Source organism: Streptomyces sp. NPDC003042 (assembly GCF_053591315.1).
Map to the genome: position 1 here is coordinate 56,220 of NZ_JBSFTP010000009.1, position 95,659 is coordinate 151,878.

Here is a 95,659-nt window from a genome sequence, read left to right on the forward strand (position 1 = left end):
GCGGAACCGAGCCGGAGCGCGACCCTTGCCGCGCTGGAGGCCCGGTCGAAGTCCGGCACCACGGTCTTCGACCTGGACTGGCGGCCGACGCTGTGGGAAGGACCGCCGGGGCCCTGGTACGAACGGGCCCTCGGACTGGCGACGGTGGCCGTCGGCAACACCGCGGAGTGCGAGATCGCGACCGGCGAGAGCGACCCGTACGCGGCGGCCCGGGCGCTGCTCGCGGCCGGGGTGGAACTGGCCGTCGTCAAACGCGGACCGCTGGGCGTGCTGGCCGCGCACCGCGACGGGGCCGTGGTGGAGGTACCGCCGGTGCCGGTCACCGTCGTCAACGGACTGGGGGCCGGGGACGCGTTCGGGGGCGCGCTGTGCCACGGCCTGCTGGCCGGCTGGGACCTGGAGCGGGTGCTGCGGTACGCGAACGCCGCCGGGGCGATCGTGGCGTCGCGGCTGGCGTGCTCGTCGGCGATGCCGTTCGCACACGAGGTGGAGGAGGTGCTCGGCGGTGCCGGTGGAGTCTGAGACGGGGATGGAGTGGACGAGTCTGCGCGTGCTCGCCCTCGCCCCCGGGGAGACGTACGCACACCTGTGCGGGGAGTCGGAATGGATCGTGCTCCCCTTGTCGGGCGCCTGCGAAGTTCGCTGCCGACCCCCGGCCGCGGCGTCCGCGGCGGGCTCCAACGACCGGGTGCGGGACCGGGATTCCGGGGCTTCGGCGGTCCGGGACGATCCGGCTGCCCGGCAGTCGGCGTCGGCGGCGCGGCGGGACGACCCGGCCTGCGCCGCGCGGCCTGTGGCCGCGGCGGGGAGCGGCGGCGGAGCGTCCACCTGGCACTCCGTGCCTCCGGTAGGGCTGGAGACGGGAGGCCGCACCCCGGGCGCCGGAGCCCCGTCAGGGCTGGAAGCCGAGGGTGCCGCTCAGCCGGACGACCGGGGATCCGCCCCGGAATCGGCTGCTGCCGCCGGGCGGGACGACCGCCCTGCCCCCGCCCCGGTGCCCGCGGCGGGGCCCGACGGCCGGGACCGCGCCCGAGATCCGGCGCCGGCGGGTTCGGAAGACGGGGGCTCCGCCCGCCGCTCCGCGCCTCCGGCGGAGCTGGACGACCCGGCCTGCGCCGTGCGGCCTGTGGCCGCGGGAGGAAAGGGAGAGCCGCATGATGCCTCGGTGGAGGCCGGGGGTGGCCCTCAGGTCTTCGAACTGCGGGGGCGGGCCCGGGTGTTCGACGGGGTCAGCGACTTCGCGTACCTGCCCCGGGGCGCACGGGCCGACGTCACCTCCGCCGCCGGAGGGCGGTTCGCGCTCGTCGGGGCGCGGTGCGAGCGGGTGCTGCCGGCCCGGTACGGGCCGGCCTCCGGTGTCCCCGTCGAGCTGCGCGGCGCCGGGCCGTGCTCCCGCCAGGTCAACAACTTCGCCTCCGCCGACGCCTTCCCCTGCGACCGGCTCATCGCCGTCGAGGTGCTCACCCCCGGCGGGAACTGGTCCTCGTACCCGCCCCACAAGCACGACGAGCACCACCCCGGCGAGGAATCCCGGCTGGAGGAGATCTACTACTTCGAGATCGCCCCGCACGGCGACACCCCCGGCCTCGGCTACCAGCGCGTGACCCCCTCCCCGGCGGGGAAGACCGACATCCTCACCGAGGTGCGGACCGGCGACACGGTCCTCATCCCGGACGGCTGGCACGGGCCTTCCATCGCGGCGCCCGGCCACGACATGTACTACCTGAACGTGATGGCCGGACCGGACCGTACGCGGGAGTGGCTGATCCGGGACCACCCCGACCACGGCTGGATCCGGGAGACCTGGGCCGGTCAGGACATCGACCCGCGCCTGCCGTTCCACCCCACGGAGGATGAGTGAGGCTCACCGTCGCCCAGGCCCTCGTACGGTTCCTGGGCCGCCAGTACACCGAGCGCGACGGCCGCCGGCACCGGCTGATCGCCGCGACCTGGGGGATCTTCGGGCACGGGAACGTCGCCGGGATCGGGCAGGCGCTGCTGGAGAGCGGCCCCGAGGCCATGCCGTTCCTCCAGGGGCGCAACGAGCAGGCCATGGTGCACGCCGCCGTCGGGTTCGCCCGGCAGAGCGGACGGCTCTCGGCGCACGCCGTGACCACCTCCATCGGGCCGGGGGCGACCAACCTCGTCACCGGGGCCGCGCTCGCCACGGTCAACCACATCCCGGTCCTCCTCCTCCCGGGGGACACCTTCGCCACCCGGCCCGCCGATCCCGTCCTCCAGCAGCTCGAAGTGCCCTACGCGGGTGACATCTCCGTCAACGACACCCTGCGGCCCGTCTCCCGCTACTTCGACCGCGTCACCCGCCCCGAGGCCCTGATCCCGGCCGCCCTCCAGGCGATGCGGGTGCTCACCGACCCCGTGCAGACCGGCGCCGTCACCCTGGCCCTGCCGCAGGACGTACAGGTGGAGGCGTACGACTGGCCCGAGGAGTTCTTCGCCGAGCGGGTGTGGTACATCAGCGCGCCACAACCGGACCCCGACGCGTGGGCCGCCGCCTGCGCCGCGGTGCGCGCGGCCCGGCGTCCGCTGATCGTCGCCGGGGGCGGAGTGCGCCACAGCGCCGGCCACGGGGCCTTGCGGACGCTGGTGGAGACGACCGGCATCCCCGTCGCCTCCACCCAGGCGGGCAAGGGCTCGCTGCGGTTCGACCACCCCGCGGACGTGGGCGGCGTCGGACACACCGGGACGGCCACCGCCAACGATCTCGCCCGTACCGCCGATCTCGTCCTGGGCGTCGGTACCCGCTACACCGACTTCACCACCGCGTCGGCCACCCTCTTCCAGAATCCGGACGCCCGTTTCGTGAACCTGAACATCGCGGGCTTCGACGCGCACAAGCTGGCCGCCCTGCCCGTGGTCACCGACGCCCGTGCCGGACTGCGCTCGCTGGCGGCGGGTCTGCGCGGATACCGGGTCGACCCCGCGTACGAGCAGGAGTACACGGCCGCGAAGGCGGACTGGGAGGCCCGCGTCGACCAGGCCTACGCCACCCCCGACGAGGACGCCGAGCCCACCCAGGTCCAGGTCCTCGGCCTGCTCGACGGGCTCGTCGACGACACCGACATCCTGATCAACGCCGCCGGATCGCTCCCCGGGGACCTGCACAAGCTGTGGCGCACCCGCTCCGCCGACCAGTACCACGTGGAGTACGGGTACTCCTGCATGGGCTACGAGATCCCGGCCGCGATCGGCACGGCCCTGGCCGCGCCCGGCCGCCCCGTGTGGGCGCTCGTCGGTGACGGCACGTACCTGATGAACCCCACCGAGATCGTCACCGCGGTCCAGGAGGGCATCCCCCTCAAGCTGGTCGTCCTCGACAACCACGGCTACGCCTCCATCGGCGGCCTGTCGCGGGCGGTGGGCGGCGAGGGCTTCGGTACGGCGTACCGCTTCCGAGGGCCGGACGGCGCGTACGACGGCGACCCCCTTCCGGTGGACCTCGCGGCGAACGCCGCCTCCCTCGGGATGGCCGTCATCCGCACCCGCACCATCGGTGACCTGCGAAAAGCCCTGGCCGAGGCGCGTGAAGCGGACCGTCCCACATGTGTCTACGCACAGACCCGAACACCCGACACTGTGTCGGGCCCGCCCCCCGCGCAGGCGTGGTGGGATGTTCCTGTGGCCGAGACCGCGACCCGCGGGTCCGCGGCGGCGGCCCGCGAAGAGTACGACCGGCAAGCCGCGCAGCGACGTCGCCATCTGTGAAGGAGCAAGGTATGAAGACCGTCAACCACTGGATCGGTGGCAAGACCGTCGAGGGCGCGTCCGGCAACTACGGGCCGGTCACCGACCCGGCGACGGGCGAGGTCACGACGCGGGTGGCGCTCGCCTCCGCCGCCGAGGTCGACGCGGCGGTACGCGTGGCCAAGGAGGCGTTCCTCTCCTGGGGCCAGTCCTCGCTGGCCGCCCGTACGAAGGTGCTGTTCGCCTACCGCGCCCTGCTGGACGCCCACCGCGACGACATCGCCGCACTGATCACCGCCGAACACGGCAAGGTGCACTCGGACGCGCTGGGCGAGGTCGCGCGCGGCCTGGAGATCGTCGAGCTGGCCTGCGGGATCACCACGCAGCTCAAGGGCGAGCTGTCGACCTCGGTCTCCAACCGGGTGGACGTCGCCTCGATCCGCCAGCCGATCGGCGTCGTCGCGGGCATCACCCCCTTCAACTTCCCGGCGATGGTGCCGATGTGGATGTTTCCGCTGGCCGTGGCCTGCGGAAACACCTTCATCCTCAAGCCGAGCGAGAAGGACCCGTCGGCCTCCAACAAGCTGGCCGAACTGGCGAGCCAGGCCGGTCTGCCGGCGGGCGTGCTCAACGTCGTCCACGGCGACAAGGTGGCGGTGGACGCCCTGCTGGCCCACCCCGACATCGCGGCCGTCTCCTTCGTCGGCTCGACCCCGATCGCCCGGCACATCCACACCACCGCCTCCGCCAACGGCAAGCGCGTCCAGGCACTGGGCGGCGCCAAGAACCACATGCTGGTGCTCCCGGACGCCGACCTCGACGCCGCCGCGGACGCGGCCGTCTCCGCCGCCTACGGCTCGGCGGGCGAGCGCTGCATGGCCATCTCCGCCGTCGTCGCCGTCGGGGCCGTCGCCGACACCCTCGTCGAGAAGATCCGCGAGCGCGCCGAGAAGATCAAGATCGGACCCGGCAACGACCCGACCTCCGAGATGGGCCCTCTGATCACGGCCGCCCACCGCGACAAGGTCGCCTCGTACGTCAAGGGCGCCGCCGCGCAGGGCGCCGACGTGGTCCTGGACGGCACCGGCTACACGGTGGAGGGCAACGAGGGCGGCCACTGGATCGGCCTGTCGCTGCTCGACCACGTGAAGACCGACTCCGACGCCTACCGCGACGAGATCTTCGGTCCGGTGCTGTGCGTCCTGCGCGCCGAGACCTACGAGGAGGGCCTGGCCCTCATCAACGCCTCGCCGTTCGGCAACGGCACCGCGATCTTCACCCGCGACGGCGGCGCTGCCCGACGCTTCCAGCTGGAGGTCGAGGCCGGCATGGTCGGCGTCAACGTGCCGATCCCGGTGCCGGTCGGCTACCACTCCTTCGGTGGCTGGAAGGACTCGCTCTTCGGCGACCACCACATCTACGGCAACGACGGCATCCACTTCTACACGCGCGGCAAGGTCGTCACCACCCGCTGGCCGGACCCGGCCGACGCCCCGGCGGGCGTGGACCTCGGCTTCCCCCGCAACCACTGACCCCCACCCCCCAGCAACCCCCGGCCACCCCTCACCGGCCGGGGGTTCCGGCTGTCCGGCCGGCCGGTTCAGCGGGCCCCGGCCAGGTCCGGGGCTCGGTCCGGTTGTGGCGGGGTGGCCCCGCGGCGGCGGTGCAGGGCCCAGACGGTGAGGGCGGTCCCCGCCAGGACCAGGGCGGCGCCCGTCGCCGGCCACGGGACCGCGAGGAAGTCCGTACCGGACTGCGAGAGGAGGTCCGGATGGGCGGCCGCGCCCGCCGAGACCTTGACGTCGACCCAGTCCAACTGGGGTGCGTCCTGCCACGGTTCGGTCAGTTCGATCCGCTGGCCGGGCAGTAGGGCCGGCTTCGGTTCCCGGGCCGGCCGGTCCAGCACCTCGCGCCCGAACAGCCCCTCGGCGGACACCGTCACCCTGGGCTCGACCACCACATTGCCCCGGTTGACCAGGGTGTACGTGATGGTGGCGTGGGCGTCCTTCACCCAGGGCAGCAGCGGAGCGCTCCGGCTGACCCGTACGTCCTCCACGCTCAGCCCCGGCGTCACCGGCCCCGGCACCCGGAAGTACATCCGCGCGCCCACCGAGCGCTTCACCCCGACCTGGACCTTGCCGTCCTGCCGCACGCCCTCCACCGCCGTGTTCAGGGCGACGATCCCGCCGACGTGGTCCCCCGGAGCCGCGTCCTCGGGGACCTTCACGGTGAAGGGGACGTCCTTGCGGCCCTTGGGCGGGACGGTGACGGTGGTCGCCGTCTCCGGCGGCAGCGCGATCCAGGCGCCGACGTCCTTGGGCTGCGCCTCGGCGGGCAGCAGCGCGAAGGCGCCCCCCGACGGGGTGTTCACCGCGTCGGTGGCGAAGACCTGGAAGGTCAGCTCCTTGTCGGAGGTGTTCAGGATCGTCACGCTGTCACCGACGGTGCTCCCGGCCGCGCCCTGATGGAAGAAGTACGCGCGATCGCTCATCGCAGCACCGGCCGCGGGCGTCGGGAAGACCCCCCAGGTGCCGTTGTCGGCGGCCGAGGCGGGACCGGCGGGCAGCAGTAGGAGCAGCAGGAGCGGCCCGTAGAGGGAGGAGGCGAGAAGGGTGCGGATGCGGCGCATGGGCGGGGTCTCCAGTCGCGGCGTACAGCGGGAAAAGGTGGTGCGGCGCCGGAGCGCCGCACCACCGTCGGGCCGGGCCTGGTCAGGTGATCGAGAAGGTCACGATCGACTGGTAGGTGTCGGCGAACATGAACGGCGGCAGCTGGAGCATCGCCGCGCCGCCCACGGCGAACTCGCCGCCGGTCAGCTCCTCACCGCCGGCCGCCTGCGAGGCGACCTTCATCGGGGTGTCCGTGATCGCACCGGGCGCGCCGGCGGTGCAGGTGCTCGGGCTGTCCGGGTTGGTGACGGTGCAGGACGGCTGGATGCCGATCTGCGCCTTCGTCATCGAGTGGCCGGTCGCGGGGTTGAGGAACGGCGTACGGGTCGCCGTCACGTCCCAGCCGAGGGAGCCGCCGCGGAAGTCCTGGACGGTGGCGGCGTTGAACGCGCCGGACACCGACTGGGCCTTGCCGTTGATGGTCACCGAGCCGAAGCTGACGGCCGGCTGGCCGTCCTTCGGACCGAGGGTCAGCGGTCCGGGGAGCACCTCGATGTCCACCGGGTTCCGCACCCCCGCCTGCTGCTCGACGAACACGAACGGCTTGTACGGGGTGACGGAGCCGTCGATCCTGATGGCGTCGGCCTTCTTCGTGACCGTGATGTCGCAGCTCGCGGCGCCCGACGCGGCCGCCGTTCCGGCGCCGGTGTCACCGGTCGCCACGCCCCCGAGCAGGGCCGAGCAGGTCACGGGACCCGCCGGGAAGTTGGCGCCGGTGACGACGACGGCGGTGCCGGCCGCCCCGCTGTTGGGCGTCAGCCTGGTCGTGACCGGGTCCTTGGGCAGGGCCTGGACGGCGATCGCGCCGACCGGCGCGCTGGGCCGGGGGGCCGGTGTACACGTCGTGGTGTAGACCGTGCCGCCCAGGTCGGCGTCCGTGATCACCTGGTCGATCGTGATCTGGACGGTGGTGCCCTCGGTGCCGTCCGGGATGGTGATCGTCCCGCTGAAGGCGGGCGGGTCGGCCTTCTTGCCGGCTTCCTGGTGGCTCGGGACGGCCGGGCTGGTGACCGTCTGGGCGGCCCCGCCGACGAGCAGCTTCGCCTTGATCGTGTTGACCGTGTCGATGGTGAACATCGGGACGACCGGGGTCTCGCCCGGGTCGATGGTGATCGGCACGGTGTCGCCGGCCTTGGCGGTGTCCGGCACCGTGACCGTGTAGTCCTGGTTGCCGTCGGCGCCCGGCTGGGGCGCGGGAGCGACACACTTGACCGGGACCGGAGTGGTCTTGATCGCGGCCTGCGCCGTCCCGGTCAGGGCCACGACGCCGCCCGTCAAGGCCAGGGAAAGGGCGCCCGTCCCGGCCAGCACTTTCCGTCTGAGCGTTCTCGTACTCACTGGGTCGCGACTCCTTCGTCATGACGAACCCCTCCCCCCACCGCTGTGTGGGGGAGGCCGAGCCGGTGCGGATGGCCGTCATTGACGCGTCGCGGTGATGAGAAGTCAATGGCTCGCTTTCGCCCGAAGCGCACAGACATTGATGTCCCATCAGAACTGGTCTGATGGGACATCGGATACCGACTGGTCGGTGAGCGGGCTGCCCGACGGGTGGCGGTTCAGAGGTCGGACGGGGTGCGCAGGAGCAGGTTCGGGGTTCCGGCGGGCAGGCCCGTGATCCCGTCCCGCAGGGCGCCCCGTACCAGGGCCTCGTTGACCTGGGCGGGCGTACGCGCCCTGCCGTCCGCCAGGATCAGCGCGGCGACGCCCGCCGCGTGCGGGGCCGCCATGGAGGTGCCGGAGGCCCGTGCGAGGGCGGTCGGGGTCCCCTTCCAGGCCGAGACGACGGACACGCCGGGCGCCGAGATGTCCACACAGCGGCCGTAGTTGGAGAAGGCCGGCCGCCGGTCGGCGGCATCGGTCGCGCCGACCGTGAGGGCCTGCGCGACGCCCGAGGGCGAGCCGGCGCAGGCGTCCTTGCCGGCGTTCCCGGCGGCCACGGTGAAGGTGATCCCGGCAGAGACCGCCCGGACGACCGCCGCGTCCAGGGCGTAGCTGCGGCTGCCGCCCATGCTCATGTTGGCGACGAACGGGCCGGCGGCCGCCGTGGAGGCGCTCCTCCTCGCGTCCCTCACCATCCAGTCGAGGCCGCGCAGCATGTCCGAAAGGCGCCCCCTGCCACGGCAGTCGGCGACCTTCACCCCGACGAGGGACACCTCCTTCGCGACCCCGTACGTCGCCCCTCCCACGGTTGCCGCGACGTGCGTGCCGTGGCCGTTGCAGTCGGCCGCGCTCTCGAAGAACAGGGCGTTGTAACCGGCGCGGGCGCGGCCGCCGAACTCCTGGTGGAGGGTGTTGATCCCGGTGTCGACGACGTAGACCGTGACGCCCTTCGCCGTGGTCGCGTACGAGTAGGAGCCGTCGAGCGGCAGCTCGGGCTGGTCGATCCGGTCGAGCGGCCAGGGCGCGGACTGCTGGGTCCCGGCGGCCCCCGGTGCTCCGGTGGTGTGGAACCGCGCGTCCGGTTCCACGGAGGCCACCCGGGGATCGGCGGCGAGCGCGGCGGCGCGGGCCGCGGTGGTGCGGACGGCGAAGCCGTCGAGGGCGGTGTCGTAGACCGCCCCGACCTCGTCACCGGAGTCCGCCGCCTCGGCGGCCAGGGCGCGGGTGGCGGCGCGGGGGACGGTGTCCTTGAGGACCACGACGTAGGGGGCGGCGGAGGCGTCGGCGGTATGGGGTGGGAAGGCGGCGGTGGCCGCGAGCAGGGCGGCGGCGGGCAGGAGTGCGGTCAGTGCGGTGTTCATGCCGCCGATGCTCTGGCAGGCGCGGCGGCGGCGCGCGGAGGGTGCGCCGAGTGGCCGCACGACACGCCGCCGGAGGGGGCGGCCGGGTGTCCACGGAACAGGGGCCGACGGAAACCTCCTAGGCCCCACCGGCCAGGAGGGACTTTGACGACACGACCTAAGGGGCGAGGGGCCAGCCGCGCATCGTGAAGAGGCCCTCGTCCTCGGCGCCCGCCGCGTCGTACGTGGCCAGCGCGGCCTCGTCGTCGGAGTCGGCGCCCACCCACATGCCGTAGCAGCCGCGCGTCCTGGCCTCGGCGGCGAGGGCCTCGGTCAGGGCGCGGCCGATCCCGCGCCGCCGGTAGCCCTCGTCCACGGAGAGCTCGTAGAGGCACATCTCGGCACCCTTGTCGGGGTGGATCATCTCGACGCCGGAGACCATCCCGGCGGGTACGCCGTCGACGTAGGCGATCAGCATCACGTGCCCCGGCGAGGCGAGGAACCGCTCGGACCACTCCTCGCGGGCGGGGCCGTCGAAGAGCCCCTCGGCGGCTCGGAGCTCGGCGGCGGTACGGGCGCGGCGGATGTCCATGGGCGTCACGATAGGGCGCGGACGGCGTGTGACCATGCGGGCATGACGCATACGGGTGGGGAATTCGACGCGGCGTGGCGATCGGCTCCGAAGGCGCGGCCGCGGTAGCGGGGCGGGCCGGGACGGCCCTGGCTCCGTCAGGCGGCGCGCACGGCGAGGGCGGCGGCGTACGGGGGCGGTGCCGGGAGGTCCCGCAGGGTCCAGCCCGGGACCGGCGCGGGCGTGGGCGCCGCGCCGACGTAGGGGTCGGTCAGGCCGAGGGCCACACCCGTACCGGTGGCCTTGAGGTAGGCCTCCTTACGGCACCACACCCGGGCCAGCGCCGCCGGGCGGTCCGCCGCCGACAGGGCGGTGAGCTCGGCCGTCTCCTGGGGATGCAGCGCGCTGAGGACGTCGGCGACCGCCCCCGCGCTCGGCATCGCCTCCACGTCGACGCCCACCGGCACCCCGGCGAAGGCGAAGTACGCCATGTCGTCGCTGTGCGAGAGCGAGAAGTGCAGCGCGCCGCCCGCCACGGCGGGCCGGCCGTGCGGGCCGCCGCAGCACGGGCAGTCCTCGCGGACCAGCGTGACCTTCTCCGGCGCCAGCCCCAGGTAGCCGCCGAGCAGCAGCCGCAGCCCGATGTGGGAGGCGAGGTAGCTGCGCCGGTCGCCCTCCCGCAGCAGCCGTGCGGCCCGGTCCCGCTCGGTGGCGTCCAGCAGTTCCACGGCTCCGTCGACCGCGTGGCCGCCGATCACCGTGCGCGTGGTGTCCAGGGACCACACGGCCGCGGCATCGCCGCCCACGGGGAGCGCGCCGATCCGCGGTGTGTCACCGCCCAGTTGATTCACGTAGTCGATCACCGGACGAGCGTAGACGAGGCGGCCGCCGGTCCGATTACCCTCATGCGGGATTCACCGCGAACAGCTCCAGGGGGAACACACCGTGCACAGTGCCGTCGTGACACCGCAAGGCGACCGGATCCGGTGGGTCGAACTTCCGGGGGAGGAGCCGACCCGGGTCTACCTGCACGGACTCGGCTCGACCTCGCCCGCGTATTTCTCGGCCAGCGCCGTGCACCCGCTGCTGGCCGGACGGCGGTCGCTGCTGGTCGATCTGCTGGGGCACGGGCACAGCGACCGGCCCGAGGACTTCACGTACACCCTGGAGGCGCACGCGGACGCCTTGGCGTCGGCGCTCACCGAAGCCCGCGCCGAGGGGGCCGAGTTGATCGCGCACAGCATGGGCGGCGCGGTGGCCATCGTGCTGGCGGCCCGCCACCCCCGACTGGTCTCCCGCCTGGTCCTGATCGACGCCAATCTGGACCCGCTGCCGCGCACACCCGCCGCGGCGGGCAGCAGCGGCCTCGCCTCCTACACGGAGGAGGAGTTCCTGGCCGGGGGCTGGGCCGAGGTGCGCGACCGGGTCGGCGCGCACTGGTGGTCGACCATGCGGCTGGCCGGCCGCACCGCCCTGCACCGCAGCGCCGTGCACCTTGCCGCGGGGACGACGCCCACCATGCGGGAACTGCTGCTGGAGCTGAAGATCCCACGCGACTTCCTGTTCCCGGCGTCCGACGGATCTCCCGCCGGGACGGACGCCCTGGAGGCCGCCGGAGTCCGCGTCGTGCCCGTCCCGGACTGCGGGCACAACATCATGCTGGACAACCCGGACGGCTTCGCCCGGGCCGCGGCCACGGCCCTCGCGCGCTGAATCCCGTACGGAGCGCCCTCGTTGCGGTCGCCCGCCCTACTGGTCAGCCGTGTGCCGCCCGGGATGTGGTCCGGGCGGCCGGGGTGCCGTCGTCCCCCGTCGTCGTGCCCGGCGACGGCGTCCCGGTGGAGGGGGCCTGGCGGAGGCGGCCTGGCGGAGGGCTGCCTTCCGCCCCGGCACCCGGGCGGCGCGCCGCGTGACAGGTTGCGCCAGGAGTAAAAGATCTGGCCACCCTCTAGGCCAACGACGTACGCTCCGGCGGGAGTTGACCGGTCGACCGGTCAACCGGCCCGTCCTGTCACGCCCCGTTCCGCTCCGTCCCGGAGGTCTGTCATGCGCCGTCGTCTCGCCCCCCTTCTCGCGTCCGCCGCAGGCCTGCTCCTCCTCGCGACCCCGGCCTCGGCCGCTCCGGCGGACAAGCCGCAGGTGCTAAGCAGTTGGACGCAGACCAGCGCGACGAGCTACAACGCCTGGGTCACGGCGCGCGGAAACCAGGGCAGCTGGTCCGCGTACGGCTTCGTCTGGACGACCGACTACTGCAGCAGCTCCCCGGACAACCCCTTCGGCTTCCCCTTCCAGACGTCCTGTGCCCGCCATGACTTCGGCTACCGCAACTACAAGGCGGCGGGTACCTTCTCGGCGAACAAGTCCAGGCTGGACGACGCCTTCTACGCGGACCTCAAGCGGGTCTGCTCGCGGTACTCGGGCGGGACGAAGACCTCCTGCGACAGCACCGCCTGGACGTACTACCAGGCGGTCAGGGCCTTCGGCGTCTCCCCGGAGAACGCCCCGGAGAACGCCCCGGAGCCCGCCACGGCCCCGTCCGCCTGACCCACCCACCTCCTCGGGCGAGGCGCGTAACGCTCCGGTCGGCGAAGATGGTGGGGTCACCGTCCAGAGCACGTGAGGAGCGTCCGCGCAGATGCCCACTTCCGGGTCCGGCTCAAGGCCACCGACGATCGCCGATGTCGCACGGGTCGCCGGGGTGTCGCGCACGACGGTCTCGCACGCCCTCAACGGGCTCGGCAAGGTCGACCCCCGGACGCGGGAGCGCATCAAGCAGGTGGCCGCCGAGCTCGGATACCGGCCGAACCTGCGGGCCCAGCGGCTGCGGCGGGGCCAGGCCAAGGCCATCGCGCTCGCCTCTTCCATGCCGTTCGCGGTGGCCGGGGGGCCGTCCCGGCTCGGGTTCTACATGGAGATCGCCGCAGCCGCCGCCGAGAGCGCGCTGCTGCACGACTACGCGCTCGTGCTCGTACCGCCCGTGCAGTCCGGTTCGGGCCTGCACTCCGTCGACATCGACGGGGCCATCCTCGTCGAGCCCGACGTCGACGACATGGCCGCCGCCCATCTGAAGGAGCGCGGGCTGCCGTACGTCGCGCTCGGCAGGCCCGTGTCGCCGGACGAGGACGCGCCGTACGTCGATCTGCGCGGCGGGCTCGTCGCCGAGCTGCTCCTCGCCCATCTGCGCGAGCAGGGTGCCAGGCGGCCGGCGCTGCTCATCGGATCCGGCGCACGGCACTCGTCGGTCGACGCGCGCGCCGCGTACGAGCGCCTCGCCGAGGAGCACGGCTGGGCGCCGATCGTGGCGACCGCCCCCGAGACGGGCGGCGAACAGGCCGGCTACGAGCGCTGTGCGGCCCTGCTCACCGAGCACCCGCGGATCGACGCCGTCTGCGCCCTCGTGGACGCCTTCGCGGTGGGTGCGGTACGGGCGATCCGGGACAGCGGGCGCACCGTGCCCGAGGACGTCATGGTCGTCACCCGGTACGACGGACTGCGCGCCCGCACCTGCGAGCCGCCGCTCACGGCCGTCGACCTCCACCTGGACCGGGCGGCGTCCGACGCGGTGGAGCTGCTGCTCGGCCGGCTGCGCGGCGACGTGACCACCGGCGCGGTGGTCACGTCGCCCGAGCCCCGGGTGATCGCGCGTGCGTCGTCGCTGAGGATCACAGCCCGAGCATGAGGACCAGCCCGGAGACCAGCGCGAACACGAGCACGAACAGGCGCATTCTGCGCGCGTCCATCCGGTGGTGCACCAGGCGGCTCAGCCACGCTCCGGCGGCGATCGCCGGGAGCAGCAGGGCCGCCCAGCCCAGATCTTCCGGCTGACCCGCCCCCGTCGCGAACAGCAGCCCCAGCGACGCCACTTCGCCGACCAAGAAGCAGAGGGCGACGGTGGAGCGCAGCTCGGCGGGCGGCCGGTGCTGGTAGACCAGCGCGAGCGGCGGACCGCCGATGCCGGTCGCGGTCTCCGTCAGCCCGGTGACCGCGCCCGCGGCGACATAGGCGATCCGGCCGGGGGTGAACGCCGGTGCGGCGAGACTCACGACCGCCGCCAGGACGGTGGCGATGCCCACGAACAGGCCGAGGCTGCGGTCCGGGATCAGCCAGAGCAGCGCCAGTCCGCCGGGGGTGGCGGCGAGCCGCGCCACGGTGATCCAGCCCGCGCCGCGCAGATCGAGCGAGGCGCGTTCGCGCCAGGCGACGTAAAGGTTGAGCGGGATCATCGAGGCCAGGACGAACACCGGGAGCAGGCCGGGATCGAGTATCCCGGCCACGGGCGCGACGATCAGGGCGAAACCGAGCCCGCTGCCGCCCTGGACGAACGCGGCGACGGCCACCGTGACGGCCAGGACCACCAGTGTCTCGGTACTCACAGTGCGGCGCTCCCCGCGCGTGCCGCGGTGGAGGTGGGGTGCACGCGGACGATGGGCGCCCTTTCCACGGCGGCACGGGCCAGTTCGGCCGCCTGCCGTACCAGTGCCGGGCCGTCCCAGGTGGTGGGCAGGCCGTGCCACAGGCGCATGCGGCCGGCGACGAAGACGGCGGTGATCTGGTCGCGGTTGCCGCGCCGTACCAGCTCCCACGGCAGGTCCCAGGAGAGCGCGAGCTCCGGGTTGGTGACGTCGACGAGGAGGAAGTCGGCGGCCAGACCCTCGGCGATGGTGCCGGTACGGGCGCCCAGGCCGGCGGCGTCGGCGCCGCCGCGCGTGGCGTGCTCCAGCCAGGTCCACCCGGCGCCGCACGACGAGTCGCCGGTGATCAGGCCGTACGCGAGGCGCTGGGCGAATTCGGCGGCCTCGGCGAGCCGGAATCCGTCGCCGCGCGTGCCGTCGGTGCCGAGCCCGAAGCGGATCCCGCGCTCGGCCATGGCCGTGGCCGGGGCCACGGCGTTGCCCTTCCAGGCGCTGGCGACGGGGTTGTAGCTGACGGCGGTCCCGGTGTCGGCGAGCAGGGTCAGCTCGCGGGGGGTGAGCAGGGTGGCGTGCGCGGCGAGCAGTTGCGGCCCGAGCGCGCCGAGGTGGTGCAGGTATTCGAGCGGGCGCAGGCCGTGCCGTATGAGGGAGCGTTCGACACCGGCCAGGTGCTCGTTGACGTGGATCTGCACGGTGGCTCCGGCCTCGGCGGCGAGGCGGGCCGTGTGCTGGAGGGTCGCGGCGGTGGCCGCCTCGGGGATGGAGACGGCGAGGGAGGGGTGGACGAGCGGGTCGCCGTCGTACCGGGAGAGGTGCTTCTCGGCGGCTCGCAGGACGGAGGGTCCCGCGTCGTTCCCGCCGTCGGCGGTGTCGTCGGCGTCGTTGCAGACGAGTCCGAGCACGCAGCGGATCCCGGCGTCGCGGGTCGCGGAGGCGACGACGTCGACGTCCACGTCGGCGCGGGTGCCCGCGTCGGTGACGGTGGTGAATCCGCCGCGCAGGGCCTCCAGGGCCGCCAGCTTCGCCGCCGCGTACGCCGATTCCTCGTCCAGCGCGCCCTCCAGCGGGACCCACACCCGCCGGAAGATCTCCGACGGCTCCCCGAACGCGAGCGCGGAGCCGAAGCTCTGCGTGAGGTGGTGGTGGGCGTCGACGAAGCCGGGCATCAGGAGGTGGCCGGGCAACGGCACGGCGTCGAGGTGGGGATGTGCGCGCCGGAGTTCCTCGGCGGGGCCCACGGCGCGGAACGAGCCGTCGGCGACGACGACCCCGTAGCCGTCGAGGGGCCCTTCGGGCAGCAGGACGGCGTCCGGCACGAGGAGGAGCGGACCGGGGCCGTCCAGGAGGTCGCGGGTGAGCTGGTTCATCGGTCGCTTTCCGTACGGGTGGTGGCTGGGCGGCGGGCGGCCAGGCGGGTGGCGACCGCCGGTCTGACGTGGTGGAAGAGGACGTTGAGGACGGCCGCCACGAACGCGCCGACGGCGACGCCGCTTTCGAGGAGGATGCGCAGGTTCGGCGGGAAGCCCGCGTACACACCGGGGATGAGGATGGGAAGCAGGCCGAGCGCGAGGGCGACGGCGCAGATGAAGGTGCTGGTGTGCCGGTCGAGGTCCGACCGGCCGAGCATCTGCACCCCGAGCACGGTGATCACGGCGAAGACGACCATGGCCGTGCCTCCGATGACCGCGGACGGGATGACGCTGATCGCGCGGGTCACGGGCGCGAGGAAGCCGATGACGACGAGGACCACTCCGGCCGCGGCGGTGACGTAGCGGCTGCGTACGCCGGTGACGCGGACGATGCCGATGTTCTCGCCGCTCGTCACCATCAGCGGCAGTCCGAAGAATCCGCCGAAGAGGGAGGTCAGCGCGTCACCGCGGACGGTCTTGGGGACGTCGGTGCGCTGGTCGATCTCCTTGCCGACGGCCTCGGCGTTGATGACGGTCTGGCCGGTCGCCTCCGCCATGGAGGCGAGGCTGTAGAGCATCAGAGGCAGGGCGGCGAGCAGGTTGAACTCCGGTGAGCCGAACGGCATCAGCTGCGGCGCGGTGAACAGGCCGCCGTCGGCGGCGCGGCCGAAGTCGACGGCACCGAGCACTGCTGCCAGGGCGGTGCCGGCGAGCAGACCGAGCATGACCGCGAGCTGGCGCAGGATGCCGGTGAAGAGCAGGTAGAAGACGACCGTGAAGCCGATCGTCGCCATGCCGAGCGCGAGGTTCGTGGTGTCGGCGAAGCCCGGCTGGCCGGGGCGGCCGGTGACGAGGACGGCGCCGACCTTCACCAGGTTGACGCCCACGATGACGATCATCGTGCCGATGACCAGGGCCGGGAAGAAGACGAGCAGCCGCGAGAAGACCGGCAGGACGACGAAGTAGAAGACGGCCGTGAGGATGACCGCGCCGGTGGCCGTCCGCAGGCCGTGCTGCTCGGCGATGGCGAGGAAGAGGATGAGCGGCGCGCCGCCCGGCAGCATCACGAAGGGCAGCCGGGGCCCGAACTTCCACGGCCCGAGCGACTGGATCAGGGATCCGACGCCGGAGAGGACGAAGGCCGCGGAGAGCAGGTTGACGGTCAGACCGGGGTCGAGGCGCAGGGTGGCGCTCATCAGGAAGATCGCCGAGATCGGCGTGGCGGCCATGACGAGGACGTGCTGGACCCCGAAGAGGAGGATCCGGCCGAGGGGCCGGGACTCGTCGACGGGGTGGACCGGCTGGGGCGCCGGTGGCTGTTCCGTGGTGGGAAGGGTCTGGGGGTGGGGACGGGACACGTGTGAGCTCCGTTCGGCGTTCGGCACGCTCGGGTTCAGCCGCGATCCGGCCCTGGACGGAGAGCCAAGCGATGAGGCCAAATCGATTTGGCCGCCAGTATGTGAGGCTGGATGGCGAGCGTCAAGGGGTGCGGCAACCGGGTGAAACCGGCCCGGTGTGGAGGGCGGTCGGGCTGGGCACGTGGCCGATTCACGCCGTACGGGACGGAGCGAACGGGAAGGGCGGCCTTTTGGCTGGTCGTTCGGAGCGGTCGGAGCGGTCGATCGCTGATCGCTGCCCAAACGTCCGGTGCCGGGCGACACCCCCGGCCGTACGCACGCACGCCCGCGCGGAACCCCGTCGTCCGTGGTCAGATGACGTCGTCGCAGCCGCGGACGCCCGGAACCGCTCCCTCCCGCAAGGGCGGATCAGGTCAGGATGTCCCGTTCGTCTCCCGTGCCGTCCTCGGACCAGCCGCCCTCGTCCTCGTCGAGGTCCGAAGGCTCCGGAAGCGGCGGCAGCCGCAGGTCGCCCGGCACGGGACCGTCGTCGAGCCGGCGCGCGAAGCGGTGGACGCGCACCCGCAGGTGCATGCGGCGGGAGTCCTTGCCGAGTCGGCGCCGTTGCCGCCTGCCGTCCTCGTCGTCGTCCAACTCCTGGAACCTGCGCCGGGCCTCCCAGAAGGCGCGTTCCTGGTCCGCCACCTCTTCACCCGGCGAGGAAGGTGTCGCACTGCTCTCGTCATCGGGGCTCATGCCGTCCACAGTGCCACACGCCGCAGGGCAACCCGCTGGCCGAAAGGTGCTGTTGACGCCTCCGAAAGAGCTGTCCTAGCGTCCGCCGAGGTGCAGCTGCTCCACCCCGCAAGGTCTTTTCCCGACAAGCGACGGAGGTATGAGCACATGCGTGAATCCAGCGTGGACATCGAACTGACCGTGGACGACCGGATCGACCAGAGCGAACTGGTCGGCTTCGAGGAGATCGAGAGCCCCGACGCCGACGTGGTGAGCATGGGTGACGCCAGCTACACCAAGATGCTCGGCCGCATCTGGTCCTGATCCGCTGATCCGCTGATCCCGGGGCGGCGGTGCGCTCAGGCACATCGCCGCCCTCCGGTACCCAAGGGGGTTGGATGCTTCTGCTCAGCGATCTGCCCGTACTCGACGAGTGCGACCACGTGTACGTCGCCGGCGGAGGTCCGTCCGGGGAGTGTCTGAGGCTCAACGCCACGGCCTCGCGGCTGTGGCGCACCGCCGTCGGTTCCCTCGACGAGGCGGGACTTGCCGAACTGCCCGTCCCGACCCGGCTGTTCATCGAGCGCATGGTGGACCGCGGAGTGCTGCGCTGGCAGGCGGTGACGCCATGACCATCGCCCTCGTCAACCCTTCCGTGGGGTACTCCGACCGTCGCAAGTCCAAGCCGATCGGCCTCGCCTACATCGGCGCCTACCTGGAGCGGCACGGCTTCGACGCCACCGGCTTCGACTTCGGGGACAGCCCCGTCGCCCCGGACGCGCTCTGCGCCAAGCACCACCTCGACCGCTTCGAGACCGTCGGCTTCTCCGTCTACAACGAGTCCCTCGACGCCACCCTGGAACACGCGGCCTGGGTCAAGGCGCGCAACCCCGAGGCGCTGATCGTGCTCGGCGGCCCGCACGCCACCGCCGTCCACACCGACATCCTGCGCGATTGCCCCGACGTCGACGTGGTCGTACGGCGCGAGGGCGAGAAGCCGATGCTCGACCTGGCCCGCCTGCGCCGGGACTCCTGGCTGGACATTCCCGGCACCACCGTGCGGACCCCTTCCGGCGAGATCCGGGTCAACATCGACTCGCCGTTCATCGACGACCTCGACGCCCTGCCCTTCCCCGACTTCCCGTTCGTCTCCGACTCGGGCTATCCGCCCCTGACGTACTTCGACTCCGCCAAGGGCACCCTGCTGTCGGCGCTCGCCGTCAACTCCAGTCGCAGCTGCCCGTACAACTGCTCCTTCTGCGGGGTGCTGACCATCGGCCGCAAGTACCGCATGCGGACGGGGGAGTCCGTGGTCGCCGAGGTGGACCACTTCCGCAAGGCCGACGGGCTCGACCACAAGCACGTCTACTTCAGCGACGCCAACTTCTACGTCTACCCCAAGCGGGCCCTGCGGATCGTCCAGGCGCTGCACGCCTACGACCCGGAGATCACCTTCAGCTTCGGTACCCGCGTCAACCAGCTCATCAAACACCAGGACTATCTGCCCGCTCTCAAGGAGTGCGGCCTGCGCTTCGTCGAACTGGGCATCGAGAGCGCCTCGCCGGACGTGCTCAAGCGGCTGTCCAAGGGAGTCGACCCCGCCGACAACCTCGCGGGGATCAAGCTCCTGGAGCGCCACGGGCTCGGCGTCTCCCTCGACTTCATCATGATCGACCCGGAGACCACCCTCACCGACCTCCGCGCCAACCAGGCCTTCCTCAAGGCGGGCGGCTTCTACGACTACGTACCGCACGAGCACCTCTACACCCACCTCGTGCTGTACGCGGGCACACCGATCCGCACGTACTACGAGGAGCGGCGCGGAACCACCTTCGGCATGTCCGAGCTCCCGCCGATCGAGTCCCTGATCGAGGACCCCGCGACCGCCCGCGTGCACGAGGCCCTGGTCTGGTTCCGCGGCGCCTACCAGCCGGCCGTCGACCTGGTCCTCGCCGCGGCGGAGGCCCTGCTCCAGGCCCGTGCCCGGCACCGGCGCGACCACCCGGTGACCCGTGGCGAACTCGATCTCCAACTGGACGTGGTGGCCCTGCGCCACGCGCCCAACCTGTTCTTCGACCGGCTCCTGGACGACTGCGAGGCCCACGGTGGCGAAGGCGCCGCGGACTTCGCGGCGCTGGTCCCGCACGCGGGCGTCGGCGGGCCGGACCTCGACGGGCTGCTGCTGCGCGCGGCCGAGCGGATCGACGCCCTGGCGACCGCCTCCGGCGGCCCCTCCGTCGTCGCCTCGCTCTCCGGAGGCGCCGGCTCCTCCGATGTCTCCGGGCCCTCCGACGTCGCCGACCGGACGGCCCACCTCCTGCACGCCACGTCCCGATCCCTGAACGGAGTGACACCCGATGGCTCCTGAGACGCTCGTCGCCGCGGCGGCGGCGACGACCCTCCCGGACCGGACCGGACGCCCTGTGCTCGGTCTCAGCACGGACTCGATGACCGAACGGGACCTGGCCGCCGAAGCCGTACGCCGTACGCGGCGGCCGGTCACGGCCTTCAGCGCCGCCGCGCTGTGCGGACAGGACGAACTCGTCGAGGAGCTGAAGCGGTTCGGCACGGAGAACGAGCTCTCCATCTACTTCCACGCACTCGACCTGGACCTCGCCGGCATCGACCCGGTCGACCCCGGCATGGTCCGGCAGATCGCCGAGTACGCCAGGGAGCTCGGATCCCCGTGGATCACCACCGACTTCGCGATGTGGGTCCTGGGCGGCGAGAAGCTGATCGAGAACATGGTCCCCGTGCCGCTGACCGCGGAAGCCGTCGACTGGGTCGCCGACCGCACCAAGCTCATCCAGGACATCGCCCAGATGCCGGTGGTCGGCGAGAATCCGCCCTACCCCGTGCTCGTCGGCGACCTCGACATCCTCACCCTCATGGGGCGGATCGCCGAACGCGCAGACTGCGGCCTGTGCATGGACATCGGCCACCTCTACATCCTGCGTCGGCAGCGCGGCCTGTCCGTCGATCTGCCCGAGGACGCCGACTTCCCGTGGGAGCGGGTGGTGGAGGCGCATGTCTCCGGCATCACCTGCCGGGAGTTCGGCGCGTACGAACTCGTCCAGGACCAGCACAAATGGCCCGTGGACGAGCCGGTGTGGCGGACCGCCGAGATCCTGATGCCGAAGATGACCCGACTCCAGGCCCTCATCGGGGAGTCGGAGGGCATGAGGACCGGCGATCTCGTCGCGAAGCTGGAACGGATGGACGACTGCCTGGAAGCGGTGACCTGGTGACGACGAATCCGGTACACCCGTACGTGACCCAGATGCGGGAGCTGTGGCACGACTTCTACGGGCCCGCTCCCGCCGCCTACGAGGGCGACCCCGGCATGGCGGTGGACCGCTCCACGCGCGCGGCGATGGTCCTCCAGCGCCTCACCGGTGCGCTGCCCGCCACCACCCGGATCTACTGCGGCCTGCGCTCCGACGCCATGGACGCCTTCCTCGGCAGCGAGCACTGGCACGACCGCAAGGCGCCCGAGGGCTCCCTCTTCCCCGACGCCTCCTCCACGGCGTCGGTGTTCGCCGCCTTCCTGGAGAAGGACTGGCTGCCCGGCACCGAACCCTGGACCAGGGAGATCGCCCGCTACGAGTTCGACGTGCTGTGGGGCCGGCCGGCACAGCCCACCCAGGCGGCCCGGGAGCGGGACCTGCGGCTGCCCGACGGAGCGTGGGTGGCGCCCTGCGTCTACGACGTGCCCGAGTACGCGGGCCGGCTGCGGGAGGCGTGCGCGGGTTACCCGTGGCCGGACGCCGTGCGTCACACCCGGCCCCGCGCCCGGGCCTTCGCCACGCTCACCCTGCGCACGGACGGCGGCCTGCGCCGGATCCATCTGCGCGACGCCACCTGCGCGGCGCTGCGTCCCCTGTGGGACGAGGGGGCCCCGTTCGACGGGACTCCGGAGCAGGAGCGGGTCCTCGCGGAGGCGGCCCGGAGGGAGCTGGTGGTGCCATGCGCACCGTGACCGGGTCGACGCAGCCCGGGCAGGCGCCCCTGGTGGGCTTCAGCTGGGACATGACCTCCGAGCACGATCGGCTCGCGCCGTACGCGGCCCGGCTCACCGGCCCGGACCGGGCGTTCATGGTGGGCCCGTACGCGCGGGACCTGGAGACCGTCGAGCGGGCCGTACGGTTCTGCGAGGAACACGACCTGGTGCCGCTGCTGCACACCCTCGACCTCGACCTGTGCGGGCTCGACCCCGTCGACGACGTCCTGGTGAAGCGGCTCGGCGAGGCGGCCCGCCGGCTCGGTGTCGAGTGGGTCACCACCGACCTGGCGATGTGGACCAAGGACGGCGAGTCCCTGGTCGAGGCGCTGGTGCCGATGCCGTGGGTGGCGGAGGCCGTCGACTACGTCGTCCCGCGGATCGAGCGGATGCAGGAACTGCTCGGTGTGCGGGTGGCGGTGGAGAACTCCAGTTACGCGTACGTCGTCGGGGACGCCAACCCCTTCACCCTCCAGTGCGAGATCGCGCGCCGCGCGGACGCCGTCGTGGTCTACGACGTCGGACACCATCTGATCGCCTCCCGGGTCAGCGGCATCGGCACCGAGGACCTGATGCCGGACGACTACGCCTGGGACCTGGTCGTCGAGTCGCACCTGTCGGGGGTCACCGTGCTCGCCGCCGGCGACGGCCGGCTGACGGCGGACGACCAGCACGCGGCCCCGATCAGCGAGGAGCTGTGGCTGCTCGCCCGCCGGTACATGCCGAAGGCACGCGCACTGCGGGCCATGGTCGCCGAGTCGGAGGGCATCCACGGCGAGGACCTGGTGGCGAAGGTCGGGCGGATGGCCGACGAGGTGCGGATCTGGCGCGGCGAAAGGGCACCGGCATGAGCGGTACCGGCACGAGCGGTACGTACGAGCGGACCGTGCGCGGGCTGTGGGAGGCGCTGTACGAGACCGAGGACACCCGGGAGGTGCCGGCCTGGGTACGCAATCCGCAGGGGTTCCGGCTCGAACGCGCCCGTCGGCTCGCCGCCGTCGCCGCGGCGGTCTCGGCGCGGCTGCCGACCGCGGCCTTCCTGTGCCTCGGCGGCGAAGGAACCCCGGCGCTCGGCACGTTCCTGACCAGCGCCGCCTGGCAGGGGCGGGACCGGGAGCCGGGCGCGGACTTCCCGCCCGGAGCCTGCACCGCGCGGGCCTTCGCCGCGCACCTGGAGGACAAGGGCTGGCCCGAGGGGCGGCCCGAGTGGCAGTGGGAGCTGGCCAGCGCCGACCTGGACCTCGCCTACCGGCCGCCGGTCCCGTCCGACCGGGCCCGGCAGGCCGGGATCGTGCCCGCGCCGGGAACGCGGCTGCGGATCAGCCCGTACGACACCGTGGACTACGCCCGGCGTGTCGCCCTGAAGAAGCAGCAGATGCCGTGGTCGCTGGTGCTCGACGCGGTACGGCCGGTGGCCCGGGTCACCGCCCTGCTGGTCCCGGGCGGCGGTCCCGGTGCGGGCCGCACCCTCGTGCTGCACGACGAGGAGGCCGTCGCGGTCGCCTGGCTCGTCCGCCAGCCGCGCGTCCACGAACGCGTCCCCACCGGCGAACCCTCAGCCGCGCTGGCGGCCAGGCTCGTCGAGGTGGGCGCGTTCGTCCGCGTCCCTCCGCAGGAGGACGGCCGGGTGTCCGGGTGACCGACGTGGACGTACGTCCCGAGGAGACACCGCCCGCGCCCGGCGCCGGTGCGTACGGGGCCGACGAGGCGGCCGTGGAGCGGGCGGTCGAACTCCTGCGGTCCGCCGACCTCGGGCTGATCGGTGACGACCCGCAGCGCCGGGAGCTGGTCGCGCTGCTGCGGTCGGTCGCGGGGGTGCCCGGGGGCGCCCCTCCGGCGCGGGCCGTGCCCCTGGAGCCGGACGGGCTGGCCGACCCCGGTGCGCTGCCGGAGATCCTCGACGCCTGGGCACGGGCGACCGGGGCACGACCGGACGCGTACCGGCAGGACCGGCGCGGGTTCCTGCGCGGGGACCATCTCGGCCGCGCCCTCTCGCCCCGCACCCTCGTGCGGGCGGCCGTGGCCCGGCTGCGGGCACTCGGCGCGCTCCCCGTCGACCACCGCCTCTCACTGGTGTGGACACGGGACCAGCCCTCGGCGACCTTTCCGCTGCGCATCCCCGACCGGTCGGCGATCGCCCTGCCCGACCGGCCCGTGGCGCTGTGCGCCCAGTACGTTCACCACGAACTCGGCCACGCGATGGAGCTCGCCTGGCGTCCGCCCGGTCTGCGGCTGGCCGAGCGGTGGCGGGTCGCGGAGACCGTCGTGGAGTGGGTCGCGATGACGGTGGAGAGCCTCTCGCTCTCCCCGGAGTGGCTCGTCGGCCTCGGCGCCGACCCGGAGACGGCCCGCCGCACCGTCGAGCACTGCCGCCACGAGGACCGCTATACGCGCGCGCTCACCGCGCTGATCCTGCGCTCCCCAGGAGCGGAGGAGGTACGCGCGCTCACCTCCGGTCTGGTCGATCCCGAGCACATCCGCGAGGAGGCCGCACGCTCCGACTACTGGCGCACGGTCGCCCACGGCCGGCAGCGGGCCGACCGCACGATCGGCGCGTTCACCGCCCGCTGGGGAGAGCGGTGGTGGGACCGGCCGGAGAGCTGGCGGCAGCTGCGCGCGGACGTCGCCGCGCACGGGACGCGGGAGCCGCGAGAGGAGGACCGCTGATGGCCGGCGAAGCCACCGCGCCGGGGTTCCAGCCGGTCATCGACCACACGCACTGTCCGTACGCCCGCGCTTCCAGCTGGCTGCACTCCGACACCGCCGACGAACGGCTGACCGTCGCCGAACACCTCGACCGGGCGCTGCCGCGGCTCCGGGAAGCCCTCGTCGAGGTGGCGGCGGACCGCGCCGACGGATTCGTCCTCGAACTGCCCGGACGGCTCGGGCAGGACGTGGAGACGCTCCGGGAGTCGGCGCTCGACGTCCTGCGCGGGCTGGCCGCGCGGTCCAGCACGCCGTCCGAGGTCACCATGGCCGATCTGGAGGATCCGGCCTGGTGGTTCCGGTTCGACGAGGAACGGCTGTTCACGGTCGCCTTCGGCTCCTGTTTCGGCACGGACCACACCCGATACGCATTCGGAGCGAAAGGTTTCTTTCTCCTGTTCCAGCACCAGTCGGCGTTCTCACGCCGCCATCCCGAGGGAATCCCGATGCGCTTGCGGGAGAGGATCCGCGACGCCTTCGACGCGGCGGGCCGCGCCTACCGGTACGACATGGGCGTCGTCCCCGCGCTCGGCACCGGCGTCCCCGGTCGGGAGGGAGCGGCGTGAAGGACTCCCGCCGCGCGACCGTCAGGGCGTATCTCGGCCTGACCGGCCTCGACTTCTTCGGCGACATGTGTCTCACCGTCACCTCCGTGCTGCTGCTGACCCAGCTCGGGCTCAGCAGCGGCACGGTCGTGACGCTGATCGCCTCCGTCTGGGTCCTGGAGGCGCTCCTCGAAGTGCCCACCGGGGTCTTCGCGGACGCGATCGGCCGTCGGGCCTCGGTACTGACCGGATTCCTGGTGCGGGCCGTCGGCTACTCGATGCTCTTCTTCTCCGCGAGCCCCTCCGTGGCCGTCGCGGGCACCCTGATCGCCGCCGTGGGCACGCCGTTCGCCTCCGGCAGCCTGGACGCCTGGGCCGTCGACCGGCTGCACCGGGACGACCCCGACGCCAACCTCGACGCGCTCTTCGCGCGCGGGCGGATCGCCGAGAACGCGGGCATCGTGACCGGCACGGTGGTGGGCGCGGCCGCCGGCCAGTTCCTGGGCCTCGCCGTGCCCCAACTGCTCGCCGGTGCCGCCTGCCTGGCCGGGGCGGTGTGCACGGTGGTCCTGCTGCGCGCGGAGCCCTCACCGTCCCACCCCGTGCGCGGGGGCGCGGTACGGCGGGAGCTGGCCGCCGCCTCGCTCGACGCGCTGCGCGGCTGCGGCAGGGCACTGGGCACGGACCGGCTGCTGGCCGGACTGCTGCTCGGGATCGCCGCCCTCTGTCTCTTCCGGGCCCTGCCCGGCGTGCAGTGGACCGTCCACTTCGATGTGGTGACCGGCGGCTCGCTGGTCCTGATGGCGGTGGCCCGGTGCGCCGGTGACCTGCTGCAGATCCCGCTGCTGGAGGTGGTGGCGCGCAAGGTGGGCGCCGAGCCCGGGCTCCGGGCGCGGATCGTGGTGACGGCCGCGGCGGCCGCCGGACTTTGTCTGGCCGGGGCGGCGGTGGCCGGCTCCGGCTGGACGGGGATTCCGCTGTACATCGGGTTCGTCATGGCGGCCGGGCTGTGCATGCCGGGTCTGAAGGCGGCCGTGAACGAGCGGGTGCCCGCGCAGGGCCGCGCCACCATGCTGTCGGCCGGTGGCCTGTTCAACTCGCTGGCCAGCGGTCTGGGTCTGTACGTCATGGGCGGCCTGGGCATCGGCCTCGCCGAGGTCTCGGGCGTGTGGGCGTTCGCGGCGGCCGGAACGGTCGTGGCCGGTGCGTTCACGGCCTGGTGCTGTGCGCGCTCGGTCGCGGCCCGTCCTGTCCGACGGGACGAGGTGAGGGAGGAGAGTGGCTCCGATGGCGTCGGCGCTGCCTGATCCGCCGCTACCGATCGATCCACCGGTACCGATCGCCCTCGCGGCCGGGCCCGAGGAACTGGCCCGTACCGCCCTCGGACCGGTCTTCCAGCCGTATCTCCGGGACTACATCGGGGACTCCGTGGGCCGTGCAGGCCCCTCGGCCGCGATCTGCCCGTTCGTCCGCAGGGCGCTGGAGAGCCGGGCGATGTACTACACGGAGGTACGGGTCGAGGCCACGACCCCGCCCCTCGACGTGGCGCGGGTGCTGATCCGCCACCTCGTCTGGTTCGACGGCGTCTCCCGTGCCCCCGCGGACCAACACCCCGGCTTGGTGGTCGCCTTCCCCGGCCCGGCGGAGCCGCTGCTGCCGGTGCTCGCCGCCGCGCACCGGTCCGTGCGGGCGGCCGTCCTGGCGCGAGGCTGCACTTCGGGGCTGTTCCACGCGGACCCGCCGGACCCGCAGGACGCACGTCACCCGGAACCCGGCTACTTCACCGCGCCCGCACCCTTCTACGTCCTGCGCCGGATCATCCCGGCCGACCTCCAGCTGGCGCTGCGGGTCCCGGGCATGTTCCCGGCGTACCACCGCCTCCACGCGCCCGAGGCCCGCCGCACCCGGCTGCGGACCTCGGAGGCGGAACGGCGCTGGCGCCGGGCGTGCGAGGAGCACGGCCTGGAGCCCTGAGGGCTGTCCATCGCCCCCGGCCGGCAAAAAGACCCTCCCGAAGGAGGGTCCGGTGCTGTACGACGTAAAGTGCCCCCGGCAGGACTCGAACCTGCGGCCAAGTGCTTAGAAGGCACCTGCTCTATCCACTGAGCTACGGGGGCCGGAAGGTGGCCGTGGTGGCCTGGAGCCCCGGGGTGGGGGTGGGGCTGCGGTCCGTGCCGGGTCAAGGATAGGGCTCCGGTGGCCTTGTCCCGGTTGCTTCCCTCGCGTGCCACGATGTGGAGGTTCGGTGAAGCGGTCCCGATAATCGCAGGCAGGTGCGATTCGCGCACCGCTTTTGCGCCGCGGCGGCCTGGGTGTTGTGCACTCGTTATGCCTGCGTCCCACTCGTCCGTCGTGTCCAGGATGTCCCTCTGGAGTAGCGCTCGGCGCGCAGAGGGCGTATAAGCTTCAAAAATGGGCTTAAATTGGGCATTCTTCGCATGTGGTGACCTTGGATGTTCGGCCTCAGCTGCTCGATGCCCTGTCCGCCCTGCGCGACCGGGTCGCGTCCGTGCGTCTGCCGCTGCCCCTGCCCGGCGCCCCGCGGGCGCGCCAGACCAGAGCCGAGCTGCTCGCGCAGCTCGACGACTACCTCGTACCCCGGCTGAAGGCGCCCGAGGCGCCGCTGCTCGCCGTCGTCGGCGGGTCCACCGGGGCCGGTAAGTCCACCCTCGTCAATTCCCTCGTCGGCCGACAGGTCAGCGAAGCCGGAGTGCTGCGTCCCACGACGCGCACACCGGTGCTTGTCTGCCATCCGGATGATCATCACTGGTTCGCCGGGATGCGCATCCTGCCCGACCTGATGCGCGTCTGGGTGCCGCAGGGGGAGGAGGAGGTCCTCGCGACACCGAAGAAGAACGCCCCCCGGGGCAAGAACCACCGCGTCGCGACCCGCGAGCTGCGGATCGAGACCATCTCCACCCTCCCGCGCGGACTCGCCATTCTCGACGCCCCCGACATCGACTCCCTCGTGGTCGAGAACCGGACGCTCGCCGCCGAGCTCATCTGCGCCGCCGACGTCTGGGTCATGGTCACCACCGCCTCGCGGTACGCCGACGCAGTCCCCTGGCATCTGTTGCGCACCGCCAAGCAGTACAACGCCACCCTGGTCACCGTCCTCGACCGGGTCCCGCACCAGGTGCTCGCCGACGTCTCGCGGCAGTACGGGGCACTGCTGACCAGGGCTGGGCTGGGCGACGTACCGCGGTTCACGGTGCCGGAACTGCCCGAGTCGGCCGGCGGGGGCGGGCTGCTGCCGGCCAGTGCCGTCGCGCCGCTGCTCGCCTGGCTCACCCATCACGCCCAGGATCCGGCCGCCCGCCAGTACGCCGTCGGGCGGACCGCGCTCGGCGCGCTCGACTCCCTCGGACGGCGGATGCCGGAACTGGCCTCCGCCGTCGCCGCGCAGTACGCCGCCTCCGTACGGCTGACCTCGGCCGTCGAGGACGCGTACCGGCGGGAGGGCAAGCGCGTCCGCAACCGCCTCGACCGCGGCGCCGTCCTCGCCGGGGACGCCCTGACCCGGTGGCGCGGCTACCCCCTCGACACCAGCGCCGACGAACTGCTGGACTCCCTCGCCGAATCGCTCACCGCGCTGCTCCAGTGCGCCGTCGCCGCGGCGGACGAGCGCATCGCCGACGCCTGGCGGCGCGAGCCGGCCGCCGGGGCCGTGCCGCTGCCGGCGCCCGACCGGGAAGCGGGGGACCGCATCGGCATGGCCGTACGCCGCTGGCGGCGCGTGCTGGAGGAACTCGCCGAGGAGGAGGTCGCCGGGCTCGACAAGCAGCCCGCGCCCGACGCCGACGGCGTCGCGGCCCTCCTCGTCGCCGCCCTCCTGGGCGGCAAGCGGGCCCGCCCGGCGGGGGAGAAGCTGGCCGAGCGGATCGGCGTACAGGCCGCCGTACGCCTGCGCGACCGGGGCGGGGAGCTGGTCGGCGAACACCTCGACCAGGTGCTGCGCGCCGAACGGGACCGCCGGCTCGCCCCCCTGGAAGCCCTCGAAGTGACCCCGGAACCACAGGCCGAGCTGATTGCCGCGCTGTCCGTACTGCAGAAGGAGAGGTGACGCGGTGACCGCCCTGACCGACCGCGACCGCACCGAGGACCGCTGGGACGACGGATTCATCGCACGCTCGCGCCACCGGACGAACGGCAAGGCAGGACAGGGAGGTCCGGGCGGCGGCGACCTCGAAGGCGACCTCGGCGAAGAGGACCGCGACGAGGAACGGGACGCGGAGCGCGACGAGGGCGACGAGGCGCTCGTACGGGCCGTCTCCGGCGCCGCGAACGGCGGCGGCAAGGCCCCCGCGCCCCCGCTCAGCCCCGAGGCGCGGGCCCTGCGCACGCGCCTCGAAGCGCTGCGCCAACTGGTCGGACTGTCGCGCACCCGTCTCGACGGCAAGACCCTGGCCGAGGCCGGCCGGGTACTGGACGAGGCCGCGGCGCGCCGCGGACTGTCCTCGCAGCACACGGTCGTCGCCATCGCCGGAGCCACCGGAAGCGGCAAGTCCACGCTCTTCAATTCACTCGCCGGAGTGCAGATCTCCGAGACCGGCCTGCGCCGCCCGACCACCGCCGCGCCCATCGCGTGCAGTTGGTCGGACGGGGCCGCCGGACTGCTGGACCGGCTGGAGATCCCCGGGCGGCTGCGGCGCCGGCCCCGCGAGACCTCGGAGGCCGAGGCGTTGCGCGGGATGGTCCTCGTGGACCTGCCCGACCTGGATTCGGCGGTCGTCGCGCACCGGGACCACGTGGACCGGGTGCTGGCACTGGTCGACGCGGTGGTGTGGGTCGTGGATCCGGAGAAGTACGCCGACGCCGTCCTGCACGAGCGGTACTTGCGCCCGCTGGCCGGGCACGCGGAGGTGACGTTCGTCGTACTGAACCAGGTGGACCGGCTGCCCGGCGAGGCCGCCGATCTCGTACTGGACGACCTGCGCCGGCTGTTGGACGACGACGGGATCGCGCTCGGCGAGCACGGTGAGCCCGGGGCCACCGTGCTCGGATTGTCCGCTCTGACGGGTGAGGGCGTCGGGGAACTGCGCGAGCTGCTCGGACAGTTCACCCAGGAGAAGGGTGCCGCGAACCGGCGGATCTCCGCCGACGTCGACCGGGCCGCCGTACGCCTGCGGCCGCTCTACGTCGCCGACGGGCACGCGGGGCCCGAGATCGGGGAGGTGGCGCGCGCCGAGTTCGAGGACCGGCTCGCGGAGGCGGTCGGGGCGTACGCGGCCGGCCTCGCGGCCGAGCGTGCCTGGCGGCGCAACGCCGGTAAGGCCTGCGGCACGCCGTGGCTGCGGTTGTGGCGGTGGTACGAGAGCCGGCGCGCCCCGCGCTCACTGTCGGGGCTGGCCGCCCTGGCAGCGATCGGACGTTCCCCGGCGGTGGCCGCCGAGGCGCCGGTCGAGGAGGAGGTGACCGCCCGGCAGCGGGTGGAGCAGGCCGTACGGACGGTCGCGGACGAGGCGGTCATCGGGCTGCCCGACCCCTGGGCGCAGGCCGTACGGGAGACCGCGGTGCGCGGCGCCGACCGGCTGCCGGAGGCGCTGGACGAGCTGGCCGTCACCCTCGGCCCGGCCGTCGCCGGGCCCACCACCAAGCCGCCGCGGCCGGCGTGGTGGCCCGCGGCGGTGCTGGCGCAGGCGGCCATGACCTTGGTGCAGATCTTCGGCGGGCTGTGGCTGGTCGGGCAGATCATCGGGGTCCTGGAGCCGAAGCTGATGCCGCCGGTGCTGTTCATGGTGGCGGGCATCATCGGCGGGCCGCTGGTGGAGTGGGCCTGCTCGATCGCGGCACGCGGCCCGGCCCGGCGCTACGGGCAGGACGCGGAGCGGCGGCTGCGGCAGGCGGCGGCGGGATGCGGGCGGGCCCGGGTCCTGGAGCCGGTGGCGGCGGAGCTGCTGCGCTACCGGGAGGTGCGTGAGCAGTACGCGGCGGTGGCGAAGTTGTCCACAACCCGCCAGTAATCCACAGGCCCGAGCGGAGAGCGGCGGCCCGGGTCAGCATGGTCGTACCTCGTGCGGATGATCCACACGGGTACGGATACGGGACGCGGGAGGGCAGCCGGGATGAACGACACGATGGTGACGCTGGTGGGGCACGTGGCGACCCAGATCGACTTCAGGGAGACGCCGACCGGTCCGTCGGCGAGGTTCCGCTTCGCGGTGCAGCCACGGTACTTCGACCGGCGGTCGGCGGCCTGGACGGACGGGACGACCAGCTTCTACACGGTGTGGGCGAAGCGGACGCTGGCGGTGAATCTGGCCAGTTCCGTCTCGGTGGGGGAGCCGCTCGTCGTGCACGGGAGGCTGCGCGTCAGGGAGGATCCACCCGACGGTGAGGGCGTCCGGTGGTTCTCGGCCGAAATCGACGCGGTCGCCGCCGGGCACGATCTGAACCGGGGGACGGCGGCCTTCCGGCGGGTCGTCAAGACGGACACCCCGCTGATGGCCACTCAGAAGGCGGCGGTGGTCTGAGTGTTCGAGGCGGTTAGGATTCCCCGGTACTCACGGGCACCTGGGTCTTTGGCCCGAAGGGGAAGACTGTGTCGATCGCTGTTCCCGCATCCTCCGCAACCTCCACGTCCTTTGAACCCGCCGCATCCGCCGCGCTCTCAGCTTCCATCGCTTCCGTCGCGGCCCCGCCGGGAGCTTCGTCCGCGTCCGCATCCGGCGCGCCCGGCGCCGGGCCGGCCGCCGGGCCACCCCCCGCCGGCTCCTCCGGCAGATCGGCGGGCCCGGTGGTTCCGCTTACTGCTCCGCCCGCTGTCGCGGTTCCTGTTCCTGTTCTGGTTCCGGTTCCCCTCCCCCCTGCCGCCTCTGCCGCCTCGGGGGCGGTACGGGGCTCCGTGCGGCGACCGCTGGCGGTGGCCCTCCTGGCCGCGGCCCTCACCGCCGCGCCGGGGGCCCGGGCGGCGGCGGACTCCGACCCGGCGGCCGGACGGACGGCCGAGGGCGCGAGCGCCGTGCTCGACGGGCTGAAGACGTACGGGCAGGCGGTCCTGCGCACCGGGGACGGGTCGGTCCGGCAGATCCCGGCCGGGCTCTACGAGATGCGGGTCGACGGCGGGGGCATGCTCCAGACGTACGGGGTCGGGGTGGCGGGCTACTCGCAGCCCCAGGTCCGGTACACCGAGAGCGGGTGGAGCGGCAGCCCCCTCGGCGGGAACACCGAAGCCGGCCGCATCCGCTGGGTCCTGGAGCACTCCTATCCGCAGCTCAACGATCTGGCCGGGCTCGCCGAGGCGGCCGGAGCCGGTTCGCTGACCGCCGAGAGCGCGGCGGCCGGTACCCAGGTGGCGATCTGGCGGCTGTCGGACGGGGCACAGGTGGAGGCCGCGGACCCGGAGGCGGAGCTGCTGGCCGACTACCTCCAGCGGGAGGCGGGCCGCCTGCCGGAACCGCCGGCGTCGCTGGGGCTCGACCCCGGCCAGGTGTCCGGGCCCGTCGCGGGGCCGGTCGGCAGCCGGATCGGTCCGGTCACCGTACGGACGGGAGCGCAGAGCGTGACCGTCGTCCCGGACGCGGCGGCCGTGGCCATGGGCGTGCGGGTGGTGGACGCGGAAGGGCGGCCGGTCGACTCGGCGGCCAACGGCAGCCGGCTGTACTTCGAGGTGCCCCCGGGCACGCCGGACGGGAGGGCCTCGATCACCGTCCAGGGCTCCACCAAGGTGCCGGTCGGGCGGGTCTTCACCAGCGGGATCCCGGCCGAGGCGCAGATCGTGGCCGGGTCCAGCGAGTCGGCGGCCGTCGCCGGAGCCACGGCGGTCTGGCCGGAGCCGTCGGCGGCCCCGGCGGGCACCGTGAACGCGATGGGCGGTGCGGCCGAGGCGCTGGTGTCGGCCGACACCGCCGAGGCCGCGCCGGAAACCCCGGAGGAGGAGCGGCTGGCCTCCAGCGGCAGCTCCGCCGCCACCCCCGTGATCGCCTCGCTGGCGGTGGGGCTGGTGGTGCTGGGCGGCATGGTGGTCCTGCTGCTGCGCAAGCGGCCGCTCGACGGTGAGGGCAGTGAGTTCGGTGAGTTCAATGGGGAGGGGGAGGAGCGGAAGGCGTAGGGACCGGGCGCGGTGCGGGCGGCGCGAGCGCGGGCTGACCGGCAGGACAACCCCGGGGAGGGGTGAAGCGCCGGAGGTGTCGATTCCAGATCCGTGTCCCGGGGTAGGGGCAGGAAATGGCTGAACACGAACTGACCTGGCGGGGTGCGGTCGCGCGGTGGGACCGCAAGCTGTTCGACGTGGTGGCGCGGCGGCACTGGCCCGGCGCCGACCGGGTGCTGCCCCGCCTCGGGCGGGCCGCCAACCACGGAGTGCTGTGGGGCGGGACCGCGGTCGCGATCGCGGTCCTCGGCTCGCCGCGGGCCCGCCGGGCCGCGCTGCGCGGGGCCGCCTCGCTCGCACTGGCCTCCGCGACCATCAACACCGTCGGCAAGTGGTCCGTGCGCAGGCCCCGGCCGTTGCTCGAAGGGGTGCCCGTGGTGCGGCAGCTCGCCACGCAGCCGACGACCACCTCGTTCCCGTCCGGGCACTCGGCCTCGGCCTTCGCCTTCACCGCCGGACTGGCGCTGGAGTCCCCGGGGTGGGGAGCCGCGCTGGCTCCCGTGGCCGCGTCGGTGGCGTTCTCCCGGGTGTACACGGGGGTGCACTATCCGTCCGACGTGATGGCGGGCGCGGCGCTCGGGGTGGCGGCGGGGTTCGCCGTACGGCGGCTCGCGCGGGACGTGGAGGACGCGCGGGCCGGGCCGGGTGACGAACGTCCGGCCGCCCGGGTGCCCGCGCTGCCGGACGGGGCCGGGCTGACGGTGGTGGTGAACACCGCCTCGGGGCAGGCCGCGGGCACGGTGCTCGACGTACTGCGGGAGCGGCTGCCGAGGGCTGAGATCGTCGAGTGCGGGGGGAGCGAGCTGGCGGCCGAGCTGGCCGCGGCGGCGGCCCGGGCCCGTGTGCTCGGAGTGTGCGGAGGAGACGGCACGGTCAACGCCGCAGCCACCGCCGCGCTGCGGGCCGGGCTGCCGCTGGCGGTGTTCGCCGGGGGCACCCTGAACCATTTCGCGCTCGACCTCGGCCTCACCGGGGCGGCGGACACCTGCCGGGCCGTTGCCGTCGGCCACGCGGTCCGCGTCGGCGTCGGCCGCTTCACCCCGGCCCCGCAACCAGCTGCCGTCCCGGGCGCCACCCCGGCGCGGGGCGAGGCGGAGGCGGGGTACTTCCTGAACAACTTCAGCATCGGTGCCTATCCCGACGTGCTGCGGCACCGGCTGCGCTGGGCACCGCGGGTCGGCAGCACCCCGGCCGCGCTGTACGCCGCGTGGCGGGTCCTGCGCGCCGAGCGGCCCGTACCGCTGCGCCTGGCCGGGCAGCCCCGCAGCGTGTGGCTGCTCTTCGCCGGGAACGGTACCTACGGGGGGACCGGCCCCACCCCCCACCGCCGCGACAGCATCGGTGAGGGCCTGCTCGACGTACGGCTCGTCCTCGGCGGCGGCCGCCCCGGCCCCCGCCTGCTCGCCGCCGCCCTCGCCGGACCGCTGAGCCGATCTCCGGTCCACGTGGCGACCCGGCTGCGCAGCCTGCGCGTGGCGGGCCTCCCGGACGGCACGCCCTTCGCCTACGACGGGGAGTACGCCCAGGCCACCGGCTCCTTCGTCCTCGAAGCACTGCCGGACGCCCTCACCGTCTACCGCCCCCGCCCCCGCTGACCGTCAGGGGTGGATCGCGGGCGGCCCGCCCGGGCCCCCGTCCACCCCCAGGTCGGTGCGCATCACCCCGCGCAGGCCGTCCCCGCGCCCCCACAGCCGCTGGAGCTCGGCGTGGATCTCCTCGAAGGATCCGTCCGGCTCCGGGCTGCCCTCCTCCAGCCGCATCGTGCGCCGGTACGTCTCCGAGAGGGCACCGGTCATGGCGTCCAGCTCGTCCAGCACCGGGGCGGAGGCGATCATCTGGGCCTCGGCGAAGGCGGCGTGGTGGGCGTGCCGGGCGGCTTCCATCTCCTGCCGCGCTTCCGGCGTGACCCCGCCCTTGTGCACGAGCCACAGGAAGTTCATGAGCTGGACGCGATAGCGCCGGTACGCCGCGTTGGCCGTCATGTAGCAGTCCCGCCGCCGGTCCTGCTCCGCCACTTCCCGCTCGCGCAGCCACTGCGCGTGCGTCGTCCGCTGCTGGCGGTCGAACTGCTCCGCCTGGACGCGTGCGAGCAGGCGCTGGGACAGGACCGGCGCCAGCAGGGTGCCGGTCACGCCGACTATCGCGGCGGCCAGCGCGATCAGGGCGTTGCCCACGGTGCCTCCAGAAGATCAAGGGCCCCCTGGCACCCCAGGTCAGGGGGCCGGGACCGAACGCGTTTCCCCCGTGGGGTGGACGTCAGGCAAGATGGGGTGTATCTGCCCACACTCGATTTGCCGGACGGTTTCTCTTGGCTGAGTTCATCTACACCATGCGCAAGACGCGCAAGGCGCACGGCGACAAGGTGATTCTTGATGACGTCACCCTGAACTTCCTGCCCGGCGCGAAGATCGGTGTGGTCGGCCCGAACGGCGCCGGTAAGTCCACCGTTCTGAAGATCATGGCGGGCCTGGAGCAGCCGTCCAACGGTGAGGCGTACATCTCGCCGGGGTACACCGTCGGCATCCTCATGCAGGAGCCCAAGCTCGACGAGTCGAAGACCGTCCTGGAGAACGTCCAGGACGGCGCCGCCGAGACCATGAAGAAGCTGCACCGCTTCAACGAGGTCGCCGAGCTGATGGCGACCGACTACTCGGACGCGCTTCTCGACGAGATGGGCAAGCTCCAGGAGGACCTGGACCACTCCAACGCCTGGGACCTCGACGCCCAGCTGGAGCAGGCCATGGACGCCCTGGGCTGCCCGCCCGGCGACTGGCCGGTCACCAACCTCTCCGGTGGCGAGAAGCGCCGCGTGGCGCTCTGCAAGCTGCTGATCGAGGCCCCGGACCTGCTCCTCCTCGACGAGCCCACCAACCACCTCGACGCCGAGTCGGTGAACTGGCTGGAGCAGCACCTCTCGAAGTACGCGGGCTGCGTCATCGCCGTCACCCACGACCGGTACTTCCTGAACAACGTCGCCGAGTGGATCCTCGAGCTCGACCGCGGCCGCGCCATCGCCTACGAGGGCAACTACTCCACGTACCTGGAGAAGAAGGCCACCCGCCTCAAGGTCGAGGGACGCAAGGACGAGAAGCGCCAGAAGCGGCTCAAGGAAGAGCTGGAGTGGGTGCGGTCCAACGCCAAGGGGCGTCAGACCAAGTCCAAGGCCCGTCTCGCCCGCTACGAGGAGATGGCGGCCGAGGCGGACAAGATGCGGAAGCTGGACTTCGAGGAGATCCAGATCCCGCCGGGCCCGCGCCTCGGTTCCATCGTCGTCGAGGTCAACAACCTCTCCAAGGCCTTCGGCGACAAGGTGCTGATCGACGACCTGTCCTTCACCCTCCCGCGCAACGGCATCGTGGGCATCATCGGCCCGAACGGCGCCGGCAAGACCACGCTCTTCAAGATGATCCAGGGCCTGGAGGAGCCGGACTCCGGCGCCATCAAGGTCGGCGACACGGTCAAGATCAGCTACGTCGACCAGAGCCGCGCCAACATCGACCCCAAGAAGACCCTCTGGGCGGTCGTGTCGGACGAGCTGGACTACATCAACGTCGGCCAGGTCGAGATGCCGTCCCGCGCGTACGTCAGCGCCTTCGGCTTCAAGGGCCCGGACCAGCAGAAGCCGGCCGGTGTCCTCTCCGGTGGTGAGCGCAACCGCCTCAACCTGGCGCTGACGCTCAAGGAGGGCGGCAACCTGCTGCTCCTCGACGAGCCCACCAACGACCTCGACGTCGAGACCCTGTCCTCGCTCGAGAACGCGCTGCTGGAGTTCCCCGGCGCGGCCGTGGTCATCTCCCACGACCGCTGGTTCCTCGACCGCGTCGCCACGCACATCCTGGCGTACGAGGGCGAGTCCAAGTGGTACTGGTTCGAGGGCAACTTCGAGTCGTACGAGAAGAACAAGATCGAGCGCCTGGGTGCGGACGCGACCCGTCCCCACCGCGCCACGTACAAGAAGCTCACCCGAGGCTGACCAGCATGGCCAGACACATCTACCGGTGCCCCCTGCGCTGGTCGGACATGGACTCCTTCGGCCACGTCAACAACGTGGTGTTCCTCCGCTACCTGGAGGAAGCGAGGATCGACTTCATGTTCCGGCTGGCGCCGGGGGAGGGCAGCGCGTCCTTCACGGGCGGGTCCGTCGTGGCCCGCCACGAGATCGACTACAAGCTGCCCCTCGTGCACCGTCACGAGCCGGTCCTCATCGAGTCCTGGGTGACCCGGATAGGCGCCGCGTCCCTGACCATCGGCTACGAGGTCAAGGACGAGGCGACCGAGGACGCGCCCGAGAAGGTCTACGTGCGCGCCTCGACCGTGGTCGTGCCCTTCAACCTCGCCGAGGGGCGGCCCCGCCGCATCACGGCCGAGGAGAGGCACTTCCTGGAGAAGTACCTCGACGAGCCGCAGGACCGCCGCAAGCGCTCGGAAGGGCGCCTCGCGGCATGAACGAACAGCTGCGCTTCGCCGACTCCGGGGAGGCCGCGGACCTCGCCGCCTTCCTGGGCCGGCTGGTGCACTACGACCGCGCCGCCGCCGTCCGCCTCCAGGCGCGGGCGGGCGGCGGCGCGCTCGCCGTCTTCGGCCGGCCGCCGTCCTTCGACGTGCTGGCCGTCCGTACGGTCCGCCTCGCCGAGCCCCTCCGGGCGCCGCTCGACGTGACCGTGTCCGCCGGCGAGCTGCTGGAGGCGGTCGACGAGAGCGCCGCCGGGACCCTCGTACCCCGACCGGTCACCGGTCCGCCCTGGACCGGCGTACTGCCGCCCCGCGGCGGCTGGCAGCCGGTGCCCGGCCTGCCGGGCCCCGAGGCGATGCGGGCCTGCGTGGCCGCCGCCGTCGCCGAGTTCCGCACCAGGGACGAGGCCCTGCCCGCGCAGCACCGCACCCGCTCCGAGCGGGACCGCATCGGCCGGGAGATCTGGTCGCGCACCCTCGGCGACACCGAACTCCCGCTGCGCGCCGTGCACGCCGCGCAGTCCCTCGGCTTCCTGCGGCCGATACGTTCCACCGTGCCCGCCGCGGCGTCCGCGCCGCCCGGCGCTCCGGCCCCGGTGGCGTTGTTCGCCTCCGGGGGGTGGCTGCGGCTGAGCACCCCGTACGGGTCGGTCGCCATGCGGCGGCCCGGGGTCACGGGCGGGCTGGGCGCCCTCCAGGTACGGCCGGTCTGAGCCCGTCCGGCGTGCCCGCCGCCCGGTCTACCCGGCCGTGTTGATCATCGAGGCGGCCGCGTACGTCAGGTACCGCCACAGCTGCGCCTCGTGCTCCGGTGACAGCCCCAGCTCGTCCACCGCGACCCGCATGTGCTTCAGCCACGCGTCGTGCGCGGCCGCGTCCACCTGGAACGGCGCGTGCCGCATCCGCAGGCGCGGGTGGCCGCGGTTCTCGCTGTACGTCGTCGGCCCGCCCCAGTACTGCATCAGGAACAGCGCGAACCGCTCCTCGGCGGGGCCGAGGTCTCCCTCCGGGTACATCGGGCGCAGCACCGGGTCCTCGGCGACCCCCTGGTAGAAGCGGTGGACCAGACGGCGGAAGGTGTCCTCGCCGCCCACCTGCTCGAAGAAGGTCTGCTCCTGAGCCGTGTTCTGCGGATCGTCATTCACCTGACCATCGTCTCAGACGCCCGGACCGAGGACCCCGGTCCTAGGCCCTCCTTCCGCACGAGCGGTAGCAGGCGAAGGCCGCGCGCAGCACAGTGGAGACATGGGCACGGGCGGCACGGGCGGCAGGGGCGCCAGGGACGGCAGGGCAACAGACACCTCCCCGGGCGAGGAGCAGCGGGATCTGAGGGAGACCGCGCACGCCGCCCAGGTGCGGGAGCTGACCGCGGCCGGCGTGCTGGAGGACCCGGCCTGGCGGGCGGCCTTCGCGGCCGTGCCCCGGCACGTGTTCGTACCGTACTTCTGGACCGGCCGCGGCGCCGGGTACGAGCGGCTGTGGGCCGAGGACCCGGACCCGGAGCGGCGGGCCCGCTGGCTGCGCGGCGTGTACCGGGACACCCCGCTCGCGACCCGGGTGCGGGACGGCGAGCTGGTCTCCTCCAGCAGCCAGCCCTCCCTGATGGCGAAGATGCTGGACGCGCTGGAGGTGCGCGACGGTGACAACGTGCTGGAGATCGGCACCGGCACGGGCTACAACGCCGCCCTGCTCTGCCACCGGCTCGGCGAGGAACTGGTCACCACGGTGGACCTGGACGAGGAGATCACCGAGTCGGCGCGGTCCCATCTGGCCCAGCTCGGCTACCGGCCGACGGTGATCACCGGGGACGGGGCGCGCGGCTGCCCCTCCCGCGCCCCCTTCGACCGGATCCTGGTCACCTGCGCGCTGCCGCTGATCCCGCACGCCTGGCTCGGCCAGTGCCGGCCGGGGGCCAGGATCCTGGCGCCGCTGTCGACCGGGCTGCTCGCGCTCACGGTCGAGGACGCCGACTTCGCGGAGGGCCGCTTCCTGCACACCCCGGCCTACTTCGTCCCCCTGCGCGGAGCCACGGCGGCGGCGCCGGCGCCGGCCGGGACGGGCGGTCCTCCGCACGGGGTCCCGTACGAGCTGATCGAGAACGAGCGCTTCCAGTTCCTGCTGATCCTGACCGCGGGCGCCCTGCACCCCCGCGAGGCGCTGGACCTGTGGCGCCGCGAGGGCCGGCCGTCGCGCGAGCGGTTCGGGGTCACGGTCACGGCGGAGGGCCAGTGGTCCTGGCTCGACGACCCCCAGGGCCCCTACGTATGGCCGCTGGGGGAGTCGCAGCAGGCGGAGTCAGGCCCGGGACGGCCTAGCCGAGGCGGACGGTGATCGTGGTCCAGGCGCCCACGTGCACCCGGTCGCCGTCGGCGAGGGGGACGGGGACGTAGGGCTGGATCGGTTCCTCGCCGCCGTTGATGGTGGTGCCGTTGGTGGAGTTCTGGTCGACCACCGCCCAGCTGAGGTCGGGCTGCTGGACGAGCACCGCGTGCTGGTGGGAGACGCCCGGGTCCTCCGGGGGCACCGACAGGTCGATGTCCGGGGACTCGCCCGTCGAGGCGCGGCGGCGGCCGATGGTGATCTGGCCGCCGGAGAGCGGGAGGTGCTGCTCGGGGGAGTACGCGGGCAGGTTGAGCCCGGCCGCCTCGGGGCCGCTGCGCTGCATCATCGCCATGAAGTACGAGCGGTCGGGGCCGATCGTCGCGGTCCAGGAGACGTTGCCGTGCTGGGACGGGAAGGGCTGCTGGGGCTGCTGAGGCTGCTGGTACTCCGGCGGTGCCGGCGGCGGAGGCGGCTGCTGCTGGTAGTGCGGCTGCTGGAACTCCTGGTGCACCGGCTGCGGGGGCGGCTCGTGCGAGGGGGGCGGCAGCAGCCAGTCGTCCTCGCGCTGGAGCGGCTCGGCGGCCCGGTTGACCCGGGACGGGCGCGAGCCCTGGTACTCGAAGTGGTCCTGGGAGAAGACCGGCTGGACCGGAGCCGGCGGCGGCGGGGGCGGCGGCTCGGTGGGTGCGGCGCCCGTGCCCGCGTCCGGGGCGAGCGGCGCGTACGAGGTCCCCGTGCGGGTGAGGAAGTTGTACCGGCACTCCTCGCAGAAGGGCGCCATGGCCTCGCGCGGGGTCCGGCACTGCGGGCAGAGCTCGGCCTGGGCGGTCGGCTCACCGGCCGTGGGAGGGTAGCCGTAGGAGGGCGCCGCGGGGGTGCCCGTAGGGGCAGCCATGCGGTGGCCGCAGACCTCGCACCAGTCGTCGGAGGCGGACTGGTGCCCGTTCGGGCAGGTCGGCATCGCGGCGCTTCCCCCTTCTCCCTGCGTCATCGCGGCAGGCTTCCTATCAGGTCTTCTTCACTCGGACGGTCTGCGTCGAACGCGTTTCAAGGGTCATCTCGTCGGCATCGGCGACCCTGGCTTTCAGCCGCACAGTACCCGCCACCGCGTCCACGACATCCACCACCTTCGCGAGCAGTTTGGCGGTGTCGGCGTTCCCGGAGGCGCTCGCCAACTGCACGGCACGGCCCAACTTGGCCGTGGCGCCGTCGACATCGCCCATCTTGCGCGCTTCGAGCCCCTGCTGGATAGCCTGCGCGAGTTCCGCCTGACCGGTGTAGTGCGCCACCTGCGGGCTGATGGCGGTCGAGGCGGCCAGGTCGTCCGTCCACACCGCCCGGACCAGCCCCTGCGCGAGCGGGGCCGGCGTCTCACCCGGCGCCCCCGGCAGGACGAGCGTCGCCCGGGCTGCCAGCATCTCCTGACCGACGGACGCGCCGGCGGGCACCCGTACGCACACGTGGTACTCGCGGGACTCGTCGCCCCACGAGCCGGTCGGGTAGTCCCCGGCGCGCGGACCGGCCTCGCTGCGGCGTCCGGTGAGGTCCTGGACGGTGGGCGCGACCTGCTTGACGTACTGGATCTCCACCCCGACCGGGGTCCACAGGCGCAGGGCGACGTCCGCGACCTCCTTGCCCATGACGTTCTCCATCATGCGCGTGAAGTCCCCGGCGAGGTGGGCCGGGTCGGCGACGATGTCGGCGGAGCCGAGCAGGGCGCTCGCGATGGCGGTCACCTCCTTCACCTCCCAGTCGGTGCCCACTCCGCGGGCGTCGCAGGTGAAGCGGCCGGCGCAGGAGTCGAGGGTGGCGCGCAGGACGGCCGGGTCCTCGTGCTCGTTGCGGCCGTCGGTCAGCAGGATGCCGTGCCGGATGGTGGCGGAAGACTGGCGCAGCAGGCCGTCGGCGAGCCGCAGCCACGTGCCGATGGCGGTGCCGCCGCCGGAACTCAAGGCCCGCAGGGCCTCCTTGGCCCGGGCGCGGGTGGCCGGGTCGGCGGTGGCGAGGCGACCCTGCCCCGGGTAGACCTCCTTGGCCACGTGGGTGCCGGCGATCACGGCGAAGGCGGTGCCGTCTCGCAGGGTGTCGATCGCGGCGGCGGTGGCCTCGCGTGCGCCGCGCATCTTGTCCGGCGGGTACTCCATGGAACCGGAACAGTCGACCATGACCACCACGGCCGCGTCCTGACCGAGGGCGCGGGCGGTCGTGGCGGTGGCGCCGCCGGTGGAGGTGACCGTCACGATGGCGTGCACGTCCTGCCCGCCCTGGGGAAGGAACTCGTTCTGGTACACCTCCACGCTGAAGCGCGGGGCGCTCGGCTTGGCGAAGTTCGCCATCGATGGGGCTCCTCGGGGTGGCTGGGACAGGCGGGTCAGGCCTGGGGGCGCGGTGCGGCTTCGGCAGCGGATTCCACCGCTGCCCGTGCCTCCGCTTGTGCTTCCGCTCGGGGTCGCACCGGTGCTTCGGTGGGGGCTTCCGGTCGCGGCGTCGTCTCGGCGTGCGGGCCGGAGACGGCATGGCCGCCCGGATCGGCTTCCGCGGCGAACGGCACGATGGCGACGGTGACGTTGTCGTGCCCGCCCCCGTCGAGGGCGTGCCCCACCAGGACCTGCGCACTGTGCAGGGGCCGTACGGCGGCGTCCGCGGGCAGGACCTGGGCCAGGTCCCGCGCGGACTCCGCGTAGTTCCACAGGCCGTCGGTGCAGACGACGACCACGCCGGGATGGTCCGGCTTGTAGCTGGCGGTGTGCGGTTCGAGGTCGTACGCGTCGGCGCCGAGCCAGCCGGTGATGGCGTGGGCCCGGACGTCGGCGTAGGCCTCGGCCTCGCCCATCAGCCCCGCCGCGACCATCTGGGCAGCCCACGAGTCGTCCTCGGTGAGGCGGCGGGGAAGCGCGGCACGGTCGTCGGGGACCCAGTACGCGCGGCTGTCGCCGACCCAGCCGATGGTCAGGACGCCGCCGCTGACGACAGCGCCGACCAGGGTGCAGGCCGGGGCGTTCTGGGCGCCGGGGGTCTCCGGGGCGAGGGCGCTCACGGCGGCGGCCGCCGCGAGGATCGCCTCGTGCATGGCTTCCGTGGGGTGGGCGCCGCGGGGCAGGGCGTCGAGCAGCGCCTCGTTGGCGGCGCCGGCGGCGGCGGCCGATGCCTCGTCGGGGCGGCTCGCGGAGGAGACGCCGTCGCAGACGATGGCGACGGTGGCGGCGGAGCCGTCGGGCAGGGCGGTCGCGGCCACCGCGAAGGAGTCCTCGTTGCGGTGGTGGCGCAGGCCGCGGTCGCTGACGGCGGCGACGCTGCCGAGCTCCTCCTCCAGGTGGTCCCGTTCATGGGGCTGGGCGTGGCCGCAGTGCTCGCAGTACCCGTCGGGGTCCACGTGCCCGGCGCGGCAGGCGACGCAGGTCCGCCCGCCGGCGTCGGTGGCGGCCGGGACCTGCGGGGCGGCGCCGTACGGGGCTTCGTGCTCGGCCGGCGCGTGCTCGGCGGGCTCGTGCGCGGCCGGCTCGTGCTCGGGGTGGGGGTCGGCGGGCTCGGGCCCGGTTCCGCCCGGGTGGTCGCAGCGGGCCGCCCGGCCGTACGCGGCTTCGTGCTCGGCCGGACCCCAGGGGACGCCGGGGCTGGGCTCCGCCGGGGTGCCGGACCAGCCGGACACCTCGCCGACCAGGGTCGGAGCGGCTTCGGACACACTTCCCCAGCCGGGCGCGGGCTCGGCACCCGAAGCCGAAGCCGAAGCCGGGGCAGGGGCCGGAGCCGCCGCCGGGGCCCCGCCCGGCGGCGGGGGCGGGAAGGAGAGGGCGTACCCGCACACACCGCAGAAACGGTCACCCTCCTCCAGGGGTTCCGCGCAGCTGGGGCAGCCCGACAGCCGATGCATCGACATCAATCACACCCACGTCCGGGGACGGAAACGGTTTGCCCGCTCCACCAGTTCGATCCTCTCCTCGCCCCGCTGTGCCAGCCGAGCGAGGACGCGGTACGAGCGCTCCAGGCCGAAGCGCAGCCCCCGCTCGTCCAGTTGACTGCCGAGCAACGAGGTCCGGCCGGGGTCGGCACCCCGGCTACCCGACAGTACCCAGTCCAGGGCCGAGCCCAGAACCTCGGTCGCCAGCCGCTCCCGCCGCTGCGGGTCCAGGCCGAACCGCCGTAGCGCCTCCACCTGGTCGGAAGCCGCCGCCAGGTCGCCCAGCAGGGCCTCCTGCGGGGACCGGTCGCGCAGGCGTGCCCGTACGGCCGCCACCCGTGCGGCGGTGTAGTGGATCGAGGCCTCCGGTACGGACTCCAGCGTGCGCACGGCGCCCGCCCGGTCACCGGCGGCCAGTTGCACGCGGGCCAGCCCGAAGGCCGCGCTCACGAAACCGGGGTCGGTGATCCAGACGAGCCGGTAGTACTCGGCGGCGTTGTCCAGCTGTCCGAGGACCTCCGCGCACAGCCCCAGCGCCAGCTTCGGCGCGGGCTCGCCGGGGAAGGCGTCGTAGATGGCGTCGAAGGACAACGCCGCCGTCTCGTTGTCCCCGGCGGCCAGCGAGGCGATCCCACGGGCCCACACCACCCGCCAGTCGTCCGGATGCAGGGCTTCCAGGTCGGCCAGGGCCTCGCCGGCCACGGCCAGTTCACCCAGCTCCAGCCGGGCGCGCAGTTCCCGCAGCCGCAGTTCGGCGGAGTCGGCCGGTGCGGAACCCAGGGCGCCCAGCAGGTCGGCGGGTGCGGAGGCGAGGAGTCCGGCCAGGAAACCGGCGTTGGGGTCGGACGGGTCCACCAGCGGCACCGGCAGGGCGAGGGCCGTGCCGCGTGCGTCGAGCCGCGCCAGGCCGGCCGCCGCCGACACCGCCGGGGGCGGGGCCACGGGGGTCGGCGCGGGCCCGGCCGCGGCAGCCGGAGCCGCCCGCGGGCCGGGCACCGGCGCACCGGCCACATGCGTGGCGGTGGACCCGAGTCCGGACACCCCGGCGCCCCCGGCGCCCCGGGACGACGGAGGCCAAGGCCCAGGTCCGGCAACGGCCGGTGACCCGGTCGCGGGACCGGCGGACACCGGTCCGCCCCGCGACGCGGATACGGGTGCGCCTCCGGGCGCGGTCGCGGCCACGGCCGGTGAACCGGCGCGGGCGCGCGCTCCGAGCAGCCCGCCCCGCCGGGAGACGGTCCGCGCCCCGAGCCGGGACACCTCCGCTCCCGGCGTGTCGGCGTACAACTCGGTGTCCGGAACCCGCAATTCCGGCCCGAACAGCGTCGACAGCTGTGGTCTCGGCCGCCCCGTCTGCAGCGCGACCACCTCCCGCAGCACACCGGTCAGCTGGTCGGCCATCTCCTGCGCGGACGCGAACCGCCGCCCCGGATCCGGATCGGTCGCCCGTACCAGCAGCCGGTAGAAGGACTCGTACCGCCCGAACACCTCGATGTGCTCCGGATCCGGCAGCGAGTCCACGAACACGTTCGTGTAGCCCTGGAAGTCGAAGGTCAGGACCGCCAGCGTCCGTGCCACCGTGTAGAGGTCCGAGGCCACCGACGGGCCCACCTCCGCCACCTCGGGCGCCTGGTAGCCCACCGTTCCGTAGATGGCCGACTCCTCGTCGTCCATCCGCCGGACCGCGCCCATGTCGATCAGCTTCAGCTGGTCCTGCTGCTGGATGGCGTTGTCGACCTTGAAGTCGCAGTACAGGAGGTTCCTGCTGTGCAGGTGACCGAGGGCCTCCAGCGCCTCGATCCCGTACGCGCACGCCTGCTCCACGGGCAGCGGATCCCGCCTGCCGTCCGGCCGACGCCGCTCGTTCGCGATCTCCTTCAGGGACTTGCCGCCGACGTACTCCATGACGATGTACCCGTCCAGCGAACCCGTCCGCTGGTCCAGGTGCTCCACGAAGTTGTAGATCCGCACGATGTTGGAGTGCTCGATCTCCGCCAGGAAGCGCCGCTCGGAGATCGCCGCCTCCATCGCGTCCTGGTCCCCGGTGTCCAGCAGGCCCTTGAGCACCACCCACCGGTCCGAGACCGCCCGGTCCACCGCCAGGTAGACCCAGCCGAGGCCGCCGTGCGCGAGACAGCCCGCCACCTCGTACTGGCCGTGCACCACATCGCCGGCGCGCAGCTTGGGCACGAAGGAGTACGGGTGCCCGCACTTCGTGCAGAACCCCTCCGTCCGGCCCGGCCGCTCGCCCCGCGCCCGGCCCACCGGCGCCCCGCAGTCCGAGCGCGAGCAGAACCGCTTTCGCTCCGGCACCTCCGGATTCTCCAGCACCGCCGCCGCAGGATCCGGACGGGGCACCTCCGGCACGTTGACCAGCCCGGCACCCAGCCGGCCGCGCCCCGAGGAGGAGGCCGCCGAACCCGAACTGCGCACCGACACCGAGCGGGTGGACGCGGCGCCCGACAGGGCGCGCGACAGCCGGCCGGACACCGAGCGGCGCGAGGAGGAGGAGCGGGAGGAGCGTGACGAGCGCGCCGAGGCCGAGGACCGCCCGGAACCCTGTGACCCCATGGAGCCCCGGGAGTCACCGTGCCGGGCCGCGCTCGTCATCCCCGTCGGCGGCGACACCAGCTCCCCGGCGCCCGCCGCGATCGCGCCGACCGGCGCCAGCCCGCAGGTGTCGCAGTACAGCTCGCCGCCGCCCATGTCCTCGTACGTCCCCGGACACCCGGGGCGAACGCACGGCGTTTCGATCAGGCTCATGCGTCCTCCTTCCCCAGCCCGTCGGGCCGGTACTGGTCCAGCGGGTGTCTCTCGGGCGGTGGTGTCGACGGGGGATGGGCGGGCTGCGGCGGAGCCAGCGCCTCGGCCGCCGCCTGCTGGTAGCGAAGGACCGCCTGTCCGGCGGCCCGCAGGTCGCACGGCGCGCTCCACAGCATCCGCCGGGCCACGTCGTACCGCTCGATCAGCAGCGGATCCTCCGCCATGCCGTGCCGGGCCACCTTCGCCTTGTACGCGTCCAGCCGGCCGCGCAGCTCCGCCCGTACCGCCAGGGGCGCCGTCACCGCGGTCAACGATTCGCGGGCCCGCCGCAGTTCCTCCTCGGCCCGCTCCTCCAGGGAATCCAGCAGCGGGGACAGCCGGTGCCACTGCGACTGCCTGCGGTACTCGGCAGCCGCCGCAAGCTGTTCCTGCAGGGCCGTCGGCGGTCCGCTGACCGCCGGCACCTCCGACGCGGCGATCTTCGCCAGCACCTCACCGCGCGCCGTCCGCGCCTCCGCCAGGGTCCGGTCGGCCCGCGACAGCAGGTCCCGCAGGCTGATCAGCCGCTGCTCTGCGTCCTGCCTTACGGTCAGGACCGCCTCGACCTCCCGCCGTACGTCGTCCAGCGCGCGTGCGGCCCGGTCGTAGCGGCCGGTGTCCGGTCGGCCGCCACCCGGGGCGGAACTCCCCGCCACCGCCGACCAGAAGGCCAGCGGGTCGGCGATGACCTGCTCCCGCAGCTCCGCCAGCTCGGCGGTGATCGCCTCCAGGTCGTCCCCGGACGGGTGCTCGCCCGGCCGGACCCCCACCGAGTGCGCCAGCGAACGGGTCCGGTGCAGCTCGGCGCCGAGCAGGTCGATCCGCGCGGGCAGCGCCGACCACACCGAGTCGGCGGCGACCACCACGTCCAGGGAGCTCGCGTACAGCTGGTTCATCCGGGCCACCAGCTCGGCCAGCGAGAACCGCTCCGTCAGCGCGGCGCCCCCGACCCCGGCCCCGGCGATCAGCACGCCGGGCCCGCGCAGCCGCTCCGTGAGCTCTGCCAGGTCCGTGACGCTCGGCCAGCGGCGCCGCTCGCGGATCTTCCGGGCGGCGGCCAGCGCCCCGGTGTAGGCGTCGAAGTACGTCCACAGCCGGGTGATCGACGCGTCGGCGGCGGCCCAGCGCTCCTTGGTGACCCCGGTCAGCGCGGCGCCCTCCAGGAGCCGGCGACCGGCATGGTCCTGGAGCGCGAGCAGCGAGGTCTCGACGGCCTCGTGTTCCGCGGCCAGCCGCGCGAGCGCGCGGTCGACCTCGTCCCGGTCCATCACGGCCGGCCCCGCCCCCGGAGGGCTCACGTACGGTTTCGCATCGGCCATGGCCTCATCCGTCCCGGTACTTGGGCGCGGGCGGCGCGGCCGCCTTGGGCAGCACGTTCTCGAAGTGCTTCTTGTAGGCCGTCAGCCACGGGCTGCTCTCGCCGCCCGCGCGGTAGTTCTCCAGCACCTTGTTCACGCGGCGCACCAGGTCGGAGGCGTCCTTGTTCATCGCCACCCCGTAGAACTCGCGGGTGAACGGCGCGCCGACCAGCTGGACCGACGGGTCCTGCGCGGCCTGGCCGGCGGCCAGCGCGTTGTCCGTGATGATCCCGTCCACCTCGCCGAGCTGGAGCCGCACCAGGCAGTCCAGCTGGTTCGCCACCGAGACCGGTACCGAGCCGAACGACTGGGACTTCAGCGCCGCCTCCGCCGTGGAACCGGCGGCCGTGCAGATCCGGCGGCCGTTCAGCGAGGCGTCGTAGCCGGTGATGGGCGAGCCCTTGGGGGCCAGCACCTGCTGCCCGGCCTCGAAGTAGGCCGTGGAGAACGCGACGTCCTCCAGCCGCTTGCAGTTGACCGTCATCGTCCGCACGACGATGTCGACGCGGCCCTCCTGGAGCGCCGGAACGCGCTGGCTGGTGGGGATCGCCCGGTAGATGACCAGGTCCTCGTTGCCCAGGATGTCCTTGGCGATGGCCTTGACCAGGTCGATGTCGAAGCCGTCGAGGTGGCCGTCCGGATTGCGGTAGCCCCATTTGAAGCTGTTCTGGTCCACGCCCGCCACGAGCTTGCCCGCCTTGCGGATCCGCTCGATCGTCGGGCCGTCCAGGCCGGAGGGGCGCAGGCTCGCCTCCGGGTCCGGGCAGGTGTCGGCCGGGGCCGCCGGCGCCGCCGCCATCGAGGCGGGCACGCGCACGCTCGCGGGAGGCCGGCCGGCGTCGGGCGCCGCCTGGGCCAGCGGCAGCACGGCCGCTGCCGTCACCGCGCAGGCGGCGGCCATCGCGCTCACCCCGCCCCAGCCGCGCAGCCGCCCGGCCGCCCGCCGCACCCGTGCCACCGCGCGGGCCCCGGAGGTCCCGGATCCCTCGCCCTGTGTCCGTCCTGTCCGCTGTATCCGCATCGATGTCACCTGTACTCCGAAAGCCGGCGGCCGATGCCGAGGAGCGCCGCCGCCGCGCCGAGGAGCGCCAGCACGGCCGAGCCCGTCACCAGCCCGCCCAGCGCGCCGAGCCCGCCACGGGCCGCCTGGGTGAACTCCTTCTGCTCATGGGCCACCGCCTGCTCCAGGGAGGCGTCCACCGTGTCGAACGAGGCCCCGCTGCTGTCCTTGTGGTCCTTGTCCCCGATGACCTGGGGCAGGGCGAGCTCGTAGTCGCCCTTCATGTCGGACTCCCGGGCCGCCGCGTGCCGCTGCTTCCACTGCGTCACACCGGCGGCGGCCTTCGTGACCGGCTCCCGGCCCTTGGCGTCGTCGGCCAGCCACAGCGCGGTCGCCAGCCCCGCGTCCAGCTGTTTCATGTTCTTCTCGTAGTCCACGTCGTACTTGTCGGACTTGTTGTCCTCGGCGAGTACGGCGCCCCGCGCGATCAGCGTCAGGTTCTCGTTGGCGCGCGCCTGGAGGGAGGCGATCCGCGCGTCGTTCAGCACCTTCAGCGACTCCTGCCCGTCCGCGCGGGCCTCGCTGAGTCCCGACCGCGCGACCGTCTGCCCGACGGTCAGCCACAGCAGGACCACCACCGAGGCGGCCGTGGCGGCCAGCAGGCCGTGGTTGAACACGCGGTTCGTGCGCAGGTAGTTGCGCCGCTGGGCCCACACCAGGGCGCCGAGGGCGAGTACGCCGGCGCCCGTCGAGGCCAGCGGCCAGGACCGCGCCTCGTCGTAGTCCGTGTAGAGCCGGCCCGTCTCCGCCTCGTAGAGCCGCTGGGCGGCGGGCAGCAGCACCGTGCTCATCTGCTCGTTGGCGTACCGCAGGTACGCGCCGCCGAGCGGCAGGCCCTGCCGGTTCGTCGCGCGGGCCTGTTCGATGAGGCCGGTGTAGCGGGGAAGCTGCTCACCGAGCAGCGCTATCTCCTTGCGGGACTCCCCGCCGGCGCCGGTGTTGGCCGCGGCGTTGACCAGCAGGCGGGAGGCGTTCGCGATGTCCTTCTCGTAGCGCCCGCGGACCTCGCGAGGTTCCTGCGCGCCCGCGAGGAAACCGCTGGAGGAGGCCGTGTCGGCGTCCGCGAGCGAACGGTAGATGCTCGCCGCGTCGGCGCTCAGCGGCTGGCTGCGTCCCACCACGTCGTCAGCGGCGGTGGTCCGGCCGGAGATCTCCCAGACCGTCACCGCGCCGAACAGCAGGACCAGGGCGGCGAGTACGGCTCCGATGATCCGCAGCCGTCCCGGTTCGGTCGTCGCCGCGGCGCGCAGCCGCTCCACGCCCTCGGCCCAGGCGGTGCTCCGCCCGGGCGGCGGCGCGGCCAGCCCCTCGCCCGGATCGGCCCGCCCGGCGGCAGGCGCGGAGGCACCGCCCCTGGGCGCGGGCGTACGTGTTGTGATCGCCACCGTGACCTCCCCCTCGGTCGCTCTGCTCCGCAGCAGTATGGCCGTAGCGACGGCTGCCCACAGCACCTGGTGCCCGATCTTGGGAGATCCGCCCCCGAGCACGCCCCTGAACACGCCCCCCGAGCGCGCTCTCGAGCCTGTCCCCGAGCCCGCCGCCGGTCCCCCTGCGGTCGCCCCCGTCGCCCCTTCACCGTCAATACGTCCGGGCGCCCGCCACGGTTCCAGATCTGCCGCTTGTCGGGGCAGGTTCAACCGAAATGGGTACGGAGTTTCGTACGGGCTTCGGCCGGCGCCCCCAGCGCGTCCAGCCCCAGCAGACCGGCGCCCAGCACCGGTGGCGCCACGACCACCGACACGCGGGCCCGCGGGGCGCGTTCGGCCAGCCCGGCCTCGATCCGGTCGTTCAGCTGCGGATGCCGGGCCGCGAGGACGCTGCCGCCCAGCAGTACGGGCGCCTCCTCCTCCAGCAGGCCCAGCCGCCCCAGCGCCACCGAGGCCAGTGACACCACCTCGTCCGCCTGCCGCTCCACGATCGCCGTGGCCACCGGATCACCCGCCGCCGCCACCGCGAACAGCACCGGGGCCAGCTCGTGGACGCGCCGCCGGGGGAGCGAGCCCAGGTGCAGTGCCTCGATCAGCTCCGCCATCGAGTCCAGCCCGAAGTGCCCCGGCACGGCGGCCGCCAGCTCCGTGGGACCGCCGCGCCCGTCCTCCGCCCGCGCCGCCCACCACAGCGCCTCCTCCGCCAGGCCGCCCCCGCCGCCCCAGTCGCCGGAGATCGTTCCGAGTGCCGGGAAGCGGGTGGTGCGCCCGTCGGGCAGCATGCCGACGCAGTTGATCCCGGCCCCGCAGACCACCGCGACGCCGCGCGGCCCGCCGCCCGCCCCGCCCACGGCCTCGTCCACCCCCGCCCGCAGGATCGCGAAGGTGTCGTTGCGCACGTCGGTCGCCGCACCCCAGCCCCGTGCGCCGACCGCTTCGGCGAGCCGGCGTTCCTCGACCGGGAGGTCCGCGTTGGCCAGACAGGCCGAGACGTGGTCGGCGTACGGCGCACCGGGCCGCAGCGCCGGCAGCCCGGCCGCCTCGACGGCCTCCGCCACGGCCTGCTCGAGCACGTCCACGGCCGCCTCGACGCCGACCCGGGGCGGCTGGAAACCCCCGGAGCGGCCGGCTGCGAGCACCGAGCCGTCGGCGCCGATCAGGGCCACGTCCGTCTTGCTGTTGCCGGCGTCGACGGCCAGGACCGCAGCCCGGTTCAGGCCCATGCCAGGTGCTCCTTGTTGTGCGCGAGGAGCCGGTCGGTCAGCCCCTCGGCCAGATCGAACTGTCCGACCAGCGGGTGGGCGAGCAGCGCCTTGAACACCCGCTCGCGCCCGCCGCGCAGCGCCGCGTCCAGCGCGAGGTCCTCGTACGCCGTCACGTGCGCCATCAGCCCGGCGTAGAGCGGGGCCACCGGGGGGACGGGCAGCGGTACGGGTCCGGCGCCGTCGACCCGCGCCTGGACCTCGATGACCGCGTCGTCCGCGAGGAACGGCAGGGTGCCGTCGTTGCGGGTGTTGACCACCTGCACGGCGCCCCCGCCGTCGCCCAGCAGGGCCGCCGCCAGGTCCACGGCCGCCTCCGAGTAGAAGGCCCCGCCCCGCCGGGCCAGCAGCGCGGGCTTCTCGTCGAGCGCGGGATCCCCGTACAGGGCGAGCAGCTCCCGCTCCATCGCGGCGACCTCGGCGGCCCGCGAGGGTTTGGTCCCGAGCTCCCGGACCACCTCGTCGTGGGCGTAGAAGTAGCGCAGGTAGTACGAGGGCACCACGCCGAGCCGGTCCAGCACCGCGCGCGGCAGGTGCAGGTCGGCGGCGATCGCCTCCGCGTGGCCGGCCAGCAGCCGCGGCAGGACGTCGGTGCCCCGCGGTCCGCCGAGGCGCACGCCCGTCTCCCACGTCAGGTGGTTGAGCCCGACGTGGTCGAGGTGGATCTCCGCGGGCGCGACGTCCAGCAGCGCCGCGAACTTCCGTTGGAAGCCGATGGCGACGTTGCACAGCCCGACCGCCTTGTGCCCGGCCTGGAGCAGCGCCCGGGTGACGATGCCCACGGGGTTGGTGAAGTCGATGATCCAGGCGTCGGGGTTGGCCCGCCGGACCCGCTCGGCGATGTCCAGGACCACCGGAACCGTGCGCAGCGCCTTCGCCAGCCCGCCCGCACCGGTGGTCTCCTGCCCGACGCAGCCGCACTCCAGCGGCCAGGTCTCGTCCCGGAGCCGGGCCGCCTGCCCGCCGATGCGCAGCTGGAGCAGCACGGCGTCGGCGCCGGCCACCCCCGCGTCCAGGTCGGAGGTGGTGGTGACCAGCCCCGGGTGCCCCTGCCGCGCGAAGATCCGCCGGGCCAGGGCGCCGATCAGCTCCAGCCGCTCGGTGGCGGGGTCGATCAGCACCAGCTCACTGACCGGCAGGGTGTCGCGCAGCCGCGCGAAGCCGTCGATCAGCTCAGGGGTGTAGGTGGAACCGCCGCCCACCACTGCGAGTTTCATCGTCGCTAGCCTTTCACTCCGGTCAGGGTGACTCCCTCGACGAACGCCTTCTGGGCGACGAAGAAGAGGACGATCACCGGTGCCATGACCAGCACGGTCGCCGCCATGGTCAGGTTCCAGTTGGTGTGGTGGGCACCCTTGAAGGACTCCAGTCCGTAACTGAGGGTCCAGGCGGCCGGATTGTCGGAGGCGTAGATCTGCGGGCCGAAGTAGTCGTTCCAGGCAGAGAAGAACTGGAACAGCGCGACGGCCGCTATGCCGGGCTTGGCCATCGGCAGGACGACGCGCAGCAGGGTGCGCACCTCTCCGCAGCCGTCGACGCGGGCCGCGTCCAGGTATTCGTCGGGGATGGTCAGCATGAACTGGCGGAGCAGGAAGATCGAGAAGGCGTCGCCGAACGCCATCGGGATGATCAGCGGCCACAAGGTGCCCGACAGGTCGAGATGCTTGGCCCAGAAGAGGTACATCGGGATGACCACCACCTGCGGCGGCAGCATCATCATGGCGATCACGAGCAGCAGGGAGAGCCGCCGCCCGCGGAAGCGGAACTTGGCGAGGGCGTACGCGACCGGCACCGAGGAGACCACGGTCAGCAGGGTGCCGAGGCCCGCGTACAGCAGGGTGTTGCGCCACCACGTCAGGAAGCCGGGGGTGTTCCAGACGGTGGCGTAGTTGTCCCACTCCCAGGTGCGCGGCCACAGCTCGCGGGTCAGCGCCTGCTGGTCGCTCATCAGGGAGGTGAGGAAGAGGAAGACGAAGGGCAGGACGAAGAAGAGCGCGGCGGCGACGCCCAGCGCGTGCACGCCGATCCAGTGCAGTACGGCCCTGCGGTGGTGGCTGCGGGCGGGGTGGGGGCTGCTTCGCGTGGTCGTCATGCGTCCGCTCCGATCAGTCCGCCGCGGCGGCGCATCAGGAGCGCCGTGCAGGCCATGGAAAGGGCGAAGAGGACCAGCGCGACGACGCAGGCGGTGCCGTAGTCGAAGCGCTGGAAGCCGAGGTTGTAGACAGCCTGCGGCAGGGTGAGGGTCGACTTGTCGGGGTAGCCGGGCTCGAACTGCTGGCCCGAGCCGCCGATCACCCCGGACGCCACCTTCGCCGCCACCAGCGGCTGCGTGTAGTACTGCATGGCCTGGATGACCCCGGTGACCACCGCGAACAGGATGATCGGGGAGATGCTCGGCAGGGTGATGTGGCGAAAGCGCGCCCACGCCCCGGCCCCGTCCAGCTCGGCGGCCTCGTACTGCTCCTTCGGTACGTCGAGCAGCGCGGCCATGAAGATGACCATCAGGTCGCCGATCCCCCACACCGCGAGGACGGTCAGCGCCGGTTTGGACCAGTCGGCGTCCGTGAACCAGCCGGGGGCCGGCAGTCCCACCGAGTCCAGCAGGGAGTTGACGGGGCCGGTGCCGGGGTTGAGCAGGAAGACGAAGGCCAGGGTCGCGGCCACGGGCGGGGCCAGGTACGGCAGGTAGAAGAGGGTCCGGAAGATCCCCGCCCCCGTCTTGATCTTCGTGATGAGCAGGCCGGTGCCGAGGCCGAAGGCGACCCGGCAGGCGACCGTCACCACGACCAGCCACAGGGTGTTGCGCATCGCCGGCCAGAACAGCGGGGAGTCCGTGAAGACGTAACTCCAGTTTTCCAGGCCGTTGAAGACGGGCGGGCGGAAGCCGTCGTACCGCGTGAAGGAGAAGTACACGGTGGACAGCAGCGGGTAGGCGAAGAAGACCGCGAAGCCGATCAGCCAGGGAGACATGAAGGCCGCGGTCCGCAGCGCGCTCCTGCGGTGCCTCGCCCGCAGGGCGGGGGTGCTCGTACGGGTCATCGGCCGGCTACTTCGCCTTCGCGATGTCCGTGTCGATCTGCTGGTCGGTCTTCGCGAGCCCGGCCGGTATGTCGGCGACGTCGCCCTTCTCGACCGCGTACGCGAAGTCCTGGAAGGTCAGCTGGTAGGTGCCGCCGTCGGCCCGGGCCGGGGTGGTGCTGGACTTCGGGTGCCGGGCGATGTCCAGGAAGGTCTTGAACTCCGGGGTCACCTGGAGGTTCGGGGACTCCAGGGCGGCCAGCGTGGAGGGCACGTTGTGGATGGAGTTGGCGAAGGCCACCACGGCCTCCGTGTCGGTGGTCATGTACTTGACCAGCTCCCAGGCGGCGTTCTGCTTCGTGCCGGCCGAGGCGATGCCCATGATGGTGCCCGAGAGGTAGCCCTTGCCGTAGTCGGCGGCCTGGTCGTCCGGTACGGGCAGGGGCGCGGTGCCGATCTCGAACGGGACCCCGGCCTCCTTCGCCATCGCGAGCCGCCACTCGCCGTCGATCTGCATGGCGACCTGGCCCTTGTGGAAGGGGTGCTCGGCATTCCACTCGTCACCGAAGGTGTTGCGGAACCGCTCCAGCTTCTCGTAGCCGCCGAGCTGCTCCACCAGGTCCTTCTGGGCGGTCAGCATCTTCGCGAAGGCCGGGTCCTTGGCCAGGTTGGACCGGCCCTGGGCGTCGAAGTAGGTGGGGCTCCACTGCGCGGCCAGCCGCATGGGCGTGGTCTCGTAGCCGTGGAAGGTGGGCATCAGGCCGACCTGTTCGTACGAGTCCCCGCGCGGCTTCGTCAGCTTCCGGGCGACCTCGGTGAACTCGCTCCAGGTCTTCGGCGGCTCGGTGATGCCGGCGGCCGCGAAGGCGGTCTTGTTGTAGACGAGGCCGTAGGCGTCGTTCAGCAGCGGGAGCGTGCACTGGTTGCCGTTGAACTGCGTGTATTCCAGCAGGGTCTTGGGGAAGACCTTCGCCTTGTCGACCCCGGACTTCTCCAGGAAGGGGTTCAGGTCGGCGAAGGCGCCGGAGTTGCAGAACTTGCCGACGCTGTCGGTGGAGAAGGAGGAGACCACGTCGGGGGCCTTGTCCCCGCCCGCGCGCAGCGCCTGGTTGATCTTGGCGTCGGTCATGTTGCCCGTGACCTCGACCTTGATGTTCGGGTGCGCCTTCTGGAAGCGGGCGATGTTCTCCTCGATGGCCTTCACCTCGCTCGGCGCGGACCAGCCGTGCCAGAAGCGGAGGGTGACGTCCGCCTTCGGATCGTCGGCGACGGCGGCGCCGCCGCTCTGGCCCGTGCAGGCCGTGGCGAGGACGGAAAGGGCGGCGAGGAGGGCGGCTGTGGTGGTCAGGCGTCCGGTCGTGGGGGGCATGGCGGAACTCGCTCTCTGCGGGAGGGGCTTCCGGTGAAGAGTGCCAGTGGGGTGGTGACGTGACGGAAGGCAGGGCGGGTCAGCGGGAGGTGTCGAAGACTTCCTCACGGGTGGCGGCCAGCGCGCTCTCCAGGGCGCCCCGCAGGACGGGCCGTTCGCGGACCTCGCCGGTGACCAGGCGGGGCCGGGAGGGCGCCAGCTCGGCGAGTTCCTCCTCCAGCAGCGCGCGCAGCGGATCGCCGCCCGCGGTGATCGCGGCTCCGGACAGGACCACGATCTCCGGGTCCAGTACGGCGACCAGCGAGGCCAGACCGGTGGCGAGGACGGTGGCGTACGACTGGAGGAAGCGCAGGTACGGGCCTTGCGGCTCGGCGGCGGCCCGCTGGAGCAGCGCGACCCCGACGGCCACCTGCCCGCCGGGCGCGGCCCCGCTTCCGGCGGCCTCGATCTCGGTGGCGTCGACCTCGCACATCGCGGCGAGGCGGGGCAGGACCTGTACGCCGGCCAGCTCCTGGTAGCCGCCGGTGTTGGCCCGGGTCACCTGCCGGACCAGGGGGTGGCCGGGCACGGGCAGGAAGCCGACCTCGCCCGCGCCGCCCGTCCAGCCGCGGTGCAGCCGGCCGCCGAGCACCAGGGCGGCGCCCAGGCCCTCCTCGTTCCACAGCAGGACGAAGTCCTCGTGCCCGCGGGCCGCGCCGAGCCGCTGCTCGGCGAGTGCGGCGAGGTTGACGTCGTTCTCGTACTCCACCGGCATGGGCAGGGCCGCCGCCAGCTCGTCGAGGAGGGTGGGGGAGTGCCAGCCGGGGAGGTGGCTGGCGTAGCGCAGCTGGCCGGTCTGCGGATCGAAGGCGCCCGGCGTGGCGATGACCAGGCGGTGCAGGTCGGAGCGTTGGAGCCCGGCGGCCCGGCAGGCCCCGCCGAGGGCCTCGGTGACCTGTGCGACGGCGTCGGCGCCCTCCGCGTAGGGCAGCTCGAAGCTGCCGGTCACCGCGCCGGTCAGGTCGGCGACGGCGGCGACCACCCGTTCCGGGGTGACGTCGAGGCCGCCGGCGTACGCGGCGCGGGCGTTGAGTGCGTAGAGCTGGGCGCTCGGTCCGGGGCGGCCGCCGTCGGTGCCGGTGGCCTCGACCAGCCCGGCGGCCTCCAGGCGGGCCAGCAGCTGCGAGGCGGTGGGCTTGGAGAGTCCGGTCAGGTGCCCGATGCGGGTGCGGGACAGGGGGCCGTGCGTCAGCAGGAGCTCCAGGGCGGCGCGGTCGTTCATGGCGCGCAGCAGGCTGGGCGTTCCGGGCGTGGCGGCGGGCATGGGGCGGTCTCTCCCTCACCGAGGTGAATTGTTAGGTAAGTTTCCTATCGCTGTGTGACCGGTGTCAATGCCGCTGCCCCGCCGGAAACGACCGGCGGGGCAGCGGGTTGGTGTGCGGGCGGGCGCAGGGGCGTGCGGGAGCGCCTACTTCGTGATGCGGGGGGCGCCCGGAGCGGCCGCCTGCGGGATCGGGGCCGTGGCCAGGGACTGCGGGGAAGCCGGGTTGGCCAGCGCCGACGGCGCGGCGACGGCGGCCGACGGGTCGGCGCCCTCCTCGGCCTCGTCGGCCGCCGGCAGACCGCCGACGATCCGGATGCCCGCCGCGTCGAAAGCCTCCTTGATCCGCCAGCGCAGCTCGCGCTCCACGGCGAACTGCTGGCCCGGCATGGTCTTCGCCGACACCTTCACGGTCATCGAGGCCAGCAGCACCTCGTCCAGGCCCAGCACCTCCACCGGGCCCCACAGGCGCTCGTCCCACGGCGACTCCTTGGCCAGGGCGTCGGCCACGTCCTGGACCACCGCGCGGATGAGCTTGAGACTCTCGGTCGGCTTGACCTGGACGTCCACGCCCGCCGTCGCCCAGCCCTGGCTGAGGTTGCCGATCCGCTTGATCTCACCGTTGCGGACGTACCAGATCTCGCCGTTGTCCCCGCGCAGCTTGGTCACGCGCAGCCCGACCTCGATGACCTCGCCGGAGGCCACGCCCGCGTCGATCTTGTCGCCGACGCCGTACTGGTCCTCCATGATCATGAACACGCCGGAGAGGAAGTCCGTCACCAGGTTCCGGGCACCGAAACCGATCGCCACACCGGCCACACCCGCACTCGCCAGCAGGGGGGCCAGGTCGATCTTCAACGCGGCCAGGACCATCAACGCGGCCGTGCCGAGGATCAGGAAGGAAGCCACCGAACGGAGTACTGATCCGATGGCCTCCGAACGCTGGCGGCGCCGCTCGGCATTGACCAGCAGCCCGCCGAGGGCCGTGCCCTCGACCGCCTCGGCGCTGGAGTTCATGCGGCTTATCAGCTTGGTGAGGGCCTTGCGGACGACCGAGCGCAGCGCCGCCGCGATCACGATGATCAGCAGGATCCGCAGGCCGATGCTCAGCCAGGTGGCCCAGTTCTCCTCGATGAAGCTCGCGGCATTGGTCACGCTTTCGGCGGCGTCGTCGGTGGTCGCTGCCAACGGGAGCAGAGTGGCGGGCGAGGGCACGGCAGGAACCTCCAGGCATAGCGGCCTGCCCGCGGAAGGGGGGGTGCGGGCAGACCAACCACACTAACGGGGCACAAGCCCGACCTTGTTGCCGTGTTCGAGGGAGAGACCAGACTCACCTGGGGAGAAGGAGAGTGTGGTTGAAAACACCTCGGACCCGTTACGGGCGCGTGGTGGCGCTTCGACCAGCCGTAAGGGGAGACTGGAGAGCAGATCGTCCCGGCGCGAGCCACGCGCCGCCGGCGTACAAGGAGGCAGTCCGTGCCGCACGTCCTGGTCCTCAACGCGTCGTACGAGCCGCTCGGCGTCGTACCGCTCCGCCGCGCGCTCGTCCTCGTCCTGGAGAACAAAGCGGTCTCCCTCGAGGAATCCGGCGCCTTCCTGCACAGCGCGACCAGAGCCGTCCCCGCGCCCAGTGTGGTCCGGCTCAAGCGCTTCGTGCGGGTCCCCTACCGGGGGCCCGTTCCGCTCACCCGCCGTGCGCTCTTCGCCCGTGACGGTGGCCGCTGCATGTACTGCGGGGCCGTCGCGACGAGCGTCGACCACGTCGTCCCGCGCAGCCGGGGCGGCCAGCACGCCTGGGACAACGTGGTCGCCGCGTGCCGCCGCTGCAACCACGTGAAGGCGGACCGGCACCTGCTCGAACTCGGCTGGCGGCTGCGCCACCAGCCGGCCCCGCCGTCCGGACTGGCCTGGCGGATCATCGGAACCGGCCACCGGGACCCCCGATGGATGCCGTACCTGGAACCCTTCGGGGCGGAGGACGCCCTGGAGCGCATCGGCGCCGCCTCTTAGCTCCGCCGGTCCCAGGGGTACTCCGGCCCGGCGCCCCCGACTCCGCCGGCCCACCCTCCTCCGGCTGCGCCGGGCCCCTCCGACCGTGCCGGGCCCTCCTCGGCTTCGCCGGTACTTCCGTCCGGCCGTGCCGGGCCCTCCCCGGCTTCGCCGGTACTTCCGTCCGGCCGTGCCGGTTGTCCTCCGGTTGTGCCGGGCCGTGTTCCTCCCGGCTTCGCCGGTGCGGCTTCCCGGCTGTGCTGGTCCGCGCTGCTCCGGCTCCGCCGGTCCTGCTTCCGGTTGTGCCGGGTCGTGTTTCTCCGGCTTGTTTTGCCCTCCGGCTTCGCCGGGTCCCTTCCGGCTTCGCCGGTACTTCCGTCCGGCTGCGCCGGTTGTCCTCCGGTTGTGCCGGGCCGTGTTCCTCCCGGCTTCGCCGGTCCGAGCTGCTCTGGCTCCGCCGGTCTTGCCCTCCGCTGCGCCGGTGCTTGCCCGGCTTTGCCGGTGCTTCGCTCCGGCTGAGGCTGTCCCTCCTTCCGGCTGCGTTCGTACGCCCCTCGGGCTGTGCTGGGAACCGTTTCTGCCGCTGTGCCGGGCCGTGGCCCTGCGGTTCTGCCGGGTCAGGAGGTCCGGCTTTTCCAGCCTCGCCAGGGGGCATCCCGGACGGAGTCTGGGGGGCTGAGGCGCGGAGCCCCGGGGAGCCCGGGGTTCGGCCCGGTCCGGTGGCGGCTGGTCAGGGGGTGATCGCGTGGGCCGTCGCGGACCAGAGGCTGCAGCCGAAGGGGGTGGCACGGGTCACGCACGTGACGCGGAGGAAGCGGGTATCCGGGGTGGTGTCCAGGCGGACGGTGTCCACGCCGCCCCGCGAGGCCGGCTCGGCGGCCGTGCGCCAGGTCACGCCGTCCGGGGAGGTCTCCACCCGGTAGGTGGACGGGTACGCCTCCTGCCAGTGCAGGGTCAGCAGGCCGATCCTGGCCGGGGCCGCCAGTTCCGCCTGCCACCACGCCCCGTCCACAGACGGGGACGACCAGCGGGTGGCGGCGGAGCCGTCCAGCGCCGCCGACGCCGGGAACTGCGGGGCCTCGTCCGCCGACGAGGTGGCCCGCGCCGTGCGCAGCAGGTCGGGGCCGCCCGTACGCGGGACCGCCTGGACGGTGAGGGTGCGCGACTCCCCGTTGAAGGTGACCGGGACCTGGTAGGTCCCGGCCGGGGTGCCCGCCGGGACGGTGACCTCGACCGGGACGGTGATCTTCGTGCCGCGGGGCACCACCACGTTCGCCGGGACCCGGACCTCTACCCCGGCCGGCGGGGCCGCCGACAGGGCGCCGCTGACCTCGCCGGGGCGCAGGGCCGCCAGTTCCGCCGACACCCGCCGCGTGGCGCCGCCGATCTCGGCCTCGGTCCGCGCGCCGTCGGCCAGCTCGAAGCGGGCCTGCGGACCGTCCGCGAACCACGGCACCACCCGGTGGACCGCCGGGGCCGCACCCGCCCACGACAGCCGGACGGCGTCCGCCCGCAGGCCCACCGTGTCCGTGTGCGTCCACCCGGACGCCGCCGCCTCGCCGATCTTCCGCCAGCCCTCGCCCGGTACGTGCGCCTCCACCGCCGCGCCCCGCACCTCCGGCGCCAGCGGGTCCGTCATGACCGTGACCGCCGAGACGGGCCGCGCGGAGTCCAGCCGTACGGTCCAGGAGCCGGGCGCCTGCCGTACGGTCCCGGCGGGCCGCGCCGCACCGGTCCAGGCGTCGGACTCCGCCGCCGCCCGTTCCAGGAAGGGGTCCAGCACGGCCGTGTCCACGCGTGCCCCGCCCGGCTCGGCCAGCGCGCGCCGCGCCGCCGCCAGGTCCCGTGAGGCCTGCCAGGCGGCGTTTCCGTCCCCGCGGGCCTGGGCCCGCAGCAGGTCCACGGCCAGCTCGCCGGCGGCCCCGTAGCTCGAGAGCCGCTCCAGCCAGGGGCCGGCCTCGCCCGACAGGGCGGGCAGCCGGGCGGAGGTTTCCCGGAGCACGGTGAAGGCCGCCCGGAGCTTGTCGCCGGCAGCCGGGTCGCCGGCGGCGCGGGCCCGCCAGAACTCCTCCACCAGCGGCTTCAGGTACGCCGACTGCTCCTGCTTCAGCCCCGAGGAGGCGGTGTTCCCGGCCAGGGCGGCCAGCGCCTCCCGGGTCCGCGGGTCGGGACCGGCCAGCTCGCGCACGGCCGCCGCCCAGGACTCGCCGGGCCGGTAGCCGCGCGGGTTCCACGCGTAGTCGGCCGCCGTGAAGACCGGGATCCGCGACAGGGTGCCCTGCGGCATCGAGTTGGTCAGCAGCCCCGCCGAGCCGCTCGCCACCGCCGGTTCGCGCCCCGCGTACGGGCCGAGGAAGATCCGGCCCGGGTCCCAGTCGTTGACCGGGTAGTTGTCCATGGTGACGACCGGGTGCCCCAGCGCGGAGCGGGCTCCGGCCAGTTCCTTGCCGGTGATGGTGCGCGGCACGACGCCCACGCCGGTCCACGCCACCTCCACCCGGGCGTCCAGCGCTCCGGCGAGCGCCGTCCGGTAGACGGTCGCGCCCTCCTGGTAGTACTCGGTGGGCAGCAGCGACAGCGGCGCGGCCCCCGGATGCCGTGCGGCCATGTGCGCCGCCAGCTCGCCCGCGACCTCGGCGTGCGCCTTCGCGGCCGCCGCCGGACCGGTCCCGTACCGGACCCGGTCGGCCCGGCAGCCCCACTCGGTGTAGCTGACGTCCTGGAACTGCACCTGGAACGCCCGGAAGCCCAGCTCCCACATCGCGTCCACCTTGCGCGCCAGCGCCGCCCGGTCGTCCGCCGAGGCCAGGCACATGGACTGCCCCGGGGCCACCGCCCAGCCGAGGACCACCCGGTTGGTCCGGGCCCGCTCGGCGAGCGCCCGGAACTCCACCTGCCGCTCGCGCGGGTACTCCGTACGCCAGCCCGTCGTCCGGTACGGGTCGTCCCCGGGCGCGAGCAGCAGCCGGTTCTGCTTGGTGCGGCCCAGGAAGTCGAGCTGCGCGAGCCGCTGCTCCAGGGACCACGGCTGCCCGTAGAACCCCTCGGTCACCCCGCGCACGGGGGCGGCCGGCCAGTCCCGCACGAGCACCCCGGGCACCTTGCCGCCGCCGCCGGCCAGCAGCTGACGCAGCGTCTGCGCCGCGTGGAACAGCCCGTCCCCTCCTACGCCGGCCAGCGCGACCGTGTCCCGCCCGCCGGTCCGGCCCACCGCCAGCCGGTAACCGCCGTCCGGCAGGTCCCCGGCTTCGGCCGCGCCGAGCGCCCGCAGCGCCGCCTCGGCGTCCGGGCCCTGGAGCCGTACGACGAGGGCCGCTTCGGGCAGCGCCGCCCCGGGGGCCCGCTCGTGCAGGGTCCGTACGCCCGCCGCGCGCAGGGCCGTCCGTACGACCTGGACGGCGTACGGGTCCACGTCGCCCGGAGCCACCAGCACGGCGTCGGCCCCCAGCGGCAGTTCACGCCCCGGGTCGGCGGTCGCCGACTGCGGCCGGGGCCACACGGCCGGGCCCTGGGCGGCGGATCGCGGCGCGTCGGAGCCGGGGTCGAGCACCGGGACCGCCGCGGGTCCCTCGGGAGCGGTCGGGGCAGGCGCCGACGGCGCGGCGACGGCCCCCGGCGGTCCGGAGGCCACCGCGCCGCCCAGCAGCGTCCCGATGACCGCGACGGCCGCGGCCGTCGCCCGCTTCCTGCCCCTGAGCTGCACGGAGCCTCCCCGTCCCGAGTCGTCGCCCGCCCGTACGAACGAGCCCGAGCCGAACGAGCCCGAGCCCACCACCCGTGCGGCTGACATGTCAATGCGCGTGGGGTGATCTGACCTGGATCCGCCAGGAATGCGGGGCGGCCGACTGGGTATGGCTGCGGTGTTCCCCGGCGGTGTCCCGTCCTTCTGACCCACCCTCATGCCCTGATGCGTTGATGCCTTTAACGACGAAGGAGTGCCCGCACATGGACGACCTGGCCCGGCTCGCGGCCCTGCACGGCGTCGCCACCGCCTACCAGCCCTCGGAGGACGTGACGGTCGAGGTCCCGGAGGCCACTGTCAGGGCGGTGCTCGGGCTGCTGGGGGTCTGCGCCGACACCCCGGAGGACATCCGGGGGGAGCTGGAGCGGGCGCGGCAGGAGGCGGAGTCGCGGCTGCTGCCGCCCGTGCTGGTGCGGTGGGAGGGCGCGGAGCCGCCGGCCGAACTGGCCGCGCTGCCGCCGGGGACGCGGATCCGCCTGGACCCGGAGTCCGACGCGGAGGCCGAGACGGGGGCGGAGGCGGAGGGCGGGACGGGGCCGGACGCGGAGGCCGGGACGGAGGCCGAGGCCGGTACCCGGTCCGGCGCCGTCGAGTGGCACACCGGCCCCGCCGGACCGCTGCCCGACGCGCTGCCCCTGGGAGTGCACCGGATCACCGCCACCCTGCCGGACGGCCGGGCCGGCACGGCCACCCTGATCGTGGCCCCGGAGCGGGCCCCGGCCGCGCCCGAGCGGGCCCACGGGCTGCTCGTCCAGCTGTACTCCCTGCTCTCCGAGCACTCCTGGGGCATGGGCGACCTCGGCGACCTCGCCTCGCTCGCCCGCTGGGCCGGCGCCGCCCACGGCGTCGGCTTCATCCAGGTCAACCCGCTGCACGCGGCCGTGCCCGGCACCCCGACCGACCCGTCCCCGTACCGCCCCTCCTCCCGCCGTTTCCCGGACCCGGTCCACCTGCGGATCGAGGACGTCCCGGAGTACACCGCCTACCCCGACGGGGAAGCCCTCGCCGAACTGGCCGCACGCGGCGGGGAGCTGCGCCGGGAGGTGCTGGAGAAGGGGGCGCTGATCGACCGGGACGCCGTCTGGGCCCTCAAGCGCGCCGCCCTGGAACTGCTGTACGCCGTCCCGCGGACGCCCGGACGCGAGGCCGCCTACCAGGAGTTCCGCGCCGAGCAGGGCCCGCCGCTGGACGCGCACGCCGCCTGGTGCGCGGCCGCCGCCGGGGAGGACCCGGCGGAGCGGAGCGACTTCCACCGCTGGCTGGTCTGGCTGACGGCCACCCAGCTCGCCGCCGCCCAGCGGGCGGCCCGGGAGGCCGGAATGAGCGTCGGCATCGTGCACGACCTGGCCGTCGGAGTGCACCCCGACGGCTCGGACGTGCGGACCGGCCCCTTCCACGCCCCCGGCATCTGCGTCGGGGCCCCGCCGGACGCCTTCAACTCCCGCGGCCAGGACTGGGGGCTGCCGCCCTGGCGGCCCGACCGGCTGGCCGCCGTCGGCTACGCGCCGCTGCGCCAGTTGCTGCGCGGGGTGTTCCGCTCCGCGGGCGCCGTGCGCATCGACCACGTCATGGGCATGTTCCGGCTCTGGTGGATTCCGCAGGGCGCCCCGCCCGCGGAGGGCACGTACGTCTCGTACGACGGTGAGGCGATGCTGGCGATCCTGGTGCTGGAGGCCCACAGGGCGGGGTCGCTGGTCGTCGGCGAGGACCTCGGGACGGTGGAGCCGCAGGTCCGCCGGGCGCTGGCGCGGCGCGGGATCCTCGGCACCTCCGTGCTGTGGTTCGAGCGGGACTGGGCGGGCGACGGCAACCCGCTGGCCCCCGAGCGGTGGCGGGCCGACTGCCTGGCCACCGCCACCACCCACGACCTGCCGCCCACCGCCGCCAAGCTCGCCGGGGCCCATGTCGAACTGCGCGACCGGCTCGGCCTGCTGACCCGGCCGCTGGAGAGCGAGCGCGCCGAGGACGCCGCCGACACCGCCCAGTGGCTGGAGGTGCTGGACCGCCTGGGGCTGGACACCAAGGGCGAGGAGGCCGCCGTACGGGCCGTGTACGCCTTCCTGCTGCGCACGCCCGCCCGGCTGGTCGGCGTATGGCTGCCGGACGCGGTGGGCGACCGGCGGCCGCAGAACCTGCCGGGCACCTGGGACCAGTACCCCAACTGGCGGCTGCCGGTCGCCGACGTGGACGGCCGGCCGATGGGCCTGGAGGCGTTCACCGCCTCGCCCCGGGCCAACGCCCTGCTGAGCGCGGTGCGCGACGGCGCCGGGACCCGTACGGCACCCCCGGGCGCGCGACCGCTTTAGGTGTTCGCTACGTTTGCACCGTGGACAAGAAGAACGCTCTGCGCGCCGGCGCCGTCACGGCCGGAACGACGCTGATGATGCTGCTGATGACGTCTCCCGCCCTCGCGCTGACCCGCGACGACGGTGACGACCCGGGTCCGGGCCTGAGCATTGCCGAGACGCTCGGCCTGTACGTGGTCGCGCCGATCGTGCTGTACCTGGTCATCACGGGCCTCGTGATGGTCGGCGACAAGTCGCGCAAGACGACCACCAAGGCCTGACCGGCCGGGCCGCCTCCACCGGGCGGCCCCACGCTTGAAGACTTCCGGGCGCCGGAGGTCCGCGGAACCGACACACGTCGGCGCCGTCGCGGACCTGCGGCGCCTCGTCGTGTCTACGGGAGGTCGGCCATCAGCTTGCGGAGCAGGCTGTTGAGCACCTGGATCTCCTCGTCGTCGAACCCGGAGAGCGCGGCGCGCTGGACCTCCAGGCCGGCGGCGACCGCCTCGTCGACGAGGGCGAGCCCGCGCTCGGTGATCGTCACCTGGAGCCCGCGCCGGTCGTGCGGATCGGGGCTGCGGCGGAGCAGTCCGGCCTTCTCCAGCTTGTCCAGGCGCCCGGTCATACCGCCCGTGGTCAGCATCAGCGTGGCGGAGAGCTGGCGGGGCGAGAGCGTGTACGGCGCTCCGGAGCGCCGCAGGGTGCCGACGACGTCGAACTCCCCGCGCGCGATTCCGTAGCGGCCGTACGCCTGCTCCATCGCGTCGCCCATGGCCTTGCTGATCCGGTACACGCGGCCGAAGACGGCCATGGGGCCGGTGTCCAGATCCGGTCGTACTACAGCCCACTGGGCAATGATCGCGTCGACGGCGTCCGCGCTGATGTCCTTTTTGGCCTCGGTCATGGGACGCAGTATCCGGTTCCGACTTGATTGATTGCAAGAAAGTTGCTTGACGAAAAGTAGCTTAGGGGTAAGCTACTTTCGAGTGACCTACTTGGGGGGAATGATGGCGGTGGCCGGGGCCGGGAAGACCGGAGAAGAACGGGTGGCGGGGGAGCGGTCCCTGCTCGTCGGCGTCGGCATCAGCTCGGTCGGGATCGGGATGTACATCCCCTTCTCGCTCGTGTTCTTCCACCACCTCACCGGCCTCTCCTTCACGCTCGTCGGGCTGGTCCTGACCGTGACCGGCCTCGCCGGACTGGCCGTGATGCCGCTGGCCGGCTCCGCCGTCGACCGGTTCGGTGCCCGCCAGGCCAACCTGGTGCTCTACGCGATCCGTGCGCTCGGCTTCGTCCTGTACCCCCTCGCCGACTCCGTGCCCGCCTTCGCCGCCGTCACGCTGGTCACCGCACTCGCCGACCGCTCCTTCCCCGTCGTCCAGCAGTCCCTGATCGGAGAGGTGGCGCGCGGCGCCGCCCGGGACCGGCTCCAGGCGTCCATCAGGGCCCTGCAGAACGCCGGGATGGGCGGGGGCGCCCTGCTCGTCTCCGGCGTCCTCGCCCTGTCCGGCACCGGCGGATTCCAGTACACGGCCTACGGCAACGCGCTGGCCTTCGCCCTCGCCGGACTGCTCGTCAGCCGGGTCCGGCCCGTGCGCGGCGGCGCGGACGGCGGGAGCGGGACCGCCACCTCCGCGCGGCGGCCGTCCGCCGGCTACCGGATGGTGCTGGCCGACCGCCCCTTCCTGGGACTGACCGCCGCCAATTTCCTGACGGCCCTGGGCTACGCGGCCCTCTCCGTGCTCTTCCCGCTCTACATCGCGACCTGGCTGCGCGGACCCGACTCCCTCACCGGAGCCGCCTTCACCGTCAACACCGTCCTGTGCGCCGGAATCGGCGTCCTGGTCGCCGGCCGCGTCCGCCGCTCGGGTGCCCGCCGTACCCGCTCCGCCGCACTCGGAGCCCTGCTCTTCGCCGCCGCCTTCGCCGCCCAGATCGTCCTCGGCACCCTGCGCCCCGGACAGACCGTCACCCTGGTCGCCCTGCTGGCCATCGTGGTCGTCTACACCCTCGGCGAACTGATCCACAGCCCCTCCGGCGGCGCCCTGTCGGTCTCGGCCGCGCCGGAAGCCGTACGCGGCCGCTACCTGGCCACCTACCAGCTGTCCTACGCGCTCGCCACCGCCCTCGCCCCGTCCCTCTTCACCGCGCTGCTCGCCGTCGACGGCCGGCTGCCGTGGGCCCTGCTCACCGTCGCCGCCCTGGGCGCCGCACTGGCGCTGCTCCGGCTGGAGCGGCACCTGCCGGCCGAGGCCGTGTACGCCGTGCCCCCAGCGCGGGCCGCCCACGGCGAGCCGCGTCCCGCCCCCGCTGTGACCGCCGCCTGAGCCCCGCTCACCCGCGCTCGCTCACCCACCCTTCGTCACCTGTCCGAGGAGTCGTCGTGAACCGCCTCGCCACCGTCGCCCTGACCGCACTCGCCCCCATCTCGTGGGGCTCCACCTACTTCGTCGCGTCCGAGCTGCTGCCGCCCGACCGGCCCCTGTTCACCGGGGCCATGCGGGCACTGCCCGCCGGGCTGCTGCTGATCGCCCTCTCCCGGACCCTGCCCAAGGGCGCCTGGTGGTGGAAGTCCGCCGTCCTCGGCACCCTGAACATCGGCGCATTCTTCCCCCTGCTCTTCCTCTCCGCCTACCGGCTGCCCGGCGGTGTCGCCGCCGTACTGGGCGCCGCGGGCCCGCTGTTCGTCGTAGGACTCGCCGCCCTGCTGCTGGGCGAGCGGGCCAGGCTGCGGACCGTCCTCGCCGCCATCGTCGCCGCGCTCGGCGTGAGCATGGTGGTCCTGACCGCCGAGGCCCGGCTCGACCTCGTCGGCGTCGTCGCCGGTGTGGTCTCCTCCGCGTCCATGGGCGCGGGCACGGTGATGGCCAAGCGCTGGGGACGGCCCGAGGGCGTCGGTCCGCTGGCCGTGGCCGGCTGGCAGCTCGCCGCGGGCGGGCTGATCATCATCCCGATCGCCGCCGTCATCGAAGGGGCACCGCCCGCGCTCGACGGCAATGCCCTCCTCGGCTACGGCTACATGATGCTGATCAACACCGGGATCGCGTACTGGCTCTGGTTCCGCGGCATCGGCCGGCTCACCGCCACCTCCGTCACCCTGCTCGGCCCGCTGTCCCCGCTCACCGCCGCCGTCATCGGCTGGGCCGCGCTCGGCCAGGCGCTGTCGCCCGTGCAGCTGGTCGGCATGGCGATCGCCTTCGGTGCCACCGTCTTCGGCCAGCTGCCCGGACGCACGCCCAAGGCACCGGAAACGTTCAGTTCTTCTGAAAAGACCAGTCAGAATCTTTCGATGGACCTGGGCAATGCGGAGGTGCGACGGTAGTTCGACGACAGACAGACAACACCCCGAGGGGGAGACACCACGTGGCCGTCATGGACCAGATCCGCACCGTTTCGAAGGCACAGCGGCTTTCGAAGGCACGGCAGCTCAGCAGCCCGGGAAGGAAGGGCGCCGCCGGACTGGGCGTACTCCTCGCGCTGGTCGCCACGGTCGTCTGGTCCGGCAGCTTCGTCGCCACGCGGGGGATGGCCGAGACAGTCCCGCCCGTCCAGGCCGTCTTCTGGCGGTGGATCATCGCCGCCCTCGCGGTCACGCCCTTCGCGGCCCGGCAGGCCTGGCAGCAGCGGGCCCTGATCCGTCGGCACCTCGGCTACATCTCGCTGGCCACGCTGTTCGGCGTCACCCTCTACAACACCCTCGTCCACCAGGCCGGACTGACCACCTCCGCCTCCAACATGGGCATGATCATGGCCGCCTCGCCGGTCGTCATGGCCCTGTACGCCCGCCTCGGCGGCGAACGGCTCGGCGCCCGCCGTGCCTTCGGGATGCTGCTCGCGGCCCTCGGAGTGCTGCTGCTGGTCGGGGACGGCTCGCTCGGCTTCGACTTCGGCGCGGGCGACCTGTGGATGTTCGGCGCCGCCCTGTCCTTCGCCTCCTACAGCGCGCTGCTGAAGCGCAAGCCCGCCGAGATCGGCGGACTGGCCTTCCTGATCAGCACCTTCGTCCTCGGCGCGCTGATGCTGGCCCCCGCGTACGCCGTGTCCCTCACCGTCCAGGGCGGCTTCGAGGCCACCGCCGGGACGGTCGGACCGCTGCTGTACGTCGGCGTGTTCTCCTCCGCCGTCGCCTTCTTCGCCTGGAACAAGGCCATCTCGATCACCGGGGCCGCGCGGGCCGGCGTCGTCTACTACCTCCAGCCGGTGTGCGTGGCAGGACTCGGCTTCCTGCTGCTGGGCGAGCGGACCGGACCGGCGCAACTGCTCTGCATGGCGCTGATCCTGGGCGGGGTCGCCCTGGGCAGCGCCGTCGCCGTCCGGCGGTAGGTTCGGGCCCATGACCGAGTGGGACATCAAGAAGCTGCGGATCCTGCGGACCCTGGCCGACCAGGGCACCGTGACCGCGACGGCCGAGGCGCTGCACATGACGCCTTCGGCCGTTTCGCAGCAACTGACCAACCTCGCCAAGCAGCTGGGAGTGCCGCTGCTGGAGGCCCACGGGCGGCGCGTACGGCTCACCGACGCCGCCCACCTCGTCCTGCGGCACACCGAAGCCGTCTTCGCGCAGCTGGAACGGGCCGACGCCGAACTCACCGGCTACCTCGCCGGGGAGGTGGGGGAGGTACGGGTCGGCGCCTTCTCCACCGCCGTGCCGGTGCTGGTCGTCCCGGCCGTGGCGGCCCTGCGCCGGAGCCACCCGGGCGTGGAGGTCCGCGTCCGCGAGACCGAGGCCGCCGAGTCCTACGAGCTGCTGTCCACCGGGGTCGTGGACCTCGCCCTTTCGCTCGCGGCCCATGCGCCCGGCGCGCGGGACCACCGCTTCACGCGGGCCACCCTGCTGGAGGACCCGCTGGACGTGGCCCTCCCGCCGGGGCACCCGCTGGCGGAGGCCGCGGGCCTGCGGCTGGCCGACCTGTCCGGGGAACGGTGGATCTACGGAGGCAGCGGGCCCTGGTCGGAGATCACCCGCAGCGCGTGCGAGGCGGCCGGCTTCGTGCCGGAGCAGGCGCACTCCGCCTCCGGCTGGACCGCGATCCTGGCGATGGTGGAGGCGGGGATGGGCGTGGCCCTGGTGCCCCGCATGGTGTCGGGCCGGGCCTCCGGCGTCGCGGTTCGCGTCCTCACCCACGACCGGCCGACGCGGCACGTCATCGCGGCGGTCCGGCGGGGGTCGGAGGCAGCCCCGGCGGTGGCCCACGTGCTGAACGCGCTGCGGGCGGCCGCCGCGGGATGACCTACGCTGGCCCCTTTCTGTGATCTTCGACAAGGGGGAACTGGTGAGCCGGACAGGGAACAGACATCCGCGTGCCGCACGGGGAGGCCGACTGGCAGCCGGACTGGCGCTGGTGGCAGGGCTCTTCGCGGTGATGCCTGGGCAGGGGGTGGCCGCCGCCGACACCGATCCGGTGGCGCCGCCCGTGCGCACGATCTCGTACAACGTGTGCGGTGCGTTCGTCGACTGCCAGAGCACCATGGACCCGGCCACCTGGGCCGACGGCCTCAAGGGCCACATCACCGGCTGGGACACCGACGTGGTGATGCTCCAGGAGGCGTGCAAGGGCCAGTACGACCGGCTGCGCGCCGTGCTCCCCGGCTACGCCGGGGTCTGGGCCAGCACCCAGAAGGCAGCCCCTGAGCCGGCCCCGGGGTCACCCCCCAAGTGCGCCAAGTGGGGCGACGACACGAGCTTCGGCCAGGCACTGCTGATCAAGGGCCCGCAGAGCGAGGTCGTCGGCATGTCGGCCGTGGTGAGTCCGCAGGGCATGGAGGGCGAGAAGCGGTCGGTGGTCTGTGCCCGGACCCTCGTGGACGGCCGGACCGTTCTGGCCTGCGGCGCGCACCTGCGCCAGGACAAGGACGCCAAGAACGACACCCCGGCCATGCTGGCCAAGATCGAGGAGTGGTCGGGCGGCCTGCCCGTCATCCTGGGCGGGGACTTCAACGCCCGGCCGTACTACTCGCACATGGACGAGGTCTACGCCGGACTGCCCGGCACCCTCTCCCTCGTCGAGGCCGACAGCACCGACCGGAACCACTTCAGCGAGGCGTGCCTGGCGTCCGGCGCAACGGAGTGCCGCTCGGGCCAGCGCACCCACTGGGATCCCGTGACCTCGGCCTACGGCGGGAAGGTCGACTACACCTTCTTCAGCCGCCAGGACTTCGGCGATGTCCAGAGCCACGTCGTGGAGACCGGCTACACCAAGATGAAGGACCACAAGATGGTCCTCTCCGCCGCGAGCATCCACGAGCGCACGCCCACCGGAGGCGACCTCACCGGCGACGGCCGCCCCGACCTGCTCGCCGTCCAGGCGGACGGCTCGCTGCGGCTCTACCCGGGCCTCGCCGGCGGGAGCTTCGGCACGTACAAGGTGATCGGCCAGAGCGGCTTCGCCGGCGCCGACCTCAGCCACCGCGGTGACTGGACCGGGGACGGCCGCGAGGACGTCGTCGCCCGGATCGGCGACGAGCTGTGGATCTACCCCAACGTCGGCTACGGCCGGCTCGGCGAGCGCGTGCCCATGCGCGAGCGGCCCACCGGCTGGGCCCACGCCACCCCGCTCGCCGTCGGAGACATCGACGGCGACGGCCAGCCCGACCTCGTGGGCCGCAGCGCCAACGGCCTGTACCTGCACCGGGGCACGGTCGGCACCGTGCCGGCGCTGCCGCGCGACGTGGTGGTGCTGGGCGGACCGGAGTGGAAGGACTACGAGATCCTCGCCCCCGGCGACGTGAACACGGACGGCCGCGCCGACCTGTGGGCGCGCGGCGCCGACGGACAGCTGCGACAGTTCCTCTCCGCGGGCGCCGCGGCCCTGCCCGCGCCCACCGTGATCCACACGGCGCCGGCCGCCTCGTACCCGCTGGCCGGGACGGTCGGCGACCTCGACGGCAACGGCCACGCCGACCTGCTGCTCACCACGGCGCCGCAGGACCCGGCCACCGGAGACCTGCAGTTCCTCGGCGGTACGGGCACCGGCTTCGCGCCGCCCGTCCGCATCGGCGAGAACGGCTGGCGCTGGATCCAGTCCATGCGCTGATGTGACCGAGGGCGCCCCCGGTGCGTCACGCACCGGGGGCGCCCTCATGTCGTCGTCGGCGCGTCAGGAAGCCGCGGCCTCGTCCGCCGCCTGCGCGCGCAGGGCACGTTCGATGCCCGCGCGGGATTCCGACACCAGCCGCCGCAGGCCCGCGTTCGGCTCGGCCGAGGCCAGCCACGCGTCCGTCGCGTCCAGGGTCTCCTGGGAGACCTGGAGCGACGGGTACAGACCCACCGCGATCTGCTGCGCGATCTCGTGGCTGCGGGTGTCCCAGATCTCCTTGACCACCGCGAAGTACTTCTCGGCGTACGGGGCGATCAGCTCGCGCTGGTCGGCCTGGACGAAGCCGCCGATCACCGCTTCCTGCACCGCGTTCGGCAGGTCACCCCGCTCCACCACCGAGGCCCACGCCCGGGCCTTGGCCTCGGCCGTCGGCCGGGCCGCACGCGCGGTCGCCGCGTGGCGCTCACCCGCCGCCGTGGGGTCCCGCTTCAGCTCGGCCGCGATGGCATCCTCGTCGGCGACACCCGTCGCGGCGAGCCGCTCCAGGAACGCCCACCGCAGCTCGGTGTCCACGGCCAGGCCCTCGATCTCCGCCGCACCGTCAAGCAGCGCCGAGAGGTACGTCAGCTGCCCCTCCGTACGGGCCGTCGCCGCGAAGGCACGCGCCCACGCCAGCTGGTGGTCGCTGCCCGGCTCGGCGCCGCGCAGGTGCTCCAGCGTGGCCTCGGTCCAGGTGGCCAGACCCTGCTCGCGCCACGCCGGGTCGGCGTACAGGTCGATGGCCAGCTTCACCTGGCGGTGCAGGGACTGCACGACGCCGATGTCCGACTCCTTGCCGATGCCGGACAGCACCAGCGCCAGGTAGTCGCGGGTCGCCAGCTCGCCGTCGCGGGTCATGTCCCAGGCGGAGGCCCAGCACAGCGCGCGCGGCAGAGACTCGGTGAAGTCGCCCAGGTACGCGGTCACGTTCTCCAGCGAGACCTCGTCCAGGCGGACCTTCGCGTACGACAGGTCGTCGTCGTTCAGCAGGACGACGGCCGGCCGGGCGCGGCCGACCAGCTCCGGCACCGCCGTAAGGTCGCCGTCGATGTCCAGCTCGACGCGGTCCGTCCGTACGAGGCTGCCGTCGCGCAGGTCGTACAGGCCGACGGCGATGCGGTGCGGGCGGAGCACAGGCTCGCCCTTGGCGCCCGCCGGCAGCGCCGGGGCCTCCTGGCGGACGGCGAAGGCGGTGATGGCACCGCTCGCGTCCGTCTCGATCTCCGGGCGCAGGATGTTGATGCCGGCCGTCTCCAGCCACGCCTTCGACCAGACGGTCAGGTCGCGGCCGGAGGTCTCCTCGAGGGCGCCCAGCAGGTCGGACAGGCGCGTGTTCCCGTACGCGTGTGCCTTGAAGTACGCCTGCACGCCCTTGAAGAAGGCCTCCATGCCGACGTAGGCGACGAGCTGCTTGAGCACCGAGGCGCCCTTGGCGTACGTGATCCCGTCGAAGTTGACGAGGACGTCGTCCAGGTCACGGATGTCGGCCATGATCGGGTGCGTGGATGGCAGCTGGTCCTGCCGGTACGCCCAGGTCTTCATGGAGTTGGCGAAGGTGGTCCACGCGTGCGGCCACTTCGAGCCGTCGGCGTACGCCTGGCAGGCGATCGAGGTGTAGGTGGCGAACGACTCGTTCAGCCACAGGTCGTTCCACCACTCCATGGTGACGAGGTCGCCGAACCACATGTGGGCGAGCTCGTGCAGGATCGTCTCGGCGCGCGTCTCGTACGCCGCGTCCGTCACCTTCGAGCGGAAGACGTACTGGTCGCGGATGGTGACGGCGCCCGCGTTCTCCATCGCGCCCGCGTTGAACTCCGGGACGAAGAGCTGGTCGTACTTGGCGAAGGGGTAGTCGTACGCGAACTTCTCCTGGAACCACTCGAAGCCCTGCCGCGTCACGTCGAAGATCGCGTCCGCGTCGAGGAACTCGGCGAGCGAGGGGCGGCAGTAGATGCCGAGCGGGACGGACTGCCCGTCCGGGCCCTCGTAGGAGCTGTGCACCGCGTGGTACGGGCCGACGATCAGGGCGGTGATGTACGTCGAGACGCGCGGGGTCGGCTCGAAGTGCCATACGGTCGAATCGGGGCCCTTCGGCTCAGGCGTCGGAGAGTTCGAGATGACCGTCCAGCCCTCCGGGGCCGTCACGGTGAACCGGAACGTCGCCTTCAGGTCGGGCTGCTCGAAGCTGGCGAAGACCCGCCGCGCGTCCGGCACCTCGAACTGCGTGTACAGGTACGCCTGCTGGTCGACCGGGTCGACGAAGCGGTGCAGGCCCTCACCGGTGTTGGTGTACGCGCATTCCGCGACGACGCGCAGCTCGTTGTCCCCGGCCGCGAGCTGCGTCAGCGCGATCCGGGAATCCCGGAACACGGCGGCGACGTCCAGCGCCTTGCCGTTCAGCACGACCTCGTGCACGGCCGGCGCGACCAGGTCGATGAAGGTCTCGGCGCCGGCCTCCGCCGCCTGGAAGCGCACGGTGGTCACGGACGGGAAGGTCCCACCCTCCTGCGCGCCGCTGAGATCGAGTGCGATCTCGTAGGAGTCGACAGTGAGCAGCTTCGCCCTCTGCTGAGCCTCTTCACGGGTGAGATTCGTGCCTGGCACGCGTTCATCTCCTTCGATGGTGACGTTGCCCGCCATCTTTCCACGCCGCTCAGGTGCCGTGCCCGGTGAATTGGCTGCGGCTGGCTTCCGCAGGATTCACCCGTAGGGCTGATGTTTAGTCCCCTGCCAGCAGCGGGTATAAGTTCAGCCTTAAGCTCGCCCGCATGTGGGAGATCATTCTGCTGGAACCCGTAGAGGCGTGGTTCCTGCGGCTTTGCGAGGACGAGCCGCAGGTCCGAGGTCCGGATGCTGTTCGTGTTCGATGCGGACCGGGAAGCGGTCATCCTGGTCGCGGGAGACAAAGCAGGCCAGTGGAGCCGCTGGTACGACGAGAACATTCTGATCGCCGAGCAACGGTACGACCACTACGTGTCCGGCAAGGAACGAGGAGGTACAAGGTGAAGGGACGTTCGTGGCGAGAGGTGCGTGCCGAAGCCTTGGAGCGCCAGCCGTGGCTGGGAACCTCCGAGGCCGAGGAAGGGCGGGCGCAGGTCCGCGAGGAGAACACCGCCCGCATCCGAGGGCATGAGCTGGCACGGCTCAGGCGGTCTGCCGGTCTGACGCAGGCGGGCGTCGCCGCGGCACTGGGCGTCAGTCAGGCACGCGTATCGCAGATCGAGCACGGGCAGGTCGACAGCCTTGACGTCCTGCGTGCCTACGCGGCCGCGCTCGGCGGTGAGGTGTCGGTGATCGTCCAGCGCGGCGATGTCACGGTCAAGGTGGCCTGACCCTTGAAGATCGGCGTGAGCCTGCCGGTGGAGGACGTCGCGTTCCTCGACCGCTACGCGGCGGAGAAGGGGCTCGGGTCGCGCTCAGCAGCACTGCGGGCCGCGATCCAGCGCCTTCGCGCACGCGAGGTCGGAGATCTGCCGGCAGCACGACCCGCTCGCAGGCCGTGACGCGCGGAGGGGAGGGCGCCCACCGGGCGCCCTCCCCTCCGTCACGTGGTGGATCAGCCCTGCTGGAGCTCCTCGGCCACCAGCTCCGCGATCTGGACCGCGTTCAGCGCGGCGCCCTTGCGGAGGTTGTCGCTGGAGAGGAACAGCGAGAGGCCGTTCTCGACGGTCTCGTCGACGCGGATGCGGCCCACGTACGAGGCGTCCTTGCCGGCGGCCTGGAGGGGGGTCGGGATCTCCGAGATCTCGACGCCGGGGGCGTCCTTCAGCAGCTCGTAGGCGCGCTCCACGCTGATCGGGCGGGCGAAGCGGGCGTTGACCTGGAGGGAGTGGCCGGAGAAGACCGGCACGCGCACGCAGGTGCCGGAGACCTTGAGCTCCGGGATCTCCAGGATCTTGCGGGACTCGTTGCGGAGCTTCTGCTCCTCGTCGGTCTCGTGCGAGCCGTCGTCCACGATCGAGCCCGCGAGGGGGAGCACGTTGAAGGCGATGGGGCGCTTGTAGACGGCCGGCTCGGGGAAGGCGAGGGCCTCGCCGTCGTGGGCCAGCTCCGTGGCGCGCGCGGCCACGGCCTGGATCTGGCCGTCGAGCTCGGCGACGCCGGCCACACCGGAGCCGGACACGGCCTGGTAGGTGGTGGCGATCAGCGCGGTCAGTTCGGCCTCGTCGTGCAGCGGGCGCAGCACCGGCATCGCGGCCATGGTGGTGCAGTTCGGGTTCGCGATGATGCCCTTGGGGCGGTTCTTGATCGCGTGCGGGTTGACCTCGGAGACGACGAGGGGGACCTCGGGGTCGCGGCGCCAGGCGGAGGAGTTGTCGATCACGACGGCGCCCTGCGAGGCGACCTTCTCGGCCAGGGCCTTGGAGGTGGCGCCGCCCGCGGAGAAGATGACGATGTCCAGGCCCGAGTAGTCGGCCGCGGACGCGTCCTCGACGGTGATCTCCCGGCCCTCCCAGGGCAGCGTGGAGCCCGCGGAACGGGCCGAGGCGAACAGCCGCAGCTCGGTCACCGGGAACTTCCGCTCGGCGAGGATGCCGCGCATGACTCCGCCGACCTGTCCGGTGGCTCCGACGATTCCGACCCTCACGGTGACTCCTCCTGGTACGTACAGCGTGGTCAAGCCTGGTCCATCATGCGTGCGAACCCGGCCTGCTTGTCCAATCCATTGTCCGCAGTGCGGGACGCGGGCGGGGAAAGGCCGGAGGGGCGGCGCTCGCGAGAGCACCGCCCCTCCGGTGTGCACGTCCTGCGGGAGGCCTACAAGAGGCCTACGGAAGGCCCTACGGGAGGACCTTCTCGATCTGGACGCTGCCGGTGCCGGCGGCGGTGCCGCGGGCGTTGAGCAGCTGGACCTGGCCGAAGAACTGACGGCCCTCGGGGGCCGCGCTGCTGACCAGGACGTTCGCCGAGACCTGCGCCGAGGCGCCGGTGGCGAGGTTCACCGCGGCGGCCTCGTCGACCTGGACGGAGCCCAGGGCGGACGAGAAGTACACGTCGCGGTAGTCGTACGTGGTGGAGCCGGCCGGGACCGCGTAGCCGATCACCTTGACGGTGTAGGTGCCGGCGGCCGGCTTGACCAGGCTCACGGCCTCCTCGGAGTCGCCGTCGGCGGAGGAGCCGACCTTGATGCCGTCCTTGTAGACGTCGAGGTCGAGGTCGGCGCCGGTGTCGGACACCTTGCCGATCGCGATGTCGAGGCGGGAGACGCCCTCGCCGATCACGACCTCGGTGGTGTGGGTCTCACCGTTCGCGATGGTCGGCGTGGCGACCTTCGCGGAGCCGAGCGCGCCGCCCTGGAGCTTGCCGCCGCTGATGGCCGCGGCCTCGTTCTTGACGCTCCACTGGACCGGAGCCGGGGTGCCCTGCTTTACCTCGGGCAGGACCTTGACCGCCGGGTCGAAGGCCGCGCCGAGCACGGAGACGTCCAGCTTGTACGGGTTGTCGAGCAGCGGCGACGTACGGCGCGACTCGACCTCGATCTCCCAGACGCCCGGCTGCGGCTCGGGGTACGAGCGCACGTCGGGGCGGCAGGTGTTGGCCGGGTTGTTGTAGTTCGGGTAGCAGTTGACCGTCGAGGTCGGGTCGACCGGGGTGCCGTACGGGTGGATCGAGACGAAGCGCGTCTGGCTGCCCGCCGCGAGCCCGCCCAGGGCGACCTCGAGGGTCTTGGTGCCCTGTGGGACGGTCACGAAGTACGACTTGTGGCTGTTGCGCTGTACGGAGGAGGCCTCCGACAGCGTGAAGGACGGAGCCGTCAGCGGGGTCGCCGCGACGACGGTCGTCAGGATCTGCTTGTCGATGCCCTCGGTGGTCTCGTCGTCCAGCTGCAGGATGCCGCTGTGGACGCCGGCCGTCTTGGCGTTGGCCTCGACCTTGATGGTGACGGGCTTGTTCAGCGGCAGGGTGACGTAGTCGTAGCCGCCGATGACCTTGAACGTGCCGTCGTCGTTGCGCCAGCTCAGGTTGTGCCGGGTGCCGTACTTCACGCCCGTGGTGCGGGTGACGACGACGTTGTAGACCTTCTTCTGGCCGACCTTGAGGCCGCCCTCGCGGTCGTACAGGCCGGTGCCGAAGCCCGGGGTCTTCAGGAACTGGTCGATCGCGGTGTCGACCGGCGCCTTGACGGTGAACTCGTTCGCCGTCGCGCCGCGCTGGATGGACTCCCACGCCTCGACGACATCGATGAGACCGGCACCCTGTGCGTGGGCCGGGACGTCGTCGATCTTCTTCGCGGTGCTGGTGAGCGCGGTGCGCAGGCCCGCCGGGGTCAGCGCGATGTTCTGCTGCTTCGCGGCCGAGATCAGCAGGGCGCTCGCGCCCGCCGCCTGCGGCGAGGACATCGAGGTGCCCTGGAGCATGCCGTAACCGGCCGGCAGGCTGTAGCCGGCCTCCGCCACCGGCTGGCCGGGCAGCCAGGTCTGGATGGTGTTGATGGAAGCGCCCGGGGCGGTGATGGTCGGCGTGAAGCCGCCGTCCTCACGCGGACCGCGCGAGGAGAACGGGAACATGTTGTACTTCGTCGCCACGCCGGAGCCGTAGTTGGCGGCCCAGGTCTCCTTGGAGACCGCCGCACCCACGGAGATGACCTTGTCCGCGAGGGACGGGTCTCCGATGGTGTTGACACCGGGGCCCGAGTTGCCGGCCGAGATGACCAGCTGGACGCCGTAGGTGTCGATGAGGTTCTTGTAGAGCTCGGAGCGCGCGTTGTTGCCGTCGTTCAGCGCCGGCAGACCACCGATGGACATGTTGACGATGTCCACGCCGCGGTTGACGACGAGGTCGATCATGCCCTCGGTCAGCGCGATGTTGGTGCAGCCGCCGGACCAGGAGCAGGCGCGCGAGGAGACGAGCTTCGCGCCGGGCGCCTCGCCGTTCATCGCGCCGCCGAAGAGGCCGTTCGCCGCGGTGATGCCCGCGACGTGCGTGCCGTGCTCGGACTCGATGATGCCGATGTTGACGAAGTCGGCCTTCTTGCCGACCCAGTCCCCGCCCAGCGGGTCCATCGGGACGTCCTTGCGGATCTCGATCACGAACGGGATGCGCTCGGCGACCTCGGTCGCCGGGTTGTCCGTGCCGAAGTAGCCGATCTGGTAGCCGTCCTTGTACGGCTTCATCGGCTCGTTGTTCGTGAAGTCGCCGTCCTGGTCGGTGTCGACGCGGACGGTGCCGGCGGCGGCGTCGTAGAGCATGCCGAACCGGTCGGTGGTGTCACCGTCGCGGTTGACGTCGCCCTTCATGTCGCCGTTGGCGGTGATCGACTCGGTGAAACGGCTCCACTGGAAGCTGCCTTCCGGCGCCTTCCAGCTCTGGCCGCCCGCGGAGAAGGTGCCGCCCGCGGCGGTGACCGGGGTGATCTGGGCGCGCCAGGTCCCGTCGTTGTCCGTGATCGGGTCGGTCGCCGTCACCCAGTCGACGATCTTGCGCTCGCCGGTGGTGGTCTTCTGCAGGGCCGGGTGGCCGAGGTCGACACCCGAGTCCATGATGCCGATGGTCACGCCACGGCCGTCGGCCTGCGGGTTCTTCTCGACGAAGTCCACCGCGCCGGTCTCGAAGGACGGGTTGTACGGGTTCTTCGCCGGAGTGTTCCTGTCCGGCGCCGCGTACGTCTCGGCCGCGGTCTTCTCGGTCTTGTCCGTCCCGCGGTCCGCGTCGGGGCGCGGGTCCGGCAGCTGGATCTCGTGCCGCAGGTCGATGCCGTGCACCGAGGACAGCTTGGTCGCCGCCTTCAGCGCGGCCTCGGCCTTGTCGGTGGGCAGGGTGGCGCGGACGTAACCGAGCTTGTCGTACGTCCGGCCCACCGAGGCGCCCTGGACGGCGTCGAGCTGCTGCGCCACCTGCTGGGTCTGGCCGGGAGCGGTGGCGACCATGACGGTGACGTGCGCGTCACCCTTGGCCTTGGCCTCCTGGAGCAGCTCGGCGTCGGCCGAACCGAGCTTCTGGTCGGCCGACTTGACCGGCGTGGTAGTCCACTGGTCGTCGGCCGTGCCCGCCGCGAAGGCGGGCATCGCGCCGGTGGCGCAGAGCGCCGCCACCAGGCCCGCGGCCGCCGCGACGCGGCCCACGCGTCTGGCGCCGGGTATGGCCCCGCTGGTGGAGCTGGGGGATTCGAGGGTCATCAGCATCCCTGGCTAAGTGAAAGATACGGTCCGGAATTCGGTGCCGGATGACCGGTCAGCTTTGCGCAAGGGACAGCTTTTTGGGGAGAGTTGTCATTGACCGAGACCTGACATGGCGGACTCCCGCCAGCGCGGAGTATCCGCCAGTAGGTGGATGTCAGGACAAGGCGGTGCAACTCGCAGGCTTCCGCGAGTGGATTTATCGACTCTCCGACCCCGCGTCAGACGGAGGGTGGACTTCCGTCTCGCGACAGGTGTGACAGATTTCGACCGCTCAGCGCTCGCGCGTGCGCGCGTAATGGCGCGAGGCCTTCGCGCGGTTGCCGCAGCCGGCCATCGAGCACCAGCGACGGGTGCCGTTGCGCGAGGTGTCGTGGAAGTGCAGGACGCAGGTCTCCGAAGCGCACTTGCGGATCCGGTCGGGCGCGGTGCTCAGCAGGTCCAGGTAGTCGCGCGCCGCCGTCCAGGCCGGGCCCCAGGCGGGATCGGCGAACTCGGGGCGCTCGCCCGGCCCTTCGGCGGTCAGTGTCGCGCGGATCCGGCCGTGGTCCAGGACGGCGTCCACCAGGGCGCGCGCGCTCTCGTCGGCCGGCTGCGCGACGGCGCGGGCCAGTGCCTCGCGCGCGGTCAGCAGGTGGACGAGGGTCGGGGCCTCGGCGCGGAAGCGGCCGGCCAGACCGGCGCTCTCCAGCCAGACGGCGAGTCCCTCGATCCGGGTCAGCCCGGCGGCGCCGGAGAACAGGTCCCGCGGTTCGCCGTCCTGCACCCAGCGGGTGTTGAGCAGGTCGAGGGAGAGCGGCTCTCCGGTCAGTGGACGCGGGTCCGTCGCCTGTGCCGTCATGCGTGCCTCCTCGCGTGCTAACCCCTCAAGGTTACGTGACCGGTTGACGTCCAGGTGCCTAACCCCTAATCTCGATTTAGAAGGTTAGAACTCTTTGGGGAAGGGAACCGTCATGACGACGACCGCCATCAGCACGCTCCGCACCGGGCACGTGGGCCTGAACGTCACCGATCTGGACCGCTCGCTCGCCTTCTACCGCGACGCGCTCGGCTTCGACCTGCTGGGCGAGGGCAAGGAGGAGGACCGCCGCTTCGCCTTCCTCGGACAGGACGGCGAGCTCGTCCTCACGCTCTGGCAGCAGGCCGAGGACCGGTACGCCCCGGCCGCCGCCGGACTGCACCATCTGGCGTTCTCCGCCGGCGACATCGAGGAGGTCCGGGCCTACGAGGACCGGCTGCGCGGCCTGGGCGTCGCATTCGCCTACGAGGGAGTCGTCGCCCACGGCGAGGGAGCGGCCTCGGGCGGGATCTTCTTCCACGACCCCGACGGCGCCCGTCTGGAGATCTCCGTGCCCACCGGCGCCGAGGGCGCGCCTGCACCGACGGAATCCGCGCCGACCTGCGGCTTCTTCTAGGACCCGCTAGGACCCGCTCGGAGAGGAGTGCCGCCATGGCGTACCACTGGGGCTCGCTGGCCGTGCAGGAACGGGTCGGCGTACGTCAGCTCGCCGACCACGTCGGCCGCTCGATCGGCACGGGCATCCGGGACGTCGCCGCGGCGTTCCTGGGGCTCCAGCCGCACCTCGTCGTCGGCGCCGCCGACGCTACGGGGCGGCTGTGGGCCTCGCTGCTCACCGGTGAGCCCGGATTCGTACGGGCCACCGGGCCGGACCGGATCACGGTCACCGGGGGGCTACCGGCAGGGGACCCGCTCGGGGAGGCCCTGGCCACGGCCGGCACCCGGGTCGGGACCATCGCGCTCGACCCGCGCACCCGGCGCCGGATGCGGCTGAACGGAACCCTGGAGGTGACGGGACGCGGCTTCGCGGTGCGGGCCGAGCAGGTCTTCGCCAACTGCCCGAAGTACCTGCAGAAGCGGCAGCCGCTGGACGTGGTGGCCGAAGGGGCCGGTGTGCTGCGGCGCGGGGAGGCGCTCACCGCCGACCAGCGGCGGGCCGTCCGTGCCGCCGACACCTTCTTCATCGCCACGACCGCCGAGGAGGACGGGGCCGACGCCAGCCATCGGGGTGGACTGCCGGGCTTCGTGGAGGTGCTCTCCCCGTCCGAGCTGGTCTGGCCGGACTACGCGGGCAACGCGATGTTCCTGACGCTGGGGAACCTGGCCGCCGACGAGCGGGCCGGGCTGCTCTTCCCCGACTGGGAGAGCGGTGCGGTGCTCCAGCTGAGCGGGCGGGCCCGCACCGAGTTCGGGGCCGACGGGGGGCGACAGGTGCGGTTCACGGTGGAATCGGTGGTGGAGAGCCTGCATCCGGGGCGGCTGCGCTGGAGCGCTCCGGAGTACTCCCCGGCCAGTCCGCAGCCGGGGCGGCCGGCGACTCACCGGGGGAGCACCACCAGGTAGGCGGCGGGCTCCTGGTCGCCGGAAGCCGTCAGGGCGGTCCGGATGACCGCGGCCTGCTGCTCGGGCCAGTCCCGGAGCTTGCGCGGGGTGAGGTGGAGGACGGTCACCCCGAGCCGCTCCAGCGTCTCGCGCTTGCGCACGCACTCCGACCAGTCGTCGTCCGCGCCCTGGTGGGGGGCGCGGGTGTCGATCTCGATGGCGACGGCCTGCTCGGGCCAGTACGCGTCGACCCCGCCGAGGTGCGGGCCGCCGGGCAGCCGCAGGTCCACGTTCCAGACGGGATCGGGCAGTTCGTAGCCGCGTACGAGCTGGTACAGCCGGTCCTCCGCGATGGCCCGGCCCTCGGCGAGGAGGTACTCGACGGCGTCGACCACGTGCGGCCGGTTCAGCAGCCGGGCCACGGTCAGCTCCCTTACGACGGCGGCCGGTTCGCAGTGGCCGGCGCGGACGGCCTCGCTGAGCAGGCGGCGTACCGTGCCGGCGTCGGACAGCTGGGCGACGGCGTCGGCGACGGCGCGGGCCACCGGTGCCACGGGCAGCCCGGTGACCTCCAGAGGCCGGGGCGGCGTGTGCGTCCGTACGATCCGCACGTCGCCGGTCGAGCGCAGCCGGCGGGTGTTGGCCACGAGCACGTCGATGTGGGAGAGCCCGAGCAGGGCGGGCACCGAGGAGAACCGGTAGAGCGCGAGCGCGGCCAGCCCGGTGATCATGACCTCGCCGCCGCCCCGGCGGTCGGCGTACAGCAGCGCGGCGTGCAGCCGCTCCTCACTGGTCGCGGGCCCGGAGTGGAGCAGGAACACCCCCGGCAGCACCTGCTGCCAGGGCCGCCCGGCGGCGTCGGAGGCGCTGATGCCGTGCTCGCGCAGCTGGGCGAGGGTCAGCACGCGGGGGCGGCTGGCGGTGAGGTGGGTGAGGGGGAGGGGTGCGTTCTGGTTCATGACGCGGTGATTCCCTCAGGCCATGGCCTTGCTAACCCCTGTTACACCACTGTCGGCAAATCGGGACAAGCCGGGGCTAAAGTACGGGCGTTCGACTGCCGATGGGAGGTGCGCCGACGAGGCGGATCAGCCTCGCCGGCGCCCACGGCGCGGGGTCTGGGGCGGAGCCCCAGCAGCGGACCCGCGGGGTCAGCCGGCCGCCGCGTCGCAGGCCTGGGCGCGCAACGCCCTGGCCAGGTCGTCGCGGGATTCCAGGACCAGGCGGCGCAGGGCCGGCGGAGCCGAAGGGTGGGACGACAGCCACCCGTCCGTCGCCGCCACCGTGGCCCGCGAGTCCTGGAGCGACGGGTAGAGCCCCTTCACCACGTCCATGGCGATCTGGATCGACCGCTCCGTCCACACCCGCTCGATCACCTCGAAGTAGCGCGCCGCGTACGGGGCCAGCAGGGCCCGCTGCGAGGGCTGCTGCATCCCCGCGATCGTCGCCTCCACCAGCGCGTTCGACAGCGCGTCCGACTCGACGACCGCCGCCCACGCCTGGTCCTTGACCGCCGCCGACGGGCGCGCGGCCAGGCACCGCACCTGGTGCCGCTTGCCCGACGCCGTGTCGTCGCGCGCCAGTTCGGCGGTGAGCGCGCCCTCGTCCACCGCCCCGTGCGCCGCCAGCGGCAGCAGGAAGTCCCAGCGCAGCTCTTGGTCGACCTCCAGCCCGTCGATCCGCGCCGAACCGTCGAGCAGCCCCAGCAGCAGCTGGAAGTCGCCCTCCGTCATCGCGCTCGCCGCGAAGAAGCGGGCCCAGGTCAGCTGGTGTTCCGAACCCGGTTCGGCCAGCCGCAGCTCGTGCAGCGCGCCCGCGGCCAGCTCCCGGCCGCTCTCCTCGCGCCGCTCGGGCGCCGCGTAGTGGGTGACCGCGCCGAGCGCCTGCGTGTGCAGCATCTGGAGCACGCCGACGTCGCTCTCCCGGCCCGCGTGGGTCAGGACCAGCGAGAGGAAGTCCCGGGCCGGCATCAGCCCGTCCCGCGTCAGGTTCCACAGCGCCGACCAGCTCAGGGCGCGGGCCAGCGGGTCGCTGATGTCGCCCAGGTGCGTGCGCAGCGTCGCCAGCGAGGCCTCGTCGAAGCGGATCTTGCAGTAGGTGAGGTCCTCGTCGTTGACCAGGACCAGGTCGGGCCGCTCGTGCCCGGCCAGTTCGCCGATCACCGTCCGGAGCCCGGCCACGTCCGCCTCGGCCCGCGCGTAGCGGACGAGGGAGCCGTCGGCCTCCAGCCGGTACAGGCCGACCGCCACCCGGTGGGGACGCAGCTCCTCCCCTTCCTGGACCACCGCGAGCTCCGTCATGCGCCCGCCCGCGTCACAGGTCACCACCGGCGTCAGCGTGTTCACGCCCGCCGTCTGCAGCCAGGCCCGCGACCACTCGGCCATGTCCCGCCCGGAGACCTCGCCGAGCACCGACAGCAGGTCGTCCAGGGTCGTGTTCCCGTAGGCGTGCGCCTTGAAGTAGCGCCGCGCGCCCTCCAGGAAGGCCTCCCGGCCCACGTACGCGACCAGCTGCTTGAGCACCGCCGCGCCCTTGGCGTACGTGATCCCGTCGAAGTTCAGCTTCGCGTCCTCCAGGTCACGGATGTCGGCCGTGATCGGGTGCGTGGAGGGAAGCTGGTCGGCCCGGTAGGCCCAGGCCTTGCGGTTGTTGGCGAAGGTGACCCAGGCCTGGTCGAAGCGGGTGGCCTCGACCAGCGCGAAGGAGCCCATGAAGTCCGCGAAGGACTCCTTCAGCCACAGGTCGTCCCACCACTTCATGGTGACGAGGTCGCCGAACCACATATGCGCCATCTCGTGCAGGACCGTGTTCGAGCGCCGCTCGAAGGAGGCCTGCGTGACCTTCCCGCGGAAGATGTACTCCTCCTTGAAGGTCACCATCCCCGGGTTCTCCATCGCACCCAGGTTGTACTCCGGCACGAAGGCCTGGTCGTACTTCCCGAAGGGGTACGGGTAGTCGAAGATCTCGTGGAAGAGGTCGAAGCCCTGCTTGGTGACCAGGAAGACATCGTCCGCGTCGAAGTGCTTCGCCAACCCCTTGCGGCACATCGCGCCCAGCGGGACCGTCAGGTCCCCGCGCGTGTAGGTGTCCGTCACGTAGTGGTACGGGCCCGCCACCACGCACGTGATGTACGTGGAGATCGGCGCGGTCTCGGCGAACCGCCAGACCCCGGACTCCCGGGACTCCTCCGTGCCGTTGCTCCACACCTGCCAGCCCTCGGGCGCGGTCACCTCGAAGCGGTACGGGGCCTTCAGGTCGGGCTGCTCGAAGTTCGCGTACACCCGCCGGGCGTCCGCCGGCTCGTACTGGGTGTAGAGGTAGACCTCGCCGTCCTCCGGGTCCACGAAGCGGTGCATGCCCTCGCCGGTCCGGCTGTACGCGCAGTTCGCGTCGACCACCAGGACGTTCTCGGCGGCCAGCCCGTCCAGGGAGATCCGCGCCCCGTCGAACACGGTGGCCGGGTCCAGCGCGCGGCCGTTGAGGGTGACGGAGTTCACCGAGGGGGCGATCAGGTCCGCGAAGGAGGAGGCTCCGGGGGTCGCGGCCCGGAAGCGGACGGTCGTCACCGAGCGGAAGGTCCGGGGGCCGTGGGCCGGCTCGGCCTCGTCCACCGCGGACCTCAGGTCGAGGACGACCTCGTACCCGTCGACGGACAGCAGTTCGGCCCGCTCGCGGGCCTCGTCACGGGACAGATTCTCTCCGGGCACGTGCACTCCTTCGTGCGTGATCGTGTTCTTCGGTTCGAATCCTCCCACGGGGGAATGCGAGGGGGTCCGGTCTGGTTGGCGCTGGGGACGGTGGCGAGCCAAGGCCCTTATCCCCAGTTGAGGAGAGATATGTCCGACACGCAGGTGAGTGAGAAGACCCCGGTCGACTTCTGGTTCGACCCGCTCTGCCCCTGGGCATGGATGACGTCCCGTTGGATGCTCGAGGTCGAGAAGGTCCGCGATGTCGAAGTCCGCTGGCACGTGATGAGCCTGGGCGTGCTGAACGAGGACAAGCTCGACGAGCTGCCGGAGAGCTACCGCAAGCTGCTCGGCCCCGAGGCCTGGATCCCGGTGCGGGTCGTCATCGCCGCGGAGCAGAAGCACGGCAAGGAGATCACGGGCAAGCTCTACACCGCCCTCGGCACCCGCATCCACAACGAGGGCCGGGGCAACACCCCCGAGGTCATCGCCGAGGCGCTGGCCGAGGTCGGCCTGCCGACCGATCTCGCCGCGTACGGCACCTCCGACGCGTACGACGCCCAGCTGCGCGCCTCGCACAACGACGGCATACAGCGCGTCGGCCAGGAGGTCGGCACCCCGGTGATCTCCGTGCCCGGCTCGGACGGCAAGGACGTCGCCTTCTTCGGTCCGGTCGTCACCCCGACCCCGCGCGGCGACGACGCCGCCCGACTGTGGGACGGCACCCTGCTCGTCGCCTCCACCCCGGGCTTCTTCGAGATCAAGCGGACCCGCGACAAGGACCCGAACTTCGCGTAGCCGCAGGGCCGCAAGACAGACGGAAGACCCCCGCGAGTCATGTCCTCGCGGGGGTCTTCCGTTGGACACGCCCGCACGCGAAGGTTGAGAAGACGATCACGAGGCGGGCGGCTTTCGGGTGCCGATCAGCCCTGCGCGGGGATCAGCAGCGGGGTGTTCGCCTTGGCGTCGGCGTAGCGCTTGGCCACGTCCTGCCAGTTGACGACATTCCACATCGCCTCGATGAAGTCCACCTTCTGGTTCTTGTACTGAAGGTAGAAGGCGTGCTCCCAGGCGTCGAAGACCAGGATCGGCACGGAGGCCTGACCCACGTTGCCCTGGTGGTCGTAGATCTGCTCGACGATCAGACGGCCGCTGATCGGCTCGTACGCCAGCACGCCCCAGCCGGAGCCCTGCGTCGCGGAGGACGCGAAGGTCAGCTGCTTCCTGAAGGCGGCGAAGGAGCCGAAGGACTCGTCGATCGCGGCCGGGAGCTCGCCCAGGCCGTCCTTCTCGTCCGGGATGCCGCCGCCGTCGCCGGTCTTCGGGCTGGCCATGTTGTGCCAGTAGATGCTGTGCAGGATGTGGCCGGAGAGGTGGAACGCGAGGTTCTTCTCCAGGCCGTTGAGGGCGCCCCAGTTCTCCTTGTCGCGCGCCTCCGCCAGCTGCTCCAGCGTGGTGTTGGCGCCCGCGACGTAGGCCGCGTGGTGCTTGTCGTGGTGCAGCTCGATGATCTGCGGGTTGATCACCGGTTCGAGCGCCGCGTAGTCGTACGGAAGCTCCGGAAGCGTGTAGATGGCCATGCGTGTATCGGTCCCCTCGGCGTGCCAATCGCTTATTGCAATAGATGCGCAACTGCACGCTAGCAGTATCTATTCCGCGTCACGAGTAAGGGTCACCTCTCCTGGGGGAACGCCGTGGAACGGCGGAGGCCGGGCCCATGCCCGCGCATGAGCCCGGCCTCTGACGTGCCGTCCGGTGTGTGGTGGGGCGAGCCTTACGCCGCCACGGCGCGGCGCGCCCGGACCTCCCGGGCCCACGCCACCAGCAGCACCGCCGCCGCCGCGCCCGAGGACCACAGCAACTGCGGCCTCGCCGAGTCGTCGAACAGCATCAGGACCAGCACCGCCGCCATCCCGAACAGCGCCGCCCACGTCAGGTACGGGAACAGCCACATCCGCAGCGTCAGCCGCTCCGGCATGTCCCGCTCCAGCCGGCCGCGCAGCCTCAGCTGCGAGACCGCGATCAGCGCCCACACGAACAGCAGCACCGCCCCGACCGCGTTGAGCATGTAGAGGAAGACCGTGTCGGGCCACAGCAGGTTCAGCACCACCGACACGAAGCCGAAGGACACCGAGGCGAACACCGCCCGCCGCGGCACCCCGCCGCCCGAGACCTTCAGCAGGGCGCGGGGCGCCTCGCCCCGCTCGGCCAGCGAGAACACCATGCGGGAGGACCCGTAGAGGTTCGCGTTGAGCGCCGACAGCAGCGCCACGAACACCACGATGTTCATGATCTGGCCCGCCGCCGGGATGCCGATGGAGTCCAGGACGGCCACGTACGGGCTCTGACCCGGCTTCAGCGATTCCCAGGGCAGCAGGGTCACGATGACCAGCATCGAGCCGACGTAGAAGAAGAGGATGCGCCACACCGCGCTGCGCACCGCGCGGGCCACGGACCGGGCCGGGTCGTCCGACTCGGCCGCGGCGATCGTGACGACCTCCAGGCCGCCGAAGGCGAAGACGACGGCCAGCATGCCGGCGATCATCCCGCCGATGCCGGCCGGGAAGAAGCCGCCGTCGCCACTCAGGTTGGCCAGGCCCACCGGGTCCGTGTCCGGCAGGAAGCCGAAGATGGCGAGGGTGCCCAGGATCAGGAACAGCACGATCGCGCCGACCTTGAGGGCGGCGAACCAGAACTCGAACTCACCGAAGTTCCGCACGGCGGCCAGATTGCTGAGCGTGAAGACCACCATGAAGATCAGCACCCAGACCCACTGGTCGACCGAGGGCAGCCAGCCGTTCGCGATCTTCGCCGCACCGGTCGCCTCCACGGCGAGGACCACGACCAGCAGGAACCAGTACAGCCAGCCCGCCGAGAAACCGGCCCAGCGCCCCAGGGCCTTCTCCGCGTAGACCGAGAAGGAACCGGAGGCGGGCATCGCGGCCGACATCTCGCCGAGCATCCGCATCACCAGCATCGCGAGCACGCCCGCGAGCAGGTACGAGCAGATGATCGCGGGACCGGCGATGCCGATGCCGGCGCCGGAGCCGACGAACAGCCCGGCGCCGATCACGCCGCCGAGACCCAGCATGGTCAGATGGCGCTGCTTGAGGCTGTGGCTGAGGGGTTCCGGGGGCAGGCCGCCCTCGGTGACGGGCGGTTCGGGCAGGAGGTCGCGCATATGGGTGCTCGTACTCTCGGTCGGCCAAGCGGCGCTGGCGGCGGCTGCACACTCGTTCTGTGGAAAGAGGGGGACTGGCGGGGGATTGGCGGGAACCTACAGTCTCACTGGAGGGCACCCGTCGGAGCAAAAAGGACGTGTCTTCGAATGTGGCCCGTGACGCGGATCACTTCATGTCGGGTGTAAGTCGGGGGCTTTGTCGACTCCCCACCAAACCGGGGAGTACGGCTTTGTCCCGGACGGCGCTGGGGCGGCGGCGAGCCGCGCACTAGCCTCACGATGACTGCCTCTTGATCGTCCCGCTCGCCCCGATCGTCCCGACCGACCCCCACCTCCCGGAGCACCCTCATGAGCACCGCTTCCGTCTCCTTCCGGCCCGGCGCCGTCCTCGCCGATCTGCTGCCCGCGAGCCGCGTGCGCGACATCGCGCTCGTCACCGGCGGAGCCGCGCTCATGGGCGTCGCCGCCCAGATCGTCGTGAAGGTCGACGGGCTCGTGGTCCCGATCACCGGCCAGACCCTCGCCGCGCTGCTCATCGGCACCGCGCTCGGCGCCGGCCGCGGCTTCCTGTCGCTGGCCCTCTACACCCTCGTCGGCATGGCCGGCGTGCCGTGGTTCGCGGGCGGCGCCTCGGGTGCGGGCGGCGCCACCTTCGGCTACGTGCTGGGCATGCTGCTGGCCTCCACCGTCGTCGGCGCCCTCGCGCGGCGCGGCGGCGACCGCTCGGTCCCGCGTACGGCCGGCACGATGGTGCTCGGCTCCGCGGTGATCTACGCGGTCGGCGTGCCGTACCTCATGGCCGTCACCGGGATCTCCCTGGGCGACGCCGTGGCGACCGGCATGATTCCGTTCCTGATCGGCGACGCGCTCAAGGCCGCGCTGGCCATGGGCGCCCTGCCGGCCGCCTGGAAGCTGGCCGGCCGCCGCGGCTGATCCCCGCGAGACGCACGACAGCCCCGGACCGCGAGCGGCGGTCCGGGGCTGTCGGCGTTCCACGGGGATCAGGCGTTGTTACGCCGCGACCCGGCGCCGCCGGCGCACGTCGCGGACCGCGCCGATCGCCATCACCACGCCCGCCACCAGCAGCGAGAGCAGCACGACCTCGCGGTTGGCGTCGTCGAAGAGCATGTAGACCAGCACGAAGGTGATCATCGCGGCGGTGGCCCACGTCAGGTACGGGAAGAGCCACATCTTGACCGTGACCTTCTCCGGCGCCTCGCGCATCAGGATTCCGCGCATCCGCAGCTGGGTGAAGCAGATCACCAGCCACACGAAGAGCGCGATCGCACCCGAGGAGTTCAGCAGGAAGCTGAAGACGGTGTCCTTGAAGGCGTAGTTGAAGTAGACGGCCGCGAAGCCGAAGACCACCGAGCCCAGGATGGCGGCCGTCGGCACGCCCTTCTTGTTGACCTTGGCGAAGGCCTTCGGCGCGTCGCCGCGCTCGCCGAGCGAGAACGCCATGCGCGAGGCCGTGTACAGGCCCGAGTTCAGGCAGGACAGCACGGCCGTCAGGACGATCACGTTCATGATCTGGCCGGCGTGCGCGATGCCGATCGAGTCCAGGGCGGCGACGTACGAGCCCTTCTCGACGATCGACTTGTCGTTCCACGGCAGCAGCGTGAGCACGATGAAGATCGAGCCCAGGTAGAAGATGCCGATGCGCCAGATCACCGAGTTGGTGGCCTTGGTGACCGCGCGCCGCGGGTCCTCGGACTCGCCGGCGGCCAGGGTGACGATCTCGCTGCCCATGAAGGAGAAGACGACCATCAGCACGCCGGTGAGGATGGCGCCCAGACCGTTGGGCGCGAATCCGCCGGAGTCCGTCAGGTGCGCGAAGCCCGCGCCGGGGTTGTCCGAGCCCGGCAGCACGCCGAAGACGGCCAGCATGCCGATGATCACGAAGGCGCCGATGGCGACGACCTTGATGCCCGCGAACCAGAACTCGAACTCGCCGTACGAGGCGACCGAGCCCAGGTTGGTGACCGTCAGCACGACCATCACGATCAGTGCCCAGGCCCACTGCGGGACGGCCGGGACCCAGCTTTCGAGGATGACGGCGCCGGCGGTGGCCTCCACGGCCAGGACGACGACCCAGAAGAACCAGTACAGCCAGCCGATGGAGAAACCGGCCCAGCGACCGAGCGCGCGGTCGGCGTACGCGGAGAAGGAGCCGGAGTTCGGGCTGGCGGCGGCCATCTCGCCCAGCATCCGCATCACGAAGACGACCATCGCGCCGACGAGCAGGTACGAGACGAGGATGGCCGGACCGGCCTTGGCGATACCGCCGCCGGAGCCGACGAAGAGTCCGGCGCCGATGACACCGCCGATGGCGATCATGGACAGGTGGCGGTTTTTGAGACCGGCCTTGAGACCGTCGGAGGGCTGGGCGTCACCGGGGTTACCGGAGGGGTCGCCTGCCTTCTGAAGGGTCGTCGTGGAGCTCATGGACGAATCCTTAGGTTCTCGGGTTGCGAGCCCCGGTATTCAAGCCCGACAGGGGCCAAGACGGAAGAGGTCCCTCCGGTTGGTTGCCCCGGGCTCAAAATCCCGGACCTTCGTCCCATGCGTCCCATCTGGGATGTTGTGGATTACTTGAGCTTCCGGAGTGACCTACGCGACACCCTCCACCGGGCCCCCGCCGGACACATGCCACACTCGTCCCATGCGCGTGTACCTGGGATCCGACCATGCCGGCTTCGAGCTCAAGAACCACCTGGTGGACTGGCTCAAGAACAACGGCCACGAGCCCGTCGACTGCGGGCCGCACATCTACGACGCGGTGGACGACTACCCGCCGTTCTGCCTCCGCGCCGCGGAGAAGACCGCCGCGGACGCCGCCGGCCTCGGCATCGTGATCGGCGGCTCCGGCAACGGCGAGCAGATCGCCGCGAACAAGGTCAAGGGCGTCCGCGCCATCCTCGCCTGGAGCGTGGAGACCGCGAAGCTCGGCCGCGAGCACAACAACGCCAACGTCATCTCCGTCGGCGGCCGGATGCACACCGAGGACGAGGCCGTCAGCTTCATCGAGGCCTTCCTGGCGACCCCGTACTCCGACGAGGAGCGCCACACGCGCCGCATCGACATGCTCTCCGCCTACGAGCAGACCGGCGAGCTGCCCCCGATCCCGGCCCACCACCCGCAGGGCTGATTCCGCTTCGGCCGTGCCCCGGGGGCTCCCGGGGCACGGCCCGTTTTCTTTTCCCCGTCCTTTCTCCGAGGAGCTGTGCCGTGCCCGAGGGGCATACGATCCACCGTCTCGCCCAGGACCACCTCGAACGGTTCGCCGGGTGGGAGGTCGCCGTCAGCAGCCCCCAGGGCCGGTTCGCCGGCAGCGCCGCCCTGCTGCACGGCCGGATCCTGGACGGCGCCGACGCCCACGGCAAGCACCTCTTCCTGGGCTTCCAGGGAAGCGGCTGGATCCACATCCACCTCGGCCTCTTCGGCAAGTACGCCCTCGGCCCCACCCCGGCCCCGCCGCCGACCGACACCGTCCGGCTGCGCCTGCGCAACGACGAGCACTACTCGGACCTGCGCGGTCCCACCACCTGTGCCTGGATCACGGACGAGGAGAAGGCGGCGATACACGACCGCCTCGGCCCCGACCCGCTGCGCCCGGCCGACGACCCCGACCGCGCCTGGGCCCGTATCTCCCGCTCCCGCACCACCGTCGCCGCCCTGCTCATGGACCAGAAGGTCGTCGCGGGCGTCGGCAACGTCTACCGCGCCGAGGTCCTCTTCCGGCACGGCATCGACCCGTACCGCCTCGGCAAGGACCTCACCCGCGCGGAATGGGACGCCATGTGGACGGACCTCGGCGCCCTGATGCGCGAAGGCGTACGGAACAACCGCATCGACACTGTGCGCGACGAACACCTCCCCGAGGCCATGGGCCGCCCGCCGCGCGTGGACGACCACGGCGGCGAGGTGTACGTCTACCGGCGGGCGCACATGCCGTGCCACATCTGCGCCGCCGAGATCCGCACCGCGGACCTCGCCTCCCGCAACCTCTTCTGGTGCCCCGCCTGCCAGCAGCGCTGAGCCGGGTCCGTTCAGAAGCGGTGCGGCGGCCACGGGGCCACCGCACCGGCGAAGGCGCCCCTCCGTTCACCCGTACGAGCTAGCCGGTCCAACCACCGGTTCGACGGCTCTCCCACCGCGCTTCAAGAGCCGGACGGGCATCCTTACCAGGGCATTCCGTCGCAGGCGACGTGTTTTCGATCCGCTCGGGGAGCGGGGTCCGGGGGTACCCCTGCGCGCACACAGCCGGGATGGATAGGGTCCCGGATCAATGGCCCGAGCACGCGTGGAGACGCTCCCGGCCCGGACGCGCATGCTGTCGCACCGGGCCCGCACCGCCCTGCGCAAATCCGCCGTCGACTACTTCCGCGGCGACGCCTCCGACTGGCTCGCCTTCGGCGGGCTCCTGCTGACCATCCCCGCCATAGCCTTCGGCACCCTGATGATGCCCGTCTGGTTCTCGCCGTCGGCGCTCGTCCTGCCCATCGTGGCGGGCGGCCTCCTGCTGCGGCCCGCGAGCCTGCTCGGCCTCTACGCCGCCTCCGCGGGCGCCCTCATCGTCGAGGCCCTGGTGCTCGGCCCGTACACCGAGGGCCCCGCCCGGGTCACCCCCGGCACCGTGCTCGTAGTGGCCGCCTGCGGGTTCTTCGGGCTGATCATCGCCCAGTTCCGCAGCCGCGTCGGCGTGCCCTGGCGGCGCGGCGGCACCATGCTCTTCGACCTGCGCGAACGCATCCGGGTCCAGAGCAAACTGCCCGGCCTGCCCCGCGGCTGGCACCGCGAGATGGCCCTGCGCCCGGCCGGCGGCCAGTCCTTCTCGGGGGACTTCGTCGTCGCCGCCCGCACCAACGGCGGCCGGACCCTGGAGATCGTCCTCACCGACGTCTCCGGCAAGGGTATGGAGGCCGGCTCCCGCGCCCTGCTGCTCTCCGGAGCCTTCGGCGGCCTGCTCGGCGCACTCCCGCCGCACGGCTTCCTGCCCGCCGCCAACGGCTACCTGCTCCGCCAGGACTGGGAGGAGGGCTTCGCCACCTCCATCCACCTCGTCCTGGACCTGGAGACCGGCGACTACGAGCTGCTGTCCGCCGGCCACCTGCCCGCCCTCCAGCTCTCGGCGGGCACCGGCCGCTGGCAGGAGGTCTCCGGCGAAGGCCCGCTGCTGGGCGTCTACGACGGAGCCGACTTCACACCGGCACGGGGCAACCTGCGGCGCGGTGACGTCCTGATGCTCTTCACCGACGGCCTCGTCGAGACCGCCGACCGCGAGATCAGCGAGGGCATCGACCGCCTCACCGGCGAAGCCGACCGCTACGTCGCCGCCGGCTGGGACGGCGCCGCCTGGCACCTGATCGAAAAAGTGGCCAAGGACGTCAACGACGACCGCGCCCTCCTGCTGATCCGCCGCTCGGCCTGACCCCGCGAACGTCAGCGGGAGACCGCCTTCCAGGGGCTGAGCCCGAGCTTCCCGGTGTTCCCGAGGTCGATCGAAGACTTCAGCTCCAGGGTCTGGCGCGGTGCACCGGGCCGGGGCGCGAGCTCCAGCACCCACCCCTCGACCGCGGGCGTGTCCACCTCGGTGACGAGGTTTCGCCACAGCAGTCCCACCGACGCCGCCCGCCCCGGCTGGAGCGTCACCTTCTGCGGCGCGGCGTCGAAGCCGGCCACCGTCGACACGCCGTTCGACCCGCGCCCGACGGCCACCTCCACCGGTCGCCGCTCCCGGTCCAGCACCCGTATCTCCGGGTAGCCCTCCAGTACGTAGGGCCGCGTACCGCAGTTGACCAGCTGGATCTCGGCCACCCGCAGCCCCATCGCCGCGTCCCCGCGCCCCTCGACCAGCCGTACCCCGCTCTCGGGACACGGATCCGGCGAGGCCGGCCCGCTCGACGGCAGATCCATCGCCGTCGGCCCCGCCGCCGTCGGCCCGGCCACCGTCGGCCCCGGGGGGGGCGGGGCCGCCGGCGCCCCGGGCCCCCCCCCGCCCCCGCCCCCCCCCCCCCCCCGGCCCCCCCCCCCCGCCCCCCCCCGCCCCCCCCCGCGCCCCCCCCCCCCCCCCGCC

The 95,659-nt window shown here is 72.8% G+C and carries 82 protein-coding genes and 1 tRNA gene (1 of these 83 running past the window's edge); 45 read left to right on the forward strand and 38 right to left on the reverse strand.

Annotated features, from left to right (window positions below):
• From iolC to ACWDYJ_RS07660, 4 genes are all read left to right on the forward strand, one after another.
• A protein-coding gene (gene iolC / locus ACWDYJ_RS07645; RefSeq protein WP_451564644.1) for a 5-dehydro-2-deoxygluconokinase crosses the window boundary here: on the forward strand, positions 1–522 show its 3' portion. 411 nt of this gene lie to the left of the window's left edge; only the last 522 of its 933 coding nucleotides appear in the window; its start codon lies beyond the left edge, outside the window; its stop codon occupies positions 520–522.
• A gap of 472 nt (positions 523–994) precedes the next feature.
• Positions 995–1,861, forward strand: a complete 867-nt coding sequence (iolB, locus tag ACWDYJ_RS07650; protein ID WP_451564645.1) for a 5-deoxy-glucuronate isomerase — start codon at positions 995–997, stop codon at positions 1,859–1,861.
• Positions 1,858–3,726 (forward strand): 3D-(3,5/4)-trihydroxycyclohexane-1,2-dione acylhydrolase (decyclizing), encoded by a 1,869-nt coding sequence (gene iolD / locus ACWDYJ_RS07655; protein WP_451564560.1) that lies wholly within the window; start codon positions 1,858–1,860, stop codon positions 3,724–3,726. The genes iolB and iolD overlap by 4 nt, the downstream gene beginning before the upstream one ends.
• Before the next feature lie 11 nt (positions 3,727–3,737).
• Positions 3,738–5,237: a CoA-acylating methylmalonate-semialdehyde dehydrogenase gene (locus ACWDYJ_RS07660; protein ID WP_451564561.1), complete on the forward strand. Its 1,500-nt coding sequence runs from the start codon at positions 3,738–3,740 to the stop codon at positions 5,235–5,237.
• Positions 5,238–5,305: 68 nt separating this feature from the next.
• On the opposite strand, the gene ACWDYJ_RS07665 is transcribed toward ACWDYJ_RS07660, so the two are convergent.
• The 5 genes from ACWDYJ_RS07665 to ACWDYJ_RS07685 form a co-directional block, all read right to left on the reverse strand.
• Positions 5,306–6,334 carry a WxL protein peptidoglycan domain-containing protein gene (locus ACWDYJ_RS07665; protein ID WP_451564562.1) on the reverse strand — a complete coding sequence of 343 codons (1,029 nt, stop codon included), beginning with the start codon at positions 6,332–6,334 and terminating at the stop codon, positions 5,306–5,308.
• 82 nt (positions 6,335–6,416) lie between these two features.
• Complete coding sequence (locus tag ACWDYJ_RS07670) at positions 6,417–7,712, reverse strand: hypothetical protein (RefSeq protein ID WP_451564563.1); 1,296 nt, start codon at positions 7,710–7,712, stop codon at positions 6,417–6,419.
• Between the two features lie 218 nt (positions 7,713–7,930).
• Positions 7,931–9,115 carry a S8 family peptidase gene (locus ACWDYJ_RS07675; RefSeq protein ID WP_451564564.1) on the reverse strand — a complete coding sequence of 395 codons (1,185 nt, stop codon included), beginning with the start codon at positions 9,113–9,115 and terminating at the stop codon, positions 7,931–7,933.
• 157 nt (positions 9,116–9,272) lie between these two features.
• Positions 9,273–9,686 (reverse strand): GNAT family N-acetyltransferase, encoded by a 414-nt coding sequence (locus tag ACWDYJ_RS07680; protein ID WP_451564565.1) that lies wholly within the window; start codon positions 9,684–9,686, stop codon positions 9,273–9,275.
• Between the two features lie 137 nt (positions 9,687–9,823).
• Entirely contained in the window at positions 9,824–10,528 is a 705-nt protein-coding gene (locus ACWDYJ_RS07685; protein WP_451564566.1) for a 4'-phosphopantetheinyl transferase family protein, read from the reverse strand.
• 82 nt (positions 10,529–10,610) lie between these two features.
• On the opposite strand from ACWDYJ_RS07685, the gene ACWDYJ_RS07690 reads away from it, so the two are divergent.
• The 3 genes from ACWDYJ_RS07690 (at position 10,611) to ACWDYJ_RS07700 (ending at position 13,344) form a co-directional block, all read left to right on the forward strand.
• A complete protein-coding gene (locus ACWDYJ_RS07690; RefSeq protein ID WP_451564567.1) occupies positions 10,611–11,378 on the forward strand; it encodes an alpha/beta fold hydrolase in 768 nt (255 codons plus the stop codon).
• Between the two features lie 333 nt (positions 11,379–11,711).
• Positions 11,712–12,209: a phospholipase gene (locus ACWDYJ_RS07695; RefSeq protein ID WP_451564568.1), complete on the forward strand. Its 498-nt coding sequence runs from the start codon at positions 11,712–11,714 to the stop codon at positions 12,207–12,209.
• 91 nt (positions 12,210–12,300) lie between these two features.
• Positions 12,301–13,344 carry a LacI family DNA-binding transcriptional regulator gene (locus ACWDYJ_RS07700; protein WP_451564569.1) on the forward strand — a complete coding sequence of 348 codons (1,044 nt, stop codon included), beginning with the start codon at positions 12,301–12,303 and terminating at the stop codon, positions 13,342–13,344.
• On the opposite strand, the gene ACWDYJ_RS07705 is transcribed toward ACWDYJ_RS07700, so the two are convergent.
• From ACWDYJ_RS07705 to ACWDYJ_RS07720, 4 genes are all read right to left on the reverse strand, one after another.
• A complete protein-coding gene (locus tag ACWDYJ_RS07705) occupies positions 13,328–14,038 on the reverse strand; it encodes a sulfite exporter TauE/SafE family protein (protein WP_451564570.1) in 711 nt (236 codons plus the stop codon). The two genes, ACWDYJ_RS07700 and ACWDYJ_RS07705, sit on opposite strands and share 17 nt — an antisense overlap.
• Positions 14,035–15,444: an amidohydrolase family protein gene (locus tag ACWDYJ_RS07710; protein WP_451564571.1), complete on the reverse strand. Its 1,410-nt coding sequence runs from the start codon at positions 15,442–15,444 to the stop codon at positions 14,035–14,037. The genes ACWDYJ_RS07705 and ACWDYJ_RS07710 overlap by 4 nt, the downstream gene beginning before the upstream one ends.
• Complete coding sequence (locus ACWDYJ_RS07715) at positions 15,441–16,844, reverse strand: uracil-xanthine permease family protein (RefSeq protein WP_451564572.1); 1,404 nt, start codon at positions 16,842–16,844, stop codon at positions 15,441–15,443. The genes ACWDYJ_RS07710 and ACWDYJ_RS07715 overlap by 4 nt, the downstream gene beginning before the upstream one ends.
• A gap of 408 nt (positions 16,845–17,252) precedes the next feature.
• The gene (locus tag ACWDYJ_RS07720; RefSeq protein ID WP_451564573.1) at positions 17,253–17,579 is read right to left on the reverse strand and encodes a hypothetical protein; all 327 of its coding nucleotides are present in this window, start codon (positions 17,577–17,579) and stop codon (positions 17,253–17,255) included.
• A 147-nt stretch (positions 17,580–17,726) separates the two neighbouring features.
• On the opposite strand from ACWDYJ_RS07720, the gene ACWDYJ_RS07725 reads away from it, so the two are divergent.
• From ACWDYJ_RS07725 to ACWDYJ_RS07775, 11 genes are all read left to right on the forward strand, one after another.
• Positions 17,727–17,882, forward strand: a complete 156-nt coding sequence (locus ACWDYJ_RS07725) for a hypothetical protein (protein WP_451564574.1) — start codon at positions 17,727–17,729, stop codon at positions 17,880–17,882.
• A 74-nt stretch (positions 17,883–17,956) separates the two neighbouring features.
• Positions 17,957–18,190, forward strand: coding sequence for a hypothetical protein (locus ACWDYJ_RS07730; protein ID WP_451564575.1), 234 nt, complete (start codon positions 17,957–17,959; stop codon positions 18,188–18,190).
• Positions 18,187–19,926 carry a B12-binding domain-containing radical SAM protein gene (locus ACWDYJ_RS07735; RefSeq protein WP_451564576.1) on the forward strand — a complete coding sequence of 580 codons (1,740 nt, stop codon included), beginning with the start codon at positions 18,187–18,189 and terminating at the stop codon, positions 19,924–19,926. The genes ACWDYJ_RS07730 and ACWDYJ_RS07735 overlap by 4 nt, the downstream gene beginning before the upstream one ends.
• On the forward strand, positions 19,916–20,806 hold the full coding sequence (locus ACWDYJ_RS07740; protein ID WP_451564577.1) for a multinuclear nonheme iron-dependent oxidase: 891 nt from the start codon (positions 19,916–19,918) through the stop codon (positions 20,804–20,806). The genes ACWDYJ_RS07735 and ACWDYJ_RS07740 overlap by 11 nt, the downstream gene beginning before the upstream one ends.
• On the forward strand, positions 20,803–21,537 hold the full coding sequence (locus tag ACWDYJ_RS07745; protein ID WP_451564578.1) for a hypothetical protein: 735 nt from the start codon (positions 20,803–20,805) through the stop codon (positions 21,535–21,537). The genes ACWDYJ_RS07740 and ACWDYJ_RS07745 overlap by 4 nt, the downstream gene beginning before the upstream one ends.
• A complete protein-coding gene (locus ACWDYJ_RS07750) occupies positions 21,525–22,409 on the forward strand; it encodes a multinuclear nonheme iron-dependent oxidase (protein WP_451564579.1) in 885 nt (294 codons plus the stop codon). Before ACWDYJ_RS07745 ends, ACWDYJ_RS07750 begins: the two co-directional genes overlap by 13 nt.
• Entirely contained in the window at positions 22,406–23,197 is a 792-nt protein-coding gene (locus ACWDYJ_RS07755; protein WP_451564580.1) for a hypothetical protein, read from the forward strand. The genes ACWDYJ_RS07750 and ACWDYJ_RS07755 overlap by 4 nt, the downstream gene beginning before the upstream one ends.
• Positions 23,194–24,225: a hypothetical protein gene (locus ACWDYJ_RS07760; RefSeq protein WP_451564581.1), complete on the forward strand. Its 1,032-nt coding sequence runs from the start codon at positions 23,194–23,196 to the stop codon at positions 24,223–24,225. Before ACWDYJ_RS07755 ends, ACWDYJ_RS07760 begins: the two co-directional genes overlap by 4 nt.
• Positions 24,225–24,830: a hypothetical protein gene (locus tag ACWDYJ_RS07765; protein ID WP_451564582.1), complete on the forward strand. Its 606-nt coding sequence runs from the start codon at positions 24,225–24,227 to the stop codon at positions 24,828–24,830. Before ACWDYJ_RS07760 ends, ACWDYJ_RS07765 begins: the two co-directional genes overlap by 1 nt.
• Entirely contained in the window at positions 24,827–26,116 is a 1,290-nt protein-coding gene (locus tag ACWDYJ_RS07770) for an MFS transporter (protein ID WP_451564583.1), read from the forward strand. Before ACWDYJ_RS07765 ends, ACWDYJ_RS07770 begins: the two co-directional genes overlap by 4 nt.
• Positions 26,097–26,783 carry a DUF6875 domain-containing protein gene (locus tag ACWDYJ_RS07775; protein WP_451564584.1) on the forward strand — a complete coding sequence of 229 codons (687 nt, stop codon included), beginning with the start codon at positions 26,097–26,099 and terminating at the stop codon, positions 26,781–26,783. Before ACWDYJ_RS07770 ends, ACWDYJ_RS07775 begins: the two co-directional genes overlap by 20 nt.
• Before the next feature lie 70 nt (positions 26,784–26,853).
• On the opposite strand, the gene ACWDYJ_RS07780 is transcribed toward ACWDYJ_RS07775, so the two are convergent.
• Positions 26,854–26,926: transfer RNA gene (locus tag ACWDYJ_RS07780), tRNA-Arg, on the reverse strand.
• 332 nt (positions 26,927–27,258) lie between these two features.
• Here ACWDYJ_RS07780 and ACWDYJ_RS07785 point away from each other — a divergent pair.
• From ACWDYJ_RS07785 to ACWDYJ_RS07805, 5 genes are all read left to right on the forward strand, one after another.
• Complete coding sequence (locus tag ACWDYJ_RS07785) at positions 27,259–28,872, forward strand: dynamin family protein (protein ID WP_451564585.1); 1,614 nt, start codon at positions 27,259–27,261, stop codon at positions 28,870–28,872.
• Between the two features lie 4 nt (positions 28,873–28,876).
• A complete protein-coding gene (locus tag ACWDYJ_RS07790; protein WP_451564586.1) occupies positions 28,877–30,772 on the forward strand; it encodes a GTPase in 1,896 nt (631 codons plus the stop codon).
• Positions 30,773–30,874: 102 nt separating this feature from the next.
• Positions 30,875–31,282 carry a single-stranded DNA-binding protein gene (locus ACWDYJ_RS07795; RefSeq protein ID WP_451564587.1) on the forward strand — a complete coding sequence of 136 codons (408 nt, stop codon included), beginning with the start codon at positions 30,875–30,877 and terminating at the stop codon, positions 31,280–31,282.
• A 371-nt stretch (positions 31,283–31,653) separates the two neighbouring features.
• Positions 31,654–32,859, forward strand: coding sequence for a TQXA domain-containing protein (locus ACWDYJ_RS07800; protein WP_451564588.1), 1,206 nt, complete (start codon positions 31,654–31,656; stop codon positions 32,857–32,859).
• 116 nt (positions 32,860–32,975) lie between these two features.
• Positions 32,976–34,496 (forward strand): phosphatase PAP2 family protein, encoded by a 1,521-nt coding sequence (locus ACWDYJ_RS07805; protein ID WP_451564589.1) that lies wholly within the window; start codon positions 32,976–32,978, stop codon positions 34,494–34,496.
• A 3-nt stretch (positions 34,497–34,499) separates the two neighbouring features.
• Here ACWDYJ_RS07805 and ACWDYJ_RS07810 read toward each other — a convergent pair whose 3' ends face one another.
• Positions 34,500–35,075, reverse strand: a complete 576-nt coding sequence (locus ACWDYJ_RS07810) for a hypothetical protein (protein ID WP_451564590.1) — start codon at positions 35,073–35,075, stop codon at positions 34,500–34,502.
• 134 nt (positions 35,076–35,209) lie between these two features.
• Between ACWDYJ_RS07810 and ettA the strand changes: the two genes are divergently transcribed.
• From ettA to ACWDYJ_RS07825, 3 genes are read left to right on the forward strand one after another with little or no spacing between them, the layout of a single operon-like run.
• On the forward strand, positions 35,210–36,874 hold the full coding sequence (ettA, locus tag ACWDYJ_RS07815; protein ID WP_451564591.1) for an energy-dependent translational throttle protein EttA: 1,665 nt from the start codon (positions 35,210–35,212) through the stop codon (positions 36,872–36,874).
• 5 nt (positions 36,875–36,879) lie between these two features.
• Positions 36,880–37,347 carry an acyl-CoA thioesterase gene (locus ACWDYJ_RS07820; protein WP_451564592.1) on the forward strand — a complete coding sequence of 156 codons (468 nt, stop codon included), beginning with the start codon at positions 36,880–36,882 and terminating at the stop codon, positions 37,345–37,347.
• On the forward strand, positions 37,344–38,066 hold the full coding sequence (locus tag ACWDYJ_RS07825; RefSeq protein WP_451564593.1) for a hypothetical protein: 723 nt from the start codon (positions 37,344–37,346) through the stop codon (positions 38,064–38,066). Before ACWDYJ_RS07820 ends, ACWDYJ_RS07825 begins: the two co-directional genes overlap by 4 nt.
• 27 nt (positions 38,067–38,093) lie before the next feature.
• Here the strand turns inward: ACWDYJ_RS07825 and ACWDYJ_RS07830 are convergent, their stop codons facing one another.
• Positions 38,094–38,498: a globin gene (locus ACWDYJ_RS07830; protein WP_451564594.1), complete on the reverse strand. Its 405-nt coding sequence runs from the start codon at positions 38,496–38,498 to the stop codon at positions 38,094–38,096.
• Positions 38,499–38,598: 100 nt separating this feature from the next.
• Between ACWDYJ_RS07830 and ACWDYJ_RS07835 the strand changes: the two genes are divergently transcribed.
• The gene (locus tag ACWDYJ_RS07835; protein WP_451564595.1) at positions 38,599–39,684 is read left to right on the forward strand and encodes a methyltransferase domain-containing protein; all 1,086 of its coding nucleotides are present in this window, start codon (positions 38,599–38,601) and stop codon (positions 39,682–39,684) included.
• Here ACWDYJ_RS07835 and ACWDYJ_RS07840 read toward each other — a convergent pair.
• The 14 genes from ACWDYJ_RS07840 to ACWDYJ_RS07905 form a co-directional block, all read right to left on the reverse strand.
• The gene (locus ACWDYJ_RS07840; RefSeq protein ID WP_451564596.1) at positions 39,665–40,666 is read right to left on the reverse strand and encodes an FHA domain-containing protein; all 1,002 of its coding nucleotides are present in this window, start codon (positions 40,664–40,666) and stop codon (positions 39,665–39,667) included. The genes ACWDYJ_RS07835 and ACWDYJ_RS07840 overlap by 20 nt on opposite strands.
• A 16-nt stretch (positions 40,667–40,682) precedes the next feature.
• On the reverse strand, positions 40,683–42,011 hold the full coding sequence (locus ACWDYJ_RS07845) for a VWA domain-containing protein (protein WP_451564597.1): 1,329 nt from the start codon (positions 42,009–42,011) through the stop codon (positions 40,683–40,685).
• A gap of 35 nt (positions 42,012–42,046) precedes the next feature.
• On the reverse strand, positions 42,047–43,552 hold the full coding sequence (locus ACWDYJ_RS07850) for a protein phosphatase 2C domain-containing protein (protein WP_451564598.1): 1,506 nt from the start codon (positions 43,550–43,552) through the stop codon (positions 42,047–42,049).
• Positions 43,553–43,555: 3 nt separating this feature from the next.
• Positions 43,556–46,336: a tetratricopeptide repeat protein gene (locus tag ACWDYJ_RS07855; protein ID WP_451564599.1), complete on the reverse strand. Its 2,781-nt coding sequence runs from the start codon at positions 46,334–46,336 to the stop codon at positions 43,556–43,558.
• Positions 46,333–47,694, reverse strand: coding sequence for a hypothetical protein (locus tag ACWDYJ_RS07860; protein WP_451564600.1), 1,362 nt, complete (start codon positions 47,692–47,694; stop codon positions 46,333–46,335). Before ACWDYJ_RS07860 ends, ACWDYJ_RS07855 begins: the two co-directional genes overlap by 4 nt.
• A gap of 4 nt (positions 47,695–47,698) precedes the next feature.
• Positions 47,699–48,634 carry a glutamate ABC transporter substrate-binding protein gene (locus tag ACWDYJ_RS07865; RefSeq protein WP_451564646.1) on the reverse strand — a complete coding sequence of 312 codons (936 nt, stop codon included), beginning with the start codon at positions 48,632–48,634 and terminating at the stop codon, positions 47,699–47,701.
• 125 nt (positions 48,635–48,759) lie between these two features.
• Positions 48,760–50,178, reverse strand: coding sequence for a hypothetical protein (locus ACWDYJ_RS07870; protein WP_451564601.1), 1,419 nt, complete (start codon positions 50,176–50,178; stop codon positions 48,760–48,762).
• Positions 50,179–50,426: 248 nt separating this feature from the next.
• Entirely contained in the window at positions 50,427–51,443 is a 1,017-nt protein-coding gene (locus ACWDYJ_RS07875; protein ID WP_451564602.1) for an N-acetylglucosamine kinase, read from the reverse strand.
• Positions 51,434–52,699: a family 4 glycosyl hydrolase gene (locus ACWDYJ_RS07880; protein ID WP_451564603.1), complete on the reverse strand. Its 1,266-nt coding sequence runs from the start codon at positions 52,697–52,699 to the stop codon at positions 51,434–51,436. The genes ACWDYJ_RS07875 and ACWDYJ_RS07880 overlap by 10 nt, the downstream gene beginning before the upstream one ends.
• A 5-nt stretch (positions 52,700–52,704) precedes the next feature.
• On the reverse strand, positions 52,705–53,574 hold the full coding sequence (locus ACWDYJ_RS07885) for a carbohydrate ABC transporter permease (protein WP_451564604.1): 870 nt from the start codon (positions 53,572–53,574) through the stop codon (positions 52,705–52,707).
• The gene (locus ACWDYJ_RS07890; protein ID WP_451564605.1) at positions 53,571–54,521 is read right to left on the reverse strand and encodes a carbohydrate ABC transporter permease; all 951 of its coding nucleotides are present in this window, start codon (positions 54,519–54,521) and stop codon (positions 53,571–53,573) included. The genes ACWDYJ_RS07885 and ACWDYJ_RS07890 overlap by 4 nt, the downstream gene beginning before the upstream one ends.
• Positions 54,522–54,528: 7 nt before the next feature.
• The gene (locus ACWDYJ_RS07895) at positions 54,529–55,869 is read right to left on the reverse strand and encodes an ABC transporter substrate-binding protein (protein WP_451564606.1); all 1,341 of its coding nucleotides are present in this window, start codon (positions 55,867–55,869) and stop codon (positions 54,529–54,531) included.
• Positions 55,870–55,948: 79 nt separating this feature from the next.
• Entirely contained in the window at positions 55,949–57,172 is a 1,224-nt protein-coding gene (locus ACWDYJ_RS07900) for an ROK family protein (protein ID WP_451564607.1), read from the reverse strand.
• Between the two features lie 144 nt (positions 57,173–57,316).
• A complete protein-coding gene (locus ACWDYJ_RS07905; RefSeq protein ID WP_451564608.1) occupies positions 57,317–58,384 on the reverse strand; it encodes a mechanosensitive ion channel family protein in 1,068 nt (355 codons plus the stop codon).
• Between the two features lie 261 nt (positions 58,385–58,645).
• On the opposite strand from ACWDYJ_RS07905, the gene ACWDYJ_RS07910 reads away from it, so the two are divergent.
• Positions 58,646–59,179: an HNH endonuclease gene (locus ACWDYJ_RS07910; RefSeq protein WP_451564609.1), complete on the forward strand. Its 534-nt coding sequence runs from the start codon at positions 58,646–58,648 to the stop codon at positions 59,177–59,179.
• A 709-nt stretch (positions 59,180–59,888) separates the two neighbouring features.
• Here the strand turns inward: ACWDYJ_RS07910 and ACWDYJ_RS07915 are convergent.
• Positions 59,889–62,948: a beta-N-acetylglucosaminidase domain-containing protein gene (locus ACWDYJ_RS07915; protein WP_451564610.1), complete on the reverse strand. Its 3,060-nt coding sequence runs from the start codon at positions 62,946–62,948 to the stop codon at positions 59,889–59,891.
• A gap of 155 nt (positions 62,949–63,103) precedes the next feature.
• On the opposite strand from ACWDYJ_RS07915, the gene ACWDYJ_RS07920 reads away from it, so the two are divergent.
• Together ACWDYJ_RS07920 and ACWDYJ_RS07925 are read left to right on the forward strand one after the other, a co-directional pair.
• Positions 63,104–65,206 (forward strand): 4-alpha-glucanotransferase, encoded by a 2,103-nt coding sequence (locus tag ACWDYJ_RS07920; RefSeq protein WP_451564611.1) that lies wholly within the window; start codon positions 63,104–63,106, stop codon positions 65,204–65,206.
• Positions 65,207–65,226: 20 nt separating this feature from the next.
• Positions 65,227–65,466 (forward strand): hypothetical protein, encoded by a 240-nt coding sequence (locus ACWDYJ_RS07925; protein ID WP_451564612.1) that lies wholly within the window; start codon positions 65,227–65,229, stop codon positions 65,464–65,466.
• A 113-nt stretch (positions 65,467–65,579) separates the two neighbouring features.
• Here ACWDYJ_RS07925 and ACWDYJ_RS07930 read toward each other — a convergent pair whose 3' ends face one another.
• Positions 65,580–66,089, reverse strand: coding sequence for a MarR family winged helix-turn-helix transcriptional regulator (locus tag ACWDYJ_RS07930; protein ID WP_451564613.1), 510 nt, complete (start codon positions 66,087–66,089; stop codon positions 65,580–65,582).
• 82 nt (positions 66,090–66,171) lie between these two features.
• On the opposite strand from ACWDYJ_RS07930, the gene ACWDYJ_RS07935 reads away from it, so the two are divergent.
• The 5 genes from ACWDYJ_RS07935 to ACWDYJ_RS07955 all read left to right on the forward strand — a co-directional run bounded on the left by ACWDYJ_RS07935 (position 66,172) and on the right by ACWDYJ_RS07955 (position 72,219).
• Positions 66,172–67,512 (forward strand): MFS transporter, encoded by a 1,341-nt coding sequence (locus ACWDYJ_RS07935; RefSeq protein ID WP_451564614.1) that lies wholly within the window; start codon positions 66,172–66,174, stop codon positions 67,510–67,512.
• Positions 67,513–67,568: 56 nt separating this feature from the next.
• Positions 67,569–68,507 (forward strand): EamA family transporter, encoded by a 939-nt coding sequence (locus tag ACWDYJ_RS07940; RefSeq protein ID WP_451564615.1) that lies wholly within the window; start codon positions 67,569–67,571, stop codon positions 68,505–68,507.
• Between the two features lie 41 nt (positions 68,508–68,548).
• The gene (locus tag ACWDYJ_RS07945) at positions 68,549–69,508 is read left to right on the forward strand and encodes a DMT family transporter (protein WP_451564616.1); all 960 of its coding nucleotides are present in this window, start codon (positions 68,549–68,551) and stop codon (positions 69,506–69,508) included.
• A gap of 10 nt (positions 69,509–69,518) precedes the next feature.
• Positions 69,519–70,415 (forward strand): LysR family transcriptional regulator, encoded by an 897-nt coding sequence (locus ACWDYJ_RS07950; protein ID WP_451564617.1) that lies wholly within the window; start codon positions 69,519–69,521, stop codon positions 70,413–70,415.
• Positions 70,416–70,527: 112 nt separating this feature from the next.
• Positions 70,528–72,219 carry an FG-GAP-like repeat-containing protein gene (locus tag ACWDYJ_RS07955; protein ID WP_451564618.1) on the forward strand — a complete coding sequence of 564 codons (1,692 nt, stop codon included), beginning with the start codon at positions 70,528–70,530 and terminating at the stop codon, positions 72,217–72,219.
• 63 nt (positions 72,220–72,282) lie between these two features.
• Here ACWDYJ_RS07955 and pepN (ACWDYJ_RS07960) read toward each other — a convergent pair whose 3' ends face one another.
• Positions 72,283–74,865 carry an aminopeptidase N gene (gene pepN, locus ACWDYJ_RS07960; RefSeq protein ID WP_451564619.1) on the reverse strand — a complete coding sequence of 861 codons (2,583 nt, stop codon included), beginning with the start codon at positions 74,863–74,865 and terminating at the stop codon, positions 72,283–72,285.
• A 246-nt stretch (positions 74,866–75,111) separates the two neighbouring features.
• On the opposite strand from pepN (ACWDYJ_RS07960), the gene ACWDYJ_RS07965 reads away from it, so the two are divergent.
• The 3 genes from ACWDYJ_RS07965 to ACWDYJ_RS07975 are packed head-to-tail and all read left to right on the forward strand — an operon-like array spanning position 75,112 to position 75,764.
• The gene (locus tag ACWDYJ_RS07965; RefSeq protein ID WP_451564620.1) at positions 75,112–75,267 is read left to right on the forward strand and encodes a type II toxin-antitoxin system RelE/ParE family toxin; all 156 of its coding nucleotides are present in this window, start codon (positions 75,112–75,114) and stop codon (positions 75,265–75,267) included.
• Positions 75,264–75,593, forward strand: a complete 330-nt coding sequence (locus ACWDYJ_RS07970) for a helix-turn-helix domain-containing protein (protein ID WP_451564621.1) — start codon at positions 75,264–75,266, stop codon at positions 75,591–75,593. The genes ACWDYJ_RS07965 and ACWDYJ_RS07970 overlap by 4 nt, the downstream gene beginning before the upstream one ends.
• Before the next feature lie 3 nt (positions 75,594–75,596).
• The gene (locus tag ACWDYJ_RS07975; RefSeq protein WP_451564622.1) at positions 75,597–75,764 is read left to right on the forward strand and encodes a ribbon-helix-helix domain-containing protein; all 168 of its coding nucleotides are present in this window, start codon (positions 75,597–75,599) and stop codon (positions 75,762–75,764) included.
• Positions 75,765–75,817: 53 nt separating this feature from the next.
• Here the strand turns inward: ACWDYJ_RS07975 and ACWDYJ_RS07980 are convergent, their stop codons facing one another.
• The 3 genes from ACWDYJ_RS07980 to ACWDYJ_RS07990 form a co-directional block, all read right to left on the reverse strand.
• A complete protein-coding gene (locus ACWDYJ_RS07980) occupies positions 75,818–76,849 on the reverse strand; it encodes an aspartate-semialdehyde dehydrogenase (protein WP_451564623.1) in 1,032 nt (343 codons plus the stop codon).
• 193 nt (positions 76,850–77,042) lie between these two features.
• Positions 77,043–80,378 carry a S8 family serine peptidase gene (locus tag ACWDYJ_RS07985; protein WP_451564624.1) on the reverse strand — a complete coding sequence of 1,112 codons (3,336 nt, stop codon included), beginning with the start codon at positions 80,376–80,378 and terminating at the stop codon, positions 77,043–77,045.
• 274 nt (positions 80,379–80,652) lie between these two features.
• Complete coding sequence (locus ACWDYJ_RS07990; protein ID WP_451564625.1) at positions 80,653–81,219, reverse strand: CGNR zinc finger domain-containing protein; 567 nt, start codon at positions 81,217–81,219, stop codon at positions 80,653–80,655.
• Between the two features lie 112 nt (positions 81,220–81,331).
• On the opposite strand from ACWDYJ_RS07990, the gene ACWDYJ_RS07995 reads away from it, so the two are divergent.
• Positions 81,332–81,793, forward strand: a complete 462-nt coding sequence (locus tag ACWDYJ_RS07995) for a VOC family protein (RefSeq protein WP_451564626.1) — start codon at positions 81,332–81,334, stop codon at positions 81,791–81,793.
• 35 nt (positions 81,794–81,828) lie between these two features.
• Entirely contained in the window at positions 81,829–82,740 is a 912-nt protein-coding gene (locus ACWDYJ_RS08000) for a pyridoxamine 5'-phosphate oxidase family protein (protein ID WP_451564627.1), read from the forward strand.
• On the opposite strand, the gene ACWDYJ_RS08005 is transcribed toward ACWDYJ_RS08000, so the two are convergent.
• Both ACWDYJ_RS08005 and pepN (ACWDYJ_RS08010) read right to left on the reverse strand, forming a co-directional pair.
• Positions 82,716–83,678, reverse strand: a complete 963-nt coding sequence (locus tag ACWDYJ_RS08005) for a hypothetical protein (RefSeq protein ID WP_451564628.1) — start codon at positions 83,676–83,678, stop codon at positions 82,716–82,718. The genes ACWDYJ_RS08000 and ACWDYJ_RS08005 overlap by 25 nt on opposite strands.
• A gap of 189 nt (positions 83,679–83,867) precedes the next feature.
• On the reverse strand, positions 83,868–86,423 hold the full coding sequence (gene pepN / locus ACWDYJ_RS08010; protein WP_451564629.1) for an aminopeptidase N: 2,556 nt from the start codon (positions 86,421–86,423) through the stop codon (positions 83,868–83,870).
• A gap of 129 nt (positions 86,424–86,552) precedes the next feature.
• Between pepN (ACWDYJ_RS08010) and ACWDYJ_RS08015 the strand changes: the two genes are divergently transcribed.
• On the forward strand, positions 86,553–87,200 hold the full coding sequence (locus tag ACWDYJ_RS08015; RefSeq protein WP_451564630.1) for a mycothiol-dependent nitroreductase Rv2466c family protein: 648 nt from the start codon (positions 86,553–86,555) through the stop codon (positions 87,198–87,200).
• Positions 87,201–87,325: 125 nt separating this feature from the next.
• Here ACWDYJ_RS08015 and ACWDYJ_RS08020 read toward each other — a convergent pair whose 3' ends face one another.
• Positions 87,326–87,982 (reverse strand): superoxide dismutase, encoded by a 657-nt coding sequence (locus tag ACWDYJ_RS08020; RefSeq protein ID WP_451564631.1) that lies wholly within the window; start codon positions 87,980–87,982, stop codon positions 87,326–87,328.
• A 194-nt stretch (positions 87,983–88,176) separates the two neighbouring features.
• Complete coding sequence (locus tag ACWDYJ_RS08025; protein ID WP_451564632.1) at positions 88,177–89,583, reverse strand: amino acid permease; 1,407 nt, start codon at positions 89,581–89,583, stop codon at positions 88,177–88,179.
• A 348-nt stretch (positions 89,584–89,931) separates the two neighbouring features.
• Between ACWDYJ_RS08025 and ACWDYJ_RS08030 the strand changes: the two genes are divergently transcribed.
• Complete coding sequence (locus ACWDYJ_RS08030) at positions 89,932–90,516, forward strand: biotin transporter BioY (protein WP_451564633.1); 585 nt, start codon at positions 89,932–89,934, stop codon at positions 90,514–90,516.
• Positions 90,517–90,594: 78 nt separating this feature from the next.
• On the opposite strand, the gene ACWDYJ_RS08035 is transcribed toward ACWDYJ_RS08030, so the two are convergent.
• The gene (locus tag ACWDYJ_RS08035; RefSeq protein WP_451564634.1) at positions 90,595–92,028 is read right to left on the reverse strand and encodes an amino acid permease; all 1,434 of its coding nucleotides are present in this window, start codon (positions 92,026–92,028) and stop codon (positions 90,595–90,597) included.
• 217 nt (positions 92,029–92,245) lie between these two features.
• Here ACWDYJ_RS08035 and ACWDYJ_RS08040 point away from each other — a divergent pair, with 217 nt between their 5' ends.
• The 3 genes from ACWDYJ_RS08040 (at position 92,246) to ACWDYJ_RS08050 (ending at position 95,014) form a co-directional block, all read left to right on the forward strand.
• Complete coding sequence (locus tag ACWDYJ_RS08040) at positions 92,246–92,731, forward strand: ribose-5-phosphate isomerase (RefSeq protein WP_451564635.1); 486 nt, start codon at positions 92,246–92,248, stop codon at positions 92,729–92,731.
• 80 nt (positions 92,732–92,811) lie between these two features.
• Positions 92,812–93,621, forward strand: coding sequence for an Fpg/Nei family DNA glycosylase (locus ACWDYJ_RS08045; protein ID WP_451564636.1), 810 nt, complete (start codon positions 92,812–92,814; stop codon positions 93,619–93,621).
• A gap of 250 nt (positions 93,622–93,871) precedes the next feature.
• Positions 93,872–95,014 (forward strand): PP2C family protein-serine/threonine phosphatase, encoded by a 1,143-nt coding sequence (locus ACWDYJ_RS08050; RefSeq protein WP_451564637.1) that lies wholly within the window; start codon positions 93,872–93,874, stop codon positions 95,012–95,014.
• A gap of 11 nt (positions 95,015–95,025) precedes the next feature.
• Here the strand turns inward: ACWDYJ_RS08050 and ACWDYJ_RS08055 are convergent, their stop codons facing one another.
• Entirely contained in the window at positions 95,026–95,499 is a 474-nt protein-coding gene (locus ACWDYJ_RS08055) for a DUF4232 domain-containing protein (RefSeq protein ID WP_451564638.1), read from the reverse strand.
• Positions 95,500–95,659 lie beyond the last annotated feature (160 nt).

Bases quoted from the DNA above. Each gene is read 5' to 3' on its own strand.
- ACWDYJ_RS07660 (WP_451564561.1), top strand. From the start codon at position 3,738: ATGAAGACCGTCAACCACTGGATCGGTGGCAAGACCGTCGAGGGCGCG.
- ACWDYJ_RS07665 (WP_451564562.1), bottom strand. From the start codon at position 6,334: ATGCGCCGCATCCGCACCCTTCTCGCCTCCTCCCTCTACGGGCCGCTC.
- ACWDYJ_RS07675 (WP_451564564.1), bottom strand. From the start codon at position 9,115: ATGAACACCGCACTGACCGCACTCCTGCCCGCCGCCGCCCTGCTCGCG.
- ACWDYJ_RS07680 (WP_451564565.1), bottom strand. From the start codon at position 9,686: ATGGACATCCGCCGCGCCCGTACCGCCGCCGAGCTCCGAGCCGCCGAG.
- ACWDYJ_RS07695 (WP_451564568.1), top strand. From the start codon at position 11,712: ATGCGCCGTCGTCTCGCCCCCCTTCTCGCGTCCGCCGCAGGCCTGCTC.
- ACWDYJ_RS07700 (WP_451564569.1), top strand. From the start codon at position 12,301: ATGCCCACTTCCGGGTCCGGCTCAAGGCCACCGACGATCGCCGATGTC.
- ACWDYJ_RS07710 (WP_451564571.1), bottom strand. From the start codon at position 15,444: ATGAACCAGCTCACCCGCGACCTCCTGGACGGCCCCGGTCCGCTCCTC.
- ACWDYJ_RS07720 (WP_451564573.1), bottom strand. From the start codon at position 17,579: ATGAGCCCCGATGACGAGAGCAGTGCGACACCTTCCTCGCCGGGTGAA.
- ACWDYJ_RS07725 (WP_451564574.1), top strand. From the start codon at position 17,727: ATGCGTGAATCCAGCGTGGACATCGAACTGACCGTGGACGACCGGATC.
- ACWDYJ_RS07730 (WP_451564575.1), top strand. From the start codon at position 17,957: ATGCTTCTGCTCAGCGATCTGCCCGTACTCGACGAGTGCGACCACGTG.
- ACWDYJ_RS07735 (WP_451564576.1), top strand. From the start codon at position 18,187: ATGACCATCGCCCTCGTCAACCCTTCCGTGGGGTACTCCGACCGTCGC.
- ACWDYJ_RS07740 (WP_451564577.1), top strand. From the start codon at position 19,916: ATGGCTCCTGAGACGCTCGTCGCCGCGGCGGCGGCGACGACCCTCCCG.
- ACWDYJ_RS07750 (WP_451564579.1), top strand. From the start codon at position 21,525: ATGCGCACCGTGACCGGGTCGACGCAGCCCGGGCAGGCGCCCCTGGTG.
- ACWDYJ_RS07755 (WP_451564580.1), top strand. From the start codon at position 22,406: ATGAGCGGTACCGGCACGAGCGGTACGTACGAGCGGACCGTGCGCGGG.
- ACWDYJ_RS07765 (WP_451564582.1), top strand. From the start codon at position 24,225: ATGGCCGGCGAAGCCACCGCGCCGGGGTTCCAGCCGGTCATCGACCAC.
- ACWDYJ_RS07775 (WP_451564584.1), top strand. From the start codon at position 26,097: ATGGCGTCGGCGCTGCCTGATCCGCCGCTACCGATCGATCCACCGGTA.
- ACWDYJ_RS07795 (WP_451564587.1), top strand. From the start codon at position 30,875: ATGAACGACACGATGGTGACGCTGGTGGGGCACGTGGCGACCCAGATC.
- ACWDYJ_RS07805 (WP_451564589.1), top strand. From the start codon at position 32,976: ATGGCTGAACACGAACTGACCTGGCGGGGTGCGGTCGCGCGGTGGGAC.
- ACWDYJ_RS07820 (WP_451564592.1), top strand. From the start codon at position 36,880: ATGGCCAGACACATCTACCGGTGCCCCCTGCGCTGGTCGGACATGGAC.
- ACWDYJ_RS07825 (WP_451564593.1), top strand. From the start codon at position 37,344: ATGAACGAACAGCTGCGCTTCGCCGACTCCGGGGAGGCCGCGGACCTC.
- ACWDYJ_RS07835 (WP_451564595.1), top strand. From the start codon at position 38,599: ATGGGCACGGGCGGCACGGGCGGCAGGGGCGCCAGGGACGGCAGGGCA.
- ACWDYJ_RS07840 (WP_451564596.1), bottom strand. From the start codon at position 40,666: ATGACGCAGGGAGAAGGGGGAAGCGCCGCGATGCCGACCTGCCCGAAC.
- ACWDYJ_RS07845 (WP_451564597.1), bottom strand. From the start codon at position 42,011: ATGGCGAACTTCGCCAAGCCGAGCGCCCCGCGCTTCAGCGTGGAGGTG.
- ACWDYJ_RS07850 (WP_451564598.1), bottom strand. From the start codon at position 43,552: ATGTCGATGCATCGGCTGTCGGGCTGCCCCAGCTGCGCGGAACCCCTG.
- ACWDYJ_RS07855 (WP_451564599.1), bottom strand. From the start codon at position 46,336: ATGAGCCTGATCGAAACGCCGTGCGTTCGCCCCGGGTGTCCGGGGACG.
- ACWDYJ_RS07860 (WP_451564600.1), bottom strand. From the start codon at position 47,694: ATGGCCGATGCGAAACCGTACGTGAGCCCTCCGGGGGCGGGGCCGGCC.
- ACWDYJ_RS07865 (WP_451564646.1), bottom strand. From the start codon at position 48,634: ATGGCCGCCGCCTGCGCGGTGACGGCAGCGGCCGTGCTGCCGCTGGCC.
- ACWDYJ_RS07875 (WP_451564602.1), bottom strand. From the start codon at position 51,443: ATGGGCCTGAACCGGGCTGCGGTCCTGGCCGTCGACGCCGGCAACAGC.
- ACWDYJ_RS07880 (WP_451564603.1), bottom strand. From the start codon at position 52,699: ATGAAACTCGCAGTGGTGGGCGGCGGTTCCACCTACACCCCTGAGCTG.
- ACWDYJ_RS07885 (WP_451564604.1), bottom strand. From the start codon at position 53,574: ATGACGACCACGCGAAGCAGCCCCCACCCCGCCCGCAGCCACCACCGC.
- ACWDYJ_RS07890 (WP_451564605.1), bottom strand. From the start codon at position 54,521: ATGACCCGTACGAGCACCCCCGCCCTGCGGGCGAGGCACCGCAGGAGC.
- ACWDYJ_RS07895 (WP_451564606.1), bottom strand. From the start codon at position 55,869: ATGCCCCCCACGACCGGACGCCTGACCACCACAGCCGCCCTCCTCGCC.
- ACWDYJ_RS07900 (WP_451564607.1), bottom strand. From the start codon at position 57,172: ATGCCCGCCGCCACGCCCGGAACGCCCAGCCTGCTGCGCGCCATGAAC.
- ACWDYJ_RS07915 (WP_451564610.1), bottom strand. From the start codon at position 62,948: ATGTCAGCCGCACGGGTGGTGGGCTCGGGCTCGTTCGGCTCGGGCTCG.
- ACWDYJ_RS07920 (WP_451564611.1), top strand. From the start codon at position 63,104: ATGGACGACCTGGCCCGGCTCGCGGCCCTGCACGGCGTCGCCACCGCC.
- ACWDYJ_RS07930 (WP_451564613.1), bottom strand. From the start codon at position 66,089: ATGACCGAGGCCAAAAAGGACATCAGCGCGGACGCCGTCGACGCGATC.
- ACWDYJ_RS07950 (WP_451564617.1), top strand. From the start codon at position 69,519: ATGACCGAGTGGGACATCAAGAAGCTGCGGATCCTGCGGACCCTGGCC.
- ACWDYJ_RS07965 (WP_451564620.1), top strand. From the start codon at position 75,112: ATGCTGTTCGTGTTCGATGCGGACCGGGAAGCGGTCATCCTGGTCGCG.
- ACWDYJ_RS07985 (WP_451564624.1), bottom strand. From the start codon at position 80,378: ATGACCCTCGAATCCCCCAGCTCCACCAGCGGGGCCATACCCGGCGCC.
- ACWDYJ_RS07990 (WP_451564625.1), bottom strand. From the start codon at position 81,219: ATGACGGCACAGGCGACGGACCCGCGTCCACTGACCGGAGAGCCGCTC.
- ACWDYJ_RS07995 (WP_451564626.1), top strand. From the start codon at position 81,332: ATGACGACGACCGCCATCAGCACGCTCCGCACCGGGCACGTGGGCCTG.
- ACWDYJ_RS08000 (WP_451564627.1), top strand. From the start codon at position 81,829: ATGGCGTACCACTGGGGCTCGCTGGCCGTGCAGGAACGGGTCGGCGTA.
- ACWDYJ_RS08005 (WP_451564628.1), bottom strand. From the start codon at position 83,678: ATGAACCAGAACGCACCCCTCCCCCTCACCCACCTCACCGCCAGCCGC.
- ACWDYJ_RS08015 (WP_451564630.1), top strand. From the start codon at position 86,553: ATGTCCGACACGCAGGTGAGTGAGAAGACCCCGGTCGACTTCTGGTTC.
- ACWDYJ_RS08020 (WP_451564631.1), bottom strand. From the start codon at position 87,982: ATGGCCATCTACACGCTTCCGGAGCTTCCGTACGACTACGCGGCGCTC.
- ACWDYJ_RS08025 (WP_451564632.1), bottom strand. From the start codon at position 89,583: ATGCGCGACCTCCTGCCCGAACCGCCCGTCACCGAGGGCGGCCTGCCC.
- ACWDYJ_RS08030 (WP_451564633.1), top strand. From the start codon at position 89,932: ATGAGCACCGCTTCCGTCTCCTTCCGGCCCGGCGCCGTCCTCGCCGAT.
- ACWDYJ_RS08035 (WP_451564634.1), bottom strand. From the start codon at position 92,028: ATGAGCTCCACGACGACCCTTCAGAAGGCAGGCGACCCCTCCGGTAAC.
- ACWDYJ_RS08040 (WP_451564635.1), top strand. From the start codon at position 92,246: ATGCGCGTGTACCTGGGATCCGACCATGCCGGCTTCGAGCTCAAGAAC.
- ACWDYJ_RS08050 (WP_451564637.1), top strand. From the start codon at position 93,872: ATGGCCCGAGCACGCGTGGAGACGCTCCCGGCCCGGACGCGCATGCTG.
- ACWDYJ_RS08055 (WP_451564638.1), bottom strand. From the start codon at position 95,499: ATGGATCTGCCGTCGAGCGGGCCGGCCTCGCCGGATCCGTGTCCCGAG.